We start from the raw sequence: 113957 nt of genomic DNA on the forward strand, positions 1-113957 counted from the left end.
GTGGCCGCGGACGCACCGGACCGGGCCCTCGGCCTCGGTCAGGGCCTCAGCGAGCTCGCGCACGTCACTGGCGGGAATGCCCAGGAGCTGCTCGGCCTCGGTGAGGGAGTGGCGGCGGCCGACCCACAGCTCGCCCTGGCCGGACAGCCAGAACTCGCCGTTCTCCCGGTCGGAGCGCGGCAGCAGGTAGACGGTGGCGTTGTGCCCGGCCGCCCCGGTGGGCTCCAGGACCAGGACGCCGTTCTCGGTCTGGTCACCGGTGAGGTACGCGTACTCGGTCGAGGCGCGGAAGGGGTACTCGGTGTCGTTCGAGCGGGTCTTCAGCCGGCCGGCGGGGATGACGAGGCGCTCGCCGGGGAAACGCGCGGACAGCGCGGCGCGGCGGTCGGCGGTGTGCCCGGCCTGGGCGATGGGCTCCAGTCCGTGCAGCTCGGTGTCGGCCCAGCCGGTGCGCATGCTCTCGGCGAGTTCGTCGCTGACGCCCGGGTACAGACCGTTCTTGCGCTGCTTGTGCGTCTTCTTGGGCTGCTCTTCTTCCGGGGTCTCCGGGGTGAGCTCGTCAGCCACGTCTTCTCCTCAGCTACGACGGTACGGACCTGGGTGTGGACCGCATCCATCGTATGCGTGTGCGGGGAGAGCCGGTCCGTATCGTGCCGTCCGTCACGATACGGACCGCGGTCCACGGTCCGGCCGGACGTGAGGCGTCCACCCGGAGCGGCCCACTCCCCACGGCTCACTCGAAACGGGCGGCGAGCAGCACGATGTCCTCGGGGGCGTCGGCCGGCTCCCCGTCGGGCAGTACGGTCCGCAGGATGTGCTCGCACAGGGCCGCCGGGTCCTGCCGGGCGCCGCGGGGCACGCCCGCGGCCGCCGCGTGCAGCCGCGCGTAGGCCCGGTCCATCGGGTCTCCGGTGTGGCGCAGCAGCCCGTCGGTGAAGAGCAGCACCGTTTCTCCGGGTGCGGGTTCGATCTCCACGCTCGGTGCCTCCCAGCAGGACAGCATGCCCAGCGGAGCGGAGAGCGAGGTCTCCACGTACTCGGTGCGGCGCTCGCCGATGAGGAGCGGCGGGGTGTGCCCGGCGCCGGCCAGGATGAGCTTGTGGCCCTGGCCGTCGGAGTGCGGGCCCCCGGCCGGTTCGCAGTAGGCGAAGAGCGCGGTGGCCGAGCGCGCCGGCTCCGTGAGGCGCAGCAGCAGTTCCAGGTCGGACAGGACCGCCACCGGGTCCTCGCCCTCCATGACGGCGTAGGCCCGTAGTGACGCGCGCAGCCTCCCCATGGCGGCGACGGCGCTCGGCCCTGATCCCGTGACGGAGCCGACGGCCAGGCCGAGGGCGCCCTCGGGCAGCGGCAGGGCGTCGTACCAGTCGCCCCCGCCGCGCGGACCCGTGTGGTGGCGGGCCGCGAGCTGCACCCCGGGGATCCGGGGGAGCCGGCTGGGCAGCAGTTCCTCGGCGACGGTCGCCAGGCGCGAGCGGGAGCGCTCCACCTCCAGCATCCGGGCCAGGTGCTCGGCGGCGTGCCGGACGTACAACCCGGCGAGGTCGCGCTGGCGGTCGCTCGGCTCGGCCTGCTCGTCGTAGAGCCAGACGGCGGCGCCGAGCCGGCCGGTGGCCTCGGCGGTCAGCGGGAGCGCGTAGCTGGCGGCGTAGCCGAGGCGGGCCGCGACCTCGCGGTGCCGGGGGTCGACGGGGGCGGCGAAGCCGCCCGTGCCGGGGGGCTCACCCGGTTCGGGGAGGACCTCGGAGCCGCCGTGGGCGTCGGGCAGTCCGTCGAGGATCCGGCCGTACGAGGTCGCGCTGCGCGGCACGGTCTCGATGTGGCCGAGTTCGGCGTGGCCGAGACCGAGGCCGATCGTGCTGGTGGGGCCGAGCCCGTCGGAGGGCTCCAGGACGATCAGCCCGCGGCGCGCGCCGACCAGTGCGGCTCCGGCGCGCAGGAACTCGTGGAGGGAGGTGTCGAGGTCACAGGTGCGGGCCAGCCGCTCGGTGAGCTCGTGCAGGGTGGTGAGATCCGAGACCATGCCGGCCAGCCGGTCCTGGATGACGCTGCTTGGGCCGGGCGGCGGGGCCGGTGCGGGGGTGGTGCGGGCGGGTGTGGGCGCCGCAGTGTGCGGTGACGCGGTAACGGCTGGATCGATTCCAGCCACTTTCGGCAGATGCGGGGCGCTCATGGCGTCCGCCTTTCCACCTGGTGCGATTCGCCATATAGCATCGCAAACCCCCAGATCGTGCTGCGCCGCCATCAAGGAATCCACATCTACACGCAGACGTGGATGCATGTCCAGCATTGCCCAGGTGGGAATCCTGGTGTCCGTGGGACGGCAACTCACGGTCGAGCCAAGGCTAGAACTTGGCCGGAAAAAGCTGGAAGCGGTCGGTTTTTGAGGTCGACTGGGCGGGCGCCGCAGGGGGCTCGGGTACGTATTCGGTGGCGCCCTGGGCGAGTTGGTGCCGCCGGGAACCGATGGGAACCGCCCGGCACGGGCCGTCGTCCTTAGCGGCGGCAGCTGGTCTCGGCCGCCGGCGCGGGTCGCGCTCCGCCCCCGCCGGACGTTTGATGGACCCGTAAGAAAACTGCACGAACCGTGTGCACCTGCTTCTGGCGGACAGTGACGCGAAACCTGTACGTGTGGTGAGACACCGGTTACATGGTGTGATGTGGCCCTCGGCGTTCAACGGAAAGGAACGAGCGCTCATGCGCGAGATCCTCGGAAGGCGTCTCCAGCGGCTCCGCGATCGCTTTCAATCCCTGCGCCCCGATACGGGACAGAGCGGCACCGCGTCCGCTCTCCTCGACGCGGCGCTCGTCTGCGCCACCACATGGCAGTGGCCCCTCCTGCCCGGTGTCGGCCGGTCTGCCACCGACGGCTCGCGGTGCGCCTGCCCCGATCCCGACTGCGTCGTCCCCGGCGCCCACCCCTTCGACCCCGGACTGCTCGCCGCCACCACCGATCCCCGGATGGTGGCCTGGTGGTGGACCAACCGGCCTACCGCCCCCGTTCTGATGGCCACCGGCGGGACCGCCCCGTGTGCGGTGAGCCTGCCGGCCGGCGCGGCCGCACGGGCCCTCGTACGCCTGGACGCGCAGGGCATGCGCCTCGGCCCTGTCGTGGCCACCCCCACCCGCTGGTCGCTCCTGGTGGCGCCGTATTCGCTGGAGCGGCTCGGCGAACTCCTCTACGCGAAGGACCACGTGCCCTCCTCGCTGCGCTTCCACGGCGAGGGCGGCTACCTGTTGCTGCCGCCGTCCGCCGCGTCCAGTGGTGGCCAGGTGCGCTGGGAACGGGAGCCGCAGCCTCAGCCCCAGTCCCAGTCCCAGTCCCGGCAGCGGAAGCAGCAACAACGGCAGGCGCAGCGGCAGTCACCGGTGGAAGCCGAGCCGCAGGGCGCGGTGAACCTCTGGCTGCCCGAGGTCGAGGCGGTCGTGGACGCGCTCGTCGAGGCGAGCAGTGGCGCACCCGGCGGCGGCAGCAGGCTCGCGTACTGACCCGCAGGGCGTCTGCGGATCACTCGTACGGGTGCCAGCGGGACGAGTTTCGCGGGGAATTGGGCGCGGGGATCTCCGTGCCCCATTCCCGCGTCGCTATCTTCGGCGAATGAATCTCCGCCTGATCGGTATCGGTGCCGGTGTGCTGATCATCTTGTCGCTCCCGCTCGCCGGAGCGATCGCCGGGCCGGATTTTGCCGGTCAGGACGACGGAAAGGGCGGCGGCCTGTTCTCGACGCTTGGACTTTCGGACTCTCCCCGCACCTCCCCGACGGCCGCCTCACGGCCGGCGAGAGGGACGGTGGAGCCCGGGAAGCCGGGTCCGGCCGAGCAGCCCCGTACCGATTCCAGCTGCGGTCCCGAAGTGTCCTCGCCGCACGGCGTGGAGGCGCAGACCTGTGTGCTGGTGGGCGAAGGCCGTACGTGGGGCCGGAGTTACTACAGGAACACGAGTGGTCGCGCGCTGGATGCCGTGCTGACGATGATGGGTCCGGCCGGGCGCACGGTGCAGATCCGGTGCGCGGTCGGCGCGGGCGACGAGCCGGGCCTGTGCGAGACGCCCAAGGAGGACTCTGTCGGAGCCCCGGACAGTTACTCGGCCGTAGCGGAGTTTGCAGTTCCGGATGATGAAGGGGAGCTGCTGCTGCGGTCCGGGAGCAACTCGTCCGTACCGGGTGACGGTTGAGTACCGCCGGAAAAGGAAGGGCCCGGTCGCTGGCGACGGGGGATGCACCAGCGACCGGGCTACAAGAACGGTAACAAGAGATCGCCTGTTCGCAAATTCGATCTCTGATATTCAGACACCGATTTGCAGACGATTACCGGGAGTTGTGACTCCGGTCACCGGCTCCCCGCGTGCGCGCGATCAGCTGAGGGTCACCTGGCGGTTGGTGAGTCCGCCGCGTGCCCGGCGCTCGTCCGTGGTCAGCGGGGCGTCCGTGGCCAGAGCCCCGGCCAGCCGCTCCGCGAACTCCGCCGCGGGCTTCTCGACGTCGTCGGCCGTGACTCCGGTGGGCAGGTCCCAGACGGGGACCATGAGGCCGTGCGCACGGAAGGAACCGACGAGCTTCGTGCCCTCGCCGAGCGAGGACGTGCCGGCCGCGTGCAGCCGCGCGAGGGCGTCGAGCAGCTTCTCCTCGGGGTGCGGCATGACCCAGCGCAGGTGGTTCTTGTCCGGGGTCTCGCACCAGTAGGCCGCGTCCACGCCGGTCAGCTTGACGGTGGGAATGGCGGCCGCGTTGGCGCGCTCCAGTGAGGCGGCGATCTCCGGGGAGGCGCTCAGCGCGCTCTCGGATTCCGGAATCCAGAATTCGAAGCCGCTGTGCACAACCGGCTCGAAACCGCCGTCCGTGTCCAGGAGATCCTGAAGTCGGGGACCCTCGGCGGGAACCCGGCGGGCAGCGACCGGAGTGCCGGGCTCCGCTACGAGCGCGCGTTCCAGGGTGTCGGCCATGTCGCGGCCGAGGTCCCCGCTGGACGACTCGTTCTGCAGGCCGAGGAGGACGGACCCGTCCTCGCGGCGCAGCGCCGGCCAGGCCATGGGCAGTACGGTCACCAGGGTGACGGAGGGGACGCCCTCGGGCAGACCGCCCTTGAGGGTCAGCGGAACGGTGGCGGCGGGCACCAGCTCGCGGAGCGCTACCCAGTCGCACTCGCCCGGCAGGCCCTCGAACGGGCGGCGCACGTGCTCGGTGACGGCGTGTGCGGCGGCCGCGCCGTGGCAGGCCTTGTAGCGGCGCCCGGATCCGCAGGGGCAGGGCTCGCGCGCGCCCACAACGGGGATCTCACCGTTGTTGAGCTGCGGCTTTGCAGTCTTGGCTGCGGGGCGCTTCTTGGCCATCGTGCGTGTCTCCCGGTTGCGGCGGTACGGCGTCGTGTCTGGGCGCGAGCCTAGCCGTTCGTACCGCCGGAACCGGTGGGGTGCGGCCGGGAGCACGGTCGGCGTGCGCTCCCGGACGGCCGCCTGTACGGATGACCGGTACTGCTGTTCTGTTTGCTGCGTCTTTCGCTGTGCTGTCGTTGTGCTCTTCGCGTGCTGCGGGGCTGTGTCCTGTCAGGGATCCCGCGGTCAGGGATCCAGGTCGTCGAACGCCGTGCTGAAGTCGATCGCCGGGGGCGCAACGCGCGTAGCGAAATCCTCGTGCCGGGGCCCACAGGCAACGACCACCCACACGGTTACCTCACCTGCCGCTCCGTCCCGGACACCCCAGTCCTGGGCAAGGGCGCTGATGATGTTCAGCCCCCGGCCGCCGCGCGCGGTGACCGACGGCGTGGCAGGAACAGGGCGGGTGGGACCGCCCCCGTCCGTGACCTCGACCGTCAGCCGCCCCGCTCTGTCGACGCGCCATGCGGCGCGTATCTGCCCGTCCCCGACTTCCCGTGTGCCCAAGGGCCTGCCGTGTCGGCAGGCGTTACTGAGCAGTTCGGAAAGGATCAGTACGGCGTCGTCCACGACCGATTCGGGCACACCACTGATACGCAGTTGTTCGCGCATTCGGTGTCGCGCCTCACCCACGCCCGCAGGACCATGGCGTACGTCCATGCACGACGACGTGGGCACTTCTTGTGCCACCACCAACGCCACCCCCGGAACCTCCTTAGCCCCACGCATGGTCTGGATGCCCCCCTGGCCTGGACCGGAAACCGCCAAAGCGGGCCGCTCTGACGCATTCATGCCGAACGAATGCGGAGCGGATGCGCCGGAGCACACCCTGTTACGCACGGGTCGGGGGTGACGGGTGTGCAAATCGGGACGTCAGCGCCCTAGTTGGGACAGAACTTGACGGGGTCGGTTCGTGATGATCGCTTCCACACCCAGATCAGCGCAGAGCTGAACGTCTTCCGGCTCGTTCACTGTCCATACGTGTACGGAGTGGCCCGCGTCCTGCAGCTTGCGGATGTAGACGGGATGGTTGCGCACGATGCGCATGCCGGGGCCGGCGATCGTCACCCCGGCCGGCAGTCGCCCGTCCCGCATCCGGGGCGAGATGAACTGCATCAGGTACACCGTCGGGATCGTCGGGGCGGTCGCCCGCACCCGGTGCAGGGAGCGCGCGGAGAAGCTCATGACGCGGACCGGGTGCGGCCCCTCGGCGGGCGGGGCGTCCAGTCCGAAGCGCTTGAGGAGGAAGAGGAGGCGCTCCTCCACCTGTCCGGCCCAGCGGGTCGGGTGCTTCGTCTCGATCGCGAGCTGCACCGGCCGTCCGGCGTCGGAGACGAGCTCCAGCAGGCGCTCCAGGGTGAGGACGGAGGTCCGTTCGGGGTCCGCGTCCCAGTCGGGCGACTCCTCGCGGTCCTTCCAGGAGCCGAAGTCGAGGGCGGCGAGATCGGCCAGCTCCAGGGCCGAGACGGCGCCGCGGCCGTTCGAGGTGCGGTTCACCCGGCGGTCGTGGACCAGGACCAGGTGCCCGTCGGCGGTGAGCCGGACATCGCATTCGAGGCCGTCGGCGCCGTCCTCGATCGCCTTGCGGTAGGCGGCCAGGGTGTGCTCGGGGGCATCCTCCGAAGCGCCGCGGTGGGCGACGACCTGGATGGTGCGCGGCATTGCGTGGGTCACCGGGTCATCGTGCCATCGCCAGGGCCCCCGGCGTCGAGGTCCATCCTGTGGATCCGTCCGAAATGTCGGATATAAAGAATGGGGAGAGATGCACAGGTCCGGCTTACAGTGCTCTGACGGGTCATGGGAAAGGCTTTGCCCAGGAACTTGTGCGGCACGTCGAACGTTCAGTCGGACCGATCGCCAGAGATTTTTCGAAGCCGTGTGTGACGAGGAGAGAGCGCTGTGAGCACCGAGAACGAGGGCACCGCGGCCCCCACACCCCCCGCGGCCCCGTCCGTACCCCCTGCTCCGGCCTCCGAGACGCAGGCGCCCGGACTCGCGCCCGCTCCGCAGTCGGCCGACGCCGCGCCGCAGGCTGCGGCGCAGCCCGTGGCGCCGGTCCCGGCCGCTCCGGCGCCCGGCCACGCGGCCGCCGAGCCGGCGACCCAGCAGCTGCCGCCGACGCCCGCGCCGGGCACGGAGCACACCCAGCAGATCCCGCCCGCCCCGCCCGCCCCGGCGGCCCCGGCCTACGGCCAGGCTCCCGCCCCGGCCGCGCACGGAGCCGAGGGCTGGCCGCCCCCGCCGCCCACCGTGCCGGCGTATGGCAGCGGTGGCCACGGCGGCGCCTGGGGCGCTCCCCTGACCGCCGACGGCTCCCCCGCGCCCAAGCCGAAGGGCAAGGGCGGACTGATCGCGGGCGTGCTCGTGGCGGCCCTCCTCGCGGGCGGCATCGGCGGCAGTGTCGGCTACTGGGCCGCCGAGCGCAGCAACAACGGCACCGGCTCGACCACGATCAGCGCGACCAACACCCCCAAGGACCTCAAGCGCGAGGCCGGCTCCATCGCCGGCCTGGCCGCGGGCGCACTGCCCAGCGTGGTCACCATCGAGGCCTCGGCCGGCGACGGTGAGGGCGGCACCGGTACCGGGTTCGTCTACGACCAGCAGGGCCACATCCTCACCAACAACCATGTGGTGGCCTCCGCCGCGAACGGCGGCAAGCTCTTCGCGACCTTCTCCGACGGCAAGAAGTACGACGCCGAGGTCGTGGGCCGCGCCCAGGGCTACGACGTGGCGGTCCTCAAGCTGAAGAACCCGCCGGCCGGCCTCAAGCCGCTGCCGCTCGGCGACTCCGACAAGGTCGCGGTCGGCGACTCGACCATCGCGATCGGCGCCCCCTTCGGCCTGTCCAACACGGTCACCACCGGCATCGTCAGCGCCAAGAACCGCCCGGTCGCCTCCGGAGACGGCAGCGGCAGCAAGAACTCGTACATGAGCGCGCTCCAGACGGACGCCTCGATCAACCCGGGCAACTCCGGCGGCCCGCTGCTCGACGGCCGTGGCGCGGTCATCGGCATCAACTCCGCGATCCAGTCGGCCGGCAACGGCGGCTTCGGCGGCGGCCAGGCCGGTTCCATCGGCCTCGGCTTCGCCATCCCGATCAACCAGGCGAAGAACGTGGCCGAATCGCTGATCAAGACGGGCAAGCCGGTCTACCCGGTGATCTCGGTCTCCGTGGACCTCCAGGCCAAGGCGGAGGGTGCCAAGATCTCCGAGCAGGGCGCGGCGGCCAACGAGCTCGTCGACCCCAACGGCCCGGCCGGCAAGGCCGGTCTGAAGCCGGGCGACATCATCACCGAATTCGGCGGCAAGCCGGTGGACAGCGGCCCGAGCCTGATCAGCATGATCTGGACGTACAAGCCCGGCGACACCGTGAAGCTGACCTACCTGCGCAGCGGCAAGCCGACCACGGTCGACATCACGCTCGGCTCGCGGGTCGGCGACAAGTAGCACCACAGGCCACGGTGGTGGCCCGATGAGGAGGGGGCCGTAGGCGGAATCTGCCTACGGCCCCCTCCAACGTCCGCTTATGCTTCGTTGGTGTTCGATTCTCGGCACATACGGACCTTTCACGCGGTGGTCGCCTCCGGGTCGTACTCGGCCGCCGCCCGCGTACTGGGGTACACCCAGCCCGCCATCACTCAGCAGATGAAGGCGCTCGAGCGCGCCGTCGGCACCCCGCTGTTCACCCGGGTGGGCCGCAAGATGCAGCTCACCGAGGCCGGGGAGTCGCTCTCCCGGCACGCCGAGACCATCCTCGGCAACCTCTCCGCCGCCGAGGCGCAGCTGAGGGCGTACGCCCGCCTGCGCACCGGGCGGGTCAGGCTGTGCGGCTTCCCCAGCGCCAACGTCACCCTCGTCCCGGAGGCCCTGAGCGGGCTGGCCAAGGACCATCCGGGCGTGCAGGTGGAGCTGCTGGAGGGCGAGCCGCCGGAATCGCTGCGGCGGCTGGAGCGCGGGGAGTGCGACATCACCCTGGCCTTCACCTATCCCGGCCTGCACGAGGAGATCCCGGAGGAGGTCGCCGAGGTCAGGCTGCTGGAGGACCAGCTGACGGTGCTGCTCCCGACAGGGCATCCACTGGCCCGCCGCCGCGCCGTGCACCTGGCCGACCTCGCCGAGGAACGCTGGATCGCGGGCTGTCCGCGCTGCCGGGCGAATCTGCTGCACGAGTGCGCGGAGCTGGGCTTCGTGCCCGACATCCGCTTCGCCACCGACGACAACCTGGTGGTGCAGAGCCTGGTGGCACAGGGCTTGGGGGTCGCGATGATGCCCGCGCTCGTACTGCCCTCCCTCTCGCTGAACCGGGTCTGCGGGCGCGCGCTCCAGCCCGCCGCCCGCCGGCACATCGCCGCTTACGTCTACCGGGACCACCTGCGGATACCGGCGACGGCCGTGGTGCTCGACGCGCTGAAGCAGGTGGCGGCGAACCGGGTCGGCTGCTGATCAACCCATAAGCGGTGCTTGGGATTTCAGGTCATAACTGTCGTTGGACGTGATGGAACGACGGCAGCACGCTGCCGATATGACCACCACCACACCGGCCCGCACCACCACGAGGATGGCCGCCCTCGTCAGTGAGATCCGCACGGTCGTGGAACGGGGCCTGGCTCCCGACCTCACCGCGTACCTGGTGGGTGAAAGGCTCGCGCCGCACCTGGGCGCGCCCGATCTGCTGGCGCCGGCGCAGCAGGAAGGCGACCCGGAGCGGTACCGCCAGCACATCCTGCACGCGGAGTCGGACGGCAGCTTCTCGGTGGTGGTCCTGGTGTGGCTGCCCGGGCAGGAGACCTGTATCCACGACCACGTGTCGTGGTGCGTGGCGGGGGTGCACCAGGGGGAGGAGAGCGAACGCCGCTTCCGTCTGGCGCCGGGCGTCGGCCCGGCCCGCCTGGTGGCCACGGAGGACGTGGTCAACGCCCAGGGCGAGGTCTGTGGCTTCGCCCCGCCCGGAGACATCCACAAGGTGCGCAACTCCTGTGACACCAAGGCGATATCCGTGCACGTCTACGGCGCCGACGTGTCCCGGCTGGGTACCAGCATCCGTCGCGTCTACGCACTCCCCGTCGACTGATGGCCCTCCTCCACCGCCCGCACGGTGCGGCGGTCCGGCATGTTTCACGTGAAACATCCACTCCCTGGCCCGGGTTGGCGATGGCGGCGGCCGGGGCGCTGACCGCGTGGTGCATCCACCGCATCGTGCCCGCCGTGCCCATGCTGACCGCCTCGGTGGTGCTGGGCATCGCCGTGGCGCACTTCCCCGGTCTGCGGGCCTTCGTACGGGGAACCGCGCGCCCTGGCCTCTCCATGGCCGGCCGGCGGCTGATGCGCATCGGCATCGTCCTGCTGGGCCTCGGCCTGGGGCTGGACCAGGTGCTCCGGCTGGGCTGGGCCACGGTGGCGATGGTGGTGGGGGTGGTCGCGGCCACCTTCCTCGGAACCGTCTGGCTGGGGCGGCGCCTCGGACTTCCCGGAGACCAGCCCTTGCTGATCGCCACCGGGTACTCGATCTGCGGGGCCTCGGCGATCGGCGCGGTGAGCGAGGTATCGGGCAGTGACGAGGAGGACGTGGCCGCGTCGGTGGCCCTGGTCACCCTGTGCGGAACCCTAGCCATCGCGGTACTCCCCCTCCTCCAGGGCCCGTTGGGGCTCTCCGACCCGGCCTTCGGCCGGTGGGTCGGCGCCGGCGTCCACGACGTCGGCCAGGTGGTGGCGACCGCGCAGACCGCGGGCCCGGACGCTCTGGGCGAGGCGGTGCTGGTCAAGCTCATGCGGGTGGCCCTGCTCGCCCCGCTGGTGGCGGCCGTGGCCTTCTCCGTACGGGCCCGGCGGCGCGGGGTGCGCACGGCCTCGGGCCGCCGCCCGGCCCCGGTTCCGCTGTTCGTGGCCGGTTTCTTGGCCGCGGCCGCGCTGCGCGCCACCGGCGCGGTGCCCGACGTAGCGCTGGAGTGGGCGCACACCGCGCAGGAGGCACTGCTGGCGGCGGCCCTGTTCGGCCTGGGGAGCGCCGTGCACCTGCCGACGCTGGCCCGGACCGGGGGGCGGGCGGCGGCGCTGGGACTCGGGGCGTGGGTGGTGGTGGCCGGCGTCTCGTACGCGGGCGTGCTGCTCACCGTATGACGGCACAACGGCGGGAAGTTGGCCATCTCCTGGCCGGAACCGACCGAACGTTCTGACTGGCCGCTGACATTGACGCGCGGCCGTGCCACTCTGCCCGGCAAGGCCGCACCATGCACCGCAGGCACATCGCACCAGGCACAGCCGATCCGCACCGACCGCTCTTCACCCCCACCCTGCCCGGCTTCAACCGGACCGGGCACGGCAGAAGGAGTCATGCGTGAATCGTCATCGCACGGCCTTATCCGTCCTGCTCTCGGCGGGCGCCCTGGTCGCGGGCGTCCTGACGGCGGCGACCCCCTCCGTCGCGGCGGACGCCCCCGCGTCCTTCCGGCAGCAGCACACCTCCGGCTTCTGGACCGCCGAGCGGATGCGGAGCGCCACCCCGCTCGATGTGACGGCGGCCCCGGGTACCGCCAGCACCGCCGTCGCCAGCTGGGCGGCGCCCACCAGGATCGCGCCGACGGCTGCCGCGTCCCCCACGGCCTTCCCGCAGGCGGGCGGGGCGTGGACCGGCGGCGGCGCGGTCGTGAAGACCTCGGGCCGGGTCTTCTTCACGATGGGTGACCGCACCGCCTCCTGCTCCGGGGACTCGGTGACCAGCGCCAACGGCAGCACGGTCATCACGGCCGGCCACTGCGTGAAGTACCAGGGCGCCTGGCACACGAACTGGGTCTTCGTCCCCGCCTACAACAACGGGTCCGCGCCCTACGGCCAGTGGTCGGCCACCAAGACCTTCGCCACCGACCAGTGGGCGGCGAGCGAGGACATGAACATGGACGTCGGCCTGGCCGTCGTCGCCCCCCTGAACGGGCAGACCCTCAGCCAGGCCGTGGGCGCCCAGGGCATCCTCTTCAACGGCGGCTACAACAAGAAGATGTACTCCTTCGGCTTCCCCGCGGCCGCCCCGTACGACGGCACGAAGCTCGTCTACTGCAGCGGCAACAGCGGCAAGGACTTCCTGCTGACCCGGGACCACAGCCTGGCCTGCAACATGACGGGCGGCTCCAGCGGCGGCCCCTGGTTCCAGGACTTCAACGAGGCCACGGGCCTGGGCACCCAGGTCTCGGTGAACAGCTTCGGCTACACCTTCCTGCCGAACCGGATGCACGGCCCCTACTTCGGCAACGAGGCGAAGGCGGCCTACGACAAGGCCCAGGCATCCTGACGCGGTGGGGGGAGCCCGGCAGAGCCTCGCTCACCTGGGGTGAGCAGGGCTCCCCACCCGGCAAGTGGCAACGGTGAATCAACGCAGCCGCGAGCAGCCCCGCCAGCCGGTACGCTGTACCCGCTCCGCCGCTGGTCGGCAGGGGCAAGGGTGGGTTGCCCGAGCGGCCTAAGGGAACGGTCTTGAAAACCGTCGTGGCGCGAGTCACCGTGGGTTCAAATCCCACACCCACCGCTTGCAGGTCAGAGAAGTAACAGGTCACAAGGGGCGTCCCTCACCGAGGGGCGCCCCTTCCTTGTCGAGCCCGTCTCACCCCGGATCCCCGTGCCACGCCGTTGACCAGGGGTGTGGCCAATTTGTGGCCAGGCCGCCAGCCGGAGCAGACGCGACATTCGGTACCCCCTGGCCGGGACGGCATTCTCCTGTGCTGCGGATGTCCGCTCTCGGCACCGGCTGGCTCAGAAAAGCGTGCCCAAGGCGGGTGATGGACGAGCTGAATGGTCAGGGTCGGGGTGCCACCGATCCGGTGGCACTCCTTCGCGGCTTGGGCATGGGGGTGCAGCCGGCCATCGGGCTCCGCCCCGGTCGGTCAGCCGTCGAACCAGACGACCAAGCGGACGCCCTCGGGTCTTCGGCCGGGTCTGGTTTCGCGTTCATACGCCTTTCCGGGTGGTGTTTGTCGGAACATCGGCGCGGAAGGTGGGGGCGGTGCGGTTGCGGACACATCATGACGAATGTATGCAGATCCGCCCGTCGGAACATCGCGAATCGAGGCACCCCGTCATGGCTCACCGAAGCGTCCTCACGTCAATCTGGACCTCCCTCATCACCGCCCTCGTTGCCTTCCTCTCCTCCCTCGGCCTCGGGGGGAAGGCGGCTCTGGCCGCCGCCCCGGCCGGCGACTTCCCGGCCCCGGCCGCCGAGGCCGCCCTCTCCGTCGCACGGCCGGCCGCCGCGGCCCGGCGGACCTGGCGGGCGGTGATGCGGGGCGGTTCGCTGCCGCCGACCATCAAGCAGCGGATTCGCGCCGAGGCCCACGGCAAGACCCCTTCCGTCCGTCGCTCGACCACCGCCGCCGCCATGGGTGCCGGACAGGAAACCGCCGCGCCGCTCCTGACCTCGGTCGCACCCCCTGTCGGAGCACGCGTCGGAGCCGCAGTGGGAGTCCCCGTGGCCACCGCCCGAGGAGCGCTCGCGCTGGCCGCCTGACCCCGCAGCCGCAGCCGCAGTCGCAGACGTACCCGTAGTCGCATCTCTAGTCGTAACCCGCAGTCGTAGTCGTACGGCGCTGGAGCCCGGTCGGTCGCGACCGTGGATCGCGCCGCGTGGTGCCCCCGGAGCGGGGCACGGATGGATCGCCCCGGCGTGCGCCGGGGGCGCAGGGGGCGTGAAGCTTGGCATTGCAGGGCCGCAGGCCCGGGAGACGGTGGGGTTCCCGGACGGCGCGGCCCTTTTCGGCATGTCCGGGACCGGCCGATACCGCCCGCGTCGTCGCCGCTCTCCCCCTCGCCGTCGCACTCTTCGGCGGGGTGGCATCGGCCGACAACGGCTCCTTCGCGAACGACGGATCGAATGCGAGCGTCGCCAGCATCATCGGCAGCGGCGTGGGTGGGCACAACGCCGGCAACTCGTCCACCTCGCAGCAGGTGGCCACCGGTTCCGGTGCCTCCAACCAGAACAACACCGCGCAGGTCAAGGGCTCGGCCTTCACGGCAATCCACCAGGCCGACTCGAACGTGGGGGTCAACTTCCACCCCTGGTGGTAGCTGCGGGCTGAGCCGCTCCGATTCTTGAGGGCGTCTGTGCGACCGGACCGGCTGGGGTCCGGTAGCGCAGGCGCCATCGCGCATGCCCCACCGCCGCGGCCCGAGGAGAGGAGAATCCCTCCGCCCCGCCTCCTCTCCCGACCTTGACACCACGGGTGAATCTGACGGACAGTCAGGTCTCCTCGATGATGTGATGCCGGGAGGCCAGCGCCGTGCACCTCGCCCCGACCGAAGGCCAGTTGCGGCTCCGCGCCGAACTGCGGGAGTACTTCCAGGACCTGCTGCTGGACGGAGTCCCCGAAGATCCGGCCCGCCAGCGCGAACTGCTGCGCCGCATCGGTGCCGACGGGCTGCTCGGCCTCGGCTGGCCCGTCGAGTACGGCGGCCAGGGCCGCGGCGCCGACGAGCAGTTCGTCTTCTTCGACGAGGCCTACCGGGCCGGCGCCCCCGTCTCCATGGTCACGCTCAACACCGTCGGCCCGACCCTGATGAAGTACGGGACGCAGGAGCAGAAGGACTACTTCCTGCCCCGGATCCTCGCCGGCGACCTCGTCTTCGCCATCGGCTACTCCGAACCCGAGGCCGGCACCGACCTCGCCTCCCTGCGCACCCGCGCGGTCCGCGACGGGGCGGACTGGCTGATCGACGGGCAGAAGATCTTCACGTCCAACGCCCAGAACGCGGACTGGATCTGGCTCGCCTGCCGCACCGACCCCGAGGCCCCCAAACACAAGGGCATCTCGATCATCCTGGTGCCCACCGACGACCCCGGCTTCTCGTGGACCCCGATCGAGACCGTCGGCGGCCTCACGACCACCGCGACGTACTACGACTCCGTCCGCGTGCCCGTCGGCAACCTCGTCGGCCCCGAGCACGGCGGCTGGGGCCTGATCACCAACCAGCTCAACCACGAGCGCGTGGCCCTCGCCGCCATCGGCATGCAGGCGGAGGACTTCTACGGGTACGCCCTCAGCCGTGCCCGCACCCCCGACCCGGTCACCGGCGAGCGGCCCGCCGACCTGCCCTGGGTGCAGGCCCGCCTGGCCGAGGCCCATGCGCGACTGGCCGCCGTACGCCTCCTCAACTGGCGCCTCGTCCAAGACGTGGGCGGCGGCAGCCTGGCCCCCGGCGATGCCAGCGGTGTGAAGTTCCTCGGCACCGAGTCCACCGTCGAGGTGTACCGGATGTGCCAGGAGGTGGTGGGCGAGGAGGCCCTGATCCGCGGGCCGGGGCCCGGCGTCTTCGCGGGCGGGGAGCTGGAGCGGATGAACCGGGCCGCCCAGATCAACACCTTCGGCGGCGGGGTCAGCGAGGTCCAGCGGGAGATCGTCGCCATGATGCGGCTCGGCATGAAGGGGAGGAAGCGATGACCGCGGACGCCACGGGCACGGGAGCCGGCACCGGCACGGGAACCGCCACGGGCACCGGAGCCGCCACGGGCACGGGAGCCGCCACGGGCACGGGAGCCGCCACCGCCATGGGTACCGATGCCGGAACCGGCACGGCCGAGGAGGCAGCCCGGTTCCACGCACTGCTGGCGGCCTTCGAGGGACAGCCGGCCGCCATCGCGGGCCGGGGCAAGGACGCGGTCAACGAACCCATGATCCGCCACTGGTGCGAGGCGATGGGCGACGCCAACCCCGCCTACACCGGGCCGGACGCCATCGCTCCGCCCACCATGCTCCAGGCCTGGACGATGGGCGGTCTCTCCGGTCACTCCGACCGCTCCTCCGCCTACGAAGAGCTGTTCGAGCTCCTCGACGGAGCCGGCTTCACCTCCGTGGTCGCCACCGACTGCGAGCAGGAGTACCTCCGCCCCCTGCGCCCCGGTGACGCGATCACCTTCGACGCCGTCATCGAGTCCGTGTCGCCCCGCAAGACGACCAAGCTGGGCACCGGCCACTTCGTGACCACCCGCATGGACGTCCAGGCGGACGGGGAACCGGCCGGCACCCACCGCTTCCGGATCCTCAAGTACGCCCCCGCGGCCAAGCGGGAGAAGAAGGCCGAGGCCCGGCGCCCCCGCCCGGTGGTCAACCGCGACAACCAGGGTTTCTGGGACGGGGTCCGGGACCACAAGCTGCTGATCCAGCGCTGCACCTCCTGCGCCGCCCTCCGTTTCCCGTGGCTGCCCGGCTGCAACGCCTGCGCGAGCCCCGGCTGGGACACCGTGGAGGCCTCCGGAGCCGGCACGGTGTTCAGCTACGTCGTGATGCACCACCCGCCCTTCCCGGCATTCGACCCGCCCTACGCGGTCGCCCTCGTCGAGCTCGCCGAGGGCGTCCGGATGATCAGCAACATCACCGGCGTGCCGTACGACAAGGTGCGCATCGGCCTGCCCGTCCAGCTGGAGTTCCTGCGCGTCGACGACGACCTCGAACTCCCCGTTTTCCGCGGGAGTGAGGGCTGATGGACTTCCACCCCACCGAGGAACAGGCCGCCGCGGCCGGTCTCGCCGCCCGGATCTTCGCCGATCTCGCCACCCACGAACGCCTCGCCGCCGCCGGCACCGGCAGCGACGCCGAACTGTGGAAGGCCCTCACCACCGCCGGACTGACCGCCGCCGTCGAGGAGATCGGCCTGCTGGGGCTGGTCCTGCTGCTGGAGGAACAGGGCCGCACCACCGCGCAGGTCCCGTACGCCGCCACCTGCGCGTACGGGATCCTCCCCGTGGCCGCGCACGGCAGCCCCGAACAGCGGGCCCGGCTGCTGCCCGCCCTCGGCGCGGGCGAGGCCGTCGCCACCGGAGCCTTCCCGGCACGCGGCCGGATCAGCGCCTCCGCCGATGGCCGTCTCACCGGCACCGCCCCCGCCGTGCCCTGGCTGCGCGACGCCACGCACGTACTGGTCCCGGACGCGGACCGGGCACTGTGGCTCGTACGGACCGGCGCGCCCGGAGTGAAGACTGCGTCGGTAAAGACCACCGCCCCCTGGTCGGCGGGCCGGCTGACCCTGACCGGAGCCGAGGCCGAGCGCATCGGGAGCGACAGCGCCTACGAGGACACCCTCGCCGCCGCCCGGACCGCCTTCGCCGGGCTCCAGGCGGGCGTCTGCGCGGGCTCGCTCGCCCGGGCGGTGGAACACACCTCCACCCGTGAGCAGTTCGGCCGGCCGCTCTCCACCAACCAGGGGGTGATGCTCCGCGCGGCCGACGCCTACATGGACACCGAGGCGATCCGGGTGACGGCGTACGAGGCGGCCTGGCGCATCGACCAGGGCCTGCCGGCCCGTGAGCACGCGCTGACGGCGGCCTGGTGGGCCTCGGAGGCGGGCAAGCGGGTCGTGCACGCGGGCCAGCACCTGCACGGCGGCATGGGCGCCGACCTGGACCATCCCGTCCACCGGCACTTCCTGTGGGGGCGCCAGCTGGACGCCTACCTGGGCTGCGGCAGCGAGCTGCTGGCCGAACTGGGAGCTTCGATCGCTTCGACAGCCGAGGGAGAACACGCATGAACATCGGCGACACGCTGCCGCCGCTGGAGATCCCGGTCACCCGCACGCTGATCGTCGCGGGCGCGATCGCCTCCCGCGACTACCAGGACGTGCACCACGACGCGGCGCTCGCGCAGGAGAAGGGCTCCCCGGACATCTTCATGAACATCCTGACCACGAACGGCCTGATCGGCCGGTACGTCACCGACCACCTGGGGCCGCACGCCGTCCTGCGCAAGGTGGCCATCCGCCTCGGCGCGCCCAACTACCCGGGCGACACGATGACCCTCACCGGGACGGTCACCGCCGTGTCCGGGAACACCGTCGAGATCCGGGTCGTCGGTGCCAACGGCATCGGCCACCACGTGTCGGGGACGGTCACCGCGGCGGTGCCGGCATGAGCGTCCGCACCCGGGACGAGCTCGGCGGCCGGGCCGCCATCGCCGGCATCGGCGCGACCGAGTTCTCCAAGGACTCCGGCCGCAGCGAGCTCAAGCTGGCCGTCGAGGCCGTGCACGCCGCCCTCGACGACGCCGGGCTCACCCCCGCCGACGTCGACGGCATGGTCACCTTCACGATGGACAGCAGCCCCGAGATCACCGTCGCCCAGGCGGCCGGCATCGGGGACCTGTCCTTCTTCTCCCGCATCCACTACGGCGGCGGCGCGGCCTGTGCCACCGTCCAACAGGCCGCCCTCGCCGTCGCCACCGGGGTCGCGGAGGTCGTGGTCTGCTACCGCGCCTTCAACGAGCGTTCCGGGCGCCGCTTCGGCTCCGGGGTCCAGCAGCGCGAGCCCTCGGCGGAGGGGGCGGCCCTCGGCTGGTCCCTGCCCTGGGGGCTGCTGACCCCCGCCTCCTGGGTGGCGATGGCCGCCCAGCGCTACCTGCACACCTACCACCTCACCCCCGAGGCCTTCGGGCACGTCGCGGTCACCGACCGCCGGCACGCGGCGAACAACCCGGCCGCCTACTTCCACGGCAAGCCCATCACCCTCGCCGACCACGCCGCCTCGCGCTGGATCGTGGAGCCGCTGCGGCTGCTGGACTGCTGCCAGGAGACCGACGGCGGCCAGGCCCTCGTCGTCACCACGGCCGAGCGGGCCCGGGACCTGCGGCACGCGCCCGCCGTGATCACCGCGGCCGCACAGGGAGCCGGACGCCGCCAGGAAGCCATGACCTCCTTCTACCGCGACGACCTCACCGGGCTGCCGGAGATGGACGTGGTCGCGCACCAGCTGTGGCGGACCAGCGGACTGCGGCCCTCGGACATCGACGTGGGCATCCTCTACGACCACTTCACCCCCTTCGTGCTGATGCAGCTGGAGGAGTTCGGCTTCTGCGGGCCCGGCGAAGCCGCTGATTTCGTGGCCGCGGACGCATTGCCGATCAACACCCACGGCGGCCAGCTCGGCGAGGCGTACCTGCACGGGATGAACGGCATCGCCGAGGCCGTCCGCCAGCTGCGCGGCACATCCGTCAACCAGGTCGCGGGCGCGGCGCACGCCCTCGTCACGGCCGGGACCGGGGTGCCGACCTCGGGTCTGATCCTCGGAGCCGACGGCTGAGGCCCGGTCCTCTGGGCCCCCGCCCCCTCCACCTTCAGGGGGTGGGGCCCGCCCTACTCCTACAACCTGAGATGGATCCCCCATCGGCACCTGCGGCCGATCCCAGGGCGGGCGGGCGCTCCTAGCGTGGAGACATGACCACGCCTGTGTGCACGCTCGCCTCGAATCCGACGCCGTACCCGTCGTTCTCGGCGTACGTCCGGACCCGCGGCACGGTCCTGATGCGCACCGCGCGCTCCCTCACCGCCAACCCGTGCGATGCGGAGGACCTGCTCCAGACCGCCCTGGCCAAGACGTACGTGGCCTGGGACCGCATCGAGGACCACCGCGCCCTGGACGGCTACGTCCGGCGGACCCTGGTCAACACCCGCACCTCCCAGTGGCGCAAGCGCAAGGTCGACGAGTTCGTCTGCGACGAGCTCCCGGAGACCGAGGAGGTGCCGGCCTCCGATCCCGCGGAGGCGCAGGCCCTGCGCGACGCGATGTGGCGCGCCGTGACCCGGCTGCCGGACCGGCAGCGGGCCATGGTCGTCCTGCGCTACTACGAGGACCTGAGCGAGGTGCAGACCGCAGAGCTGCTGGGCGTCTCGGTCGGCACGGTCAAGAGCGCGGTCTCCCGCGCGTTGGGCAAGCTCCGCGAGGACCCGGAACTCGCTCCGGTCCGGTGAGGCGGGAAATGTTTCACGTGAAACCAGAGGATGTTTCACGTGAAACACGGCCCGGTTTCTACCCCCGGGTAGTGACATGCCGAGCGGTATGTGCGCAGAATCGGCAGCATCCGTAGCCGCCGCAGCGCCGCAGCGCTCATCGGGAGGACGCTTTGCTCAGCACCATGCAGGACGTACCGCTCCTCGTCACCCGCATACTCCGTCACGGGATGACGATCCACGGGAAGTCCCAGGTCACGACCTGGACCGGGGAGGCTGAGCCGCACCGCCGCAGCTTCGCCGAGATCGGCACCCGCGCCACCCGCCTCGCAAGCGCCCTGCGCGACGAACTCGGCGTGCAACAGGACGACAGGGTCGCAACGCTCATGTGGAACAACGCCGAGCACGTCGAGGCGTACTTCGCGATCCCTTCCATGGGCGCCGTTCTGCACACGCTCAACCTGCGGCTCCCTCCCGAGCAGCTGGTCTTCATCGTCAACCACGCCGCAGACCGGGTGGTGCTGGTCAACGGCACCCTGCTGCCGCTGCTCGCGCCCCTGCTGCCGCACCTGCCGACCATCGAGCACGTGGTGGTCTCCGGCATCGGCGACCGCTCCGCGCTCGACGGCCTGAACGTGCGCGTGCACGAGTACGAGCAGTTGCTGGAGGGCCGCCCGGACAGCTACGACTGGCCCGAGCTGGACGAGCGCCAGGCGGCGGCCATGTGCTACACCTCCGGGACCACCGGGGACCCCAAGGGCGTCGTCTTCTCGCACCGTTCGCTCTACTTGCACTCCATGCAGGTCAACATGACCGAGTCGATGGGGCTGACCGATCGGGACACCACCCTCGTCGTGGTCCCGCAGTTCCACGTGAACGCGTGGGGGCTGCCGCACGCCACCTTCATGACCGGCGTCAACATGCTGATGCCGGACCGCTTCCTGCAGCCCGCGCCGCTCGCCGAGATGATCGAGCGGGAGAAGCCCTCGCACGCCGCGGCCGTCCCCACCATCTGGCAGGGTCTGCTGGCCGAGGTCACCGCCAACCCGCGCGACCTGACCTCGATGAAGCAGGTCACCATCGGCGGCTCGGCCTGTCCGCCCTCCCTGATGGAGGCGTACGACAAGATCGGCGTCCGCGTCTGTCACGCCTGGGGCATGACCGAGACTTCCCCGCTGGGCACGATGGCCCACCCGCCGGCCGGACTGACCGCCGAGGAGGAGTGGCCCTACCGGATCACCCAGGGCCGCTTCCCCGCGGGCGTCGAGGCCCGCCTGGTCGGTCCCGCCGGCGACCTCCTGCCCTGGGACGGAGCGTCGGCGGGCGAGCTGGAGGTGCGCGGCAACTGGATCGCGAGCTCCTACTACGGCGGGGCGTCCGGCGAACCCTTCCGGCCCGAGGACAAGTTCAGCGACGACGGCTGGCTCAAGACCGGGGACGTCGGCGTCATCAGCCCCGACGGCTTCCTCACCCTCACCGACCGCGCCAAGGACGTCATCAAGTCCGGCGGTGAGTGGATCTCCAGCGTGGAGCTGGAGAACGCGCTGATGGCGCACCCCGAGGTCGCCGAGGCCGCCGTCGTCGCCGTCCCGGACGAGAAGTGGGGCGAGCGTCCGCTGGCCACCGTCGTCCTCAGGGAGGGCGCGACCGTGAACTACACCGGACTGCGCGAGTTCCTCGCGCGGTCCATCGCCAAGTGGCAGCTGCCGGAGCGCTGGACGGTCATCGAGGCGGTGCCGAAGACCAGTGTCGGCAAGTTCGACAAGAAGGTGATCCGCCAGCAGTACGCGGACGGCGCGCTGGAAGTCACCAAGCTCGACTGACGCGCGACGCCGGCGGCTAGCCCCGGGTGAGCCAAGGCCGCAGCAGCTTGCTGACGGCGGGCATGGCCGCGTAGGTCATCAGGGTGCTGAAGACGACGGCGAAGGCCGCCGTCCGCAGCACGAAGTGCAGATCCACCAGGTACGGCCCGAGCACCGCGTTGCCGGCGAGCGAGATCGGGAAGATGGCCAGCCCCGAGCTGATCGCCATCTTCCACCGCGGCGGCGCGGGCCGGGTCGTACCCGGCTTGGCGAACCACGTCTCCATGCCGTGCAATTCCCGGCGGGCTATCTCCGTGTGGTGGTGGCCGAGGCAGTTGGAGAACCACTGGGCCCGCTCCGGGGAGTCCTGCCAGCGCTGGAACGCCGCCTGGTTGCGGAAGCGGTGGACCAGGAACCACGGTCCGCCCTCCGTCGCCGGGCGGAAGAGCCCGTACCCGAGGTGGTCCGGGAAGCCGGCGGCCGTCTCCAGGATCCCGTGGGCCCAGGCCTCGAAGGTCTCCTCGTGCCCCGCGTCCACCTGGCGCGCGATGAGCAGGTTCACCTCCCCGTTGTCGGCGGGGACGGTGTGCTCGCTCGTGTTGGTGATGGCCATCGGGCCAGGATTACTAGTTGGTGCCGATCTTGGCCAGCAGGTCCACGATGCGGCCCTGTACGTCCGCCGTGGTGGCCCGCTCGGCGAGGAAGAGCACGCTCTCGCCGGAGGCCAGCCGCGGCAGGTCCGCCGGATCGATGCCCATCGTCGTGTAGACGACCAGCGGGGTCCGGTTCAGCTGCCCGTTGGCGCGCAGCCAGTCCACGATCCCGGCCCGGCGGCGGCGCACCTGCATCAGGTCCATGACCACCAGGTTGGGCCGCATCCGGGTCGCCAGCTCCACGGCATCGGTGTCGGCGCCCGCCCGGGCGACCTGCATGCCGCGCCGTTCCAGGGCCGCGGTCAGCGCGGTCGCGATCTCGTCGTGCTCCTCGATCAGCAGGACCCGCGAGGGGTGCTGTTCGCTGTCGCGCGGTGCCAGTGCCTTGAGCAGGACGGCCGGATCGGCGCCGTACGCCGCTTCGCGCGTGGCGTGCCCCAGCCCGGCCGTGACCAGTACGGGTACCTCGGCGGCGACCGCGGCCTGGCGCAGCGACTGCAGGGCGGTCCGGGTGATCGGACCGGTCAGCGGGTCGACGAACAGCGCGGCGGGGAACGCGGCGATCTGCGCGTCCACCTCCTCGCGGGAGTGCACGATCACCGGGCGGTAGCCGCGGTCGCTGAGCGCCTGCTGCGTCTGCACATCGGGCGCGGGCCACACCAGGAGCCGGCGCGGGTTGTCCAGGGGCTCCGGCGGGAGCTCGTCGTCCATGGGCCGGGGTACGGGCCGGTTGACCACCTCGACGGCGCCGCCCGGGCCGTCGAGCGGCTCGGGACCCTCGTCGGAGCCCGCCTCGGGGGCTCCTATGGCGAACGCCCGGCCCTGCGGGGCGGGCTCGGCGAGCCGGCGACGGCGGCCGGATCCGGAGCCGGCGCCGGTCCCGGTGGCGTTGGGGTCCACGGAGATGCCCTGCCCGAGGGTGCCGAGGGCGCGCACGCTGATCGGCTGCGCGGCCTGACCCTCCGCCCGGGTGTCCTGCGGCCGACGCGCTCCGGGCACGGCGGCCGGGCCGGAGGGCTCGTCGTCCTCGGAACCGGTACGGGCCGCCGGAACCGGCCAGGCCGGGGTGCCGGGCAGCGCTCGGCGCCGCCCGGTCGGATTCTCGGCGGACTCGGCGGGCCGCGCGGCGGGGGCTTCGGGTTCGCCGCCGGGCGCGCCCAGCACGCGGCGGCCGCGGCGCCCGGCCGGGGTGTCGCCGTCGCCTTCGGCGGGAGCGGCGGCCGGGCCGGCCATGGCGGGGGTCTGCGGAGCGGAAGGAGCCGGAGTCGGGCCGGCGGGCAGCGCGAAGCCGCCCTCGGGGGCGATGGGCCGCGCGGGAGCGGGCGTCGGCCCGAGCCCGGTCGCCGGAACGGGGCCGCCGGGCTGCGCCGGACCGGCCGGACCCAGCGCCCGACGCCGCCCGGCGGGATGCTCGGTCAGCGGAACCGGCGGCACCGCGGGTACGGGCGGGAGCGCGGGCACGGCGGTGCCTTGCGGGGGCACGGCGGTGCCCTGCGGGGGCACGGGCCGCCCGGATCCGCCTTGGCCGCCCTGGCCTTCGGGACCGCCCGGGCCTCCGATGCCGCCGGGGCCGCGGACTCCGCCCGGACCACCGGTGCCGTCGGCCTCGCCGCTGCCGTCGCCGGCCCGCCCGCGCCTGCGGCCGGTACCGAGTCCGGCCGGATTCACCGGGGACTGGGCGAGCTCCGGGCCCGCGTCGGGAAGCCCCGCCTCTCCTGCCCGCCGCCGTCCGGAGGGCAGCGCCAGCGCGCCTCCGCCCTGGCCGGCCGGTGCGGCGGCCGCACTCGGGGCCTCGTCGTCCAGGAAGGCGTCCACTCCGCGCCGGCCCCGCCGGCCGCCGGAGACCTTGCCGGGGGCGGCGCCCCCGGACGTCCCGGCGCCGTCCGTGGTCGGACCGGCCGGGGGCTCCTCCGCCGGCTCCGGCAGCGTGACCGTCCCGGCACCCGCACCGAGCGGGAGCTCCAGCACGTACGCCCCGCCGGGCGCGCCCGGAACCTCGACCGTCTGCAGCACGCCTCCGTGCGCGGTCACGATCCCCCGCACGATCGGCTCGTGGACCGGGTTCCCGCCCTCGTACGGCCCGCGCACCTCGATCCGTACGACGTCTCCGCGCTGGGCGGCGGCCACCACGATCGTCGAGTCGCCGTACCCGCTGCCCTGGGCGGTCTTGCCGGTGGCGTCCACCCCGGCGACGTCCGCGACGAGGTGCGCGAGCGCGGTCGCGATCCGGGCGCCGTCCACCTCGGCCTCGATGGTCGGCGCGTGGACGGCGAACTGCACGCGGCCCGGACCGATCAGTTCGACCGCCCCGTCGACGCCCGCCGTCACGACGGTGTTGATCAGGACCTTCTTCTTCGCGAGCCGGTCGCCGCCGGAGTCCAGGCGCTGGAAGCCGAGGACGTTGTCCACCAGCGTGGTCATCCGCGAGTACCCGGCGGCCAGGTGGTGCAGCAGCTGGTTGGCCTCCGGCCACAGCTGTCCCGCGTCGTCGGCAGCCAGGGTCGCCAGCTCACCGCGCAGCTCGTCCAGCGGGCCGCGCAGCGAGTCGCCGAGGACGGCCAGCAGCTGCGCGTGCCGCGCGGCCAGGGCGTCGTAGGGCCGCCGGTCGGTGAAGGTCATGACGGCGCCGACGAGCTGTTCCCCGTCCCGCACGGGAGAGGTCGTCAGGTCGACGGCGACCGGCTGCCCGGCCTTGTTCCACAGCACCTGCCCGCGTACGCGGTGCTTGCGCCCGCTGCGCAGGGTGTCGGCGAGCGGGGACTCCTCGAAGGGGAACGGCGAGCCGTCGGCGCGGGAGTGCTGGATCAGGCCGTGCAGTTCGCGGTTGCCGAGGTCGGTGGCGCGGTAGCCGAGGATCTGGGCGGCGGCCGGATTGACCAGCACCACCCGGCCGTCGGTGTCGGTGCCCACGACGCCCTCGGCGGCGGCGCGCAGGATCATCTCGGTCTGCCGCTGGGAGCGGGCCAGCTCGGCCTCGGTGTCCACGGTCTGCGAGAGGTCCCGGACCACGAGCATCAGCAGCTCGTCACCGGTGTACGAGGGTTGCGGCTCGCGGTAGGCGTCGCGGCCGTCGAGATGGGCGCTGGTGATCTCGACGGGGAACTCGGAGCCGTCGGTGCGGCGCGCGATCATCCGCTTGGGTTTGGCGCGGCCGCCGTCGTCCTCGCCGGGCCGGCGCATGGAGCCGGGGATCAGCTTGGAGTCGAACTCGGGCAGGAGGTCGAGCACGCCGCGGCCGACGAGTCCCGTGCCGGGACTCTCCATGACCTCGAGGGCGATCGAATTGGCGTTGACGACCGTGCCGTTGGCGTTGACGAGCAACAGCGCGTCCGGAAGAGCGTCGAGTATTGCTGCGAGGCGAGCAGCGCCTCGGGATGGCCTGCTGCTCACGACGAGCTTCCTCCCTGACCACAACTACCGGCAAGTCACGGGAGGAGTCTAAGGCCACAGGCCCGCGGCGGGGCGGCCGATGTGCGGTGGATACCGCACATTCCGCGCATCCTCCCAGGTCAGGAACGCCCACTCGGAAGCAGAGGTTCCAACTCGTCCCAGCGGCTGATTTCGCATCCGTTCGTCCGCCGAAACGTCGCGTCCACTCTGTGGCCGTTCCAGGTTCCGGTGATGCGGGCGGTGGCGGGGCCGCCGTGCTGCATGGTGCAGAGCTGCCGCCTGGAGACCGGGGCGAAGGGGTCCTTCCCCTCCTTGGCGAGCTGGTCCAGTCGTGCGCAGGCGCCCGCGGCCTGTGGGTGGTCGCCGCCGACGGGGTCGCATTCGAGCCGGTACTCCCGGTCCAACTGGCGGTTCCCGGTGTCGGCCATGGCGATGGTGAGGCGGTCGGGCGGCGCCAGCAGCCCGTCCAGGGGCGCGGGCAGCGGAGGGAGCGGCCCCGCGGCCGCGGCCGCGGCGGCCAGGGCGGAGGTGACGGCGAAGGCGGCGAGACGCAGCATGGGGCACTCCAGGTCGTCCGTACGTCGTACGCCTGACCAACGACGGGGGGCCCGCCGACGTTGCGTGCCGCGGCCGCTTTAAGGCTTTGCCCTCCGCCCGTCCCTCCTAGTACCGTGGGAGCGGATTGGTGAGGGGCCCTGCGCCTGTGTCATCATCTGCACGCACCCTCGTACGCGGGGGTGTGCTGGAGGCGTCGCCTAGTCCGGTCTATGGCGCCGCACTGCTAATGCGGTTTGGGGCTTACCCCCCATCGAGGGTTCAAATCCCTCCGCCTCCGCACCTCATCGAAGCCCCGGTCCTGACGGACCGGGGCTTCGATGCGTTCCGGGGTAATCCGCTCCGCTCCGACCTCTGTGCGAACCCATCCGGACGATCTTCGTCCGGGGCGTTTCCGCAGGTCAGCATGGGTTTGGCTAATGGATTTCGCGTCCCGGCGAGGTCCATGTATTGTTGTTCTCGCAAGGCCAACGGGGCGCAAAACCCCGAGAAGCCCAAGCACTCGTAGCTTAACGGATAGAGCATCTGACTACGGATCAGAAGGTTGCAGGTTCGAATCCTGCCGAGTGCACAGCAAGACGAAGACCCCGGGAGAAATCCCGGGGTCTTCGTCGTATGTCCTGCGCATGTCCTGTCGGGGGTGTCTCCTCCTTGATGGGGAGGGGGTCCCCCGGAGGTAGTCAGGGGTGGGATGGCTCTGGCGGGTGACGCCGACTACCCGCCGGCCTCGGTACGGTTTTCGAAGATCGTCCGAAGCTGGAAAACGGGGGCACTCATGGGACTGTTCGGGAATGCGCACACCGTCGACCCCGTGTCGGCGCAGCGGGACTACGCGCGACTGCTGGGGCAGGGGGAGCAGGTGCACGCCGCCTTCCTGTTGATCCGGGACACGATCCTGTTCACCGACAGGCGGCTGGTGCTCGTCGACAAGCAGGGGCTCACGGGCAAGAAGGTGGAGTACCACTCCGTCCCCTACCGGAGCATCACCCACTTCTCCGTGGAGACCGCCGGGCACTTCGATCTCGACGCCGAGCTCAAGATCTGGATATCCGGGAGCTCGGCGCCGATCGAGAAGACCTTCACCAAGGGTGTCGACATCTACGAGGTGCAGGCGATCCTGACGCAGTTCGTCGCCCGGTAGCGGGAGCCGGCGGGAGCTAGAGGACCCGGGGGAGGCCGGTCACCGACATCACCAGGGAGTAGAGGGAGGTGGTGGCGGTGATGAAGAGGCGGTTGTTCTTGGCGCCGCCGAAGGTGATGTTCGAGACCGGCTCGGGGATGCGGACGCGGCCGATGAGGGTGCCGTCCGGGGCGTGACACTGGACGCCGTTCTCCATCGCGGCCGCCCACAGCCGGCCCTCGTCGTCGAAGCGGATGTTGTCGACCCGGGGGCAGGCGGTGAAGACCCGGTCGTCGGTGAGGGCGCCGTCGTCGGTGACCTTGAAGGCGCGGATGTGGCCTGCGCGGGTATCCGCGGCGTACAGCTCGCTCTCGTCGGGGGAGAAGACGAGGCCGTTGGGGCCGAGGAAGCCGTCGGCGACCATGCGGACCTCGCCGGTCGAGGGGTCGGCCCGGTAGAGGTTGCAGGCGCCGATCTCGCTGGGGGCGCGGTGGCCCTCGTAGTCGCTGGTGATGCCGAAGTCCGGGTCGGAGAACCAGACGGAGCCGTCCGAGCGGACCACCGCGTCGTTCGGGCTGTTGAGCCGCTTGCCGTCGAAGCGGTCGGCGATGACGGTGATGCTGCCGTCCGGCTCGGTGCGGGTGACGCGCCGGTTGCCCTGCTCACAGGTGATCAGACGGCCTTCGCGGTCCAGGGTGTTGCCGTTGGAGTGGCCGGCCCCGGAGCGGAAGACCGAGACCGCGCCGCTCTCCTCGTCCCAGCGGAGCATGCGGTCGTTGGGGATGTCGCTCCACACCAGCTGCCGCCAGGCAGGGAGGTACAGCGGGCCCTCCGCCCAGCGGCAGTCGTCGTAGAGCCGCTCCAGCCGGGCGTCGCCGTTGGCGCAGCGGCCGGTCCGAAAGCGCTCGTCCAGGATCTCGTACAAGGTGAGGTCGGCAATGGCAGACATGATTCCCCCTGAGACAGTTCTACCGAATTTCGTTCGGCCTGATGGTGAGATTGCAGGATCAGGTACCGTCTTTGCAAGGGTCGACAGGCCCAAGAGAGGAAGATTGCGTGGACGACATCGACCGTGCGCTCGTCCTGCGCCTGCAGCAGGACGCCGGCCAGTCCTACGCCGCTCTCGGCACGGCCGTCGGCCTCTCGGCCGGGGCCACCCACGAGCGCGTACGCAAACTGCGGGAGCGCGGGGTGATCCGGCGTACCACCGTCGACGTCGACCCGGCGGCCGTCGGCAGTGGGGTCCTCGCCTACGTGATGGTCGACTCCAACGCCTGGATGGGAGAGTCCGGCGCCGACTTCGCCGCGATCCCCGAGATCCAGGAGGCGCACATCATCGCGGGCAGTTCCTCCGTGCTGGTCAAGGTGCGCACGGCCTCGACCGAGCAGCTGCAGGACGTCCTGCGTCGCCTCTACGCCATCGAGGGAGTCAGCGGCACGCACGCCACGGTCGTGCTGGACACCTTCTTCGAACGGCCGCTCCCGCTGTGACCTGGTGGTGCACCGGGATCCGGTGGAAGGACGGCCGACCGGCCATCGGGTGGTACGGCGAGGGGCGCGGCGAGCGGACGAGCGTGCCGGCGTACGGGCAGCGACTGGCCTTCGCGGCGAGCGGGGAGCGGCACTGCCTCGGTGTGTGGCGGGCCGGAAGGCGGACGCCCTGTCCGACCGCGGCCCTCGTGCCCGGCCGTGCCGGGAACGCGCAGTGCCCCGAATGCGCGCGCCTGGACAGGTCGTTCTCGGTGGCGGCCGACACCAACGCCGCCGATCCGCGCACCTACCGGGTCTACCTGGCCTGGTTCGGGCCCGGCATGGTCAAGGTGGGGATCACCGCCGAGGAGCGCGGCTCCGCCCGGCTGCTGGAGCAGGGCGCGGTGGCGTGGGCCTGGCTGGGCCGCGGGCCTTTGATGGCGACCCGGCGCACCGAGGAGCTGCTGCGGGCGGCGCTCGGGGTGCCGGACCGGATCGCGTACGCCCGCAAGCGCGCCGTACGGGCCCAGCTGCCGCCGGGGCCGGACCGGGCGCGGGAGGTGGCCGAGCTGCACGCGCGGGCGGCGGCGCTGCCCGGGTGGCCGGAGTCGCTGGAGCGGGTGGGGTGCGAAGTCGTCGACCATGCCGGGGCGTTCGGGCTGGACGGGTTGCCGGCGACCGCGCGGGTGCTCACCGAGATGGTTCCCGGCGGGGCCGTCGTGGGGCGGCTGGTGGGCGCGGCCGGTCCCGATCTGCACCTTGAGGACGGGCTCGTCGTGGACACCCGGCTGCTGGCCGGCTGGGAGCTCACCGCCCCGGGGGACGGGGCGGTGACATCCGTCCCGGTGGCGGAGATCCCGTCGGCCGCCGGCGCGCCCGCCGAGCAGGACGGGCTGTTCTGAGGCGTACCGCCCTACCGGGTCCGGCCCCGGTCAGACCCGGTCAGGCGCGGTCGGCCAAGGTCAAAACTTGGATCCCTTTGGCCTTCGGGAGCCGTTTGCGGTGGACACGCCAGGGCCGTCCGCGGAGGGTGGAGGGCATGAGCAATCAGCCGGTACCGGCCTTCGAACCGCCTTATGTCATGGCCGTTTTCAGCAATGTCCGCACGGACGACGACAGCGGATATCCCGAGACCCTCGGCCGGATGGAGGAGCTGGTCGCGACGAATCCCGGATACCTCGGGTACGAGTCCGCCCGCACCCCCGGCGGGCTCGGCATCACCGTGGCCTACTTCCGTGACCACGAGTCCCTCACCGCCTGGCGGGAGGACCTGGAGCACCGCGCGGCCATCAAGCAGGGCCGCGCCGACTGGTACGAGAGCTACACCCTGCACGTCGCGACCGTCGAGCGGAGCCACGGCTTTGCCCGCAACGGCTGAGGCGGTCCGCGCCTTCCGGGAGCGCCTCGGGCTGCCCGGACTGGTCGACGTCCACACGCACTTCATGCCCGAGCGGGTCCTGGGCAAGGTCTGGGAGTACTTCGACGCGGTCGGCCCGCTGACCGGCGTGGAGTGGCCCATCACCTACCGGCACGAGGAGGAGCAGCGGGTCGCGCTGCTGCGGGAGTTCGGGGTCCGGGCCTTCACGGCCATGCTCTACCCGCACAAGCCGGAGATGGCCGCCTGGCTCAACGCCTGGTCCGCCGATTTCGCCGCCCGCACCCCCGACTGCCTGCACACCGCGACCTTCTTTCCCGAGGAGGGCGTCGCGGCGTACGTCGGCCAGGCCGTCGACTCGGGGGCCCGGATCTTCAAGGCACACCTCCAGGTCGGCGGCTACGACCCCAACGACGACAGGCTGGATCCGGTGTGGGGGCTGCTCGCCGAGACCGGCATCCCGACCGTGATCCACTGCGGCTCGGGTCCCGTGCCGGCCAAGTACACCGGACCCGAGCCGGTCGGCCGGCTGCTGGCCCGCCACCCGCGGCTGCCGCTGGTCATCGCCCACATGGGCATGCCCGAGTACGCCGACTTCCTCGACCTCGCCGACAGGTACCCGCAGGTGCGCCTGGACACCACCATGGCCTTCACCGACTTCTCCGAGCGGATCAGCGCCTTCCCGCCCGGTGACCTGGGCCGGCTCGCCGATCTCGGCGACAGGATCCTGCTCGGCACCGACTTCCCGAACATCCCCTACACCTACGAGCACCAGCTCGTGGCCCTCGAACGGCTCGGCCTCGGCGACGACTGGCTCCGGGCGGTCTGCCACGACAACGGCGCCCGGCTCTTCCGGCTGGACGGCTGAGGGCCCTTTCCGTGGCCGAGGGCCGGCCCTTTCCGTTTCTCAGGAAATTCACAGGCAGGGACAAGAACGCTCTCAGAGGTCCCGGCCAGCGTGGTCGGTATGACTGCGACGACCACCTCCCACGCGTCCACGTCCACCAGCAACCACACGGCCCTCGTGCGGCCCGACGGCGGACCCTGCCGGGTGCTCGTCGTCGACGACGAGGCCTCGCTCTCCGAGCTGCTGTCCATGGCCCTGCGGTACGAGGGCTGCGAGGTCCGCAGCGCCGGCGACGGCGCCGGGGCGGTCCGGGCGGCGCGGGAGTTCCGGCCCGACGTGGTGGTCCTCGACATCATGCTCCCCGACATGGACGGTCTCGCCGTTCTCGGGCGGCTGCGCCGGGAAATCCCCCAGGTCCCCGTGCTGTTCCTGACCGCCCGGGACTCCGTGGAGGACCGGATCGCCGGTCTCACGGCGGGCGGCGACGACTACGTCACCAAGCCCTTCAGCCTGGAGGAGGTCGTGGCCCGGCTGCGCGGCCTGGTCCGGCGCTCGGGCGCGGCGCAGGCGGCACGCGGCGGCTCGGTGCTGGCCGTCGGCGACCTGCGGCTCGACGAGGACAGCCACGAGGTGGTGCGGGGCGGCCGGGAGATCCACCTGACCGCCACCGAGTTCGAGTTGTTGCGCTACCTCATGCGCAACCCGCGTCGGGTGCTGAGCAAGGCGCAGATCCTGGACCGGGTGTGGTCGTACGACTTCGGCGGCCAGGCCAATGTCGTCGAGCTCTACATCTCCTACCTGCGCAGGAAGCTGGAGAGCGGCCCCGGCCTGGCTCCGATGATCCACACCCGGCGCGGCGCCGGATACCTGATCAAGCCGGCCGAGTAGTGCGCTTCCGCTTCCCTCCCCGCGGGGCGCGGCGACCGCGTGCCCGCCGGCCCTGGTCGCTGCGGACCCGGCTCGTCGTCTCAGCCGTGGCACTGATCGCCGTGGTGGGCGCGGCCATCGGGACCGTCACCACCCTCGCCCTGCGCTCGTACCTGGTCAACGAGCTCGACGATCAGCTGGAAACCTCCGTAAGGATGGCCGCCCGCGGGCCGGTCGGGAAGCCGTCCTGGCAGAACAGCGTCGGCTTCGTCACGGCTCCCGGCAGCCCGCTGAACGCCACCGGGGTACGTCTGGACCCCGCCGGCACGGTGCTCGGGACCGCCCGCAACGTTCGTGTCGAGGGCGTGCCCGACGAGGCGCCGGTCCTCACGGAGGCCCAGAGCAAGGTGCTCGCCGCGACCGCCCGGAAAGCCGCGCAGAGAGGGCAGGGCGGGCAGGCCGGGCAGGCCGGGCGGGCCGGGTCCGGGCCGGTGGACGCCGATCTCCCGGGCCTGGGCTCCTACCGGGTACTGGCCGCGCCCGACGGGAGCCTCGCCCTCGCCTTCCCGCTGCGCGAGGTCGACTCCATCGTGGGCACCCTGGTCGGCGTGGAGGTCTGCGTCACCCTGGCCGGGCTGATCGCGGCCTCCCTCGCCGGGCAGGCCCTGGTCGGGGTCGCGCTGCGCCCACTGCGCCGGGTGGCCGCCACCGCCACCCGGGTCTCCGAGCTTCCCCTGCACAAGGGCGAGCCCGCCCTCCACGAGCGGGTGCCCGACGCCGAGGCCGACCCACGCACCGAAGTGGGCCAGGTCGGCGCGGCCATCAACCGGATGCTGGGCCACGTCTCCTCCGCCCTCACGGCCCGCCAGCAGAGCGAGATGCGGGTCCGGCAGTTCGTCGCCGATGCCAGCCACGAGCTGCGCACCCCGCTGGCCTCCATCCGCGGCTACGCCGAACTGACCCGCCGCGGACGAGAGGAGCCCGGCCCCGACACCCGGCACGCCCTCGGCCGGATCGAGTCCGAGGCCACCCGGATGACCGGCCTCGTCGAGGACCTGCTGCTGCTGGCCCGGCTCGACGCGGGCCGCCCGCTCTCCACCGCCGACGCCGAAACCGACCTGGCCCCGCTCGTCGTCGACGCCGTCAGCGACGCCCGCGCAGCAGGGCCCGGGCACCACTGGCGCCTGAACCTGCCCGAGGAGCCCGCGCCCGTACGGGCCGACCCGGCCCGGATCCAGCAGGTCCTCGTGAACCTGCTCGCCAACGCCCGCACGCACACCCCGCCCGGCACCACCGTCACCGCCGATGTTTCACGTGAAACATCGGCCATCCGGCTGTGCGTCGAGGACGACGGGCCCGGTATTCCACCGGAGCTGCTCCCCCACGTCTTCGAGCGCTTCGCCCGCGGTGACGCCTCCCGCTCCCGCACGGCCGGCTCCACCGGACTCGGACTCGCCATCGTCCAGGCCGTGGTCGCGGCGCACGGCGGGCGGGTCGGCGTACAGAGCGAGCCCGGGCGGACCCGGTTCGAGGTCGTGCTGCCGCTCGCCCGGCCCGCCGCCACGGCGGAGCCGGACTCACAGACGGGCCACAGGCTCACCACACAGCGGTGACAGGCCGCTCCACGAGGGTCGGAGCATGCCAACCGACACCTCTCCCGGGGCCCTTCCGGCACGGGCGCCCCTCGCGCCCGTGCCGGGTGAGCCCGTCCTCGACGTGGTGATCCCGGTCTTCAACGAGGAGAAGGACCTCGGCCCGTGCGTACGCCGGCTGCACGAGCACCTCACCAGGACCTTCCCCTACCCCTTCCGGATCACGGTCGCCGACAACGCGAGCACCGACCGCACCCCCGAGGTCGCGGCCGGGCTCGCCGCCGCACTGGACGGCGTACGCAGCACCCGGCTGGAGGAGAAGGGCCGGGGCAGGGCGCTGCGCACCGTGTGGTCCGACTCCGAAGCGCCCGTCCTCGCCTACATGGACGTGGACCTCTCCACCGACCTGAACGCCCTGCTGCCGCTGGTCGCTCCGCTGATCTCCGGTCACTCCGACCTGGCCATCGGCACCCGGCTGGCCCGGTCCTCACGGGTGGTGCGGGGAGCCAAGCGGGAGTTCGTCTCCCGGGCCTACAACCTCCTGCTGCGGTCCTCGCTCGCCGCCCGGTTCAGCGATGCCCAGTGCGGGTTCAAGGCCATCCGTCGCGAGGTCGCCGAGCGGCTGCTGCCGCTGGTGGAGGACACGGGCTGGTTCTTCGACACCGAACTGCTCGTGCTCGCGGACCGGGCCGGGCTGCGGATCCACGAGGTGCCGGTGGACTGGGTCGACGACCCCGACTCCACCGTCCACATCGTCAGGACCGCCACCGAGGACCTGAAGGGGGTCTGGCGCGTGGGCCGGGCGCTGGCCGTCGGAGCCCTCCCGCTCGACCGACTCGCCCGCCCCTTCGGCGACGATCCGCGCGACCGCACCGCGCTGCCCGGGGTGGACGGCGGACTGGCCCGTCAGCTCCTCGGCTTCTGCGCCGTCGGAGCCCTGTCCACCCTGCTCTACCTGCTCCTGTACTCCGCCTTCCGCGGTGGGGCCGGCCCGCAGACGGCCAACGGCGCCGCCCTGCTGCTCTCCGCCGTCGCCAACACCGCGGCCAACCGTCGGCTCACCTTCGGTGTCCGAGGCCGGGACCGGGCCGTGCGCCACCAGGCCCAGGGGCTGGTGGTGTTCGCCATCGGGCTGGCCCTGACGAGCGGTTCCCTCGCGGCGCTCGGAGCGGCCACCGCCGATCCCGCGCACGGAACCGAACTGGCCGTTCTGATCACCGCCAACCTCGCCGCCACCGTGCTGCGGTTCCTGCTCTTCCGCGCCTGGGTCTTCCCCGACCGGCGCGACACTCCTGCGAAGGACGACATTCGATGACCACCGCGGCAACTCCGCTCTTCCCGGTCCCCGAGACCCGGGCCGGTACCGGCCGGCGCGCCGTCGCACGGCCCCGCTGGGAACGGCCCGCCCTCGCCGGACTGCTGATCGCCACCGCCGCCCTGCTGCTGTGGGACCTGGGCTCCTCCGGTTACGCCAACTCCTTCTACTCCGCCGCCGCGCAGGCGGGCAGCGAGAGCTGGAAGGCCTTCTTCTTCGGCTCCTCCGACGCCGGGAACTCCATCACCGTCGACAAGCCCCCGGCCGCCCTGTGGCCGATGATGCTCTCGGTCCGGCTGTTCGGGCTCGGCTCCTGGCAGATCCTCGTTCCGCAGGCCCTGATGGGCGTCGGTACGACGGCCGTGCTGTACGCCGCCGTACGCCGGCAGTTCGGGCCCGGTGCGGCGCTGCTGAGCGGAGCGGCCTTCGCGCTCACGCCCGTCGCCGCGCTGATGTTCCGCTTCAACAACCCCGACGCGCTGCTGACGCTGCTGCTGACCGTCACCGTGTACTGCGTGCTGCGGGCCCTCGACGGGGCCCGCACCCGGTGGCTGGTCTGGGCCGGTGTCGCCGTCGGCTTCGCCTTCCTCACCAAGACCCTGCAGGCCTTCGTCATCCTGCCGCCGCTCGCGCTGCTGTACGCGGTCTGCGCGCCGACCCGGCTGCGCAGGCGCCTGGGCCAGCTGCTGCTGGCCGGGCTCGCGATGGTGGTGGCCGGCGGCTGGTGGGTGGCGATCGTGGAGCTGTGGCCCGCGTCCTCCCGCCCGTACATCGGCGGTTCGCAGAACAACTCCTTCCTCGAGCTGACCCTGGGCTACAACGGCCTGGGCCGGATCAACGGCAACGAGACCGGTAGCGTCGGCGGCGGCGCCCGGACCGGCGGAGCCGCCGCCTACGGCCTGCCCGAGGGCGCCATGGGCGGCCCGGGCGGCAGGGCCGGGGGAGGCGGCTGGGGAGAGACCGGCTTCGACCGGCTGTTCGCGGGCAACATCGGCGGGCAGATCTCCTGGCTGCTCCCCGCGGCCTTGGTGCTGCTGGTGGCCGGGCTGGTGGTGACCTGGCGGGCCCGCCGGGCCACCGACTCGCTGGACGGCATGGCACGGGCAGCCTTCCTGGCGTGGGGCGGCTCGCTGCTGATCACCGCGATCGTCTTCAGCTACATGCAGGGCATCTTCCACGAGTACTACACCGTGGCCCTGGCGCCGTTCGTGGCCGCGCTGATCGGCATGGGCGTCGCCGTCCTGTGGGAGGAGCGGGGCAGCGCGGCCGCGGCCATCACCCTCTCCGGCACGCTGGCCCTCACGGCCGTCTGGTCGTACGTCCTGCTGGGCCGTGCCACCGGCTATCTGCCGTGGCTGCGCTGGGCGGTGCTGGTGGGCGGGCTGCTCGCCGCGGCCGCACTGCCGTTCGCCGCGCGGGCGGGCCGCCGGATGCTGCCGGCCGTGGCGGCGCTGGGAGTGACGGCGGCCCTGGCCGGGCCGCTGGCGTACTGCCTGACCACGGTGAGCACCGGCCACACCGGTTCCATCGTGACTGCCGGACCGGCGGTGGCGGGCGGCCGGGGCGGGCCCGGCGGGATGATGGGCGGCTTCCGGGGCGTCGCCGGCGAGATGCCGCAGGGCGGGCCGGGCGGCCAGGGTGCCCAGGGCGGTCAGCCGGGCACGGGCGGGCCCGGCGGCGGTCAGCCGGGTGCTGGGCAGCCGGGTGCCTCACTGCCGGGCGGCGGGCTGCCGCAGGGCGGTAGGCCGCCGGGCCAGGGCACCGCGGGCGGACGCGACGGCGGCCGCGGCGGCGCGCGCACGGGCGGCGGGCCGGGCGGCGCGGGCGGTCTGCTGAACGGGGCGCAGGTCGGCGCCGAGGCCAAGGCGGCCCTCACCACCGACGCCGACGCGTACACGTGGGCGGCAGCCGCCATCGGCTCGCAGAACGCGGCCAGTTACCAGCTGGCCTCGGGCGCGCCCGTCATGGCGATCGGCGGCTTCAACGGCAGCGACCCCTCGCCGACGCTGGAGCAGTTCAAGGCGTACGTGCGGGCCGGGAAGATCCACTGGTTCATCGGCCAGGGCGGCACTGTGGGCGGTCCCGGCGCCACGGGCGGCCCCGGCACCACCGAGGGCGGAGCGCGCATGGGCGGCGGCCCCGGCGGCGGCGCCAGCAGTGAGATCGAGAGCTGGGTGAAGGCGAGCTTCAAGGAGTCCACCGTCGGCGGAGCCACCTTCTACGACCTGACCGCACCGACGTCATGACCCGGTCGGATCCGGTCCGATCGGGTCTCATCCGGCCCGATCGACAGGACACCCCCTAGCATCAAGAGGGCGGACCGGGCATTCCGGGCTGATCCACCTGTCGTGAGGAGGGTGCCTCGATGGTGACCGCGGCCGATCCGGGCGAGACACGGACCAGTGTGTGGCTGACCGCCAGGGCCGCCGCTCCCGCCAGACGCCGCACCGAGGCACCCTCCGGGCTCGACCGGGAGCGGATCACCGCCGCGACCGTACGGCTGCTCGACGCCGAGGGGCTGGCCCGCTTCTCGATGCGGCGGCTCGCCGCCGGTCTCGGGGTCACCGCGATGTCCCTGTACTGGTACGTGGACACCAAGCACGATCTGCTCGAACTCGCCCTGGACCGTGCCCTGGGCGAGTTCAGGCTGCCGGCCGGGCCCCCGGGGGCCGGTGAGGCGGGCTGGCCGGATCGGCTGCAGACGCTGGCCCGGGGCTACCGGAGGGTGCTGGCGGACCACCCGTGGGTGGCTCCGCTCACCGCCGCCTATCCGAACATCGGCCCGCACGCGCGGGCCTTCGACGCCGCCCTCCAGCGGCTGCTGGACGCCACCGGCCTGGCGGACGCCGCCCGGACCGGCGCCCACCTGGCCGTGTCGCAGTTCCTGCAGGGCTGCGGGGGCGCGGTCCGGCGGGCGCCCGAGGCGGACTTCTGCCTCGCGCTCGACGTCCTGATCGCGGGCATCGAGGCCAAGGCAGGGCCCGAGGCCACGGCGCGGCCCGAGGCCTCGGCCACGGCTTGAGCCTGTGGCCGAGGCCGCGACCCGGGCGGCGGCTCAGGGCCCTGACACCGCCAGAAGCCTGACACCAGCAGGGCCCTGACACCGCCAGAAGCCTGACACCAGCAGGGCCCTGACACCGCTCAGGGCTTGACCGTGGTCTCGGCGGCGGCAGCCGCCGGCTCGGGCGAAGAAGCCGCCGGGGAGTGGGCCGCCGCCTTCGACTTCAGCGCGACCTCCTTGATGAACACCACCAGCACCAGGCCGAGGAGCGCGAACGGGGCCGCGTAGAGGAAGACGTCGCCGACGCCGTGCCCGTACGCGGACTCGATGACCTCACGGATGGGCGCGGGCAACTTGTCGAGGTCGGGGATCCCGCCCCCGGCGGTGCCGCCCCGGCCCGCGGCCGCGGCCTTCGGCCCGAGTGCGGCCAGCCCGTCCTGGACGTAGTGCGTGACCCGGTTGGCCATGACCGCGCCGAGCGCGGAGACGCCCATGGCACCGCCGAGCGAGCGGAAGAAGGTGACGACCGAGCTGGCCGCGCCCAGGTCCTCGGGGGCCACCTGGTTCTGGGTGGCGAGGACCAGGTTCTGCATCATCATGCCGAGACCGAGGCCGGTCAGCGCCATGTAGATCGCGATGTGCCAGTACGGGGTGTCGTACCGCAGGGTGCCCAGCAGGCCCAGACCGACGGTCAGCAGCACGCCACCGGAGACGAGCCAGGCCTTCCACTTGCCGGTCTTGGTGATCACCTGACCGGAAAGGGTGGAGGAGACGAAGAGGCCGGCGATCATCGGAATCGTGAGGATTCCGGACATCGTGGGGGACTCACCGCGGGCCAACTGGAAGAACTGGCTGAAAAACACGGTGCCCGAGAACATCGCGATGCCCACGAACAGCGAAGCCGCCGAGGCCAGGCTGATGGTCTTGTTGCGGAAGAGCCGCAGCGGGATGATCGGGTCGCTCGCGCGGGACTCGACGAGGACGAAGAGCAGGCCGAGCACCACCGCTCCGCCCGTCATGGCCCAGGTCTGCCAGGAGATCCACTCGTAGGAGTCGCCGGCCTGCGTGACCCAGATCAGCAGCAGCGAGACGGCCCCGCTGATCAGGAAGGCGCCCAGCCAGTCGACCTTGACGTCACGGCGGACGACCGGGAGGTGCAGGGTCCGCTGGAGCACGATCAGGGCGATGATCGCGAAGGGCACGCCGACGTAGAAGCACCAGCGCCAGCCCAGCCACTCGGTGTCGGTGATGACGCCGCCCAGCAGCGGGCCGCCGACGGTGGCGACGGCGAAGACCGCGCCGAGGTAGCCGCTGTACCGGCCGCGCTCGCGCGGGGAGATCATCGCGGCCATGACGATCTGGGCGAGGGCCGACAGACCGCCGACGCCTATGCCCTGGACCACGCGGCAGGCGATGAGCGTGCCGGTGTTCTGGGAGAGGCCCGCGACCACGGAGCCGAGGACGTAGATCACGAGGGAGATCTGGACTAGCAGCTTCTTGCTGAAGAGGTCGGACAGCTTGCCCCACAGCGGGGTGGCCGCCGTCATCGACAGCAGGGCCGCCGTGACCACCCAGGTGTACGAGGACTGGGTGCCGCCGAGGTCGCTGATGATCTGGGGCAGGGCGTTCGAGACGATCGTGGAGGACAGGATCGCGACGAACATGCCGAGCATCAGCCCGGACAGCGCCTTCATGATCTGCGGGTGGGTCATGGTCACGGCCGCGGAAGCGGATGCTCCCGCGGCCGTGGCCTTGGGTGTGTTGTCGGTCGTCGTCTCCGACTGGGCCATGTCATTCCTTCGTCTAGAAGCTCGATCGGAGTCGGGCCAGCAGGGTGTTGAGTGCGTCGATGTCCTGGACGGACCAGCCGTGCAGGGCTCTTTCCAGCGCGGCCGTGTGGCGGGCGCCGAGCTCGGTGAGCAGGGCCCGGCCGCTCGGCGTGAGCCGCAGGATCCGGCAGCGTCCGTCGCCGGGGTCGGTCTCGCGTTCGATCCAGCCGCGGTCGGCGACGTGCGTGACGTGCCGGCTGGTCACCGAGATGTCCACCGCCATGAACTCGGCCATGCGGCTCAGCCGCATCTCCCCGTGCCGGTCGAGCACGGTGAGGACGGCGGCCGCGCCGGGCGGACAGTCCGGGGGCAGGCTGCGGGCGAGCTCGCGCTTGACCGCGCCGATCCCAGTGAGCTGGCGGGCCAGCTCCTCGTGCGGAGTGGGCGGAGTCGGCGCAGTGGTCGGGGCGGTCGCAGTCGTCCGCGCGGTCATCGTCACCGGGTCCCCCCATCTTGTTGCTTTAGGCAACCATAGAAGCGAATGGTTGCTACAGGCAAATGAATCCGGGGGCGGGGCGGTAAAAGAATCGGAAAACCGGCTAGGGTCCTGCTCCATGGCTGAGAACCACAACTCACAGGTCCCCGAGGGCAACTACGACCCCGCGGGCAGCACGCAGATGTTCCGGGCGTTCGTCGAGGAGGCCGCACCGGCCCGCCAGGCGGCACCGGGCTCCCGCCAGCAGCGCCGCGCCGCGGAGCAGGAGCGGTCCGGGTCCTCGGGCTCGACCGCGAAGGTGGCCCTGATCATCGGGCTCGTCCTCATGATCGGCGCGGCCGCCTGGGTGGTCCTGCACTGACGGCTCGGGCGGGGGCCGGGTCCGCCGGCCTCAGCTCCAGGTGGCGGTGACGTTCCGGGTGTCCACGTGCATGCCCAGAGGCACCCGCCAGGCCTCCACGCACACCGTGTAGGTCTGCGTGTTCGAGGCTCCGCCCGCGAGGGGCGCCGGCAGCGGCTGGGTCGTGGTGATCGTGGCCCAGTCGATGCCGAGCGCGCCGATGATGTGCGTCGCGAAGCTGACCGTGCCCGCGCGGGCCGCCGTCGTGCCGGTGTTCGTGAAGGTCACCGTGACCCGCTCGCACCAGCGGTCGGCCGCGGCCGCCCTGGTCGGCGCGGACAGCGTCAGCTTCGCCGGGGTCGTGGGCGGGGCCGGGGGCGTGGTGCCGGGCTTGGTGGACGGGCCGCCCGGGCTCGTGGGCAGGGTCGACGGGGTCGACGGGGTCCCCGGAGCGTCCGGCGCGTTCGGCGTGCCCACCGCCGGCGGGGTCCGCCCTGGGCCGGCCGGGGCGCCCGCGGGGCCGCCGGGGGCGGTGGTCGCGGCTCCGCCCGGGGTGGAGCCGCCCGGGACCCCGGATCCCGGAGCCGGGGCCGACGCACTGGACGACGTACCGGACGACGCGGCGGATCCGCCCGCCGCGGACGGGCCGCCGAGCTGCTGGAACTCCACCTGTCCCCGCGGCGCGACGTTCTCCCCCGCGCCCCGTTCGGGGCCCGGGGCCGCTGCGCCCACGGCGACGTAGCCGTCCCGTGCCGGGCCGCCGCAGCCGGTGAGGCCGGCGACGGCCGTGCAGCACAGGGCGAGGAGGGCGGTGGCCGCTCGCGATCCCTTTCGCATCGCGCCAGTTTTCCTGACGCATCGTCAATTAGGAAGCGGGCGGCGAGCCCGGTCACTCTCCGATGAGGCCCACGCGCAGCTGCGCGAGGGTGCGGGTCAGCAGCCGGGAGACGTGCATCTGGGAGATGCCGACCTCCTCGCCGATCTGCGACTGAGTCATGTTCGCGAAGAAGCGCAGCATGATGATCTGCCGTTCCCGGGGCGGGAGTTTGGCGAGCAGCGGCTTCAGGGACTCGCGGTACTCGACGCCTTCGAGCGCGGTGTCCTCGTAGCCGAGGCGGTCCGCGAGCGAGCCCTCGCCGCCCTCGTCCTCCGGGGAGGGCGAGTCGAGCGAGGAGGCGGTGTAGGCGTTGCCGACGGCGAGACCGTCGACCACGTCCTCCTCCGAGACCCCGAGCACGGCGGCGAGCTCCGGCACGGTCGGCGAGCGGTCCAGCTTCTGGGCGAGCTCGTCACTGGCCTTGGTCAGCGCCAGGCGCAGCTCCTGGAGCCGCCGCGGGACGCGGACGGACCAGGAGGTGTCCCTAAAGAATCGTTTGATCTCGCCCACGACGGTCGGCATCGCGAACGTCGGGAACTCCACGCCGCGTTCGCAGTCGAACCGGTCGATCGCCTTGATCAGGCCGATGGTGCCGACCTGGACGATGTCCTCCATCGGCTCGTTGCGGCTGCGGAAGCGGGCCGCGGCGTACCGCACGAGGGGCAGGTTCAGCTCGATCAGGGTGTCGCGTACGTACGCCCGTTCGGGGCTGTCCGCGTCCAGGGCGGCGAGTCGCTGGAAGAGGGAGCGGGAGAGGGTGCGGGTGTCGATGGCTTCCGAGCGGTCGGACACGGCCGGCGGCGTCACGCTCTTGACGAGTGTGAGCACCTTGGAGCTGCCCTGGTCTACGGACATGCCACCCCCTTGAGGTCGCGGACGGTCGCGTACGGCGCGCCCGTCGGAGGAACGCAGCCTCCACCTGAATACCGGAGGCGGGGCTGCGGCAAACGCGGTTCAAGCAGAATGTCACATGTCGGCAACACGCTGTAGCGCCAAGTCGACATATATCTCCAGCGACAGGAGCGCTCGGAAGGCGATCGGCCCGATCTGTCGGGAAACGTGCGGATGATCTCCACTCGTTACGGTTACGCCTCGATCCTGTTTGCGGATCTCAGTCGGGCGAAGCTCCGCGCGAGGAGCCGCGAGACGTGCATCTGGGAGACCCCGAGCTCGGCGCTGATCTGTGACTGCGTCAGGTTGTTGTAGTACCGCAGGAGCAGGATCCGCTGTTCGCGCTCGGGCAGTTGTACGAGGAGGTGGCGGACGAGGTCGCGGTGCTCGACCCCGGCCAGCTCCGGGTCCTCGTAGCCGAGGCGGTCCAGCAGCCCGGGCATGCCGTCGCCCTCCTGGGCGGCCTCCAGCGAGGTCGCGTGGTAGCTGCGCCCGGCCTCGATGCAGGACAGCACCTCGTCCTCGGTGATGCGCAGGCGTTCGGCGATCTCCGGGGTGGTCGGGGTGCGCCCGTGGAGCGTGGTGAGGTCCTCGGTGGCGGCGTTGACCTGGACCCACAGCTCGTGGAGGCGGCGCGGCACGTGGACGGTGCGGACGTTGTCGCGGAAATACCGCTTGATCTCGCCCACGACGGTCGGCATCGCGAAGGTCGGGAACTGCACGCCGCGGTCCGGGTCGAAGCGGTCGATGGCGTTGATCAGGCCGATGGTGCCGACCTGGACCACGTCCTCCATCGGCTCGTTGCGGCTGCGGAAGCGGGCGGCCGCGTACCGGACGAGCGGGAGGTTGGCCTCGATGAGGGCCCCGCGCACTCGGGTGTGCTCGCTGGTGCCCGGCTCCAGGCCCTTCAGCTGGCCGAAGAGGACCTGGGTGAGGGCGCGGGTGTCCGCGCCCCGGCTCGGGGGTCTCGGTGTGGCCGGGGGCTCCTCGGGCGGCGACTCCTGGCGGGGCTCCAGGAGCGACTCCTGACGGGGCTCCAGTAGGGGCTCCGGGCGGGGTTCCAGAAGGGGTTGCGGGCGGGGTTCCCGCCCCGACTCATGCCCTGGCTCCTGGCCCGACTCATGCCCCGGCTCCTGCGCGGACTCCTGGCCCGGCTCTTGCCCGGACTCCTGGCGGGGCTCTTGCTGGGTCGGCACCTGGGGGTCCTGCTGGGGTGGCACTTGAGGCGCAGTACTGGCCGGCACGGTCACGCCACCCCTTCAGTCAACTCATCCGTCAAAAGCGGTCATAGCATCACAAGAGATGTGCACTGTGTGCAAGCACCGTATAACGCCGTGTTGAGGGCAAGTTGGGCATATCAGGGCAATGTGCCCAGTAATGGGTATGCAAAAAGCCCCCCACCCGTCGGAGTGGGGGGCCGGAATTCCGGGAACCGCTTCAGCGTACGGGGTCAGCGCACCAGTTCGGTCATGAACTCGCCGATGCCGGATGCGGCATCCGATATCCCCTGGAAGCCTATTTCGACCATCTCGGCCGCCCTCTTCGGCTGGGTGATGATCACGAAGAGCACGAACACGGTGAGGGCACCCGTGATGAGTTTCCTGGTGTCCACGAGCGGGCGGCCTCCCCAACCGGTCCTTGCAAGTCGGGTGAGTCTAACCGGTCAAGATTGGACACTGACGTGTCCTTTAAGGACCAATGACCCGGCACTCCGGGTCCTTTGCCGCTGGGTCCGGGGTCGCGGCGGGCGCAGGATTGGGGTGAGCCCACCGGTTCTGGCAGGAAATCGGTGGGCGACGGACAGGGCCTCACTGCGGGTCCGAGCCGCGAGCTCCCCCCTGCCCGCGGCCCGGACCGGCAGGTCCGTCCTCGTCGGGGGGAGTGGCTTTGTCCCCCGATGCCACTTCCCCCGTTCCACACGTCGAAGGCCCCGACCCCGGTCGGGGCCTTCTTCGCGTCGTACGGGACTACTCGATGCCGCCGGCCAGGCCCAGCACGGGCTCCACGGGAGCGATCACGGGGTACAGCTGGTTCGGCACCTCCATGAGCGCGTTGAGCTGATTCGCACCCTCGCTGAGCTTCGACCCGATCTCCGAGACGGAACCGGGCTGGGCCCCCGCCGGCATCCCGGGCGCGGCCGTCGGCAGGTCCGGGAGGGCGAGCGGGGCGACCGGGGCGGCCGAGGCGGCGGGTGCGGCGAGGCCCGCGGCGGCCCCCGCGAGGGCGATGGCGGCGAGGATGCGCTGGGTCTTGGTCATGCCGTGACAACGGCCGAAGGGGCGGGCGGTCACGCGGCTGTCCGCCGGACGGGAGCGCAACGAACGCCGAGAGCCCCGACCCTTGCGGGGCGGGGCTCTCGTTCAGAGCGGTAGCGGTGGGATTTGAACCCACGGATAGCTTGCACCATCACACGCTTTCGAGGCGTGCTCCTTCGGCCGCTCGGACACGCTACCGAGAGAGAGCTTAGCCCAAGGTGGCCCGTGCGCCGAAATCCGTATCCGCGGGCCCGTCGTCACAGCTCACGGAAGAAGTCCGTCAGCTGCCGGGCGCACTCCTCGGCGAGGACGCCGCGGACCACCTCGGGGCGGTGGTTGAGCCGGCGGTCCCGTACGAGGTCCCACAGGGACCCGGCCGCGCCCGCCTTCTCGTCGTCCGCGCCGTAGACGACCCGGGCGACGCGCGACTGCACGAGCGCGCCCGCGCACATCACGCACGGCTCCAGGGTCACCACGAGGGTGCACCCCGGAAGCCGCCATTCGCCGCGTGCGGCGGCCGCCCGGCGCAGTGCCACGACCTCGGCGTGCGCCGTGGGGTCGCCGGTCGCCTCGCGTTCGTTGTACCCGGTGGCGAGGAGTTCCCCGTCCGGGCCGAGCACGACGGCGCCGACCGGCACATCGCCGGCCGGCACCGCCCGGGCGGCCTCCTGGAGCGCCAGGCGCATGGAGTCGCGCCACGGGTCCCGTACGGGATCGGGATCGGTGTGCGTGTCGTGCGTGCGGATCACTAGCGGACGGCCTCCAGGACCTCGGTGGCACCGAGGGACTCGGCGATCTCCGAGAGGGCGTCCCCGTCGAGGGTCATCAGTTGTTTGTTGGTCACCCCGAGGTCGTCCAGCAGCAGCGGGTCGCCGAGCGGACCGGCCGGTACCGGCTCCGCGCCCGTCCCGCCCACCCCGGCCTCGGCGGCGTCCTCGTCCGTGTAGGCGGCGACGGCATCCTCCTCGCCGTCCTCGGTGCCGTCCAGGTCCAGCTCGTCGAGTTCGTCGTCCTCCTCCTCGCTGCCCAGCAGCTCTTTGGTCAACATCGAGCCGTAGGAGCTGCGGGCGGCCACGGAGGCGTTCGATACGAAGTACCGAGGGTCCTCCTCGCCGTCCACGCGGACGACGCCGAACCAGGCGTCCTCCTGCTCGATGAGGGCGACCACCGTGTCGTCGTCGACAGCGGCGGAACGGGCGAGATCGATCAGATCACTGAGGGACTCGACGTTGTCGAGTTCCATGTCGCTCGCTTCCCACCCGTCTTCGGTGCGCGCGAGCAGTGCGGCGAAGTACACCGTGACTCTCCCACTGGTCTTAGGCGTGCCGGTTGGAGGTCCCCCCGGCCGGAGGTTGGGGCCGCGACGGCCGCGTGCTCGCCGTTCGTGCCCCGCCCAATCGGCATCGTGGCAGAAACAGCGGCTTTGCGAGAGGTCTTCGGCGCTTGCGTCGTGCCGTGCCGTGTCCCTGCGGGGGGCTTGCGGGGTTGTGGGGGCGGGGTGGCGGGGCCGTGCCGGGGGGTGCGCGGCGGGCGGTACGGCTCGGTCGTGTCGCGGCGTTCCGGGCCCGCGGCCGGCTCCCCGGGGCTCCGCCCCGGACCCCGCGCCTCAAACGCCGGCGGGGCTGGAGCGGGCCGGCGGGGCCGGACGAGTGGCCGGATGAGGGGCTGGACGGGGCGGGCCGCCCGGATCGGTGGTCACCAGCGGAAGGTACGCATCCGCATCTGCTGGCGCATACGGGCCGCGCGGGCGCGGCGGGGCTGGACGCGGTCGCGCAGGGCGCGGGCCTCCATGAGGTCGCGCAGGAACTGCGCGCGGCGCGCTCGGCGCTGGGCCGCGGTCTCCGGCGCATCGTCGCTCGGCTGCGTGTCGGGCATCGGCCACCACCCTGGGCTGGTCGGTCGTTTCCCCCTGCACCCACCTTCCCCCGGACGGGGCGTTTGATGCCACCCCTGCGCAGGTCAGACGTCCTCCTTGAGGGTCGGGACGATCGCCACCGGACCGTGCGCGTGGTGCAGTACCGCATGGGCCACCGAGCCGATCTGCAGGGACATGGCGGTGCGCCGCGGGTGGTGGCGGCCGACCACCACCAGGGCCGCCGACCGGGAGGCATCGACCAGCCGCCCCGCCGGATCGCCGGGGACCGCGGCCTGCTCGACGGCGACGTCCGGGTAGCGCGTGCGCAGGGGCGCCAGCCGCGCCGTCTGGGAGCGGAGCATCTCCCGCTCGGCCGGTACGCCGTCCCCCTCGTCGGCGAGGCCCTCCGGCGGGATCACCTCGAAGGGCCGGTCGATCACCAGGGCCGGTGCGGGCGGGACGGCGTACGCGGAGACCACCTGGACGGTGGTCCCCCGCACGGCCGCCTCCGCGAAGGCGAAGGACAGGACGTCGTCGGGGGTCTCGGCGGCGTGCAGCCCGAGCACCACGCGCCCGGCGGACTCCTCGGAGGCGGCCGCCCCGGCGTCGCGCGCGGCGTGCGGGACCACCACCACCGGGCACGGGGCCGTCGACGCCACCGCCCGGCTGCTCGAACCGAGCAGCAGGCTGGCGAAGCCGCCGCGGCCGCGGGAGCCCATCACCAGCATCAGGGCTCCCGCACCGATCACCCGCAGCGCCTCGGGTACAGAGCCCTCCAAGGCCTCGTACCGGACCCCCTCGGGCAGCTCCGGGCCGCCGCCCAGCAGGGCCCGTACCCAGTCCTTCACGGGGTCGGCGAACTCCGCCGGCTGCGAGGCGTCGTGCAGGGCCGCCCGGCGGCCCGCATACAACTGGGCGTGGTCGGGCAGAACATGGGCGATCATCAGCTCCGCACCGTGCCGGACGGCTGCGGCCCTCGCCCACTCCAGGGCCTTGAGGCTGTGTTCGGACCCGTCGACGGCTGCGATCACCGGTGCGTTGCTCATCCGTCCAGCGTGCTGGGCGTCCGCGCGGGTCGCATCCGCAGGTCGCTGCGGGCGTGGCCGCCGCTTCGGACGCGAAGGGGCCGCGTCACCGCGTAGCCTTTTGGGTGCAGGTCGCGTCGTGCGGCCGTTTTTGCTGGTCGCAGGCTCAGTTTTGGAGGATGTTGTGCGTTTGCAGGTCGTCGATCACCCCTTGGTGGCGCACAAACTCACCACCCTGCGCGACAAGCGCACCGACTCCGCCACCTTCCGGCGGCTCGCCGACGAGCTGGTCACCCTGCTCGCGTACGAGGCCACCCGCGACGTGCGCACCGAGCAGGCCGACATCGAGACGCCGGTCGCCCCGACCACCGGCGTGAAGCTCTCCCACCCGCGCCCGCTGGTCGTACCGATCCTGCGGGCCGGCCTCGGCATGCTCGACGGCATGGTGCGGCTGCTGCCGACCGCCGAGGTGGGCTTCCTGGGCATGGTCCGCAACGAGGAGACCCTGGAGGCCTCCACGTACGCGACGCGCATGCCGGAGGACCTCTCCGGACGCCAGGTCTACGTCGTCGACCCGATGCTCGCCACCGGCGGCACGCTCGTCGCGGCGATCCAGGAGCTGATCAAGCGCGGCGCCGACGACGTCACCGCCGTGGTGCTGCTGGCGGCGCCGGAGGGCGTCGAGATCATGGAGCGCGAGCTGGCGGGCACGCCGGTGACCGTGGTGACGGCCGCGGTGGACGAGCGGCTCAACGAGCACGGCTACATCGTGCCGGGGCTGGGCGACGCGGGCGACCGGATGTACGGCTCGGCCGAATAGCCGTCCGGCGGCCGGCCGGCACCGCGCACCGGCGGTGGAGCGGCCGGCCGGTACTCCGGTACTCCGGTACGCCGGTACGCGGTTCAGACGTTCAGCATTCGGCGTTCAGCATTTGGCGGGCGCGGGCACGGGGTTGGCCAGGACGGCCAGCGCCTTGTCCGCGTCCTCCTTCGTACTGAGCTCCTTGAAGGCGTCGCCCAGGATCAGGTCGATGTCCGCGCCCTCGCGGGTGTCGGTCTGCTGGGTGGTGCCGGCGAGCTGAGTGCCCAGTACGGAGAAGGCGGCCTTGTCCGTCGTGGGGGAGCCCAGCAGTATCCCGGTGCCGGGGACCTTCTTGTCGAAGTCGGCCGGGGCGTTGCCGACGTGGCCGATGACGAAGCCGCGTTTGGCCAGTTCGTCGCCGACGGCCTTGGCCAGGCCCGCGCGCGGGGTCGCGTTGTAGACGTTGACCGTGATCTCGCCGGGCGGCGGGAGCACGACCGCGGGTTTCGCGGCGGCCGAGGCGGTGGTGGCGGCGGCGGGGCCGCCCTTGGCAGCGCCCTTGGGTGGCGTCGTCGGGCAGTCCTTGGCACCCGCAGCCGTGTTCCGCTTGGGGCTGTCGCCGCGGAACACGTCGATGAGCTGCAGTGCCCCGTAGCCGACCAGGGCAAGCGCGAGGACCGAGCCGAGGATGGCGAGGGCGATCCGAGGACGGCTCCGCTTACGGCTCATACGGGGGTAGGCGGCTCCCGTGACGCGGTACTTTCCGCCCATGCCGGGGGGAGTGAGCATGCTCATGGGCGCAGCGTAGTGCGGCCCGGTGGCGATGCCTACTAAATGATCTGCTGATAGGTCAATGGTGACCCGAAAGGCGCAATCTACGCGAACACGTCAGTCCATCTCGAGGACGCGGGCGTGCAGGACCTGGCGCTGCTGCAGGGCGGCGCGCACGGCGCGGTGCAGCCCGTCCTCCAGGTAGAGGTCGCCGCGCCACTTCACGACATGGGCGAACAGGTCGCCGTAGAAGGTGGAGTCCTCGGCGAGCAGCGTTTCGAGGTCCAGCTGTCCCTTGGTCGTCACGAGCTGGTCGAGCCGGACCGGGCGCGGCGCGACATCCGCCCACTGCCGGGTGGTTTCCCTGCCGTGGTCGGGGTACGGCCGCCCGCTTCCGATGCGCTTGAAGATCACACGGAAAGCCTACCGGGCCCGTGCCTACGGGCGCAGCCTCGAAGCGGTGGTGCAAAAGTGGCGAACAGTGCTATTTGGGGAGTGATCGATGAGTGAGAGCACCGACCCCGCCGTCCCGGCGGACCAGACGGGCCCGGCCGACAAGATCGCCGCCGGGTACGCCTTCACCGGACCCGCGCTCGATCTCGGGGCCCTGCTCTGGGACGGCGGTTGCCTGCCCGACCGTCAGATCCGCATCCCGCTGTCGATGCTCAACCGCCACGGACTGGTCGCCGGCGCCACCGGCACCGGCAAGACCAAGACGCTCCAGCTCATCGCCGAGCAGCTGTCGGCCAACGGCGTGCCCGTCTTCCTCGCGGACGTCAAAGGGGACGTCTCGGGGATCTCGGCCCCCGGCACGGCCGACCCGAGGATCGACGAACGGGCCCGGGAGGTGGCCCAGAAGTGGGAGCCGACCGCGTACCCGAGCGAGTTCTACTCCCTCGGCGGGATCGGCCCCGGGATCCCGGTCCGCTCCACCGTCACCAGCTTCGGACCGGTCCTGATGTCCAAGGTGCTCCAGCTCAACCAGACGCAGGAGCAGTCCCTCGGCCTGATCTTCCACTACGCCGACACCAAGGGCCTGGAGCTGATCGACCTCAAGGACCTGCGCGCGGTCGTCGCCTTCCTCGTCTCCGACCAGGGGAGACCCGAACTCAAGGGCATCGGCGGACTGTCCACGGTGACGGCCGGGGTGATCCTGCGGGCGCTCACCGCCTTCGAGCAGCAGGGCGCCGCCGAGTTCTTCGGAGAGCCGGAGTTCGACACGAGCGAATTCCTGCGCACCGCCCCGGACGGCCGCGGACTGGTCTCCGTACTGGAACTCCCGGCGGTCCAGGACAAGCCCCAGCTCTTCTCCACCTTCCTGATGTGGCTGCTGGCCGACCTCTACAACGACCTGCCGGAGGTCGGCGACCTGGAGCAGCCCAAGCTCGTCTTCTTCTTCGACGAGGCGCACCTGCTGTTCAGCGGGGCCTCGAAGGCCTTCCTCACCTCCATCACCCAGACCGTGCGCCTCATCCGCTCCAAGGGCGTCGGCGTCTTCTTCGTGACGCAGACACCCAAGGACGTACCGGCGGACGTGCTCGCCCAGCTCGGCAACCGGGTGCAGCACGCACTGCGGGCCTTCACCCCCGACGACGCCAAGGCGCTGAAGGCGACCGCGAAGACCTTCCCGAACTCCCCGTACGACCTGGAGGAGCTGCTCACCGGGCTGGGGACCGGCGAGGCGGTCATCACCGTGCTCAGCGAGAAGGGCGCCCCGACCCCGGTCGCGGCGACCCGGCTGCGCGCCCCGCAGTCGCTGATGGGGCCGATCGAACCGGCCGCCCTGGACCGGGCGGTGAAGTCCTCGGCGCTCTGGTCGCGCTACGCGGAGCCGGTCGACCGCGAGTCGGCGTACGAGAAGATCAGCGCCGAGCAGGCCGCGGCCGAGGCGCAGGCGGAGGCCGCCGCGGCCGCCGCCGAGGCGGAGAAGCAGGCCGAGAAGCAGGCCAAGGAGGCGGAGAAGGAGGCGGCGAGAGCCGCGCGCAGTGCTCCGAAGCCGGATCCCTCACTGGCCGAACAGGTGGTGGGGAGCGGGCTGTTCCGCTCGCTGGCGCGCTCGATCGGGACCCAGCTGGGCCGGGAGATCTCGCGCTCCGTCTTCGGGACGGCCCGCAAGCGGCGGTGACCCCGTGGGCGGCGCCGTTTCGAGGCGGAGTCGAGCGAACCGATTGCCGCTACCCGGGTGCGCGCTGACAGACTCGTCGCATGCGGACCGAACTCACCGACACCACGTCCAGCAAGGTCAACCGGGCCCTGCTCGAAGCCCGCCGGGCCATAGGCAGCCCCGCCATGGGGCTGGTGCTGACCCTCGTCGTCGTCACCGACGAGGAGAACGCCTACGACGCCGTGCGCGCGGCCTCCGAGGCCTCGCGCGAGCACCCGTGCCGCATCATCGCGGTGATCAGGCGGGTCTCACGCGGCCCGCTCACGCTCCGCGCCACCCGGATGGACGCCGAAGTGCGGGTCGGCACCGACGCCGGGACCGGGGAGATCGTGCTGCTGCGCCTGCACGGAGCGCTGACCGAGCACACCGCCTCGGTCGTACTGCCCCTGCTCGTGCCGGACGCGCCCGTGGTGGCGTGGTGGCCGGCCGACGCCCCGGCCGACCTGGCGGGGGACCCGCTGGGCGCGCTCGCGCAGCGCCGCATCACCGACGCGTCCGCCGCCGCGGACCCGGTGGCCGTGCTCGACGAGCGGGCCGCGGGCTACCAGCCCGGCGACACCGACCTGGCGTGGACCCGGCTGACCCAGTGGCGGGCGCTGCTGGCCGCCGCCCTCGACCAGAAGCCGCTGCCGGTGACGGGAGCGACGGTCGAGAGCGAGGCCGGCAACGTCAGCGCCGAGCTGCTGGCGCGCTGGCTGGAAGACCGGCTCGGGGTGCCGGTCGACCGGGCGGAGAGCCCCGGACCGGTGATCACCCGGGTCAGCCTGCGGACCACGGGCGGCGAGATCCGGGTGGACCGGCCCGCGGGCGCGCTGGCCACCCTGGTCCTGCCGGGGAGCGTCGACCGCAAGGTGGCCCTGAAGATCCGCAGCAACGCCGAACTGATCGCGGAGGAACTGCGCCGGCTCGACGCGGACGTGGTCTACGGCTCCGCGCTGCGGCGGCGGCCGCTCCAGACGGGGCTCTCCGCGTAGTGGTTGTCGTAGGTCGCCGAGCTGTCCTTGATGTCCTGCACGGTGGCCTCGCCCGCGTTGACCCGGCCGAGGAGCCGGTAGTAGTCGAAGCGCGCCATGCCGGGGGTGAAGCCGACGAAGACGCTGGCCGTGTGCCCGGCGGCGGGGGCGAAGGCGTGCTTGACGCCCGGCGGGACCGCTACGAAGTCGCCGGCGCCCAGGGTGTGGATCTCGTCGTCGACGAGGACGTCGAGCTGCCCGGCGGTGACGTGGAAGAACTCGGTGGCCTTGGTGTGGAAGTGCACCGGGGCTCCCGCCGCGCCCTCCTCGAAGGTGGCGGTGTTGCAGGTGAGCTCGTCGGTGTCCGTGAGCAGGGTGATGAGGCTGCCGGGGGCGTCGTAGATGGCTTCGGCAGTGGCGGCGCGGGTCAGATTCTCTGTCATGGGCCCCAACCTACGGTCCGGCAGCGGGAATTGGATCTTCCTTTTTCCGGCTGCGTCAGGACCCGTCGGCGGCCTTCGCGGCCTTGGCGGCGGCCTTCATCTCCTGCTTGTGCGCCCGCACCTTGGCCAGCGACTCCGGGCCCGTGATGTCGGCCGCCGAACGGTAGACGTTCGCCTGCCCGTACCCGCCCGCGGCCTCCCGCCAGCCCGTCGGCCGCACACCGAGCCGCTTGCCCAACAGGGCCAGGAAGATCTGCGCCTTCTGCTCCCCGAAGCCCGGCAGCGCCTTGAGCCGCTTCAGCAGCTCCTGGCCCGTCGCGGCGTCGGCCCAGACCGCCTCCGCGTTCCCGCCGTAGTGCTCCACCAGGTACGCGCACAGCTGCTGGATCCGCGTCGCCATCGACCCCGGATACCGGTGCACGGCCGGCTTCTCGGAGAGCAGGGCGGCGAAGGCCTCCGGGTCGTACGCGGCGATGGCGGGCGCGTCCAGATCGTCGGCGCCCATCCGCCGGGCGATCGTCCAGGGCCCCGAGAACGCCCACTCCATGGGTACCTGCTGGTCCAGCAGCATCCCGACGAGGGCGGCGAGCGGGCTCCGGCCGAGCAGTGCGTCGGCCTCCGGCTGCTGCGCCAGCCGGATGGTGATGTCCTTGTCCATGGCACCAGCGTCCCGCGTGGGCGTGCTCCCCGCGCGGGCGGCACACCGCGCGCCTAGCGTGAGTACGACGACAGGTACGAGACGACAGCTACGAGTCGAGGAGTCGATCGATCATGCCTGAGTTCTCCGAGGGCGCGCCGTGCTGGGTGGACGCGATGTTCACCGATGTGGAAGGTGCCAAGACCTTCTACGGCGACGTGCTGGGCTGGACCTTCGGCGAGGCCAGCAGCGAGTACGGCAATTACACGCAGGCCTATTCCGACGGCAAGGCCGTGGCGGCCGTCGTGCCGCCGATGCCGGGGGTCGACGCCCCCTCGCAGTGGTGTCTGTACTTCGCCTCGCCCGACGCGGCGGCCACGGCCGAGAAGATCGGCTCATCCGGCGGCGAGGTGCTCATGGGCCCGATGCAGGTGGGCGCCTTCGGCACGATGGTGATCGCCAAGGAGCCGAGCGGCGCCGTCTTCGGCGTCTGGCAGCCGGGCGAGCACAAGGGCTTCGAGAAGATGGGCGAGGCCGGCTCGTACGCCTGGGCGGAGGTCTTCACCCGGGAACCGGCCAAGGCGGACGAGTTCCTTCCGAAGGTCTTCCCGTACGGCGCCCAGCAGATGGACCCGGGCGACGACCCCGAGACGGCGGACATGGACTTCAAGATCTTCAGCGTCGGCGACGGCGGGAACCCGGTGCTCGGCCGGATGAAGATGACCGACGACTTCCCGCCGGAGGTCCCGCCGTACGTCCAGATCTACTTCGGGGTCCCGGACTGCGACGAGGCGGTCGCGAAGACGAAGAAGCACGGCGGGAAGCTGCACTTCGGGCCGATGGACAGCCCGTTCGGCCGGTTCGCGGCGGTCACCGACCCGCAGGGCGCCGCCTTCGCGGTGATCGACATGTCCACGACGGTCGGGGAGATGCCCTCCTTCGGCTGAGCCGCGCACGCGTGTGGGGGCGGGCGGCGGATCGCGCGGCCCGCCCGACCGTGGGGCCTTACCACCAGGCAGACTTCGCTCCCTAAACGTACGTTCGAGCGGGGCGGGGGCGGATCTGATGAGACGTGCAACAGTCTTGGCGACGGCGGGATGCGGGCTGGTGATGCTGGCGGCGGCCTCGTGCGCGCCGCCCCCGGCGCCGCCGTTGGCGCCGAAGTCCTCGGCCTCGTCCGCGCCTTCGCCGATGCTCCCGCCCCCGCCGATGTCTTCGTCATCGCCGTCGGTGCCGCGCGTGACGCCGTCGCCCGAGGCGCCCTCGACGTCCGGGCCGGCCGCGCCGGTCGGGGAGGCGCAGGTCACCCCCGCCGACGCCCCGCTGCTGGAAGCGGTCCGCGGGCGCTGGCCGGTGGCCAGGGTGCAGAGCGACGACTCGATCATCGTGATCCACCGTGAGCCCGCGGCCGGCGCGGGCGAGTTCGCCTGGATGCCGGACGACCGCCACTACTGCCTCGCCGTGGTCCGTGGCGAGCGGACAGACCTCAATTGCAGGCCACTGCCCACGTCCTGGGCGCGGATCGGGATCCGGCTGGTGACCAAGGGCGGGCTGTACCCCGGCGAGCCCGGCGCGAGCGGTGCCCGTACGGTCTTCTTCGCCGTCGTGGACGGCGGCCACGCCCCGTACCAGTACGCGGGATCCGCGACGCCGGGCCCCGGCGCCGGGCCGGTCCGCGACGCCACGGCCGTCTTCGCCTCGGGCCGGACGCTGAGCCTGCTGACGTACGAGCGCCCCTCCGCGGATGTCACGCCGCGCGGCGGCCCCGACATCTGCAGCACGGACAACGCCATCTGCTTCCCGGCGCTCGACGCCTACGTCGGCTAGGCGCCGCCGACGAGCGAGCCACGGCGGAGATCACCCTGATGCGTCTGCCCGATCGGGTCGGGACGGGCAAGAAGCGGCCGACCGAGAAGCCCGCCGCGAAGACAGCGGAACGCGGCATCACGGATGCAAGGAGGCCGATCCGTGCGGCCGGAAGGCCGGGTACTGCCCGCTGCGCGAGCAGCTGCGGCGTGAGACGAAGAACACGAAGTCGCGGGCGGGCCGGCGGGCGGTGCCCCTGCCGGGGTGTGGGACGCGCGCCTGCACGACGCACGACACACCGCCGCGACCGTGCTCATGCTGCTCGGCGTCCCGGACCGGGTCATCGACCAGATCATGGGTTGGGAGCCGGCAACGTCCGCCCCGATGCGCGCGCGGTACCTGCACGTGCCCGACGCCATGCGGAAGGACGCGGCGCGGAAGATCGCGGAGGCCACCGGGGGACCGGGAGGGCTCTGTGGACAAAGACCAGGACAACGCGACCCGAGGACACGCGAAAGGCCCCGCTGCGAGCAGCGGGGCCTTTCGACATCGTGCCCGGTGAGGCACTGGCGGAGGATACGAGATTCGAACTCGTGAGGGGTTGCCCCCAACACGCTTTCCAAGCGTGCGCCCTAGGCCACTAGGCGAATCCTCCGCCGCAAACAATACAAGACGTTGAGGGGTGCTCGCGAACGTGATCGTCGGCGGGAGGACGGGCCGGGGTCCGGCTCGATTCCGGGGGCATTCATCCGCTAGGGTGGGGCCAGCCCCTCACGTGGCGCTATCTCACCCAACTCCCCCAGGGCCGGAAGGCAGCAAGGGTAAGTGGGCTCTGGCGGGTGCGTGGGGGGCGCTTTGCGTTCCCGGGGGCCTCGTGGCGTCGGCGGGCCGCTGTTGTCGGTGGGCCCGGATAACCTCGTAGACGTGTCGTCCCTTGCGCTGTACCGCCGCTATCGCCCCGAGTCGTTCGCCGAGGTCATCGGGCAGGAGCATGTCACTGCACCGCTGATGCAGGCCCTGCGGAACAACCGGGTCAATCACGCGTACCTGTTCAGCGGGCCGCGCGGGTGTGGAAAGACCACCAGCGCGCGCATCCTCGCCCGGTGTCTGAACTGTGAGCAGGGTCCCACTCCGACGCCCTGCGGGGAGTGCCAGTCCTGCCGGGACCTCGCCAGGAACGGGCCGGGGTCCCTCGACGTCATCGAGATCGACGCCGCCTCGCACGGTGGTGTGGACGACGCCCGTGACCTGCGCGAGAAGGCGTTCTTCGGGCCGGCGTCCAGCCGCTACAAGATCTACATCATCGACGAGGCCCACATGGTCACCTCGGCGGGCTTCAACGCCCTGCTGAAGGTGGTCGAGGAGCCGCCGGAGCACCTCAAGTTCATCTTCGCCACCACCGAGCCGGAGAAGGTGATCGGGACCATCCGGTCCCGGACGCACCACTACCCCTTCCGGCTGGTGCCGCCCGGCACCCTGCGGGACTACCTGGGCGAGGTCTGCGGGCGGGAGGGCGCCACGGTCGAGGACGGCGTGCTGCCGCTCGTCGTGCGCGCCGGCGCCGGGTCCGTGCGCGACTCGATGTCCGTCATGGACCAGCTGCTCGCCGGCGCGGGTGAAGACGGTGTGACGTACGCCATGGCGACCTCCCTGCTCGGGTACACCGAGGGGTCCCTGCTCGACTCCGTCATCGACGCCTTCGCCGCCCGGGACGGGGCGGCGGCCTTCGAGGTCGTCGACCGGGTGGTGGAAGGCGGGAACGACCCGCGCCGGTTCGTCGCCGACCTCCTGGAGCGGCTGCGCGACCTCGTCATCCTGGCCGCCGTGCCCGAGGCCGGGGAGAAGGGGCTGATCGACGCCCCGGCCGACGTGATGGAGCGGATGCAGGCCCAGGCCTCCGTGTTCGGGGCCGCCGAGCTGTCGCGCGCCGCCGATCTGGTCAACACCGGCCTCACGGAGATGCGCGGCGCGGCCGCGCCGCGGCTGCAGCTGGAGCTGATCTGCGCCCGCGTGCTGCTGCCCGCCGCCTTCGACGACGAACGGTCCTTCCAGGCCCGGCTCGACCGGCTGGAGCGCGGCGGGGCCGCCGCCTTCGCCGCCGCGCCCGCCATGGGTTACGTGCCCGGGCCCGAGGCGCACGCCATGGCGCCCGCCGGTCCCGGCGGGGGTGTCGCCGCCGCGCGCGCCGCCGCCGCTGCCGTCCAGCCGCCCGCCCAGGTGCCGGCTCCCGCGCCGGTACGGGCTCCCGCGCAGCCGGAGGCTCCGGTTCAGCCGGCGCCCGCGGCTCAGGCGCCCGCGGCTCAGGCCCCCGCTGCGCCCGCAGCCCCCGCGCCCGGGGCCTGGCCCGGAGCCGCCCAGCCCGGCAGCGGCGCCCCCGGCGCCTGGCCCGGAGCCGCAGCCCCCGCGGCCCCGGCCGCCCCCGCAGCCCCGGCCGCCGGTGCCTGGCCCAGCGCGTCCGCCCCCGGCCAGGGCGCGCCCGCGCCCGTCGCCCCGCCCGCGGCAGCCGCCCCCGCCGCGACCCCGGTCCCGGCCGCCGCCCCCTCCCCCGGCATGGCCGCCGGCGCGGGGCAGGTCCAGGCGATGTGGCCCGGCGTCCTGGAGGCCGTGAAGAACCGCCGCCGCTTCACCTGGATCCTGCTCAGCCAGAACGCCCAGGTCACCGGCTTCGACGGCACCACCCTCCAGCTCGGCTTCCCCAATGCCGGAGCCCGCGACAACTTCGCGAGCAGCGGCAGCGAGGACGTGCTCAAGGCGGTCCTGGCCGAGCAGTTCCAAGTCAACTGGAAGATCGAGGCCGTGGTGGGCGGCGGAGGCCCGGCCCCCATGACCCAGGCCCCCTCCTCCTACGCCGCCCCGCCGGCCTCCGCCTACAACCCGCCGCCGGCGCAGCCCGCCCCGCAGGCGGCCCCCGCGCCCCAGTACCCGCAGCAGCAGCCGCCCCAGCAGTCGACTCCCGCCCCGCAGCCCCCCGTACAGCAGGCGCCCCCGCCGGTGGCCCCCGAGGACGACTTCGCGGAGGAGGACGATCCCGACCTCGTGGAGAGCGCCCTGACCGGACACGACCTGATCGTGCGCGAGCTGGGAGCCACCGTTGTGGAGGAATACACGAATGAGTAGCGCCTCCCGATTGGGTGGCCGCACGAAACGCGCCACCGCGGCCGGGCTACCCTGGGCGGCGTGAAGGTCCTCGTCATCGGCGGCGGCGCCCGCGAACACGCCCTGTGCCGCTCTCTGTCCCTCGACCCCGACGTCTCCGCGCTGTACTGCGCTCCCGGCAACGCCGGCATCGCCGAGGTGGCCGAGCTCCGCCCGGTCGACGCCCTCGACGGCGATGCCGTCGCCGCCCTCGCCACCGAACTCGGCGCCGGCCTGGTCGTCGTCGGCCCGGAGGCCCCGCTGGTCGCCGGGGTCGGCGACGCCGTGCGCGCCGCGGGCATCCCCGTCTTCGGCCCCTCCGCCGAGGCGGCGCAGCTCGAAGGCTCCAAGGCCTTCGCCAAGGACGTGATGGCCGCGGCCGGGGTCCCGACCGCGCGCAGCTACGTCTGCACCACCCCGGAAGAGGTGGACGCGGCCCTCGACGCCTTCGGCGCCCCGTACGTCGTCAAGGACGACGGACTCGCGGCCGGCAAGGGCGTCGTGGTCACCGAGGACCTGGCCGCCGCCCGCGCCCACGCGCTCGGCTGCGACCGCGTGGTCATCGAGGAGTACCTCGACGGCCCCGAGGTCTCCCTCTTCGCCATCACCGACGGCGTCACCGTGGTCCCGCTCCAGCCCGCGCAGGACTTCAAGCGCGCCCTGGACGGCGACCAGGGCCCGAACACCGGCGGCATGGGCGCGTACTCCCCGCTGCCCTGGGCCGACCCGAAGCTGGTCGACGAGGTCATGGAGCTGGTCCTCCAGCCCACCGTCGACGAGCTCCGCCGCCGCGGCACCCCCTTCTCCGGGCTGCTCTACGCCGGCCTCGCGATCACCAGCCGCGGTACGCGGGTCATCGAGTTCAACGCCCGCTTCGGCGACCCCGAGACCCAGGTGGTCCTGGCCCGGCTGCGCACCCCGCTCGCGAGCGTGCTGCTGAACGCCGCCAACGGCACCCTGGACACCGAGGAGCCGCTCGTCTGGCGCGAGGACGCGGCCGTCACGGTGGTCATCGCCTCCCACAACTACCCCGACACCCCCCGCACCGGGGACCCGATCGAGGGGCTGGCCGAGGTGGCCGCCGAGGACGCGCCCGACGCGTACGTGCTGCACGCCGGGACCCGGCGCGAGGGCGACGCGATCGTCAGCGCGGGTGGCCGCGTGCTGTCCGTGACGGCGACCGGTTCCGATCTGGCACAGGCCCGCGAGAAGGCGTATAAGGCGGTGGCGCGCATCCGGCTGGACGGCTCGCAGCACCGTACGGACATCGCGGCGAAGGCGGCCGGGCTCGGCTGACCAGCGGCTCCGCGGACCTGCGGGCCCGGTGCGCAGATCCTGCGCCCGGGCCCGCGGGCGTGTTCGCGTGCGAGTGCATCCGGCCGCGTTCGAACGCACCCACCTTTACCCAAAGCCATTCCATCGGGTGATCGTCACCCCGTCTGCCTGACGCCCGGGCGTGCCCCAACTAGGGTGCGATGCCAAGCATTCCGGCACATGGCCCACCGGCATTGCGATGTCAGTGGCGGGTGTCACAGTGGGGGAGTGAGCAACGTCGCCGCAGGGCAGAGGGGGTGAGGTCCGGCCGTGTCCGGAACCGGTTCGATCACGGAAGCGGGCGTGCCGTCCGCACGTTCCCGCGCTCTCGCCGTGCTGCGCGTACGCAGCAGGGCCTTGGCCGTCGGGCTGCTGCCCGCCGCCCTCGCGGTGGTGCTGGTGGCCGCCCGGACGACGGGCCGGCTGGCCGGTGACCCCTGGCCGGTGGTGACCCTCGTCGTGTGCCTGGTCGCGGCCGTGGTGCTGCTCGTCGGCGGCGTCTTCGGGGCCGTGGTGCTGCGGGCGAGCCCCGCCGTCACGCCGACGGTGCCGCTGTCGGAGGCCGCCGCGCCCGATCTCTACCGGCTGGTGCGGGACCTCGCCGACCGCATGGACGTGCCGCCGCCCTCCGCGATAGCCCTGACGCCGGACTGCGACAGCTGGCTGGAGGACCGCGCCCACGCGGCCCACCGCCGGAGCGCCATATCCGCCGGCCCGGAGTCCGAGCAGGGCGCCGCCCCCGTGCTGGTGATCGGTTCGCCGTTCCTGTGGTGGATGCGCGTCGCGGAGCTACGGGCCGTCCTCGCGCCGGTCGTCGCCGGTACGGGTCCTTCCGCGCACCCGGACATAGCCGACGCGCGCGGCTTCGTACGGGGCCTGGACGCGGCCGTGGACGTGGGCAACCGGCGCGGGCTCGGCTGGATCGGCGCCCCGGCCAGGCTGCTGCTGCGGCTGTGCCGGACGGACGCCACCGAAATGGAGCGCGGGGTGGCCGCGGCCGCCTCGGAGCGTGCACAGGATGTGGACTACGGGCTGCGCATCGTCGCCCAGGAGCAGGTCGGCCTCGCCTACGCGGGCTGGGACCGGCTGCTGACCCGGGTCGCGCTGCCCGCCTGGCGGATGGGCCGCTGGCCCGCGCACCTCGACGCCGGAGTGGTCTCCGCGCTGACCGAGCTGTCGCGGCGGGACCGGCTGGCCGAGGGGTTCACCTCGCGGCTCGGCGAGCGCCCCGCCTGTGACCTGCTGGAGCAGCCCGGGGTGGTCGACGAGGCGACGTCGCTGCTGGCCGCGCGCCTCTTCCACGGCGGGCCGGCCGAGCCCGGGCCGGACTGGTCCCCGGTGGACTGGACGGCGTATCCGGAGGAGGTCGTGGACCGCAAGTGGCGGGCGGAGGCGGCCCGGCTGCACGCGGCGCTGGACGCCCTGGCCGTCCCGGCGGGACGGCCCGTCGGCCCCGCCGGACCGGCCGCCGCTTCCACCGGGCCCGCCGGGTCCGCCGGCCCCGGAGTCCTGCCCGGCACGTCGGCCTCACAGGCCGCATCGGCCGCATCGGGCTCATCGGCCGCACCGTCTCCGTCCGCGGCGGCGGGACGGGCCACGATCGAGGTCACCGGCTCCGCCCGGCCCGCCGTGGACGGCTTCGCCGGACCCACGCTGGAGCGGGTGCTGGGCTACCTCACCGACCCCGCCGGCAGGGGAGCGGCCTCGGAGGCCCTGGCCGGCCGGCTCAGCGGGGACCTGGCCCGCGAGGAGCGGGCCGCCGGTCCGGCCGCCGGCGCCGGGAAGGCGCGCGGCGCGGACGCCGTGCCGCTGTTCCCGCTCCAGCCGCCGCGCAGCGGCCGGGACCTGCTGGCGGACCACGTGACGGCACTGGTGTGCTGCGCGGCGGTCGACTCGGCCGGGGCGGCCCCCGGGCTGGACTGGCTCGACGGGCCGGTCCTGCTGGTCGGCGGCGACCGCCGCTCCGACCTGGCCCCGCGCGTGCTGTGCCTGGTCGAGGACGGGAACCCGGAACCGCTGCGGGACTGGCTCGCCGACCTCGGCGTCCGCCCGGAGAAGCCGGTCCGGCTGGTCTGAGCCGGGCCCGGACCGGTCCGCGGCGGCCCCGATCGTGTCCGCCGACCGCACCTCGGAGGGGTTACGGCTCGCACGAACAAGCGGATGTGAATGTTCCGATCCCGTCAATTCGCGACGAACGGTGACGGACTGAGCGCGTTATGTGATGTGCTGGGACCGGTCGCGGCTGGATGTCCTGAACCGGGTGTCCGAGAACTGCCGTCTCGGCAGCGAATCTGCCGCGCACCGAGACGATGTACGCCCGTTCGGGGGAGCGAGGGAGGGGAGCGGTCATGGGTGCTGACCAGATCCGGCGTTGGGAGTCAGGTGCGCTCGCGCACGCGGTGACCGACCCCTTCGGACAGGGCCCCCTGCCCTGGTTCCGGGGGAGCGAGCTCTACTTCGACGACACCGGCCACGTCGTCCCCTGGTACGTGGACCCGGCCGCCGCGGCCGCCGGCACCGGCCAGATCCCCCGCGCCCGCGGCAACGGCGGTCCCCGCACCGCCGACGACGTGCACCGCCAGATCAAGGGCTTCGCCTCCACCGGCGCCGTCACCCCCGGCGAGGCCATCGACTTCCACATCACCGTCGACCCGCCCCAGCAGTTCTCCGTCGACGTCTACCGGATCGGCCACTACGGCGGCGACGGGGCCTCCAAGATCACCACGAGCCCGCGGCTGTCCGGCATCGTCCAGCCGGCCCCCCTGGCGGCCGACCGCACCGTCTCCTGCCACCACTGGTGGCTGTCCTGGCGCCTGCAGGTCCCCTCCTACTGGAGCGTCGGCGCGTACGTCGCCGTCCTGACCACCGCCGACGGCTACCGCTCCCACATCCCCTTCACGGTCCGCGACGACCACCCCGCCGACCTCCTGCTCCTGCTCCCGGACATCACCTGGCAGGCGTACAACCTCTACCCGGAGGACGGCCACACCGGTGCCAGCCTCTACCACGCCTGGGACGAGGACGGCCGGCTGCTGGGCGAGCAGGACGCGGCCCACACCGTCTCCTTCGACCGCCCCTACGCGGGCGCCGGCCTGCCCCTGCACGTCGGCCACGCCTACGACTTCATCCGCTGGGCCGAGCGCTACGGCTACGACATCGCCTACGCCGACACCCGCGACCTGCACGCGGGCCGCGTCGACCCCACCCGCTACCGCGGCCTGGTCTTCCCCGGCCACGACGAGTACTGGTCGGCCCCCATGCGCCGCACCGTCGAGCGCGCCCGCCTGCACGGCACCTCGCTCGTCTTCCTCTCCGCCAACACCATGTACTGGCAGGTCGAGCTCTCCCCCTCCCCCTCCGGGGTCGCGGACCGGCTCCTCACCTGCCGAAAACGGCGCGGTCCGGGCCGCCCCAGCCTGTGGCGCGAGGTCGACCGCCCGGAGCAGCAGCTGCTCGGCATCCAGTACGCCGGCCGGGTCCCCGAGCCCGCGCCGCTGATCGTCCGCAACGCCACGCACTGGCTCTGGGACTCCACCGGAGCCGGCGAGAACGACGAGCTGCCCGGCCTGGTCGCGGGCGAGGCCGACCGCTACTTCCCGCGCACCCAGCTCCCCGAGCACCAGGACCGGATCCTGCTGGCGCACTCCCCGTACCTCGACAGCGAGGGCCACCGGCGCCACCAGGAGACCTCCCTCTACCGGGCGCCCAGCGGGGCCCTGGTCTTCGCCTCCGGAACCTTCGCCTGGTCCCCGGCCCTCGACCGCCCGGGCCACGTCGACGAGCGGGTGCAGCGGGCCACCGCCAACCTCCTCGACCGGATCTGCAAGCGCGACTGACCGCGGAACCGACCCGCAGGGCGGACCCCTGTCCGCAGCAGGGGGCGCGGGTGCGCGAGAATCGGGGTGCGCTTCATACAGAACCACAGGGAGACCCCGTGTCCGGATTCGTCGAAAAGCCCGAGCCGGTTCAGGTTCCGGGCCTCGTCCACCTCCACACCGGCAAGGTGCGCGACCTCTACCGCGACGAGGACGACCGCCTCGTCATGGTCGCCAGCGACCGCATGTCCGCCTTCGACTGGGTCCTGCCCACCGAGATCCCGGACAAGGGCCGCGTCCTGACCCAGCTCTCCCTGTGGTGGTTCGACCAGCTCGCCGACCTCGTCCCGAACCACGTCATCTCCACCGACCTGCCCGCGGGCGCCCCCGCCGACTGGGCCGGCCGCACGCTGATCTGCCGCAACCTCGACATGGTCCCGGTCGAGTGCGTGGCCCGCGGCTACCTCACCGGCTCCGGCCTCGCCGAGTACAAGCAGACCCGTACGGTGTGCGGGCTCGGCCTTCCGGAGGGGCTCGTGGACGGCTCCGAGCTGCCCGGCCCGATCTTCACCCCGGCCGCCAAGGCCGAGGTCGGCGAGCACGACGAGAACGTCTCCTACGAGGAGGTGGCGCGCACCACCGGCGCCGAGACGGCGGCGCTGCTGCGCCAGACCACCCTGGCCGTGTACGGCCGCGCCCGGGACATCGCGCGCGACCGCGGCATCATCCTGGCCGACACCAAGTTCGAGTTCGGTTTCGACCCGAAGGACGGCACCCTCGTCGCCGCCGACGAGGTGCTGACCCCGGACTCCTCCCGCTTCTGGCCGGCCGACCAGTGGGAGCCGGGCCGCTCGCAGCCCTCCTTCGACAAGCAGTACGTCCGCGACTGGCTGGCCTCCCCGGCCTCCGGCTGGGACCCGAAGAGCGAGTTCCCGCCGCCGGCCCTCCCCACGCAGGTCGTCGCGCAGACCCGCGCCAAGTACATCGAGGCGTATGAGCGGCTCACCGGCCTGACCTGGTCCTGAGACACGAAGAAGCCCCCCGGTCCGAGGACCGGGGGGCTTCTTCACTACAGAGCGGACAACGCGACTCGAACGCGCGACATCCACCTTGGCAAGGTGGTGCTCTACCAGCTGAGCTATGTCCGCAGGTGCGCCGTAGCGCGAGAACCACTATACCCAACCTCGCTCGCGTGCGAGACGCACTGCCGTGTGACGGTTCTCGGCACCCAGCTTCGTCGCCGCCGAGGACAGGTAGTTCCGTACGGTCCCCTGCGACAGCGCGGCCCGCTCGGCGATCTCCGCGACCGGTGCCCCGTCCGCCGCCAGTTCGAGTACCTCGGCCTCCCGCGCGGTCAGCGGCGAGTCCCCCGCGCTGATGGCGTCGGCCGCCAACTCCGGGTCCACGTAACGGCCGCCCGCGTGCACGGTCCGGATCAGTTCGGCCAGCCGCTGCGCCGAGACGGTCTTCGGCGCGAAGGCCCGCACCCCCGCGGCCAGTGCCCGCTTCAGGTGCCCCGGGCGGCCGTGACTGGTCACGATCATGGTCTTGCAGTCGGGGAGTTCGGCCCGCAGTGATGTGGCGACACTCACACCGTCGGCGCCCGGCATCTGGAGGTCCAGCACCGCGACATCCGGCCGGTGCGCCCGCGCCATCGCGAGCGCCTCGGGACCCGAGGCGGCCTCCGCGACGACGAGCAGGTCGTCCTCCAGGGCGAGCAGGGCCGCCAGCGCCCCGCGGATCAGGTGCTCGTCGTCGGCGAGCAGTACGCGTACGGGGCTCACGCCCGCACCTCCAGTCGTTCCGTTTCCCGGTCCGGGATCTCCGCGAGCAGCCGGAACCGGCCGTCGCCCACCAGGCCCGCCTGCAAGGTCCCGTCCAGTGCCGCGAGCCGCTCCCGCAGCCCGGCCAGGCCCGAGCCCGGCGGCCCGGCCGGGGTGTCGGGCGCCCCGTCGTTCTCCACCACCAGCGTCACGGGGCCGGTCTCCGGGGCGGACAGCCGGATCAGGCAGCGGTGCGCGTCCCCGTGGCGCAGTACGTTCGTCGTCGCCTCGCGGACCACCCAGCCGAGCGCCGACTGGACCTCGGAGGGCAGCTCCCGGCCGGCCCGGAAGTCGACCCGGCAGTCCATGCCGGCCGCGCTCAGCACCCCGCGCGCACCCTCCAGCTCCACCGCGAGATCCGCCTCCCGGTAGCCCCGCACCACGTCCCGTACCTCCCGCTGGGACTCCTGGGCTATCCGCTGCACCTCGATCATCTGCTCCACCGCCTCCGGCCGTTCGCGCCGCGCCAGCTGTACGGCCAGCTCGCTCTTGAGCGCGATCACCGCCAGGTTGCGGCCCATCACGTCGTGCAGATCGCGGCCGAAGCGCAGCCGTTCCTCCGCCACCGCGAGGCGCGCCTGCACCTCGCGCGAGCGGTCCAGCTCGTAGACGGTGTTCAGCAGCCACGCGGAGAACCCGCTGGTGAAGCAGAAGAACAGGCTGCCCAGCAGGATCCCGACGAGATATCCCAAGGCCTCTCCGGCGGGCAGTCCCAGGGCGAGTGCGGCCAGGCTCGTCCCGGCCGCCGCGACCGGGGGCACGTACCGCATCCTGCGCACCGACCTCAGGCACAGCACCAGCGAGCCGGAGCCGAACGAGGTCAGCCCGGACACCAGCGCCGGGGCCGCCGAGGGATCCGCGAGCCTTCCGGCGGCCTCCAGGGCGAGGACGGCGAGGGTGGCGGCGCCCGTCGCGACGGCCAGGAACACCGCCAGCCGGACCGGGCGTTCGCGCCGCCCCACCACCCAGTCGAGCGCCCTGGAATTGAGCACCCCGCACAGCACGGCGTGGGCGCACAGCATCACGAAGAGCGTGCCGGGGACCAGGACCGAGGACTTGCCCGCCGCGGCGACCAGCGGAAGCAGCCCGAAGGACACGATCTCGAGGAGCACGAAGAGGTGGAACGACCACCGGGTGTAGAGCTCCAGCTTTCCCGCACTGCTGCGGTTCTTCCACCACCCCGTCAGCTTCGGCATCTCCGCGTCTCCCCGTCCCCCGACTCGCCCTACCTGCGCGGTTCCCAGCGGAACCACCGCTGGACAGCAAACACGGTGATCACCATCCAGGCCAGCGCGGTCAGCCCGGCCCCCAGCAGGTCGCCGCTCTCCACGCCGCCGGTCCAGCCGGCCCGCACGAGGGTCATCACCCCGCTCAACGGAAGCAGTTCGCACAGGGAGGCCGCCGGGTCCGGCAGCGAGTCCGCCGGCATGAACAGCCCCGAGCCGAGCACGGTCAGCAGGAACAGCGGCAGCGTGGTGAAGCCGGCGGTCTCCACGGTGCGGGTGAAGGCGCTGGTCAGCGCGGACAGCCCGGCCAGCAGCAGGACGCCGGCGAGCACGGCTGCCACGAGCAGCAGCGGGTTGCGGGGCGTGCGCACGTCCAGCACGGCCGCGCCGGCCACGGCGAGCACCGTGATCTGGCCGAGCGCCAAGGCGGCGGAGGGCAGGGCGGTCCCGGCGAGGATCTCCAAGTCGTTCGCCTCGCCGGTGCGCAGCCGCTTGAGGACGAGTTCCTCGCGCCGGGCGACGTAGGCCGAGACCAGGTTCATGTACACGACGAGGATCAGCACCATGCCGATCCCGCCGGTCACGGTGGCCTCGCCGACGGCCTGCGCGCCCTCGACCCCGCTGAGGGAGGAGCGCAGGACGAACACCATCAGCAGGGGCATCAGGAAGGCCACGCCGAGCGCGGCCCGGTTGCGCACCAGCAGGGTGATCTCGGAGCGGCCGAGCGCGACGAGCCGGCCGGGGTTCGGGGTCAGTGTGTTCATCGGGTCCCCGCCATCGTGTCCTCGGTGCGGCCGCCGGCGCTGCGGCGGCTCTCCGCGATCTCCAGGAAGGCCTCCTCCAGGGAGGCGGACCGGGCGTCGAGCCCGTCCAGTACGACTCCGCTCTCGCGGGCCCAGCCCAGCAGTTCGGTCAGGTCCGCCTGGAGCCGTTCGGTACGGATCTCCACGCGCTGTCCGAAGGCCGCCGCGCGCAACGCCAGCGGCAGCCGGGCCGCGGGCACCCCGTCCGGCAGGGTGAAGCGGATCCGGGCCGGCCGGGTGGCGGTGACCTCGGCCGGGGTTCCCGACAGGACGAGCTCGCCCTCGTGGAGGATCGCGAGGCGGTCCGCGAGCTCCTCGGCCTCCTCCAGGTAGTGGGTGGTCAGCAGCACCGTGGTGCCCTGCGCGCGCAGCTCCCGTACCAGCGCCCAGGTGTCCCGGCGGCCTTCGGGATCCATGCCGGTGGTCGGCTCGTCGAGGAAGAGCACCTCGGGCCGGCCGAGCAGGGCCAGTGCCAGGTCGAGGCGCCGCCGTTCACCGCCGGACAGCTGTTTGACCCGTACGGAGGACCGCGCGCCCAGGCCGACCAGGTCCAGCACCTCCCCCGCCGGGCGGGCGCCCGTGGTGAGCCCGGCCCACATCCGGACGGTCTCGGCGACCGACAGGTCGGAGGGGAAACCGCCCTCCTGGAGCATGACCCCGGTCCGCGGGCGGACCCGGTCCCGGCTCGTGTACGGGTCGAGGCCGAAGACGCGCACGCGGCCCTCGCTCGGCGCGGCCAGCCCCTCCAGCAGCTCGACGGTGGAGGTCTTGCCCGCGCCGTTGGTCCCGAGGAGGGCGAAGACCTCGCCCCGCGCCACGGAGAAGGAGACGCCCCGGACGGCCTCGAAGCCGCCGTCGTAGCCGCGGCGCAGGCCCTGGGCTTCGATCACGGTGTCAGTCATGTCCCCAGCCTCGGGGCGGCCGGACCGGGTCGGCAGTGCGCGCTGTCATCACCCGCGATGACATTTGTCAGGGGGTGTCATCCCACGCTTACGCCCGCGCCCGTGCGGGACGGAGAGGAGAAAGGGAGGGAATGCGAAGAAGGTACGAAGAAGGCCCCGATCGCAATGATCGGGGCCTTCGTCATACAGAGCGGACGACGCGACTCGAACGCGCGACATCCACCTTGGCAAGGTGGTGCTCTACCAACTGAGCTACGTCCGCAAGCAGTGCTCCGCCGGGGCGGTGCGTGCATCACTCTACCCGATCCACCGTGGTGGTCGGAAAGTCATGCAGAGCGGGTGACAGGAATCGCACACTGCGCCTTCCCTCTGGAAGAGGGATGTTCTGCTACTGAACTACACCCGCACGACCTCGGAGGCTCTGACCTGCGGCCTGGCCCCTTGGCGTGATCCACACACTAGCCGACGGATGGGGGTGGATGGCAAATCGACCCTCAGTGCGCCGCGTTGTAGGCCTCGTAGATCTTCTTCGGGATGCGGCCGCGCGGGGGCACCTCGTACTGGTTGGACCGGGCCCAGGCCCGGACGACCGCCGGGTCGGGGGCGACGGAGGTGTGCTTGAAGGCCTTCCCCGAGCGCGACCGGCGCCGGCCGGCGGCGACGAAGGGGGCCAGGCCCTTCCGCAGTTTCTTTGCGTTGGCCACATTGAGGTCGATCTCGTACGACTTACCGTCCAGAGCGAACACGACCGTTTCCGCCGCTTCTCCGCCATCGATGTCGTCGGAGAGCGTGACTACTACGCGCTGCGCCACGGATATCGGTCCCTTCGTGCGACGCCGCCACCTGCTGACGTGGGCGATGTCGCCTGTGTGGATGTTTCGGGGCAATGCATCATTCATCCCCCGTTGCGAAGCGGCAAAAGTCACTCGCCCGGAGTGATTCCTTTGTACCTTGATTCCCATTGCATTGCGAAGCCCAGTTAATTCTCTCCGCGTGTCCCGCCGCAATGCCGGGTACGCGGTTTTCCGGCGGATTTTGCGAAGCGTTGGTGAAGCCCAAACGGCCCGGTGATCGCGCCCTTCGGATATCTACCCGCGTAGAAATTTTGGCCGGGTACGCTGATGGAACCGCCTTCGCACCAACCACCACACGGGAGTGCCCGATGGCACGCGTCGTAGTCGACGTCATGCTCAAGCCGGAGATCCTCGACCCCCAGGGCCAGGCGGTGCAGCGTGCACTGCCGCGCCTGGGCTTCGAAGGGATCGCCGACGTCCGCCAGGGGAAGCGCTTCGAACTGGAAGTGGAGGGACCGGTCGACCAGGCCGCCCTCGACCGCATCCACAAGATGGCCGAAACGTTCCTCGCCAACACCGTCATCGAAGACTTCACCGTGAAGGTCGAGGCCTGACGGTGACCACTCGCATCGGAGTCGTCACGTTCCCCGGAACGCTAGACGACCGTGACTCGCTGCGCGCCGTCCGCCTCGCCGGGGCCGAGCCCGTCTCGCTGTGGCACCGCGACAAGGACCTGCACCAGGTCGACGCGGTCGTCCTCGCGGGCGGTTTCTCCTACGGGGACTACCTGCGCGCCGGGGCCATCTCCCGCTTCTCGCCGGTGATGGAGACCATCATCGAGCAGGCCAAGGGCGGCATGCCGGTCCTCGGCATCTGCAACGGCTTCCAGGTCCTCACCGAGGCCCACCTGCTGCCGGGGGCGATGCTCCGGAACAACCACCTGCACTTCATCTGCCGCGACCAGAAGCTGCGGGTGGAGAACGCGGAGAGCGCGTGGACCGGCGACTACACCGCCGGCCAGGAGATCTCCGTACCGCTCAAGAACATGGACGGCCGCTACGTCGCCGACGAGCGCGTGCTCGACGAGCTGGAGGCCGAAGGCCGAGTGGCCTTCCGGTACGTCGACGTCAACCCGAACGGTTCGCTGCGCGACATCGCCGGCATCACCAACGCCGCGGGCAACGTCGTCGGCCTCATGCCGCACCCCGAGCACGCGGTCGAGCCGCTGATCGGGACCGGTCTCACCGACGGCCTCCCGTTCTTCACCTCGGTCCTGAAGAAGCTGGTCAGCGCATGAGCCTCGACACCGTCAAGAACGCCACCGAAACCCCGGACGCCTCCCAGCCGTGGAAGGAACTCGGCCTCAAGGAGGACGAGTACGCCCGCATCCGGGAGATCCTCGGCCGCCGCCCCACCGGCGCCGAGCTCGCCATGTACTCCGTCATGTGGTCCGAGCACTGCTCGTACAAGAGCAGCAAGGTCCACCTGAAGCAGTTCGGCGAGAAGGTCCCGCCGAACGACGCCATGCTCGTCGGCATCGGCGAGAACGCCGGCGTCGTCGACGTGGGCCAGGGCTACGCGGTCACCTTCAAGGTCGAGTCGCACAACCACCCCTCGTACATCGAGCCCTACCAGGGCGCGGCCACCGGCGTCGGCGGCATCGTCCGCGACATCCTCGCCATGGGCGCCCGCCCGGTCGCCGTCGTGGACCCGCTGCGCTTCGGCGCGGCCGACCACCCCGACACCAAGCGCGTCCTGCCGGGCGTGGTCGCGGGCATCGGCGGCTACGGCAACTGCCTGGGCCTGCCCAACATCGGAGGCGAGGTCGTCTTCGACGCCTGCTACCAGGGCAACCCGCTCGTCAACGCCGGCTGCATCGGCGTGATGAAGCACGAGGACATCCACCTCGCCAAGGCCTCCGGCCCCGGCAACAAGGTCATCCTCTACGGCGCCCGGACCGGCGGCGACGGCATCGGCGGCGTCTCGGTCCTCGCGTCCGAGACCTTCGACGACACGAAGCCGACCAAGCGCCCCGCCGTCCAGGTCGGCGACCCCTTCCAAGAGAAGCTCCTCATCGAGTGCACCCTGGAGATCTTCAAGGAGAAGCTGGTCGCGGGCATCCAGGACCTCGGCGGCGCCGGGCTCTCCTGCGCGACCTCCGAGCTCGCCTCCGCCGGCTCCGGCGGCATGCGCGTCGAGCTGGACACCGTCCCGCTGCGCGACGCGACGCTCTCGCCCGAGGAAATCCTCATGAGCGAGTCGCAGGAGCGCATGTGCGCGATCGTCGAGCCGCAGTACGTCGAACGCTTCATGGAGATCTGCGAGAAGTGGGACGTCATCGCCACCGTCATCGGTGAGGTGACCGACGGCGAGCGCCTGGAGATCTTCTGGCACGGCGAGCAGATCGTGGACGTGCCCCCGGGCACGGTCGCCCACGAGGGCCCGGTCTACCACCGTCCGTACGCCCGCCCCGAGTGGCAGGACGCCCTCCAGGCCGACGACGCGGGCAAGCTGCCCCGTCCGCAGACCTCGGAGGAGCTCCGGGCGCAGGTCCTGGCGCTGGTCTCCTCCCCGAACCAGGCCTCGAAGTCCTGGGTCACCGACCAGTACGACCGCTTCGTGCAGGGCAACACGGTGCTCTCGCAGCCCGAGGACGCGGGCATGGTCCGCATCGACGAGGAGTCGAACCTCGGCGTGGCCATGGCCACCGACGGCAACGGCCGCTTCGCGAAGCTCGACCCGTACACGGGCGCGCAGCTCGCGCTGGCGGAGGCGTACCGCAACGTCGCCGCGACCGGCGCCAAGCCGCTCGCCATCTCCGACTGCCTGAACTTCGGCTCCCCCGAGGACCCGGGCGTCATGTGGCAGTTCGCCGAGGCCACCCGCGGTCTCGCGGACGGCTGCTTCGAGCTGGGCACCCCGGTGACCGGCGGCAACGTCTCGCTGTACAACCAGACCGGTGACATCGCGATCCACCCGACCCCGGTCGTGGCGGTCCTCGGTGTGATCGACGACGTCAACCGCCGTACGCCGATGGCGTTCGCGGAGGCCGGCCAGCTGCTGTACCTGCTGGGCGACACGGCCGAGGAGTTCGGCGGCTCGGCCTGGTCCCAGGTCGTCCACGACCACCTCGGCGGCATGCCGCCGAAGGTGGACCTGGCGCGCGAGAAGCTGCTCGCCGAGATCCTGATCTCGGCCTCCCGCGACGGCATGATCGACGCCGCGCACGACCTGTCCGACGGCGGCGTGATCCAGGCGCTCACCGAGTCCTGCCTGCGCGGCGGCAACGGTGCCCGGATCGTGGTGCCCGAGGGCCTGGACGCCTTCACCTTCCTGTTCTCCGAGTCCGCGGGCCGGGCCATCGTGGCCGTACCGCGCAGCGAGGAGCTCCGCTTCACCGACATGTGCGGTGCGCGGGGCCTGCCGGTCGCCCGCATCGGCGTGGTGGACGGCGAGGAGATCGAGGTCCAGGGCGAGTTCACCCTCCCGCTGGCCGAGCTCCGCGAGGCCCACGAGGCGACGATCCCGGCCCTGCTGGCCTGATCCCGCCGCAGCTCGTACGAGGCCCCGCCCACCCCCGTGGGCGGGGCCTCGGCGTTGTCCCCGCCGCGCGGTGCGGCCGCACGGAGCCGGGGCCGCCCGGATAGGGTCACCGCATGCCGCCCGCCAGGAAGAAGCAGCGCACCTTCGACCCCGCCAGGATCCGCACGGCCGTCACCGCGCAGTTCGCGCATGTCGGCAAGGCCGTGGGGGAGTTGGGACCCGAGCAGCTGGCACGGCCCAGCGGGCTCGGGGACTGGACCGTCGCCGACCTCGCCGCGCACATCGCCTGGATCGCGGACTCCCTGGCCGCCGGCCTCGCCCGGCCGCCCGCCGCCCTCGCCGAACTGTCCGCCGTCGAATGGCCCTTCGCCACCGCGTCCCTCGCCGGGAAGATCTCCGAAGCGGCCCGGGAGACCCTCGCCGGCGCCCCGCTGCCCGAGCTGTACGAGCGGGCGGGCGCCCGCATGGCCGAGGCGCTCGCGGCGAACCCGGACGCCCGCGTGCTGGACCTGTGGATCGGGGACATGACCCTGGCCGACTTCCTGGTCACCCGGACCGTCGAGCTGGTGGTCCACACCGACGACCTGAACCGGGCCGCCGGACTGGACATCCCGATCGAGCGGCAGGCGCTGGCCGCCTGCACCCGGCTGCTCGCCGACGCCCTCGCGCTCAAGGCCCCAGGCGGCGCGGTCGAGGTACGGATCCCGCCCTTCGCGGTGGTGCAGTGCGTCGAGGGGCCGCGCCATACCCGCGGCACCCCGCCGAACGTGGTGGAGACCGACCCGCTCACCTGGATCCGGCTCGCGACCGGCCGTACGGGATGGGCCGAGGCACTCGACGGGGCGCGGGTCAGCGCCGGCGGCGAGCGGGCCGATCTGTCCGCGCTGCTCCCGCTGATGAGCTGAGCGCGGCCAGACGGAACCGACCCGGCGCCCCGTCCGTCCCAGGGGCATGCGTACCTTCCGGCACGTCCACGGCCCCGCGGGCCCGGCCCTCGTACTCGCACTCGCCCTCGGTCTGGCCGGCTGCGACCAGACCGCGGAGAGCGGGAGCGCCCCGCTGCCCGCCGTCGTGGGCTCCTGGGCCGTCGAGTCCCTGACCACCGGCGGCCGCACCCTGCACGCCCCCGAGTCCGCCCGCGTCGACATCGCGCAGGACACGGCCAAGGGCAGCTACGGCTGCAACGGTTTCCGGGCGGCGGTCGTCCTCGACGGCACCTCCGCCCTGACCGTCACCCCCGGCATGTCGACCACCCTGGCCTGCCCGGACATGGAATTCGAGACGGCCTTCGCCAAGCTGTTCTCGGGCCGGCTGACGATCGACCGGGGGCCCGATCGGCTCACCCTGAAGACCGCCGACGGGAGCACCATCGCCATGACCTCGCAGCCCCGTGACCCGGACGCCCCGCTCATCGTCACCGACTGGACCGTCGACTCGCTGATCAGCGGGGAGACCGTGTCCTCCGTACCCGCCGAGGCCGCCGGCAAGGCCCGGTTCGCCATCGCCGCGGACGGCACCGCGGGCGGCACCCTCGGCTGCAACCGGTTCAGCGCCAAGGCGACCGTGGACGGCCCCACGGTCACCTTCGGCCCGCTCACCACGACCCGGATGGCCTGCGAGGGCCCGGCGGGCGAGGTCGAGCGGACGCTGACCGCGCTGTTCGGCAGCGGCCCGCTCACCACGAAGATCGACGGCCGGACCCTCACCCTCACCGCCCCGGACGGCACGGGCCTGACCGCCAAGGCCTCCTCCGCCGCCGAGTGACTCAGACGTGCGCCGTGCCGCCGTCCTTCGCCATCGCGGCGGCGATGGTGCGCGCGGATGCTGCCCACACCTCGTCCGGGAGCTTCGGCAGCACGTCGTCCCACAGGGGCAGGCACGTCCCGCGCATCTGCACCATCCCCTCGGGTCGGGCGATCAGGAACACGTGCAGATGGGCTCCGCCGTCCCCCCACTTGTTCACGTGCACACGGGCGATCCCGCCCAGGGTGCGGATCGCACGTTCCACCCGCTGGAGCATCCCGCCGAGCTCGGCCGCTCGCTCGGCCGGCAGGTCCAGCAGGTCGTGGTGGCCGCGCGGCAACAGCAGCACCATGGCCGGCAGCGCCCCGTGCTCGCCGTGCAGCCGCCAGTGCTCGTCCGTCCAGAGGAACTCCGAGTCGGGGCGGGTGCAGGAGGCGCAGGAGTCCGGCCCGGCCTCGCCTCTGCGGGGCGGTTCGGGCAGTACCGGCTCCTCCAGCACCTTGATACGGAGGTCCCCCTCGTAAGGGAAGATCTCCCAGAGCGGGATGCCGTCGGCGGGGAAGGGTATCCGCTCGCCGATCGGCAACCGGCGTACGTACTCACTGGGTTCGGTCATGAAGCGATCATGGCAAGGCTCAGCCCGGGTAGGGGAGCAGCCCGGCGTCCACGCGTTCCCAGGCCGACCGCAGCTGTGCCAGGCGGGCCCGTTCCACGGCGGCCCTGTCGGCCTGCTCGCGGACGTCACCGGCCAGGTTGAACAGCTGGTCCTTGCCCGCCTTGCCGCGGTAGTACTTCCAGTCGCCGCGGCGCAGCGCCCGCTCCCCCCGCACCCGCCAGAACAGGTCCCGCTCGGCGACCTTCTCGCCGCGCAGCAGGTAGCCGGCCAGGCTCACCCCGTCCAGCGGGTAGGCCGGGTGCGGGCGGGCCCCGGCGAGCTCCAGCAGGGTCGCGGTCCAGTCGGGGCTGAACACGGGAACGTGGCTGACCTGGCCGCCGTCCAGGCGGGCGGGCCAGCGCGCGATGTTCGGCACCCGGATCCCGCCCTCCTGCAGGGAGGCTTTGTTGCCGGACAGCGGCCAGTTGTACGAGAAGCGCTCGCCGCCGTTGTCGCTGGAGAAGACGACCAGGGTGTCCTCCTCCTGGCCGGAGCGCTTCAGCGCCTTCAGCACCTCGCCGACCGAGCGGTCGAGGTCCTCGACCATCTCCTTGTACTTCTCGACGGAGCCCCCGTCCTGGTGCCACAGGGCGCGGCCGTCGCCCGCCTTGATCCGCCGGACGATCTCGGCGCTCTCCTCGGTGTCCCCGTCGGCGATCCACGGCCAGTGCGGGGTGGTGAAGTTGAGGTTCAGCAGCCACGGCTTGCCGTGGTGGTCGCGGGAGACGTACTCGCTCGCCCGCTCCGTGATGATCCGCGTGTAGTACCGCAGGTCCTTGTACTCGGCGTCGCCCTCGTAGAGGTCGTACTCGCCGGCCAGACCCAGCTTGGAGTAGTACTCCAGGGCCCCGCCGAAGTTGCCGAAGAACTCGTCCCAGCCGGACCGGGTCGGGCTGTAGTCGGGCAGGTAGCCCGCGTGCCACTTGCCGATCAGCGCGGTGGCGTAGCCGGCCCCCTTCAGCAGCGAGGCCAGCGTCGGGTGCGTGGGGTCGAGGCCCACCGACTTGTCCGCGATCGGCTCGGCCAGCCCGCCCTTGGTACGGCCCGGGTAGCGCCCGGTGTACAGGCTGAACCGGGTCGGCGAGCAGGTCGCGGAGCCCGAGTAGGCGTCGGTGAAGCGGACGCCCTGGCGGGCCAGCCGGTCGAGGTTCGGGGTCTTGATGTGCGGGGAGCCGTACGCGGAGAGGTCGGCCCAGCCCAGGTCGTCCCCCAGGACGAACAGGATGTTGGGCCTGCGGGCACGCCGGCCGAGGTCGGCCCGGAACTCCCGTTCCCGGGGGCCCGCGGCCGGGGCGTCGGCGGCCTCCGCGGCCTCGGCGGGGGCGGCGCCCAGCCCCACGGCGGCGCCCGCCGCGCTCACGCCCACGGCGCCTCCGAAGGCACGACGGGACAGCTTGTTCTCGTACGAAGACACAGGTACTCCAAGGCACGGTCCGCCGGCCGGCTCCGGGCGGGGCGCGGGACGGCGCGCGGCACGGCGGAGCAGGGCGGGGCGGAGCGGAAATGAGAAGAGGAGGAGACGAGTTGCGGCTACGCGGAACAGCGACAGATGGCGCTCGCGACACGGACCAGGTCCACGTGCCGGCGCTCGACGAGGGTGACGGTGCGGTCACCGAGAGGCTGCATGGACCGAGAGCCTGTACGAATGCCTTCGTGCATGTCAACAAGGTGATCCGAATACCGAGACGGAGGCGTCCGGTCACCCTCTGTGCTGTGACATTTCCCGGCCGTCCCCAATTCGGACCAGTGGTCGATCTCGCCTACACTCGGAAGCGTGCCTCGTGGTGATGGACGACTCAACCACGACCTGCTCCCCGGCGAAAAGGGCCCCCAGGACGCTTGCGGCGTCTTCGGTGTCTGGGCTCCGGGTGAAGAGGTCGCCAAGCTCACCTACTTCGGACTGTATGCACTGCAGCACCGCGGACAAGAGTCCGCGGGAATCGCTGTGAGCAACGGTTCCCAGATCCTCGTCTTCAAGGACATGGGCCTCGTTTCCCAAGTCTTCGACGAAACCTCTCTCGGCTCGCTCCAAGGTCATATCGCGGTCGGTCACGCCCGCTATTCGACCACCGGGGCCTCCGTCTGGGAGAACGCGCAGCCCACTTTCCGCGCGACCGCCCACGGCTCGATCGCCCTGGGTCACAACGGCAACCTGGTGAACACCGCCGAGCTCGCCGAGATGGTCGCCGACCTCCCCCGTCAGGACGGGCGTGCCACCCAGGTGGCCGCCACCAATGACACCGACCTGGTCACCGCCCTGCTCGCGGGGCAGACCGACGAGGACGGCAAGCCCCTGACGATCGAGGAGTCGGCCACCAAGGTTCTCCCGAAGGTCAAGGGCGCCTTCTCCCTCGTCTTCATGGACGAGGGGACGCTCTACACCGCCCGTGACCCGCAGGGCATCCGCCCGCTGGTCCTCGGCCGCCTGGAGCGCGGCTGGGTGGTCGCGAGCGAGACCGCCGCCCTCGACATCTGCGGCGCCAGCTTCGTCCGCGAGGTCGAGCCGGGCGAGCTCATCGCGATCGACGAGAACGGCCTGCGCACCTCCCGATTCGCGGAAGCGAAGCCCAAGGGCTGTGTCTTCGAGTACGTCTACCTGGCGCGCCCGGACACCGACATCGCCGGCCGGAACGTCTACCTCTCGCGTGTCGAGATGGGCCGGCGCCTGGCCAAGGAAGCCCCGGTCGACGCCGACCTGGTGATAGCGACGCCGGAGTCCGGTACGCCGGCCGCCGTCGGATACGCCGAGGCCAGCGGGATCCCGTACGGCGTCGGCCTGGTCAAGAACGCCTACGTGGGCCGGACCTTCATCCAGCCCTCGCAGACGATCCGCCAGCTCGGCATCCGCCTGAAGCTCAACCCGCTCAAGGAAGTCATCCGCGGCAAGCGCCTCGTGGTCGTCGACGACTCGATCGTCCGCGGCAACACCCAGCGCGCTCTCGTCAAGATGCTCCGCGAGGCCGGCGCGGCGGAGGTCCACATCCGGATCTCCTCGCCGCCGGTGAAGTGGCCGTGCTTCTTCGGCATCGACTTCGCCACGCGGGCCGAGCTGATCGCCAACGGCATGACGGTCGACGAGATCGCCACGTCGCTGGGCGCGGACTCCCTCTCCTACATCTCGCTCGACGCGATGATCGAGGCGACCACCATCCAGAAGCCCAACCTCTGCCGTGCCTGCTTCGACGGCGAGTACCCGATGGACCTGCCCGACCCGCAGCTCCTGGGCAAGCAGCTCCTGGAGACCGAGCTCGCGGGCGGCACCGACGCCGCCGACGCGCTCCGCCGTCCGTAGGCGATTCTCGGTTCGCCCTGCTCAACCTGCGCTGGGCCCTCTCTTTGAGGCTTCTCCGGGGGCCCAGCACCACACGCAGTAACGACACGAAAGCTCTCTCCTGTCATGACAGAGAAGACCACCGGTGCCAGCTACGCAGCCGCAGGCGTGGACATCGAAGCGGGCGACCGCGCCGTCGAACTGATGAAGGAGTGGGTGAAGAAGACGCAGCGCCCCGAGGTCCTCGGCGGCCTCGGCGGCTTCGCCGGCCTCTTCGACGCCTCCGCCCTCAAGCGCTACGAGCGCCCGCTGCTCGCCTCGGCCACCGACGGCGTCGGCACCAAGGTGGACATCGCCCGTCAGCTCGGCGTGTACGACACCATCGGCCACGACCTGGTCGCGATGGTCATGGACGACATCGTCGTCTGCGGCGCCGAGCCGCTCTTCATGACCGACTACATCTGCGTGGGCAAGGTCCACCCCGAGCGGGTCGCGGCCATCGTCAAGGGCATCGCCGAGGGCTGCGTCCTCGCCGGCTGCGCCCTGGTGGGCGGCGAGACCGCCGAGCACCCCGGCCTGCTGGGCCCGGACGACTTCGACGTGGCGGGCGCCGGCACCGGTGTCGTCGAGTACGACCGCCTGCTCGGCGCGGATCGCATCCGTACGGGTGACGCCGTCATCGCCATGGCATCGTCCGGCCTTCACTCGAACGGGTACTCACTCGTCCGGCACGTCCTCTTCGACCGGGCCGGGATGTCCCTGGACCAGCACGTCGAGGAGCTCGGCCGCACCCTGGGCGAGGAGCTCCTGGAGCCCACCAAGATCTACTCGCTGGACTGCATGGCGCTCACCCGCACGGCCGAGGTGCACGCCTACTCGCACATCACCGGCGGCGGCCTCGCGGCCAACCTGGCCCGGGTCATCCCGGACCACCTGCACGCCACGGTCGACCGTTCGACCTGGGCCCCCGGCGCGATCTTCGACCTGGTCGGCAAGGCCGGGCAGGTGGAGCAGCTGGAGCTGGAGAAGACGCTGAACATGGGCGTCGGCATGATGGCCGTGGTCCCGCAGGAGTCGGTGGACGTGGCCCTGACCGCGCTGGCCGACCGGGGCGTCGACGCCTGGGTCGCCGGCGAGATCCTGGACCGCGGCGACCACGCCGAGGGCGCGACCCTGACCGGGTCCTACGCGGGCTGAGCAGCACGGAAACCCGGTCCGGGGCGCAGGCCCTGGACCGGGTTTCGATGTTTTGTCAGACGCAGATGCTGCCGTGCAGAAGGATCCGCGCGTCAAGCCCCACGGCGGTGAGCCGACGGACCGGACTCTTCGTCCTCGTCGTCGTCATCGCGGTTGTAGAGCTCCGCGTACCGAGCGTACGGGTCGTCCTCGTCCAGCTCGTCGTCGTTTACCTCGACCGGCTCGCTGACAGGCAGCGGTTCCGCGGTCGATGCGCCCAGCTCGTTGGCCAGACGCGACAAGTCAGTCCCGCCGCTGCTGTACTTCAGCTGGCGGGCGACCTTCGTCTGCTTGGCCTTTGCCCGGCCGCGCCCCATGGCTCGACCCCCTCGGTGACGGGGCTCGACGGCCCCAGAGTCTGACACGCGTTCATGGTTCGGAGCGGGCTCTCCGTGGAGAGACCGTCCGTAGGGGTTTAACGGTACCTGCTTCCGCGGCCATACGGTACGCCGCCCGCATGACGCGCCCCGGTGCAGAACCAACGAGGCGCCCCGTCCTCGCTGGTCAGCTGCGATTTTAACCTTTTCCTGGCGGGCGACCCGCCGAAGTGCAGTGAGTTCCGTCTCGCCGCACCCCGGCGGGCGCACCCGGGGGCCCGATAGGGGCCTAGAGGGCGCGGGCGGCGCGGGCGTCCGCCATTCGCTGCTCGGCGATCCGGTCGGCCGCAGCGGCCGGCGGGATGCCATCCGCCTTCGCGCGAGCAAAGATCTCCAGCGTGGTGTCGAAGATCTTCGTGGCCTTGGCCTTGCAGCGGTCGAAGTCGAAGCCGTGCAGCTCGTCGGCGACCTGGATGACCCCGCCGGCGTTGACCACGTAGTCGGGCGCGTAGAGGATGCCGCGGTCCGCGAGGTCCTTCTCGATGCCCGGGTGCGCGAGCTGGTTGTTCGCCGCACCACAGACGATCTTGGCGGTGAGGGCGGGGACCGTCTCGTCGTTCAGGGCGCCGCCGAGCGCGCAGGGGGCGTAGATGTCCAGGCCCTCGACGCGGATCAGCGCGTTCGTGTCGGCGACCGCGGTGACCTTGCCCGGGTGCTTGTCGAGGATCCGGCGCACCGACTCCTCGCGCACGTCCGTGATCACGACCTGGGCGCCGTCCGCCAGCAGGTGCTCGACCAGGTAGTGACCGACCTTGCCGACACCGGCCACGGCGACCTTGCGGTCGCGCAGCGTCGGGTCGCCCCACTGGTGCTGGGCGCTGGCGCGCATGCCCTGGAAGACGCCGAAGGCGGTGAGGACCGAGGAGTCGCCCGCGCCGCCGTTCTCGGGGGAGCGGCCGGTCGCCCAGCGGGTCTCGCGGGCCACGACGTCCATGTCGGCCACGTAGGTGCCGACGTCGCAGGCGGTCACGTAGCGGCCGCCGAGGGACTCCACGAACCGGCCGTAGGCCTGGAGCAGTTCCTCGCTCTTGATGACGTCCGGGTCGCCGATGATGACGGCCTTGCCGCCGCCGAGGTCGAGACCGGCGAGGGCGTTCTTGTACGACATGCCGCGCGAGAGGTTCAGCGCGTCGAGGACGGCCTCCTCGTCCGAGGCGTACGCGTGGAAGCGCGTACCGCCGAGGGCCGGGCCCAGGGCGGTGGAGTGGATCGCGATGACGGCCTTCAGGCCGGAGGCTCGGTCCTGGCACAGCACGACTTGCTCGTGGCCGCCCTGTTCCGTACGGAACAGGGTGTGCAGGACGCCGTCGGTCATTTCGGTCACGGTGGTGACTCCCATGGAAGAGATGCGGCGGAAAGACGCCCGCCCTGCGGGTGGGGGAGGGCGTGCTGGGAGCAGAGTAAGACCTGCGGGCCCCGCGTAGGCGACCTGTCCGGGGATCGGAACACACTCGCAGTACGAGCGCCCCCGGGGCCGGGCCGGGAGCACCCCGGAGGTGAACCGGACCCTCAAAGAGGGGAGTACGAGAGCGTGAGCGAATCCTCCGAACCCCTGCTGCCGTCCGCGCGCTCGACGCCGACCGTCCCGTACGCCTCCTACCTGCGCGTCTACGAGCCCCTGGCCGCCTTCGCGGAGCCGGAGCGCACGCACTGGGCCGCCTACGCCCGGCGCGGGGTGACCCCGACGGCCCAGGACGAACTGCGCAAGTCGCTCGCGGACTTGGTGCGGGTCCCCGTGGTGGGGGTGCCGGCGCACGAGAGCGAGGACGCCTTCACGGCGGAAGTCGACGGGGTGCTGCTGGTCTGCCCGTGGCGCACCCGGCTGCGCGGCTGGCTGGCGCTGGAGGAACTGGTCGCGTCGTTCCCGCTTCCGGTGCTGGACGCCGCGCTGCCGCCGGGGACGCGTCGGCGGGCGGCCGAGGAGTACGAGCGCTGGCGCGAGCGGAACCCGGACGCGCGCCCCTGGATCCGGACGGGCGTGTGGCAGATCCCGCTGCGCTGGTTCGTCCTGGTGGCGGACGAGGAGCGGGAGTACGTGCCGGGGGAGCGGCTGCGCTACCGGACGCCGATGGTGCAGGCCCGCCGGCGGCTCGCCCGGGCCCTGCGGACCCTGCGCGACGCGGAGGGGTACGGGATGCTCGCCGAGGGGCTGGTGGAGGTCGGGAGCTGGCTGGAGGAGTTCCACCCGAGGTCGATGGTCGAGCTGGACTACGGCGGGCTGCTGCACGCGCTGCCGGCGGACCGGCTCGCGGCCGACCGCTCGGCCGGGGACCTGGCGGCGGGGATCGCGGCCCTGCGGGACGGGGACAGGGAGGGGGCGTCCGAGGCGTACGGGGAGCTGGCGGAGCGCTGGCGGGCGGTCCGGGAGCGACTTTTCGCGAATTAGGCCGAAAGTGGGCTGTGTGGCTTTTTTCTCCCCGATGGCCCGCGTACGTACTGTGGCGTAACGGTCGATCGGCCCATAATGGCTGATCAGGGCCCTGATCGTAAGATTTGGGACGTAGTACCAGGACCTACGTCCCGATACGGGCCATTGGCCCAAGCGTGACGGACCGCACTAACCACACCCTTGCGCCCTTCCCCTACCCTCGTGCCAAAATAGGACAAGGAGTCCGGGGAGGGTTCCTTCCGTCCAACTAAGGGCGGAATGCTCGGCATTGCGCTCTACGGGGGGTCTGGCGACTCCTGATCGCTCTGTGACTGATCGTCACAGTGGGGTGACTGTCCGTTATGGGACGGTCCATCGGCTTCCGCCGCTGATGAACACCTCGGAGGGCAATTCCGTCGGTTTGGCCATCGAGGCTGGACGGATGGTGTAGTTGTAGTGCCGAGGACAAGCCGTTCGTCCTATAACCGACTCGGCCCGCGTATGTCCATTTCGGGCAACGCGGGCCAAGGTGCAGAATTTAGAGGAAAGAACCGAGATGGTTCGGTTCTCCCGAGGAGGCCGCTCATGACCGCTCGCACCCCTGATGCCGAGCCGCTGCTGACCCCGGCTGAGGTTGCCACGATGTTCCGCGTGGACCCGAAGACGGTCACCCGCTGGGCCAAGGCTGGCAAGCTCACGTCCATCCGCACCCTGGGTGGACACCGCCGATACCGCGAGGCCGAGGTTCGCGCACTGCTCGCGGGAATTCCGCAGCAGCGCAGCGAGGCCTGAGGTCGCGTTAACACCCCGCTTTAACGGGTCTATATCGGGTCCCCCAATCCGATGAAACCCACATAGCTTCATACGACGGAGCCTGCCCCAACAGGTCCCTGTCGTTCGATCGCGCTGGACTCCGCCGGGTCCAGCGCGATCTTTTTTATGCCCAGGTCAGGGCGGTGCGGACCGCTGCGTGGAGCTCGACGGGGGCGGGTGCCATTGCACATATTAAATCGAGCGGGCGTAGGGATGCGATAAAAGTCGGAGTCTCAAAAACTCGTGCGGTGACACCCGTCACAGATGATCACTCTTGTATATCCGGTAATGCACCCCGTAAAGGGGACGTGCCTCGCAGGGCGCATCACGCGAACGGGGGATTCTCCCCCGGAGCCGCCACAGGGGTGCGCCACGGCTCCCGCGGCCCTCACGGCTCCCACGGGCGGCGCCGGCGCCGTCATACGGCCTCGTGCTCGTACGGACCGCGTACCGACCGCGTACGGGCCGCGTACCGGCTCCGTGCGAGCCTGTCGCGGCCCCGGAGCCGCAGGGCGTCCGGGTGTTGGCCCGCCAACGCGTCAGGGCCCGCATCCCCTGGGGATGCGGGCCCTGACGTTTCTGCGAACCTGACGGGACTTGAACCCGCGACCTCCACCTTGACAGGGTGGCGAGCTAACCAACTGCTCCACAGGTCCTTGATTTGCGGCCGCTCGGCGGCTGCGAATCAGACTGTACCGCAGCTCAGGGGGTGCAGTCGAACCGGCTCACCTGACCGACGGCGGGGCCGCCGCGTCCACCGCCTTCACGATCCTCTTGTCGGAGATCGGATAGGCCGTCCCGAGGGCGTGCGCGAAGTAACTGACCCGCAGCTCCTCGATCATCCAGCGGATGTCGGTGACCGTCGCCGGCACCGGCCGCCCCTTCGGCAGCTGCTCCAGCAGCCAGGCGTACTCGTCCTGCATCTCGTGGACCTTCTCCATGCGCGTGGTGTCGCGCTGGACGCCCGTGGGCATCTGCTGGAGCCGCCGGTCCACCGCCACCAGATAGCGCATCAGGTCCGGCAGCCGGCGCAGCCCGGTGAGCGTGACGAACCCGGCCGGCATGAGCGCCGCCAGCTGCGTCCTGACGTCCTGGATGTTGGCGACCAGGGCGAGGCTGTTGGTGGCCTTCAGACGGCGCTCACAGGCCTGCCAGGCGGCCAGCACCTGCTGGACCTGGCCCACCGTCCGCACGGTCGTGTCCACGAGGTCGGCGCGGACCGCCTCGTAGAGCCGCCGGAAGCCCGTCTCGTCCCACGCGGGGCCGCCGTGGTCCGCGATCAGCTTGTCGGTCGCCGCGGTCGCGCAGTCGTCGAACAGCGCCTGGATGGAGCCGTGCGGGTTCCTGGACAGGGCCAGCTTCTGCTGGTTGGTCAGGTGGTCCGAGGCGAACTTCGCCGGGTTCACCGGGATGTTCAGCAGGATGAGGCGCCGGGTGCCCAGCCACATCGCCTGCTGCTGCTCGGCCTCGGTGTCGAAGAGCCGTACGGACACGCTCGCGCCCTCGTCCACCAGCGCCGGGTACGCCTTCACCGGCTGACCGGCCCGGCGGGTCTCGAACACCTTGGTCAGCGTGCCGATCGTCCAGTCCGTCAGCCCGGTCCGCTCCACCGACTCTCCGCCCGCCCGCTCGGCGGTGGCCGCGGCGGCCTTGGAGAGGGCTTGGCGGGCCTTGGGCTTCAGAGCGAGCCTCAGGGCCTCCAGGTCCTTGTCCTCGGCGAGGTTCTTGCGGCGCTCGTCGACGATCCGGAAGGTGATCTTGAGGTGGTCCGGGATCCGGCCGAGGTCGAAGTCCTCGGCCGAGACCGGGACCCCCACCATCCGCTGGAGCTCGCGCGCCAGCGTGACGGGCAGCGGCTCCTGCAGCGGCACCGCCGTGTCGAGGAAGCGCGTCGCGAAGTTCGGCGCGGGCACGTAGTGCCGGCGGATCGGCTTCGGCAGCGAGCGGATCAGCTCGGTGACGACCTCCTCGCGCAGGCCCGGGATCTGCCAGTCGAAGCCTTCGTCCGTGACCTGGTTCAGCACCTGGAGCGGGATGTGGACGGTCACGCCGTCCGCGTCCGCGCCCGGCTCGAACTGGTAGGTCACCCGGAACTTCAGCTGCCCCTGCCGCCAGGTGTCCGGGTAGTCGGCCTTGGTGACCCCGGCCGCCTTCTCGGTGAGCAGCATCTCCCGCTCGAAGTCGAGGAGTTCGGGCTCCTCGCGCTTCTTGTGCTTCCACCACGAGTCGAAGTGCGCCCCGGAGACCACGTGGGCGGGGATCTTCTGGTCGTAGAAGTCGAAGAGGGTCTCGTCGTCCACGACGATGTCGCGGCGTCGGGCCCGGTTCTCCAGCTCCTCCACTTCGGTGAGGAGCTTGCGGTTGTCCGCGTAGAACTTGTGGTGCGTGCGCCAGTCGCCCTCGACCAGCGCGTTGCGGATGAAGAGCTCGCGCGAGACCTCGGGGTCGATCCGGCCGTAGTTGATCTTCCGCTGGGCGACGATCGGCACGCCGTACAGCGTGACCTTCTCGTACGCCATCACGGCCGCCTGGTCCTTCTCCCAGTGCGGCTCGCTGTACGTGCGCTTGATCAGGTGCTGGGCCAGCGGCTCCACCCACTCGGGCTCCACCTTGGCGTTCACCCGGGCCCACAGCCGCGAGGTCTCCACCAGCTCGGCCGACATCACGAACTTCGGCTGCTTCTTGAAGAGCGAGGAGCCGGGGAAGATCGCGAACTTCGCCGAGCGGGCTCCCAGGTACTCGTTCTTGTCGGTGTCCTTCAGCCCGATGTGGGACAGCAGACCGGCCAGCAGCGAGACGTGGATGACCTGCTCGGGGGCGTCGGCCTCGTTGACGTGGATGCCCATCGTCTTGGCGACCGTGCGCAGCTGCGAGTAGATGTCCTGCCATTCGCGGATCCGAAGGAAGTTCAGGTACTCCTGCTTGCACATCCGGCGGAAGGAGGAGGAGCCGCGCTCCTTCTGCTGTTCGCGGACGTAGCGCCACATGTTCAGGTACGAGAGGAAGTCGCTGGTCTCGTCCTTGAAGCGGGCGTGGTTCTGGTCGGCCTGGGTCTGCTTGTCCGAGGGCCGCTCGCGCGGGTCCTGGATGGACAGGGCCGCCGCGATGACCATGACCTCGCGGACGCAGTTGTTCTTGTCGGCCTCGATGACCATGCGGGCGAGCCGCGGGTCCACCGGGAGCTGGGAGAGCTGGCGGCCCATCTGGGTGAGCCGCTTCTCGGGGTCCTTCTCGGCCGGGTCGAGCGCCCCGAGCTCCTGGAGGAGCTGCACGCCGTCGCGGATGTTGCGGTGGTCCGGCGGGTCGATGAAGGGGAACTTCTCGATCTCGCCGAGGCCGGCCGCGGTCATCTGGAGGATGACGGAGGCCAGGTTCGTGCGCAGGATCTCGGCGTCGGTGAACTCCGGGCGGGCGTTGAAGTCGCCCTCGGAGTACAGCCGGATGCAGATGCCGTCGGAGGTGCGGCCGCAGCGGCCCTTGCGCTGGTTGGCGCTGGCCTGCGAGATCCGCTCGATCGGCAGCCGCTGGACCTTGGTGCGGTGGCTGTAGCGGGAGATCCGGGCGGTGCCCGGGTCGATCACGTACTTGATGCCCGGGACGGTCAGGGAGGTCTCGGCGACGTTCGTGGCGAGGACGATCCGGCGGCCGGTGTGCTGCTGGAAGACGCGGTGCTGCTCGGCGTGCGAGAGGCGCGCGTAGAGGGGGAGGACTTCCGTGAAGCGGAGGTTCCGTTTGTTCAGGGCGTCCGCGGTGTCGCGGATCTCGCGCTCGCCGGAGAGGAAGACCAGGATGTCGCCCGCCCCCTCGGACTGCAGCTCGTCCACGGCCTCGCAGATCGCGGTGATCTGGTCGCGGTCGCTGTCCTCGGAATCTTCTTCGAGGAGGGGCCGGTAGCGGACCTCCACCGGGTACGTCCGCCCGCTGACCTCGACGATCGGCGCGTCGCCGAAGTGCCGGGAGAACCGCTCGGGGTCGATCGTCGCCGAGGTGATGATCACCTTGAGGTCGGGGCGCTTGGGCAGCAGCGTGGCCAGGTAGCCGAGCAGGAAGTCGATGTTCAGCGACCGCTCGTGGGCCTCGTCGATGATGATCGTGTCGTACGCGCGCAGCTCGCGGTCCGTCTGGATCTCGGCGAGCAGGATGCCGTCCGTCATCAGCTTCACGAAGGTCGCGTCCTGGTCCACCTGGTCGGTGAACCGGACCTTCCAGCCGACGGTCTGGCCGATCTCGGACTTCAGCTCCTCCGCGATGCGCTCCGCGACGGTGCGCGCCGCGATCCGGCGGGGCTGGGTGTGCCCGATCATGCCCCGGACGCCACGGCCCAGCTCCATGCAGATCTTGGGGATCTGCGTGGTCTTGCCGGAACCGGTCTCACCGGCGACGATCACGACCTGGTGGTCGCGTATCGCCTCGGCGATCTCGTCCTTCTTCTGGCTGACGGGCAGGTTCTCGGGATACGTGACCTCCGGCATCCGCGAGGCACGGCCGGCCAGTCGCTCGGCGGCCTTCGCGGCCTCCGCGGCGATCTCGTCGAGCACGGCCTGCTTGGCCTCGGGCTTGCGGATACGGCGGGCGCCTTCGAGGCGGCGGCCGAGGCGGTGCGCGTCACGGAGGGAGATCTCACCGAGAAGCGTCTGCAGGGCGGCGAAGGAAGTAGACATACCTGATCGAGGATCTCACCTGGGCCCTCCGGGTGGCGAACGCATTTGTCGGGCTGACCCGTACCATTTCGGGACGACTCAGTCAGCCGTACGTATGAGAGGCAGCCCACCTTGTCCCGCCCCCGCCGATCGGCCCGCGCCGCCGCTCTGACGGTGTGGGTCGGCCTGGCGGTGGCGGTGGCGGTGCTCGCGGTGCTGCTCCCGGCCGCGTCCGCTCCCGCGCCCGCCCCGGCGGGCCCGGCGGCGGCCCTGAAGGCGGCCTCGGGCCCGGCGGTGGCCGTCGCCTCCGGATTCCTCGCGGCCCCCGACGACGGCGGTCCGGCCTGCGCCCCCGGATCCCACGATCACGGCGGGCTCCCCGCCGCCCCGGCCCGGGCCGGGGGCGAGCACGCGCACCTCCCGCCGGCGCGGCCGGTGCCCGAGGGGGCGCGGCCGTACGTGCCGATGCCCGTACGGGTCCTCGTACGCGGTCCGGACCGGCCGGCGCCCGGCCCGGTGGAGCTGTCCGTGATGCGGGTCTAGGAGGGCCGCTCCCCCGACCGGTCCGCCTCACCACCCGCAGCACTGGAGCACCCGCGTGTCCTCTTCCTCCCGTTCCTCCTCCCGCAAGCCCCTCCTGTACGCCGCCGGGGTCGCCGTCGCCGCGATCACCCTCGGCCTCGTCTCCTGGCAGGCCACCGCCCCCGCCGAGAAGCGCTCCGCCGGCTCCTCCGCCGCCGCCGCGCCCCGGACCGACCCCGCCGCCGAGCTCAGGGCACTGGCCCGCCGCGAGTCCGGCGACAAGCTCGCCGTGGGCCGCGCCGACGCGCCCGTCGTGCTCATCGAGTACTCCGACTTCAAGTGCGGCTACTGCGGCAAGTTCGCCCGGGACACCGAACCCGAACTGGTGAAGAAGTACGTCGAGGAAGGCACCCTGCGCATCGAGTGGCGCAACTTCACGATCTTCGGCGCCGACTCCGAGGCCGCCGCCAAGGCCGCCTGGGCGGCCGGGCAGCAGGACCGGTTCACCGCCTTCCACGCGGCCGCGTACGCCGACGGCTCCAAGGAGAAGGGCTTCGCCGAGGCGCGGCTCCTGGAGCTGGCCCGGGAGGCCGGGGTCCCCGACCTGGAGCGCTTCAAGACGGACATGGCCGGCGAGCAGGCCGCGGCGGCCCTGCGCAAGGACCAGGAAGAGGGCTACCGCATCGGCGTCACCTCCACCCCGTCCTTCCTGCTGGGCGGCAAGCCGATCGCCGGCGCCCAGCCGCTCGGCACCTTCACGGCCGCCATCGCCGAGGCCAAGGCCGCGGCGGCGAAGCAGTGACCGACATCGGATACCTGGCCGCCCTGCTGGGCGGCCTGCTCGCGCTGCTCAGCCCGTGCAGCGCGCTGCTCCTGCCGGCCTTCTTCGCGTACTCGATCGACTCGGCCTCCCGGCTGCTGGCGCGCACCGGGATCTTCTACGCGGGCCTCGCGAGCACCCTCGTACCGCTGGGGGCGGCCGGCTCGTACGCCGGGCGGTTCTTCCACGGCAACCGTGACCTGCTCGTCCTCGCCGGCGGCTGGCTGATCATCGCGCTCGGGCTCGCGCAGATCCTGGGCCTGGGCTTCGCCTCGAAGCGGATCTCGGACCTGTCGGGCCGGATCCGGCCGACCACCGCCCTGTCGGTGTACGCGCTCGGCGCGGTCTACGGGCTGGCCGGCTTCTGCGCCGGGCCGATCGTCGGCAGCGTCCTGACGATCGCGGCGGTCAGCGGCAGCCCCGTCTACGGCGGCCTGCTGCTGGCGGTCTACGCGCTGGGCATGGCGGTGCCCCTCTTCCTGATGGCCCTGCTGTGGGAGCGGTTCGAGCTGGGCCGGCGACGCTGGCTGCGCGGGCGGGCCTTCACGGTGGGCCGCTTCGAGCTGCACACCACCTCGCTGCTGTCCGGGCTGTTCTTCATCACCCTGGGCGCGCTGTTCCTCGTCTACGACGGGGCGAGCGCGCTGCCGGGGCTGCTGGACGTGGACGACTCGTTCGCGGTGGAGCAGTGGGTCGGCTCGGTGGCGGACGCGGTCCCGGACTGGGCGCTGCTCGGGCTGGTCGCGGCGGGCGCGCTCACCGTCGGCCTGGTGCAGTGGCGCCGCCGCTCCGGCCCCACGGGTGAGGCCGAGTAACGAAGGAAGGCCCCGTCCAATGGACGGGGCCTTCCTGATGGTGGCTGGGGCCGGGGTCGAACCGGCGACCTATCGCTTTTCAGGCGATCGCTCGTACCAACTGAGCTACCCAGCCACGAAACCGTTTCCGGCTTCAGCGATCCTGACGGGACTTGAACCCGCGACCTCCACCTTGACAGGGTGGCGAGCTAACCAACTGCTCCACAGGACCTTGCAGTGTGCGAGAACAAGTCTTGCACACGGTAATGCGTACCCCCAACGGGATTCGAACCCGTGCTACCGCCTTGAAAGGGCGGCGTCCTGGGCCACTAGACGATGAGGGCTAAAGGCCCGCCGGGCACTTCTTCAGCGCGTCGGGGACGTGAGAAGCATATGGGATCCGGGGAGCTATCGCCAAAACGGTTTCTCCCCCGCAAGCGGGAGGCGCCCCCACCGGAGGGACAATGACCGGGTGCTGGAGATGACGCGCGAGGAGTTCGAAGAGCTCGTCGCAGAGGCGCTGGACCGGATCCCGCCGGAGCTGACGCGGCTGATGGACAACGTGGCGGTGTTCGTCGAGGACGAGCCGCCCGCCGATGACCCGGAGCTGCTCGGGCTGTACGAGGGGACTCCGCTGACGGACCGCGGCGAGTGGTACGCCGGGGTGCTGCCGGACCGGATCACCATCTACCGCAACCCCACGTTGCGGATGTGCGAGGACCGGGAGAGCGTGGTCGCGGAGACGGAGGTCACCGTGGTGCACGAGATCGCCCACCACTTCGGGATCGACGACGAGCGGCTGCACGCGCTGGGGTACGGGTGACCCGGCCGGTCCCCGGCGCCGAGGCGATCGACCCGGACGTCGACCTGCACGTCCCCGCACAGCGCGCCGAGCCGCAGGGCCGGGTGCTCGCGGCGGTGGCGGCGGGCGGGGCGGTCGGGGCCGCGGCGCGCTACGGGGTCGCCCTGTTGTGGCCGGCCGGGCCCGGGGCCTTCCCGTGGGCGACCCTCTGGATCAACACGTCCGGGTGCGCGCTGATCGGCGTACTGATGGTCCTGATCAGCGAGGGCGGCCGGACCGCGCCGCATCCGCTGCTGCGGCCCTTCGCCGGGGTCGGGGTGCTGGGCGGCTTCACCACCTTCTCCACCTACGCGGTGGACTTCTCGCGGCTCCTCGACGAGGGGGACGCGGGAACCGCGCTGGCCTACGCCGGACTCACGGTGGTGGCGGCGCTGGGCGCGGTGTGGGCGGCGGCCGCGGTGACCCGGCTCGCGGTCGGGGACGGCGGCGGCCGGCGGCCGGGCCGGGCGGCCCGGTGAACTGGCTGCTCGTGGTGGTGGGCGCGGTCGTCGGGGCGCCGCTGCGCTATCTGACGGACCGTGCGGTGCAGGCGCGGCACGACTCCGTCTTCCCGTGGGGCACCTTCGTGGTCAACGCGGCCGCCTGTCTGCTGCTCGGGGTGCTGACCGGCGCGCTGCTGGCGGGGGCCGCCTCCTCGCGGCTCCAACTGCTGCTGGGGACCGGGCTGTGCGGGGCGCTGAGCACGTACTCGACCTTCTCGTACGAGACGCTGCGGCTGGCCGAGCGCGGCTGGCGGTTCCTGGCGGCGGCGAACGTGGTGATGTCGGTGCTGGTGGGGCTCGGCGCGGTGCACCTCGGGTCGCAGGTGGCGGAGCAGCTGTTCGGCTGAGGGCGCCGAGGGCGTGTCCCTTGCGGGTCAAAGGGAGTTGGGCACATTGACCCGCTCATGCGGACTCTCACCCTCAGGCTCCGGAGGTGCCCCCGTGCGCCAGTTGTCCGCTTCCCTCCGACTGGCCGTCACCGCGCTCGCGGTCGCGGCGACGGCCGGCTGCATGAGCGTCGGCGAGGACGCGGCGAAGCCCGGTCCCTCCTCGTCGGCGGACCGCCGGGGCGGCGCCGAGGCGGGCGCGACCGTCACCGGGCGGGGCTCCGGGGTCCACGGCAACGGGCACGGCACGAAGGACGGTACGGGGAACGGCAAGCCCAAGGAGGACGGCAAGGCCTCCGGCGCGACCGGGGCCTCGCCCAGCCCGGGGGCGCCGAGCGGCCAGCCCGGCGTGCCCGCGCCCTCGGCGGGCGCGGGGGGCGGCGCGGGCGGGCAGGGCCCGCAGGAGCCCCCGGCGGGCGGATCGGGCGGATCGGGCGGTTCCGGTGGGTCGGGCGGCTCCGGGGGCTCCGGCGGATCGGGCGGTTCCGGCGGTGGGCAGCAGCCGGCCAGCCCGACCCCGCAGCCCCCGGCGACGACGCCCCCTGTGACGGAACCCACGCCGGAGCCGCCGAGTCCGCAGCCCGAGCCGACGACCCAGCCGGCGCCCCAGCCCTAGGGCCGCCGGGAGCCCTCCGGGGTCGGGCGGGGTAGCCGGCGCGGGGTGTTTTCGCAGGTCAGGGGTGTTTCGGTCGGACCGACTTGCCAGACCCGGGGGAGGGTGCGTATGGTTATAGATCGTTTGATCCCATTGCCCGGCGCCGAATCCGAAGAGCGCCGTGTGGCGCGTACTCTCCCTAGCCGTGGCTGACCGCATTGAGGCGGTCGATTTGCGATTCACGGAGTTTGGGCGCGTGCCGAGACTCCGGAAGGTTTCGCATTTCGCATGTCCATTTCCAGTTCTGACCGTTCCGTCATGCCCGAGAACGACTCCAACGAGATCGTCGACGCCGAGGCCCTTGTGGTCACCGAGGCCATCGAGGCCGCAGAGGCCGACGAGATCATCGAGGCCCTTGAGGCCGACGTGACGAACGGTGAGTCCGTCGAGGACTCCATCGACGCCGACACCGACTTCGACGACGACGCCGCTGACGCCGAGCCCTCGATCACCTTCGGAGACCTCGGTCTGCCCGAGGGCATCGTGCGCAAGCTCGCCCAGAACGGCGTCACCGCCCCCTTCCCGATCCAGGCCGCGACCATCCCGGACGCCCTGGCCGGCAAGGACATCCTCGGCCGTGGCCGCACCGGCTCCGGCAAGACCCTCTCCTTCGGTCTGCCGACCCTGGCCTCCCTGGCCGGCGGTCACACCGAGAAGAAGAAGCCCCGCGCGATCATCCTCACGCCGACCCGTGAGCTCGCGATGCAGGTCGCGGACGCCCTCCAGCCCTACGGCGACGTGCTCGGCCTGAAGATGAAGGTCGTCTGCGGCGGTACCTCCATGAGCAACCAGATCTACGCCCTGGAGCGCGGTGTCGACGTCCTCGTCGCCACCCCGGGCCGTCTGCGCGACATCATCAACCGTGGCGCCTGCTCCCTGGAGAACGTCAAGATCGCCGTCCTCGACGAGGCCGACCAGATGGCCGACCTCGGCTTCCTGCCCGAGGTCACCGAGCTGCTCGACCAGATCCCCGGCGGCGGCCAGCGCATGCTCTTCTCCGCCACCATGGAGAACGAGATCGGCACCCTGGTCAAGCGCTACCTGACCAACCCCGTCACGCACGAGGTCGACAGCGCGCAGGGCAACGTCACGACCATGACGCACCACGTCCTCGTCGTGAAGCCGAAGGACAAGGCGCCGGTCACGGCCGCCATCGCCGCCCGCAAGGGCCGCACCATCATCTTCGTCCGCACCCAGCTGGGCGCCGACCGCATCGCCGAGCAGCTCGTCGAGTCCGGCGTGAAGGCCGACGCGCTGCACGGCGGCATGACCCAGGGCGCCCGTACCCGCGTCCTCGCCGACTTCAAGGACGGCTACGTCAACGCGCTCGTCGCCACCGACGTCGCCGCCCGCGGCATCCACGTCGACGGCATCGACCTGGTCCTGAACGTGGACCCGGCCGGCGACCACAAGGACTACCTGCACCGCTCGGGCCGTACCGCCCGCGCCGGCAAGTCGGGTGTCGTGGTCTCCCTCGCCCTGCCGCACCAGCGCCGCCAGATCTTCCGCCTGATGGAGGACGCGGGCGTCGACGCCACGCGTCACATCGTCCAGGGCGTCGGCGCCTTCGACCCGGAGGTCGCCGAGATCACCGGTGCCCGTTCGCTGACCGAGGTCCAGGCCGACTCCGCGAACAACGCCGCCAAGCAGGCCGAGCGCGAGGTCGCCGAGCTCACCAAGCAGCTGGAGCGCCTGTCGCGCCGTGCCGTCGAGCTCCGCGAGGAGGCCGACCGCCTGGTCGCCCGCTCCGCCCGTGAGCGCGGCGAGGACCCCGAGGCCGCTGTCGCCGAGGTGGCCGAGGCCGCCGAGGCCGAGGTCGCGGCTGCTGCCGCCGCCGCTGCCGCCGAGATCGCCGCCCAGGAGCGCCGCGAGGAGCAGCGCGCCCAGCGCGACGACCGCGGCAACTTCGAGCGTCGTGACAACCGCGGTGACCGTGGTGACCGCGGCGGCGACCGTGGCGGCTTCCGCCGTGACGACCGAGGCGACCGCGGCGACCGCGGCGGCCGTCCGTCCGGTGGCTTCAACCGCGATGACCGTGGTGGCGAGCGTGGCGGCTTCCGCCGCGACGACCGTCCGTCCGGTGGCTTCCGTTCCGGTGGCGACCGTCCGTCCGGTGGTGGCTTCCGTCGTGACGACCGTCCGTCCGGTGGCTTCAACCGCGACGACCGTGGTGGCGAGCGTGGCGGCTTCCGCCGCGACGACCGTCCGTCCGGTGGCTTCCGCTCCGGTGGCGACCGTCCGTCCGGTGGTGGCTTCCGTCGTGACGACCGTCCGTCCGGTGGCTTCAACCGCGACGACCGTGGTGGCGAGCGTCACCGTCCGTCCGGCTCCGGCTCCGGTTCCGCCGGCGGCTTCGGCGGCCGCCGCGACGACAAGCCGCGCTGGAAGCGCAACGGCTGACCCCAGCTGAGCTGAACTCCTGACAGGGCCCCCACGACTCCGGTCGTGGGGGCCCTGCCGCGTGTTGCTACGATCCCCACACTTTTTGCGGTGGGGGCACGGCGACGCGGAACCCGCGACCGCCCCTGCGCACTTCCTGGGGGTGGGACTTCTTTGAGACGGTCACGTGCGCTGGGCACCGCCGCGCTCGCCTTGGCCATCGGACTCGGCGGCCTGACGGCCGTACCGGCCGCGGCCGGGCCGACGGCCACCGGAGACCTGACGATCGCACCGCCGCCGCACCAGGACCCGGCCCACGAGTACGTCTCCGGCGCCGGCACCGGTCTGGCGATGTGGCGGGACAAGAGCTATCTCTGGCGCAGCCTGCAGGACGGCCGCGAAGCCTCGTACACGGGCTGCCAGGTCGTGTACGGCACGGACGTCTGGTCCGCGGCTTCCGGTGACACCGTCGCCTGCGAGAAGGCCGGCAGCGGCGGGGCGGCGGGGCCGATGGCCCTGCACGACTTCGCCACCGGCAAGAGCGAAACGCTGACCGCCCCCGCGGGCCGGGCCTGGACGAAGGCCTTCTCGCCGTCCCAGGTGCTCGCCACCGAGGTGGACCAGGTCGGCTGGGTCACGCTGCACCTGATCGGCCGGGAGAACGAGCCGCGCAAGGACGTGGCCGTCACCTCGCCGGACCGGTTCGGGATGTACGCCTTCCGCGTGCAGGCCTTCGACCAGAAGGGCGCACTGGTCTCGTACTTGAGCGGCAAGGGGGGCGAAACCGTCGCACTGGTCGACTTCGCCACGGCGACCCTGCGCCCCGTGCCGCTGCCGGACGGTGTCACGGAGACGACCCACACCAAGTTCGGGCTCGGCTCGCAGTGGATCGCGATGGAGAACTCGGGCAAGGTGACGCTGCGTTCGCGCGCCGACGGCAAGGTGACCCGCACCGTCGACCTGTTCCCGGCGTCGATCGAGTCCGTCCAGCCCGTGGGGGACTGGCTGCTCGCCCGGGTCCCGCAGGGCCTGGTCGCCGCGCCGGTCGCGGGCGGAGCGACGCGCACCCTGCTGCCGCGCACCGGGACCGACCCGATCACGCCCGGAGCCGACGGGTCCGCCTACATCGCCGGCGGCACCGACTCCAGCCACTGGGGAATCCACCGCATCGCGGCGGGCCCCGACGGCGCCCCCGTGGTGAAGAAGGTCATGGACGTTGCGCCGAACCCGGCGAACCGCGTGGGGCTCACCTTCGCCCAGGGCCAGCTCGCCGTGAGCCAGGAAGACCCGCAGAAGAGCGTCCAGGGATACACGGCCTCGGCGTCCGGCACCCCGTCGGTGTCCCAGACCCCCACCTGGAAGTGCGACGCGACCGTCAACCTGCAGCTGTGCGGGTTGCAGGACGCCCCCGCCGCCCGGAGCGTCGCGACGGGCGACGGCCGGTTCGTCTCGGTGTCGGCCGTGGACACGGGTGACCCCATGTGCCTCGGCTGCGGGATCGCGCTGAACGTGATCGACGCGGGCGCCGGCGGCTCGATCCGCCAGGTGCCGCTGCCCCACAAGACGCGGCTGCAGCCCGTCCAGGTGGAGCAGGCCTCGGGCCGCTACGTGCTCTTCGCGGCGACCGAGAACTCCGCCCTGCGCTACTTCGTGGCCGACATCGACGCCGGACGGATCCTGGACACCAAGGCCGTGGCCCAGTCCGTGCTGTGGGGCTCCACCCTGTGGGCTCCCGAGGGTGACAAGGGGGTCGTGGCCGGGACCGATCTGCGGACAGGCCAGGTCACGCAGCGGGTCGACCTCGGTTCCGGCTGCCGTCCCTTCGAGCTCAAGGTCAACGGCGACTGGTTCTACTCCACCTGCTCCTACTACGGGGACGACCCGGCCGCCTACCACGCGCCCACCAAGAAGCGGATCCCGCTGCCCTTCACCCCACAGCCCTTCATGGTGCGGCTCGGTGACGGCTACCTCGTGCACCAGGCGGGCGTCGGCCTGGAGATCACCAACCTGCGCTCCGGCGCGCCGGTCCGCGAGCCCGACATCGCCGTGTACGCAGGCTCGTTCGGCACCGGCTGGACCATCGACCGGTTCGGCGGCCGCCTGGCCTACACGGACGCGAGCGAGACCGTGCACCTGGTCGGGGTCGCCGGCAAGGCCTCCCCGCTCGCGGTGATCGACCAGGATCTCGCCGCCACCGTGGACTTCAGGCAGGCGAAGACCTGGCAGGCCCGCTGGTGGGTGTCCAAGCCGGTCGCGTCCTGGAAGCTGATGGTGCGCAACAAGACGTCCGGCATCACCACGGTCGTGCGCACCGGAGGCGAGGCGCGCGGCGTGATCGCCCCCTCGTGGGACGGCAAGTCCCCGACGGGCACGTACCTCTTCACCGGCGAGTACGAGTGGACGCTCGTGGCCCGGCCGACCGACGGCCAGGGCGCCGAGGTCAGGACTTCCGGGACGGTCAAGGTGACCGGTGTCCCGTCCGCCGCCCGACCCCCGGTGCGCCGGTGAACTGACGGCGACAGGCCGGTCAGTCGATACCCGATCGGCTGACGGGCGCTGTCCGGCTATGCTCTGGGGTGAGCACCTGGAGGGCCATTAGCTCAATTGGCAGAGCAGCGGACTTTTAATCCGTTGGTTGTCGGTTCGAGTCCGACATGGCCTACCGCTCAAGGGCGGGGGCGAAGCCCCCTGCCCGGCGCCCAGCGCCCCTTCCGGTTCCGGCCGGAGGGGGCGCTTGGTCGTTCTCGGCCGGCCCGCGCGAGCGGACGTCCCGTCATTCCCCGGGGGCGGGCCGGAAAACCCGGTGAACCTCCCGGCCGGCGCGGGTAGCGTCGCGCCCGTGACTCCGGTTCTGCGCACCGAACGCCTGCTCCTCGACCCGTACGTCCCCGAGGACGAGGAACGCTTCGTGGCCCTCTTCCAGGACACCCGGGTGTCCCGGTGGATGGGGGACGGCCCCGCCACGGAGGCCGAGGACCGGGCCCTCTTCGGGCGGGTCTTCACGAAGGTCTACGCCGAGGACCTCTTCGACGTCTGGGCCGTGCGGCGGGGCGGCGAGCTGATCGGGCACGCCGAGATCAAACGGACCGACGAGGTCGACGGGTACGAGATCATCTACGCCCTGGCCCCCGCCGCCTGGGGATCGGGCCTCGGCACCGAGATCGCGGAGGCGATCGTCGCGTACGCCTTCGCCGGCCTCGGCCTGACCGAGGTGCACGCCACCGTGGCCGCCGCCAACACGGCCTCCCTGAGCCTGCTGAAGCGCATCGGTTTCACGCACGTCCGGGACCTGCGGGAGGACGACGGCTCCACCACCCACGTCCTGACCCGCCGGCGCACACCCGCGGACGGCTGATCCACGCCCGTACGCGGAAGCGCCCCACCCGGACGGACCGGGCGGGGCGCTTTTGCGTACAAGTGTGGATCAGGCGGAGAGGCCGCGGCGGCGGCCGAGCCAGGCGGCGGCCGAGCCGAGCGCGACCAGGGCGGCGGCGAGGCCGGCGTACAGACCGGTGGAGGAGCCGGCGCCGGTGGTGGCGAGGGAGCCGGTGGCAGGGGTCGCCGTGGTCGCCGTGGTGGCCGTCGTGGTCGAGCCCGTGGTCGTCACGTTGCCGTTGCCGGTGGAGGTGGCGACGGCCGGCTGCACCGAGGGGGCGGTGGAGGGAGCGGTGGACGGGGTGGTGGAGGGGGTGTCGGTGGGCACCGTCTCCGCGAACGGGACGAGCGGGAACTGCACGGAGCCGGTCTTCAGCGGGTAGGAGTTGCCCTCCGCGTGACGGACCTCGGCCTCCATCGTGATCGTGGTCTTCTTCGTCAGCTTGGTGTGGTTGCCGAGGCTGACCCGCAGCGGCAGGGTGTGGACGCCGTCGGCGGCGCCGAAGCCCTTGGGGATCCGCGGCAGCTCGTAGCGGCTGTCCTCGGCCTTCAGGTCCTGCCAGCGGCCGTCGAACAGGGCCTGCACGCGGAAGTCCGCCTCCTGCTCGCCCGGGTGGGACAGGCTCAGGCTGGTCGCGAGGGCGGTGCCGAAGGTGCCCTCGCCGGTGGCCTGGTAGTTCAGGTCCAGGTACGCGCGCTGCTCCTGGCCGTCCTTGCCGGAGCTGACCTGCTTGAACCAGGTCTTCAGCTCGCCCGTCTTGATCTGCGGGTCGACCTTGAAGGTGTGCGAGTCCGCGCCACCGGGGGCCACGGAGTTGTTGTAGCTGGTGGCGTTGAGGCTGAAGTCCCCGTCGTTGGTGGGGTAGTTCGCGCCGAGGCCGATGGTGACCTTCCAGGTCATCTTGCCGTTGGCGGGGATGTCGAAGCCGCCCTTGTCACCGCCCGGCTCGCCGGCGGGGAAGAAGGTGCCCTGCCACCCGCCGTCCTGCTGGCCGATCGAGGAGTTGGTCGCCGGGGCGTCCACCGCCTCGACCTTGAAGACGACGTCGTCCTTCTTCAGGCGGCTCGGGCCGGTCGGGTCCACGAGCATCCACGGGTTGTACGTGACGACCTTGCCGGTCGGGTTCTTCACCGTCAGGTCGAAGGACTCGGTGGCGCCCCCGCGGGTCAGCGGGCCGCTCGGGACGGGAGCGCCCATCTCCGTACGCAGCACGGCGTGGTCGTCGGTGGCGGGTGCGGCGGACGCGGCGGTGGCCGAGAACGGCAGCAGAGTGGTGACAACGCCGGCGACGACTGCGATGGCGGCTGCGGTGCGAACGGACATGGTGGACTCCCCCCGGGAATCACAGGGGCATCGGCGGAGTGCCGAGCCGGTTGGGTGTGGTGGGTGTCGCCCGCCGGTTCGTGTTCCCCCTGGCCTTGGCGACAGGTGAATCATCGCCCGCGCCCGATCCCGGAACGATCCCCGAAGTGTCACCGGCGTGCAACAGAGATGATCTTGGGGCGCGAGGTGCCTGCCCGGGGTCGGTTTTAAGGCCTTGACCTGCGGTGATGTCGATCAGGGGGCGGGCCGGGCGTTAATTGGCGAAGGGCTCCCCCCGGATGGCGTAGAGTTGTGTTTACCGACGCGGGGTGGAGCAGCTCGGTAGCTCGCTGGGCTCATAACCCAGAGGTCGTAGGTTCAAATCCTGCCCCCGCTACTCAGTACGAAGGCCCGGTTCCCCTTGGGGAGCCGGGCCTTCGTCGTTTCCCGGTCCCGGTCCCGGTTCCGCTCCTCACGGCTCGTCACCCGTCCGGCCGCCGCCGGGTCGCCACCGGCCGCGCCTGCCGCCAGCCTTGAGGTGCGAGGCGGCGGCGGGCCCGCATCCGTACGAGGGACCCGGGCGGCAGGAGAGCAGCGTGGCGGGGCTGGGCCGGCAGGGCAACGGTGGGCGCGCGGGCGGTCGCGGGAGCGGTGGCGGGAGCGGTCCGGCCCGGCAGGTGGTCCGGGTGCTGCCGGGTGCGCTGATCGCTCTAGGAACGGTCTTCAATCTGCTGACCCCGCCCAGCTTCACCGGATCCCCCTTCTTCTCGGCGGCCCCGCTCGTCGCCGCCCCGCTGTACACGTTCCGGGCCACGGTGCTGACCGGCCTGCTGGCCTCGCTCGCGGTGTTCCTGCTGCACCTCGACAACGGCACCGGCCGGAAGGTCGAGGCGCTGACCGAGCTGGTCACCGTGGTGACCGTGTCCGGGCTGGCGCTCCTGATCAACCGGGTGGTGCGGCGCAGCGGCGAGCGGCTCGCCTCCGCGCGCGGGATCGCCGAGGCCGCGCAACGGGCGGTGCTGCCGAAGCCCGCCGAACGCATCGGGGGGTTGCACGTCTGCGCCTGGTACGAGGCCGCGCAGGCCGACGCCTTCATCGGCGGGGACCTGTACGCCGTCCAGGACACCCCGTACGGAGTGCGGCTCGCGGTGGGTGACGTACGGGGCAAGGGGCTGGGGGCGGTGGAGGCCGTGGCGGTGGTCCTCGGGGCGTTCCGGGAGGCGGCGGAGACCGAGCCCACGCTGGAGGCGCTGGCGCAGCGGCTGGAGCGGGCCCTGGCCCGGGAGGGCACCCGGCGCGACGGCCTGGACGCGGTCGAGGGGTTCACCACGTGCGTGCTCGGGGAGATCCCGCCGGGCGCGGGGGTGCTGCGGCTGCTCAACCGGGGGCATCCGGAGCCCCTGCTGCTGCACGGGAACGGGGAGCTGGCGGTCCTCGCCCCGGCGGAGCCCGCCCTGCCGCTCGGCATGGGGGAGCTGGGCGGCCGGCCGGACCGGACGGAGGAGTGGGCCTTCCCCGCGGGCACCACCCTGCTGCTCTACACGGACGGGCTGAGCGAGGCCCGGGACCGGGCGGGCGACTTCTACGATCCGGCGGCCCGGCTGCGCGGACGGATCTTCCCCGGGCCGCACGCCCTGCTCAGCGCGCTCAGCAGCGATGTGCGCCGGCACACGGGCGGCGGGGCCACGGACGACATGGCGCTGCTCGCGGTGGGCCGGCCGGAGCCGCGGCATCCGGAGCGGCGTAGGACCGTGCCGGTGGTGCGTCGAGGCGACGCTGTGTAACGCACTGTGTTCGAACTGACGCTCTCTGCAAGTTTATTGACAAGACGTCATGTTCCGGGTGTGGCCGAAGAGATGAGGGAGTTGCTTGATTTTTGCCCGGGTTGAGGGCTGTCTGTGGCGAAAAGGCCTGGCCGGAGCCAGCCATTGCGTGGCCGATTGGTGCGAACGATCAAGCGCAACAGCTTGGAATCACTCCCCTGCGTCTATTACCTTTCGATAACGCAGCGCGGTCGTCCCAGCCGTCGCAAGAGACGGCGCCGTGCGCGTGCGCGTCAATGAGGAGTGTGCCCCGGTGGCCTCCAACTTGCCTGCCCCTGAAGGCACCGAGATCCAGGAGCCGCCCACCGCGGGTGCCTGGGGCGAGTGGAACCCCACCGAGGACTCGGTCCGTCCGGTCCGCGGCAAGCACCGGATCGCCAAGCAGCGCGGGGGACTTGCGCGCAGTTCCACCGTGCTCGGCGTCGGCGTCATCGCGGCGGTCGGCGCCGGCGGTATCGCTCACGCGCAGGACCGGCCGCAGGTCGCGATATCCCTGCCGTCGATGCCCGACCTGCCTGATCTGCCCCATCTGATGTCCGGCGACGACTCGCGGCAGTCGGACGGTGGTTCCGGCTCGGCGGCCCAGGCGGCCGCGCGCACGGGGATCATCGCGCAGCAGAACGACACCGGCGCCGCCGACGCCGGCGAGGTGCTGCTCAACCGCATCCTCCAGCAGGCCGAGTCCCAGCAGAGCGCCGCCGAGGCCAAGGCCCGGGCGGACGCCGAGCGGGCCGCGCAGGAGACCGCCGCCCAGGAGGCCAAGGACAAGCTGGAGGCGGCCCGCCAGGCGGCCGAGGAGGCCAAGGCCCAGGCCGAGGCGAAGGCCGCGGAAGAGGCCGAGGCCGCGAGGAAGGCCGCCGAGGCCAAGGCCGAGCAGGAGCGCGCCAGATCGGCCGGCGGCTACTCCCTGCCGACCTCCGCCTACACCCTCACCTCGCACTACGGGGACTCCGGCTCCATGTGGTCCTCCGGCCACCACACCGGCCTGGACTTCGCCGCCCCGACCGGCACCCCGGCCAAGGCGGTGGCCGCCGGAAAGATCACCTCGGCCGGCTGGTCCGGCGCGTACGGCTACCGGATCGTGCTGGAGCTCGAGGACGGCACGGAGGTCTGGTACTGCCACCTGTCCTCGATGTCCGTGACCTCGGGCGCGGTCGGCGCCGGCGAGACCATCGGCCGCGTCGGCGCCACCGGCAACGTCACCGGACCCCATCTCCACCTGGAAGTACGCAAGGGCGGCTCGACGATCGACCCGCTGGCCTGGCTGGAGTCCAAGGGCCTGAACGTCTGAGCTCCGGCTCCGCCCGCCGCGGCACGGGTACGGCGGGCGGCGCGGCCGCGGGCGCGGAGACGGCCAGGGGGGCCCGCAAGGGGTCGAACGACGGCGGCAGCAGCTCCTCCATGACCGCGGCCCGGGCCAGCGCCGGGCCCGCCGTCGCACGGTGCTGCCAGAGCCGGTGCAGCAACTCCCTTTCCCGGCCGGCGAAGTCCGGCTCCCCCAGCGGGCCGCCGCGGCGCGCCCGGTTCCGCAGCAGGGCCAGGGCGGCCGCGTCCGCCTCGTACCGGGCGACCGCGCGTCCGGCGGCCCGGCCACCGGTGCGCCGGGCCAGGGCACGCGCCAGTGACCGGGCCGGCACCGAAGCCAGCGCCGGCACCTCGGCGGGGCCGATCCAGCCGGCGGCCGCGTACACCGCCAGCTCCCCGGACACGACCCGCAGCCGGCCGCGCCGTATCCACACGGCCAGCCACACCAGCAGTCCGAAGGCCGGGACCATCACGAAGGCGTAGACCGTGTAGAAGCCGTGGTCCCCGAACCGTGAGGAGCCGTTCCACAGCGCGTGCATGCCCATGGCCGGCGCCAGGCCGAGCAGCGGCAGGCAGATCCGGCGGGAACGGCGCGCGCTGAGCGCGGCCGCGCCGAAACCGAGCCCGGTGAGCACCGTGAACAGCGGGTGCGCGAACGGCGACAGCACTATCCGGACGAAGAAGGTCGCCGCCGTCACCGACTCCAGCACGCCGGAGCCCTCGGCGAGGTCCTCACCGTAGGCGTTGCCGAGGTAGAGGATGTTCTCGGTGAAGGCGAAGCCGGTGGCGGTGAATCCGGCCACGACGAAACCGTCGGCGGGGCCGGTGAAATGGCGCCTTCGGAACACGAACACCAGCAGCAGGGCCGCCGCCTTGGCGCTCTCCTCCACCACCGGGGCGACGGCCACCGAGCCCAGGTGATCGGCGTCGGAGGGGTCGGCGGTGGCCGCGGCTATCCACTCGGTGGCGAAGTTGTTGGCCAGTATCGCGATCAGCGCCGCGGCGCAGGCGCCCCAGCCGAAACAGAACAGCAGCTGCGGCCAGGGCGCGGGCGCGGCCCGGCCGAGCCACCGGAAGGCCGCCATGAGCGGCGCCACCGGCAGCACGGCCAGACCGAGACCGACGAGGAAGCCCGGGGTGCCGGTCTGCTCCCGCACGAGTTCGAGGATCGAGATGCCGGTGACGGCGAGCAGGGCGAGGAGCACGCACGTGCGGACCGTGCCCGACGGACGTGCGAGCACAGCGAGGAGCGCTCGGAACACACCATGACCCTAGCGATCCGGTCTGACACGCGCCGTGACGTTGTCAGTTCTCCGTGCGACGGAAGAGCAAGTCGTGTACGACGTGGCCCTTGTCGAGGCCCTGGCCCTCGAAGCGGGTGAGCGGCCGGAACGCGGGGCGCGGCGCGTAGCCGCCGTCGGCCTGCGTGTTCTCGAAGTCCGGGTGCGCGGTGAGGACTTCGAGCATCTGCTCGGCGTACGGCTCCCAGTCGGTCGCGCAGTGCAGCACGGCCCCGGGGGCCAGGCGGGTGGCGGCCAACGTGAGGAACTCGGGCTGGATCAGCCGGCGCTTGTGGTGGCGGGCCTTGGGCCAGGGGTCCGGGAAGTACACGCGGATCCCGGCGAGGCAGTCGGCCGGCAGCATCTCGCGGAGAAGGATGATCGCGTCGCCGTTGGCCACGCGGACGTTGGTCATCCCGCCGCGCTCGGCGAGCGCGAGCAGGTTGCCCTGCCCGGGGGTGTGCACGTCGGCGGCGAGGATCCCGGTGCCGGGGTCTTCGGCGGCCATCTGCGCGGTGGCCTCGCCCATGCCGAAGCCGATCTCCAGGACGACGGGGAGGCCGTCGAACATCGCCTTCAGGTCGATGACCTCGCGGCCGTCGATGTCCAGGCCCCAGGTGCCCCACAAGCGCTTCAGGGCCTCGCCCTGACCGGTGGTGACCCGGCTGCGCCGGGGCTGGAAGCTCCGGATCCGCCGCTCGTGGTGCGAGCCGGCCGGATCCGGCGAGGGCCCGTCGGGGAAGCGGGGCTCGGTCCGCCACTTGGGCGGCACGTACGAACTCGCCTCCGGCGCGGCGTCCGGGAGGCTGGGCGGCTGGGGGTTCAGGGACTCAGACACAATGCCGTGATTCTACGACGGGGGGTCGGTACGCCGCCGCGCGTGCGGCGGCGCTGCCGGGGCTCCGCCCCGGACCCTCCCCCGGACTCCGTCCGGGCCCCGCCTCAAACGCCGGCGGGGCTGGATCTTCAGCCCGTCCGGCGTTTGAGGACCGGGCCCGGGCAGAGCCCGGTAGGGGTCCCTCCCGGACGGAGTCTGGGGGAGGTGAAAGGGCGGGGCGTGGAGATGGCTCCGCGCAGTGGGACGGTCGCGGCCGTCGGCCCGGGCTTCGAGGCCGCTCAGGTCGAGCCGAGGGTTCGAAGGGCTCGGGAGGCGATCTCGCGGCCGATCGGGAGCGAAGCGGTGGCCGCGGGCGAGGGGGCGTTCAGGACGTGGACCGTGCGCGGGGCGTCCCGGATCAGGAAGTCGTCCACCAGCGTCCCGTCCCGCAGGACGGCCTGCGCGCGGACCCCGGCCGCCGCGGGCCGCAGGTCCGCCGGGGTGACGGCCGGCAGCAGCCGCCGTACCGCCCGGGTGAAGGCCTGCTTCGACAGCGAGCGGTGGATCTCGCCCGTCCCGTACCGCCAGTGCCGTGCGGCCATCCGCCAGGACCCCGGCCAGGCGAGCTCGTCCGCGAGGTCCCGGGGCCGCACCGTCGACCAGGCGTAGCCCTCGCGGGCCAGCGCCGGGACCGCGTTGGGTCCGACGTGGACCCCGCCGCCGATGCCCCGGGTGAGGTGGACCCCGAGGAAGGGGAACGCCGGGTCGGGTACCGGGTAGACCAGCCCGCGGACCAGTTCCGGGCGGGCCAGGTCGTAGTACTCGCCCCGGAAGGGGATGATCCGCATCCCCGGGTCGTCGCCGGCCAGGCGGGCGATCCGGTCGCACTGGAGCCCCGCGCAGTTCACCAGCACCCGCGCCCGGACCACCAGCCCGGAGGTGGTGCGGACCGCCACCGCCGACGCGCGGCGGGAGATCAGGTCCACCGCGCCGCCGTAGACGATCTCCGCGCCCGAGGACTCCGCCAGCTGGGCGCTCACCCGGCCGTAGTCCACGATCCCGGTGCTGCCGACGTGGATCGCGGCCAGGCCCCGGACCTCCGGCTCGTACTCGCTGATCTGCGCCGGGCCCAGCTCGCGCACCGGGATGCCGTTCTCCCGGCCGCGCTGGACCAGGGCGTGCAGCCGCGGCAGCTCCTCCCGCTCCGTGGCGACGATCAGCTTGCCCGTCACCTCGTGCGGAATCCCGTGCTCCGCGCAGAACTTGACCATCTCGGCGGCGCCGCTCACCGCGAAGCGCGCCTTCAGGGACCCCGGGCGGTAGTAGATCCCGCTGTGGATCACACCGCTGTTGCGGCCGGTCTGGTGCCGGGCCGGGCCCGGTTCCTTCTCCAGGACGACCACCTTGGTCCCCGGAGCCAGGCTCGACAAGGCATGCGCCGTCGACAGGCCGACGATCCCGCCGCCGATCACCAGCACATCGCAGTCCACGCCCACGCCGCCGCCCACGCTGACACCTCCCACCCCTGCATACTGCACCCCGGCACCGACAACGAGGCCACGCGGGTACCGGGCCCGCCTTCCGGTCAGGTCCTACGCCGGCGTGACCAGCAGCGGCCGGGCCCGCTCGCGCAGCTCCGCCACGCGCGGCTCGTCCCCGTACGGTTCCAGCCGGTGCAGCAGGTCCCGTACGTATTCGGTCGTCCGCGCCGAGGAGATCCTGCCCGCCACCTCCACCGCCCGGGTGCCCGCCGCGCACGCCGCGTCGAGATTGCCCGACTCCAGCTCGGCGACCGCGCTCACCACCAGCCGCAGCCCGTGCGAGCGCACGTACTCCTCGGTCGGCCGGGACAGTGCCTGCTCGGTGAAGCGCCGTACCTGCCGGGGCAGTTTCAGATCCCGGTAGCATTCTGCCGCATCCGCCGCGAAACGGTCGTACGAGTAGAAACCCAGCCAGGTCGGATCCGGATCGCCCTCCCGGGACCGCTCCAGCCAGCCCTCCGCCGCCCGCAGCGCCGCACCGGCGGCCGTCGAATCGCCCGCCTTCGCGTGCGCCCGCGCCTCGACCAGCCGGAAGAAGCTCATCGTGCGGGCGGTGGCGAGGCCGCGGTTGCGCTCGACGGCCGCCTGCGCGAGGTCCACGCCCTCGTCCGGGAAGTCCCGGTAGGTCGCCTGCAGGGACATCGAGGCCAGTACGTACCCGCCGAGCGGTACGTCCGCGGCCGCGCGGGCGAGCCGCAGCGCCTGGATGTAGTAGCGCTGGGCGGCCTCCTGCTGGCCGGTGTCGAAGGCCATCCACCCGGCCAGCCGGGTCAGTTCGGCAGTCGCGCCGAACAGGGCGCGGCCCACCTCGTCGGTGTAGGAGCCGAGCAGCAGCGGCGCCGCGTCCACCCGCAGGCACTCCGGGACCATCGACGAACGCCAGTCCCCGCCGCCGTACTTGGAGTCCCAGCGGCGCGCGTCCTCGGCCGCCTCGCGCAGCTTCGTCACATCGCTGTGGCCCACGCGCTGTCCGTGGTCGCGCGGCGTTTCGGCGGCGGGCTGCGCGGGCACAACGGTGGACGGCGGGCCCGACGCCTGGCCTGCCATCGGGCCGGTCACGGGTCCGGTCGTGCGGCCTTCCGGGGAGGGCCGCGGACCTGGTGCCGTCGCCTCGTGTGCCGGAGCCGAAGCGGGCGTCTCGGTCGTCGCCGCGTCGTGAGCCGAGGGGGTGGCAGCAGGTACGGGGCTCTGCGCCGCGGTGCCGTGGACCGCCGGGCCGTGGACTGCCGAACCGTGTGCGCCGGGGCCATGGGCTCGCCGCGCCACCGAGCCGTCGGCAGGAGATATCAGCCAACGCGAGGCCGGCGTCGCGTACGCCGCCACCGAGAAGGAGCCCGCGAGCGACTGCCAGATCCCGCCACCGCCGCGCCGCCCGGCGAGGTCGAGCCGGTAGAGGTCGGTGGCCGAGCGCACCGCCGCGCCGACGTCGCGCGGGAAGGCCAGGCCGACCTCGGGCGCGGGGTCCGCGTCCGCCAGTCCGATCTCGTGCAGCGGCACCGGCCGCCCCAGCTTCGCGCCGATGGCGGCGGCGATCAGGTGCGGGGCAGCGCCCTGCGGCACCATCCCCTTCGACACCCACCGGGCCACCGACGTCTTGTCGTACCGAAGCGTCAGGCCGCGCTGTGCGCCGAGGTCGTTGACCCGCCGGGCCAGCCCGGCGTTGCTGATGCCCGCGAGGGCGAGGACGGCGCCGAGCTTCTCATTGGGCTCGCGGAGCTCCCTGGACATGCGCCACCCCTCGTCACACGCGGAACGCATACGCCGCCGGGGCATAGGCGCCCGGCATTTCGTAAACCCAGCGTAGTTCCCCGCCTCCCAAGCGTTAAGGCCCTTACTTCCGTATGGCGGGATTGTTGTCCGTTTGCACAGTCCGCCCCGGACCCGGTGCCGGGGCGCACGTGTCATCGCGTGCTCCGTCCGTGTGGCCGTGCGCCCGCCCGTGCGCTCTGGCCGGTCCGGGGGTCCGGCGATTCGATGTGCGGTGCGTGGGTCGGCCCGCTGCGCGGATCGGGCGGGCCGGGGGATGCCGCTACCTCAATCCCCGCGGGTGGCGGAACGGTCCGGGGGGCGGATTCCGCCTCCCGGACCGCGCCCGCGCACCGGGCTCCGCCGGCCCGGGAGGGCTCTTCCGACGGCCGAAGAATGGCTGAAAGCGACCTATGGGGCGGTGGGAACGGAACGCCAAATACCGCGTGGCCGGGGCGTGTTCGTTTGCATGTGCGCCCCCTATAACCACTCTCGCACGCCTGTCCCGTGGCAGCATGGACCCGAGCCACCCGGGGTCCCGCCGGCCGCGCCCTCAGCGCTGACCGTACTGCCCGTGCCCCGGTCATGTGCCCACAGGCTGGGGAGGCGGCGGTGCGCTGGTTGGTGGGTTGGAGCAGTATCGCCGCGAGCTTCGGCACGGCCGGCCGGGTCAACGGCCACGGCTCGGGGCACACCCCCGGGTACGCCGCCGACCATGGCTCCGGCCAGGGCGGATACGGCCAGGGCGGATACGGCGACTCAGGCCGGGGCGGATACGCCGAGGCCGGCGCCCCGCTCCGCGGCGGCCTCGCGGACGCGGCCCACGCGGACGACCCGGGCGCGGACGCCGAACGCACCGTGCACCCCGTGGGCGCCCAGCTCCTCTGGGGCGACCCCGACCCCCTCTGGGCCGTCGGCGACTGGCGCCCCGACGAGATCCGCACCGTCACCGCCGACCCCGCCGACCCCTTCACCCGGCTCGCCGTCCTCGGCTGCTGCGGCGCGACCGACGCCGAGTTGAGGCGGGCCCTGTACGCCGCCCGCGGCGGAGCCCTGCGCCACCTCACCCAGTGGTCGGGCAGCTACACCGCCGTCGTGCAGGCCGGCCGCCGGATCACCGTCGTCGGCGACCTCGCGGGCGCGCGCCCCGTCTTCTACACCCCGTGGGCGAGCGGCACGGCGTACGCCACCGCCGCCCTCCCCCTCGCCGACCTCATCGAGGCGCAGCTCGACATCGGCCATCTCGCCGCCCTGCTGGCCTGCCCCGACAGCCCGGAGGCACTGGGCGACGGCACACCGTACGCCGGGGTGCGCCGCATCCCGCCCGGGCACGCGCTCATCCTGCGCGAGGGCTCCCGCGAGATCACCGGCTACGAGCAGGTCGCCTCGCTCGCGGTGGCCGCCCCCGAGGCCGATCCCGAGCGCGCGGTGGAGGGCGTACGGGAAGCGTTGGTGGACGCGGTGCGCGCCCGGCTCACGGCGCCGCGGCATGCTCCCGACACGCTGCCGCCGTACGATCCCGGCCCCGTGCCCGGCATGGGCCCCGCCGACCGGCGCGCGGCCCGCGGCGCCCCGGCCCCCGGGGTGGGCGCAGACCTCTCCGGCGGCAGCGCCTCCGCGACCCTCGCCCTGCTCGCGGCCGGTCTGCCGGGAGCCCCGGGCACCCTGCTGAGCCCCGCCGGGGCGCGGCTGCTCGCGGTCACCTTCAACGACCTGGCCACCCCGCAGGGACGCGAGGCCGAACTGGAACGGGCCCGGGCCATCGCCGCCGACCCGCGCCTGCACCACGTCGTGGTGGCCGCCGCCGAGGAGGCCCTCCCGTACGCCGAACTCGACGGCCCGCTCACCGACGAACCCGGCCCCTCGCTCGTCTTCGCCGCCCGCGAGCGGCGCAGACTCGCCGCCGGCTCGGCCGACCACTTCACCGGCCACGGCGCCCGTCAGGTCCTCGACGCCCATCCGGCGCGCATGGCCGATCTCCTGATGGACCGCCGCCGCCGCCACCTGCTGCGCCCGGTGGCGGCGCTGGCCCGTTCGGCCTCCGCCTCCGGAGCTTCCGGGGAGTCCCTGCTGGTGCCGCTCACCGTGTATTCGGCGGCCCGCAGACTCGCCCGTACGACGTACCGCGCGGGCATGGAAGCCGCCGCGGCCCGGCTCCGCGAGGGCGGGGTCACCGAGCGCGCCTCCGGTCCGGTGGACGCTTCCCTCGCCGCCCTGACCTGGTCACGGCCGGGACCTGCGGCCGGCTGGCTCACGGGCGAGGCCCTGGCGGAAGTATCGATCCGGCTCACGGTCGCGGCCGGCCGGCCGCCGCTGTCGCTGCGGCCGGGGGAGGCCCGGGCCCGTGCGCTGCTGGCCCGGCACGCCGCCGACCACCGGGTGTTCGAACAGGCCGTGGAGGTCCGCAGCCAGCGCCTGCACGCCCCCTTCCTGGACAACCAGGTCGTACGCGCCGCCCGCGCCCTCCCCGAGTCCCTGCGCGTCCAGCCCGGGGCCCGGGCGGAGATCCTGCGCAGCGTCCTGGCCTCGGCCGGGGTGCGCGAGCTCCCGCCGGGCTGGGGTGCCACGGCCCACACCCCGAACGAGACGGCGACCCGGCTGGGGCTGCGCGCCGCCCTCAGCGAGCTGCTGTCGCTCTTCGCCTCGCCGCTGCTCGCGGACGCGGGCCTGATCGAGGCCCGGGTGGTGCGCCAGGCCCTGCTCGACGCGGCGGACGGCCGACCGGTCCCGCTGGACGGGCTGGCGGAACTCGTCTCGATGGAGCTGTGGCTGCGCCGGCTCCTGGCCCGCCGCGGCACCTGCTGGACGGGGACCTCGACGGCGCGCCGGCGGGCGGTGCCGGAGGGGGTCCCGGTGCACCGCCCGGCGCTGTCGTGACGCTGCTCGTCCGCAGTCGCCCGCCGTCGGTTCAGGAGCCGAGGACGAGGGCCGTCGCGATCGCCGGGCCGAAGGCGCCGCCGAGCTGGTAGCAGAGGGTGAAGAGGCCGATGGCCGTGGGGCGCTGGGCGTCGGGGACGCTCGACGCGGCGTGCGTGGACAGTACGGCGTTGGCTCCGGTCGCGCCGAACACGCCGCCCATGGTGGCCAGGAGCAGCAGGGGTCCGTGGCTCGCGAAGACCGCGGCCAGGGCCGCCAGGGTGCCGATCCCGATCAGCACGGTGCGTACGGCCACCCGCCCCATGCGCGCCGAACCCGCCGCCAGCAGCCAGGAGAGCGCGGATCCGACGAGCAGCGCCACGAGCTGACCGGTGCCGGCCGCGCCGGTGTCCCAGCCCGCGCGGTCCGAGATCAGCCGGGGCACGGCGAACAGCAGCGTGAAGTACGAGGTCGACAGCGCGAGCGCCAGCAGCGCGGAGCCGAGGAAGAGGGGCCTGCGGATCAGCGCGGCCGGGACGAAGCCCTCGGGGCGCCGGCGTATGTGGAGCGCGAGCAGCACGGCGGCGAGGGCCGCGCAGCCGAGGGCGACGGCCGGTGCGTGGGGCAGCAGGACCAAGGCCGTGGCCAGCAGCGTCAGCAGTGCGGCGCCGCGTGCGTCGAACCTGCTCTGCGGGGCGGCGGCCGGGGCCTTCGCGTACTTGCTCACCGCGGGCACCGCCAGCAGCGAGATCAGGGACACCGAGAGCGAGAGCCGCCACGAGACGGCGTGCGAGAGCTGGGCGCCGAGGAGCGGGCCGGTCGCGCCGAGCATGCCGAAGCCCGCGCTGATGACGCCCATGCGGCGCGCCGAACCGGCCAGGCTCATCGCGGCCGCCACCAGACCGGCGCCGCCGGCGGCCTGCGCGGCCCGCCCGAGGAGGGTCAGCGGAAGCCAGGGGGACGCGGCGACGAGGAGCGTACCGCCGAGCAGGAGGGCGCTGGACAGCCGGAGCACCGGCGCCAGGCCGCGGCGGCGCAGCAGTCCGGCGAGCAGCGGGATGGCGACGGCCATGGCCCAGGCGAAGGCGGCGACGAGCCAGGCGGCGGTGGAGGTGGCCACCCCGAGGGAGCCGGCCATGTCCGGAAGGATCAGCACGGGGGCGTTGGCAGCGGCGGCGACGGGGGTGGCCAGCAGCGCCAGCCAGAGGACGGGGACGAGGCGGGGCCGGGCGGCGGCGCTGCCGGCGGTGATCGTGCGCGTGGCGGTCGTGCCCTCGGCGGTCGTGCTCGTAGCGCTCGTACTGGTGGTCATGGTGGCGCCAGCTCCGATCCATCTGAAGGTTCAGAATCTCAACGTTGAGATAAAATCAGAGGAGTCCTCTCAACGTCAAGTGTCTCAACGTTGAGATAGTCTGGGGTGTAAGACGACGCAAGAGGATGAGGACGCGACATGAGTGACGCAGTGGACGCGATCGTCGGCCAGTGGGCGGCCGAGCGCCCCGAGCTCGCGCCGGGCCTGTGGGCCGTCGAGGTGGTGGCCCGCATCCAGCGGATGAACCGCATCGTCGACCGCCACCTCAAAGCCTTCGCGGCCGAACGGGACCTGGAGGTGGGCGAGCTCGACATCCTCTTCACCCTCCGCCGCTCCGGCCCCCCGTACGCGCTGACCGCCGGCGCCCTCATCCCCGCCGCCATGGTGACCTCGGGCGCGATCACCAACCGCATCGACCGCATGGAGGCCAAGGGCCTGGTCGAGCGGGTCCGGGACGGGCAGGACCGCCGCTCGGTCCGCATCCGCCTCACGGAGCAGAGCCTCGCGCTCACCGAGTCGCTGATCACCGACCACCTCAGCCGCTACGCCGAACTGCTCGCCCCCCTCGACGCCGCCACCTGCGCCACGGTCGCGGGGGCCCTGCGCACGCTGCTGGAGGACAACGGAGACGTCTCGATCACCTGAGCCCTGCCGCGGGGGCAGAATTGGCGGGTGCGGTATCTCATCCTGGGCGTCACCGAGGCGCGCGACGAGACCGGCGCCCCCTTCCCGATAGGCGGCGCCCGCCTGCGCGCGCTCCTCGCCGCCCTCGCCCCGCGCGCGGGCCGCCGGGCCTCCGTCGCCGACCTCGTCGACGACGTCTGAGGCGACGATCCGCCCCAGGACGCACCCGCGGCCCTCCAGGCCCTCGTCGCCCGGCTGCGCCGAGCGCTCGGCAGCCGGGACTCCATCACCGCCGAGCCCGCCGGTGGCTACCGCCTGGCCGCCGCCCCCGACGACATAGACCTGCACCGGTTCACCCGGCTGGCGGCCCAGGGCGGCCGGGAGCTGGCCGCCGACCCGGCCGCCGCCGCCCGCACCCTCGCCGCCGCCCTCTCCCTCTGGCGCGGGCCAGCCCTCGCCGACCTGCCCGAGCCCGCCCGCGCGGCCCACGCCGCGGGCGCCGAGGCCCGCCGCTCCACCGCCGTGCGCGACCGCATCGAGGCGGACCTGCGCAGCGGCGCCGCCGCCCCGGCCGCGCTCCTGTCGGAGATCGAGGCGCTGATCGAGGAGGCCCCGTACGACGAGCCGCTGCGCGCCCAGCAACTGCGCGCCCTACGCGCCGCCGGCCACCCCGCCGACGCCCTGGCCGCCTACGAACGCACGCGCCGCACCCTGTCCGACGCGCTCGGCACCACCCCCGGCCCCGAACTCACCGCCCTCCACGCCCAACTCCTGCACCCCACGGACCCGCCGACGCCGTCCCCGCAGCCGGGGCCGTCCCCCAAGCCCGAGCCGCCGGCCCCGCAGCCGACGGCCCAGCCCGACCCCGGGGCCGCGCAGCCCGGGGCCGCGCAGCCCGGGGCCGCGCAGCCCGGGGCCGCGCTGTCCGCGGCCCGGCAGCCCGCGGCCCCGCAGGCTACGGCCGACAGCGCGGCCCGGGGCAACCTCCGGCCCCGCCTGACCTCCTTCGTCGGCCGCGAGCCCGAACTGGCCTCCCTGCGCGCGGACCTGGCCCGGCTGCGCCTCGTCACCCTCACCGGCCCCGGCGGTTCCGGGAAGACCCGCCTCGCCGAACACGCGGCCGCCGCCCACCCCGAAGCCGGCTGGATCGTCGAACTCGCCCGCCTCGACCACCCCGCGGCCGTCCCCGGAGCCGTCCTCAGCGCCCTCAGGCTGCGCGAGAACTCCCTGGTCGCCCGCGAGAACACCGCCGCCACCGACCCCACCACCCAGCTCGTCGAGCACTGCGCGCACCGCAGCCTGCTCCTCGTCCTCGACAACTGCGAGCACGTCATCGGCGCCGCCGCCGAGCTGGCCGAGGAGCTCCTCGCGCGCTGCCCCGGTGTACGGATCCTGGCCACGAGCCGTGAACCGCTCGGTGTGCCGGGGGAGTCGCTGCGGCCGGTGGAGCCGCTGCCCGATCCCGTCGCGCTGCGCCTGCTCGGCGA

General features: G+C 72.3%; 100 protein-coding genes, 14 tRNA genes, 1 other RNA gene and 3 pseudogenes (1 of these 118 only partly in view). 68 read left to right on the plus strand and 50 right to left on the minus strand.

The genetic code is table 11. The features are described 5' to 3' along the window. Positions 1-567: the beginning of an aminopeptidase P family protein gene (locus IF88_RS0105495; protein ID WP_030707844.1), read on the minus strand. Its footprint begins 900 nt before the window's first position; the window shows 567 of its 1467 coding nt (coding positions 1-567); it begins with the start codon at positions 565-567; its stop codon lies beyond the left edge, outside the window. 166 nt (positions 568-733) lie between these two features. After that, on the minus strand, positions 734-2287 hold the full coding sequence (locus IF88_RS0105500; protein ID WP_078892732.1) for a PP2C family protein-serine/threonine phosphatase: 1554 nt from the start codon (positions 2285-2287) through the stop codon (positions 734-736). Between the two features lie 407 nt (positions 2288-2694). Here IF88_RS0105500 and IF88_RS0105505 point away from each other — a divergent pair, with 407 nt between their 5' ends. Both IF88_RS0105505 and IF88_RS0105510 read left to right on the plus strand, forming a co-directional pair. Next, the gene (locus tag IF88_RS0105505; protein ID WP_030707848.1) at positions 2695-3486 is read left to right on the plus strand and encodes a bifunctional DNA primase/polymerase; all 792 of its coding nucleotides are present in this window, start codon (positions 2695-2697) and stop codon (positions 3484-3486) included. A 109-nt stretch (positions 3487-3595) separates the two neighbouring features. Continuing rightward, on the plus strand, positions 3596-4171 hold the full coding sequence (locus IF88_RS0105510; RefSeq protein WP_030707850.1) for a hypothetical protein: 576 nt from the start codon (positions 3596-3598) through the stop codon (positions 4169-4171). 180 nt (positions 4172-4351) lie between these two features. On the opposite strand, the gene IF88_RS0105515 is transcribed toward IF88_RS0105510, so the two are convergent. The 3 genes and pseudogenes from IF88_RS0105515 to IF88_RS0105525 all read right to left on the minus strand — a co-directional run bounded on the left by IF88_RS0105515 (position 4352) and on the right by IF88_RS0105525 (position 7030). Further along, positions 4352-5326: a DUF5926 family protein gene (locus tag IF88_RS0105515; protein ID WP_030707852.1), complete on the minus strand. Its 975-nt coding sequence runs from the start codon at positions 5324-5326 to the stop codon at positions 4352-4354. 228 nt (positions 5327-5554) lie between these two features. After that, positions 5555-6156 (minus strand): annotated as a pseudogene (locus IF88_RS0105520) (ATP-binding protein). An 85-nt stretch (positions 6157-6241) separates the two neighbouring features. Next, complete coding sequence (locus IF88_RS0105525; protein ID WP_199808037.1) at positions 6242-7030, minus strand: glycerophosphodiester phosphodiesterase; 789 nt, start codon at positions 7028-7030, stop codon at positions 6242-6244. A gap of 237 nt (positions 7031-7267) precedes the next feature. Between IF88_RS0105525 and IF88_RS0105530 the strand changes: the two genes are divergently transcribed. From IF88_RS0105530 to IF88_RS0105600, 15 genes are all read left to right on the plus strand, one after another. After that, the gene (locus IF88_RS0105530; RefSeq protein WP_030707862.1) at positions 7268-8815 is read left to right on the plus strand and encodes a S1C family serine protease; all 1548 of its coding nucleotides are present in this window, start codon (positions 7268-7270) and stop codon (positions 8813-8815) included. A 90-nt stretch (positions 8816-8905) separates the two neighbouring features. Then, complete coding sequence (locus tag IF88_RS0105535; RefSeq protein WP_030707864.1) at positions 8906-9811, plus strand: LysR family transcriptional regulator; 906 nt, start codon at positions 8906-8908, stop codon at positions 9809-9811. A 79-nt stretch (positions 9812-9890) separates the two neighbouring features. Further along, positions 9891-10439, plus strand: coding sequence for a cysteine dioxygenase family protein (locus tag IF88_RS0105540; protein ID WP_030707866.1), 549 nt, complete (start codon positions 9891-9893; stop codon positions 10437-10439). Then, positions 10439-11485: a putative sulfate exporter family transporter gene (locus tag IF88_RS0105545; RefSeq protein ID WP_030707868.1), complete on the plus strand. Its 1047-nt coding sequence runs from the start codon at positions 10439-10441 to the stop codon at positions 11483-11485. Before IF88_RS0105540 ends, IF88_RS0105545 begins: the two co-directional genes overlap by 1 nt. A gap of 217 nt (positions 11486-11702) precedes the next feature. Beyond that, complete coding sequence (locus tag IF88_RS0105550) at positions 11703-12650, plus strand: trypsin-like serine peptidase (RefSeq protein WP_030707870.1); 948 nt, start codon at positions 11703-11705, stop codon at positions 12648-12650. A 149-nt stretch (positions 12651-12799) separates the two neighbouring features. Further along, positions 12800-12884: transfer RNA gene (locus IF88_RS0105555), tRNA-Ser, on the plus strand. Between the two features lie 549 nt (positions 12885-13433). Beyond that, positions 13434-13859, plus strand: coding sequence for a DUF6344 domain-containing protein (locus IF88_RS0105560; protein ID WP_030707872.1), 426 nt, complete (start codon positions 13434-13436; stop codon positions 13857-13859). Positions 13860-14044: 185 nt separating this feature from the next. Beyond that, on the plus strand, positions 14045-14416 hold the full coding sequence (locus tag IF88_RS0105565) for a hypothetical protein (RefSeq protein WP_420710912.1): 372 nt from the start codon (positions 14045-14047) through the stop codon (positions 14414-14416). 212 nt (positions 14417-14628) lie between these two features. Continuing rightward, positions 14629-15786: an acyl-CoA dehydrogenase family protein gene (locus tag IF88_RS0105570; RefSeq protein ID WP_030707876.1), complete on the plus strand. Its 1158-nt coding sequence runs from the start codon at positions 14629-14631 to the stop codon at positions 15784-15786. A gap of 107 nt (positions 15787-15893) precedes the next feature. Beyond that, positions 15894-16826, plus strand: a complete 933-nt coding sequence (locus IF88_RS0105575; protein ID WP_030707878.1) for a bifunctional MaoC family dehydratase N-terminal/OB-fold nucleic acid binding domain-containing protein — start codon at positions 15894-15896, stop codon at positions 16824-16826. Continuing rightward, positions 16826-17869: an acyl-CoA dehydrogenase family protein gene (locus IF88_RS0105580; RefSeq protein ID WP_030707880.1), complete on the plus strand. Its 1044-nt coding sequence runs from the start codon at positions 16826-16828 to the stop codon at positions 17867-17869. Before IF88_RS0105575 ends, IF88_RS0105580 begins: the two co-directional genes overlap by 1 nt. Beyond that, positions 17866-18249: a MaoC family dehydratase gene (locus tag IF88_RS0105585; RefSeq protein ID WP_030707882.1), complete on the plus strand. Its 384-nt coding sequence runs from the start codon at positions 17866-17868 to the stop codon at positions 18247-18249. The genes IF88_RS0105580 and IF88_RS0105585 overlap by 4 nt, the downstream gene beginning before the upstream one ends. Further along, positions 18246-19412 carry a lipid-transfer protein gene (locus tag IF88_RS0105590; RefSeq protein ID WP_030707884.1) on the plus strand — a complete coding sequence of 389 codons (1167 nt, stop codon included), beginning with the start codon at positions 18246-18248 and terminating at the stop codon, positions 19410-19412. The genes IF88_RS0105585 and IF88_RS0105590 overlap by 4 nt, the downstream gene beginning before the upstream one ends. A 134-nt stretch (positions 19413-19546) precedes the next feature. Continuing rightward, positions 19547-20080, plus strand: coding sequence for a SigE family RNA polymerase sigma factor (locus IF88_RS0105595; protein WP_030707885.1), 534 nt, complete (start codon positions 19547-19549; stop codon positions 20078-20080). A gap of 152 nt (positions 20081-20232) precedes the next feature. Next, on the plus strand, positions 20233-21882 hold the full coding sequence (locus tag IF88_RS0105600) for a long-chain fatty acid--CoA ligase (protein ID WP_030707887.1): 1650 nt from the start codon (positions 20233-20235) through the stop codon (positions 21880-21882). A 16-nt stretch (positions 21883-21898) separates the two neighbouring features. Here IF88_RS0105600 and IF88_RS0105605 read toward each other — a convergent pair whose 3' ends face one another. From IF88_RS0105605 to IF88_RS0105615, 3 genes are all read right to left on the minus strand, one after another. Then, positions 21899-22474, minus strand: coding sequence for an antibiotic biosynthesis monooxygenase (locus IF88_RS0105605; protein ID WP_030707889.1), 576 nt, complete (start codon positions 22472-22474; stop codon positions 21899-21901). Positions 22475-22487: 13 nt separating this feature from the next. Beyond that, a complete protein-coding gene (locus tag IF88_RS0105610) occupies positions 22488-25904 on the minus strand; it encodes a PAS domain-containing protein (protein ID WP_030707891.1) in 3417 nt (1138 codons plus the stop codon). A gap of 119 nt (positions 25905-26023) precedes the next feature. Then, entirely contained in the window at positions 26024-26461 is a 438-nt protein-coding gene (locus IF88_RS0105615; protein WP_030707893.1) for an SSI family serine proteinase inhibitor, read from the minus strand. A 187-nt stretch (positions 26462-26648) separates the two neighbouring features. On the opposite strand from IF88_RS0105615, the gene IF88_RS0105620 reads away from it, so the two are divergent. The 3 genes from IF88_RS0105620 (at position 26649) to IF88_RS0105630 (ending at position 27600) form a co-directional block, all read left to right on the plus strand. Beyond that, positions 26649-26739: transfer RNA gene (locus IF88_RS0105620), tRNA-Ser, on the plus strand. Between the two features lie 218 nt (positions 26740-26957). Next, a tRNA-Arg gene (locus IF88_RS0105625) sits at positions 26958-27030 on the plus strand. 204 nt (positions 27031-27234) lie between these two features. Continuing rightward, positions 27235-27600, plus strand: coding sequence for a PH domain-containing protein (locus tag IF88_RS0105630; protein ID WP_030707895.1), 366 nt, complete (start codon positions 27235-27237; stop codon positions 27598-27600). Between the two features lie 16 nt (positions 27601-27616). On the opposite strand, the gene IF88_RS0105635 is transcribed toward IF88_RS0105630, so the two are convergent. Continuing rightward, a complete protein-coding gene (locus tag IF88_RS0105635; protein ID WP_030707897.1) occupies positions 27617-28528 on the minus strand; it encodes an SMP-30/gluconolactonase/LRE family protein in 912 nt (303 codons plus the stop codon). Positions 28529-28635: 107 nt separating this feature from the next. On the opposite strand from IF88_RS0105635, the gene IF88_RS0105640 reads away from it, so the two are divergent. From IF88_RS0105640 to IF88_RS0105680, 9 genes are all read left to right on the plus strand, one after another. Next, positions 28636-29070: an Lrp/AsnC family transcriptional regulator gene (locus IF88_RS0105640; protein ID WP_030707900.1), complete on the plus strand. Its 435-nt coding sequence runs from the start codon at positions 28636-28638 to the stop codon at positions 29068-29070. Continuing rightward, positions 29067-29951: a DUF2797 domain-containing protein gene (locus IF88_RS0105645; RefSeq protein ID WP_030707902.1), complete on the plus strand. Its 885-nt coding sequence runs from the start codon at positions 29067-29069 to the stop codon at positions 29949-29951. The genes IF88_RS0105640 and IF88_RS0105645 overlap by 4 nt, the downstream gene beginning before the upstream one ends. Before the next feature lie 137 nt (positions 29952-30088). Continuing rightward, positions 30089-30427 (plus strand): antibiotic biosynthesis monooxygenase family protein, encoded by a 339-nt coding sequence (locus tag IF88_RS47655; protein WP_030707904.1) that lies wholly within the window; start codon positions 30089-30091, stop codon positions 30425-30427. Beyond that, complete coding sequence (locus IF88_RS0105655; protein WP_030707907.1) at positions 30411-31292, plus strand: amidohydrolase family protein; 882 nt, start codon at positions 30411-30413, stop codon at positions 31290-31292. The genes IF88_RS47655 and IF88_RS0105655 overlap by 17 nt, the downstream gene beginning before the upstream one ends. 99 nt (positions 31293-31391) lie before the next feature. Next, on the plus strand, positions 31392-32159 hold the full coding sequence (locus IF88_RS0105660; RefSeq protein ID WP_030707909.1) for a response regulator transcription factor: 768 nt from the start codon (positions 31392-31394) through the stop codon (positions 32157-32159). An 86-nt stretch (positions 32160-32245) separates the two neighbouring features. Further along, the gene (locus IF88_RS0105665) at positions 32246-33751 is read left to right on the plus strand and encodes a HAMP domain-containing sensor histidine kinase (RefSeq protein WP_324617182.1); all 1506 of its coding nucleotides are present in this window, start codon (positions 32246-32248) and stop codon (positions 33749-33751) included. A gap of 25 nt (positions 33752-33776) precedes the next feature. Further along, entirely contained in the window at positions 33777-35045 is a 1269-nt protein-coding gene (locus IF88_RS0105670; RefSeq protein WP_030707912.1) for a bifunctional glycosyltransferase family 2/GtrA family protein, read from the plus strand. Further along, positions 35042-37291 (plus strand): ArnT family glycosyltransferase, encoded by a 2250-nt coding sequence (locus IF88_RS0105675; RefSeq protein ID WP_030707914.1) that lies wholly within the window; start codon positions 35042-35044, stop codon positions 37289-37291. Before IF88_RS0105670 ends, IF88_RS0105675 begins: the two co-directional genes overlap by 4 nt. A gap of 119 nt (positions 37292-37410) precedes the next feature. Then, a complete protein-coding gene (locus IF88_RS0105680) occupies positions 37411-38067 on the plus strand; it encodes a TetR/AcrR family transcriptional regulator (protein ID WP_030707916.1) in 657 nt (218 codons plus the stop codon). A gap of 119 nt (positions 38068-38186) precedes the next feature. Here the strand turns inward: IF88_RS0105680 and IF88_RS0105685 are convergent, their stop codons facing one another. Continuing rightward, a complete protein-coding gene (locus IF88_RS0105685; protein WP_051836522.1) occupies positions 38187-39758 on the minus strand; it encodes a DHA2 family efflux MFS transporter permease subunit in 1572 nt (523 codons plus the stop codon). Positions 39759-39849: 91 nt separating this feature from the next. Then, positions 39850-40308 (minus strand): MarR family winged helix-turn-helix transcriptional regulator, encoded by a 459-nt coding sequence (locus tag IF88_RS0105690; RefSeq protein WP_051836503.1) that lies wholly within the window; start codon positions 40306-40308, stop codon positions 39850-39852. Between the two features lie 121 nt (positions 40309-40429). Here IF88_RS0105690 and IF88_RS0105695 point away from each other — a divergent pair, with 121 nt between their 5' ends. Beyond that, positions 40430-40672 carry a hypothetical protein gene (locus tag IF88_RS0105695; RefSeq protein WP_030707923.1) on the plus strand — a complete coding sequence of 81 codons (243 nt, stop codon included), beginning with the start codon at positions 40430-40432 and terminating at the stop codon, positions 40670-40672. Between the two features lie 30 nt (positions 40673-40702). Here IF88_RS0105695 and IF88_RS0105700 read toward each other — a convergent pair whose 3' ends face one another. The 10 genes from IF88_RS0105700 to IF88_RS0105745 form a co-directional block, all read right to left on the minus strand. Next, positions 40703-41488 (minus strand): hypothetical protein, encoded by a 786-nt coding sequence (locus IF88_RS0105700; RefSeq protein ID WP_030707924.1) that lies wholly within the window; start codon positions 41486-41488, stop codon positions 40703-40705. A 52-nt stretch (positions 41489-41540) separates the two neighbouring features. Beyond that, positions 41541-42383 carry an RNA polymerase sigma factor SigF gene (locus tag IF88_RS0105705; protein ID WP_030707925.1) on the minus strand — a complete coding sequence of 281 codons (843 nt, stop codon included), beginning with the start codon at positions 42381-42383 and terminating at the stop codon, positions 41541-41543. A 230-nt stretch (positions 42384-42613) separates the two neighbouring features. Next, positions 42614-43435, minus strand: coding sequence for an RNA polymerase sigma factor SigF (locus IF88_RS0105710; RefSeq protein WP_030707926.1), 822 nt, complete (start codon positions 43433-43435; stop codon positions 42614-42616). A 434-nt stretch (positions 43436-43869) separates the two neighbouring features. Next, entirely contained in the window at positions 43870-44031 is a 162-nt protein-coding gene (locus IF88_RS47185; protein ID WP_199808029.1) for a hypothetical protein, read from the minus strand. 355 nt (positions 44032-44386) lie between these two features. Next, a complete protein-coding gene (locus IF88_RS0105720) occupies positions 44387-44677 on the minus strand; it encodes a hypothetical protein (protein WP_158754293.1) in 291 nt (96 codons plus the stop codon). 108 nt (positions 44678-44785) lie between these two features. Next, a tRNA-Ser gene (locus IF88_RS0105725) sits at positions 44786-44872 on the minus strand. 59 nt (positions 44873-44931) lie between these two features. Next, the gene (gene tadA / locus IF88_RS0105730; protein ID WP_051836524.1) at positions 44932-45360 is read right to left on the minus strand and encodes a tRNA adenosine(34) deaminase TadA; all 429 of its coding nucleotides are present in this window, start codon (positions 45358-45360) and stop codon (positions 44932-44934) included. A gap of 62 nt (positions 45361-45422) precedes the next feature. After that, the gene (locus IF88_RS0105735; RefSeq protein ID WP_030707934.1) at positions 45423-45971 is read right to left on the minus strand and encodes a hypothetical protein; all 549 of its coding nucleotides are present in this window, start codon (positions 45969-45971) and stop codon (positions 45423-45425) included. 398 nt (positions 45972-46369) lie between these two features. Further along, positions 46370-46549: a hypothetical protein gene (locus IF88_RS0105740; RefSeq protein ID WP_030027564.1), complete on the minus strand. Its 180-nt coding sequence runs from the start codon at positions 46547-46549 to the stop codon at positions 46370-46372. Positions 46550-46633: 84 nt separating this feature from the next. Next, positions 46634-47575: a universal stress protein gene (locus tag IF88_RS0105745; protein ID WP_030707939.1), complete on the minus strand. Its 942-nt coding sequence runs from the start codon at positions 47573-47575 to the stop codon at positions 46634-46636. A 163-nt stretch (positions 47576-47738) separates the two neighbouring features. On the opposite strand from IF88_RS0105745, the gene upp reads away from it, so the two are divergent. Further along, positions 47739-48374 carry a uracil phosphoribosyltransferase gene (upp, locus tag IF88_RS0105750; protein ID WP_030010426.1) on the plus strand — a complete coding sequence of 212 codons (636 nt, stop codon included), beginning with the start codon at positions 47739-47741 and terminating at the stop codon, positions 48372-48374. 105 nt (positions 48375-48479) lie between these two features. Here upp and IF88_RS0105755 read toward each other — a convergent pair whose 3' ends face one another. Together IF88_RS0105755 and IF88_RS0105760 are read right to left on the minus strand one after the other, a co-directional pair. After that, the gene (locus IF88_RS0105755; protein WP_037805521.1) at positions 48480-49151 is read right to left on the minus strand and encodes a LytR C-terminal domain-containing protein; all 672 of its coding nucleotides are present in this window, start codon (positions 49149-49151) and stop codon (positions 48480-48482) included. Between the two features lie 93 nt (positions 49152-49244). Further along, the gene (locus IF88_RS0105760) at positions 49245-49541 is read right to left on the minus strand and encodes a type II toxin-antitoxin system VapB family antitoxin (RefSeq protein ID WP_030010424.1); all 297 of its coding nucleotides are present in this window, start codon (positions 49539-49541) and stop codon (positions 49245-49247) included. An 88-nt stretch (positions 49542-49629) separates the two neighbouring features. Between IF88_RS0105760 and IF88_RS0105765 the strand changes: the two genes are divergently transcribed. Then, positions 49630-51252: a helicase HerA-like domain-containing protein gene (locus tag IF88_RS0105765; protein WP_030707941.1), complete on the plus strand. Its 1623-nt coding sequence runs from the start codon at positions 49630-49632 to the stop codon at positions 51250-51252. An 80-nt stretch (positions 51253-51332) separates the two neighbouring features. Continuing rightward, on the plus strand, positions 51333-52265 hold the full coding sequence (opcA, locus tag IF88_RS0105770; protein WP_030707943.1) for a glucose-6-phosphate dehydrogenase assembly protein OpcA: 933 nt from the start codon (positions 51333-51335) through the stop codon (positions 52263-52265). Here opcA and IF88_RS0105775 read toward each other — a convergent pair. Together IF88_RS0105775 and IF88_RS0105780 are read right to left on the minus strand one after the other, a co-directional pair. Next, positions 52214-52687 (minus strand): cupin domain-containing protein, encoded by a 474-nt coding sequence (locus IF88_RS0105775; RefSeq protein ID WP_030707945.1) that lies wholly within the window; start codon positions 52685-52687, stop codon positions 52214-52216. The genes opcA and IF88_RS0105775 overlap by 52 nt on opposite strands. A 55-nt stretch (positions 52688-52742) precedes the next feature. Next, positions 52743-53345: an HhH-GPD-type base excision DNA repair protein gene (locus IF88_RS0105780; RefSeq protein WP_030707947.1), complete on the minus strand. Its 603-nt coding sequence runs from the start codon at positions 53343-53345 to the stop codon at positions 52743-52745. Between the two features lie 113 nt (positions 53346-53458). Here IF88_RS0105780 and IF88_RS0105785 point away from each other — a divergent pair, with 113 nt between their 5' ends. The 3 genes and pseudogenes from IF88_RS0105785 to IF88_RS47660 form a co-directional block, all read left to right on the plus strand. Continuing rightward, the gene (locus IF88_RS0105785; protein WP_030707949.1) at positions 53459-54271 is read left to right on the plus strand and encodes a VOC family protein; all 813 of its coding nucleotides are present in this window, start codon (positions 53459-53461) and stop codon (positions 54269-54271) included. 292 nt (positions 54272-54563) lie between these two features. Continuing rightward, positions 54564-55151, plus strand: a complete 588-nt coding sequence (locus tag IF88_RS0105790; protein ID WP_030707951.1) for a hypothetical protein — start codon at positions 54564-54566, stop codon at positions 55149-55151. 118 nt (positions 55152-55269) lie between these two features. After that, positions 55270-55692 (plus strand): annotated as a pseudogene (locus IF88_RS47660) (tyrosine-type recombinase/integrase); the annotation flags it as partial. 5 nt (positions 55693-55697) lie between these two features. Here the strand turns inward: IF88_RS47660 and IF88_RS0105795 are convergent. Beyond that, a tRNA-Ser gene (locus IF88_RS0105795) sits at positions 55698-55785 on the minus strand. A 107-nt stretch (positions 55786-55892) separates the two neighbouring features. Here IF88_RS0105795 and ffs point away from each other — a divergent pair. From ffs to IF88_RS0105820, 6 genes are all read left to right on the plus strand, one after another. Then, positions 55893-55991: signal recognition particle sRNA small type (gene ffs / locus IF88_RS42780), an RNA gene on the plus strand. A gap of 63 nt (positions 55992-56054) precedes the next feature. After that, a complete protein-coding gene (locus IF88_RS0105800) occupies positions 56055-58247 on the plus strand; it encodes a DNA polymerase III subunit gamma and tau (RefSeq protein ID WP_030707952.1) in 2193 nt (730 codons plus the stop codon). A gap of 60 nt (positions 58248-58307) precedes the next feature. Further along, positions 58308-59561: a phosphoribosylamine--glycine ligase gene (gene purD / locus IF88_RS0105805; RefSeq protein WP_030707954.1), complete on the plus strand. Its 1254-nt coding sequence runs from the start codon at positions 58308-58310 to the stop codon at positions 59559-59561. 288 nt (positions 59562-59849) lie between these two features. After that, complete coding sequence (locus tag IF88_RS0105810) at positions 59850-61655, plus strand: hypothetical protein (RefSeq protein ID WP_030707955.1); 1806 nt, start codon at positions 59850-59852, stop codon at positions 61653-61655. 272 nt (positions 61656-61927) lie between these two features. Then, on the plus strand, positions 61928-63415 hold the full coding sequence (locus IF88_RS0105815) for a N,N-dimethylformamidase beta subunit family domain-containing protein (RefSeq protein ID WP_030707957.1): 1488 nt from the start codon (positions 61928-61930) through the stop codon (positions 63413-63415). Between the two features lie 98 nt (positions 63416-63513). After that, complete coding sequence (locus IF88_RS0105820; RefSeq protein WP_030707958.1) at positions 63514-64419, plus strand: phosphoribosylaminoimidazolesuccinocarboxamide synthase; 906 nt, start codon at positions 63514-63516, stop codon at positions 64417-64419. Between the two features lie 50 nt (positions 64420-64469). Here IF88_RS0105820 and IF88_RS0105825 read toward each other — a convergent pair. The 8 genes from IF88_RS0105825 to IF88_RS0105860 form a co-directional block, all read right to left on the minus strand. Then, a tRNA-Gly gene (locus tag IF88_RS0105825) sits at positions 64470-64542 on the minus strand. A 24-nt stretch (positions 64543-64566) separates the two neighbouring features. Beyond that, positions 64567-65178: a response regulator transcription factor gene (locus IF88_RS0105830; protein ID WP_030707959.1), complete on the minus strand. Its 612-nt coding sequence runs from the start codon at positions 65176-65178 to the stop codon at positions 64567-64569. Further along, a complete protein-coding gene (locus IF88_RS0105835) occupies positions 65175-66413 on the minus strand; it encodes a sensor histidine kinase (RefSeq protein WP_030707960.1) in 1239 nt (412 codons plus the stop codon). The genes IF88_RS0105830 and IF88_RS0105835 overlap by 4 nt, the downstream gene beginning before the upstream one ends. A 29-nt stretch (positions 66414-66442) precedes the next feature. Further along, positions 66443-67207, minus strand: coding sequence for an ABC transporter permease (locus tag IF88_RS0105840; protein WP_030707961.1), 765 nt, complete (start codon positions 67205-67207; stop codon positions 66443-66445). After that, positions 67204-68148, minus strand: coding sequence for an ABC transporter ATP-binding protein (locus IF88_RS0105845; RefSeq protein ID WP_030707963.1), 945 nt, complete (start codon positions 68146-68148; stop codon positions 67204-67206). Before IF88_RS0105845 ends, IF88_RS0105840 begins: the two co-directional genes overlap by 4 nt. Before the next feature lie 189 nt (positions 68149-68337). After that, positions 68338-68410: transfer RNA gene (locus tag IF88_RS0105850), tRNA-Gly, on the minus strand. Between the two features lie 72 nt (positions 68411-68482). After that, positions 68483-68554, minus strand: a tRNA-Gly gene (locus IF88_RS0105855). A gap of 88 nt (positions 68555-68642) precedes the next feature. After that, positions 68643-68960, minus strand: a complete 318-nt coding sequence (locus tag IF88_RS0105860; protein WP_030707965.1) for a histone-like nucleoid-structuring protein Lsr2 — start codon at positions 68958-68960, stop codon at positions 68643-68645. 350 nt (positions 68961-69310) lie between these two features. Here IF88_RS0105860 and purS point away from each other — a divergent pair, with 350 nt between their 5' ends. From purS to IF88_RS0105885, 5 genes are all read left to right on the plus strand, one after another. Next, positions 69311-69556, plus strand: coding sequence for a phosphoribosylformylglycinamidine synthase subunit PurS (gene purS, locus IF88_RS0105865; protein WP_030009438.1), 246 nt, complete (start codon positions 69311-69313; stop codon positions 69554-69556). 2 nt (positions 69557-69558) lie between these two features. Continuing rightward, a complete protein-coding gene (purQ, locus tag IF88_RS0105870) occupies positions 69559-70239 on the plus strand; it encodes a phosphoribosylformylglycinamidine synthase subunit PurQ (RefSeq protein ID WP_030707971.1) in 681 nt (226 codons plus the stop codon). After that, positions 70236-72485: a phosphoribosylformylglycinamidine synthase subunit PurL gene (gene purL / locus IF88_RS0105875; protein WP_030707972.1), complete on the plus strand. Its 2250-nt coding sequence runs from the start codon at positions 70236-70238 to the stop codon at positions 72483-72485. Before purQ ends, purL begins: the two co-directional genes overlap by 4 nt. A 113-nt stretch (positions 72486-72598) precedes the next feature. After that, positions 72599-73390: a maleylpyruvate isomerase family mycothiol-dependent enzyme gene (locus IF88_RS0105880; RefSeq protein WP_030707974.1), complete on the plus strand. Its 792-nt coding sequence runs from the start codon at positions 72599-72601 to the stop codon at positions 73388-73390. Between the two features lie 46 nt (positions 73391-73436). Next, positions 73437-74249, plus strand: a complete 813-nt coding sequence (locus tag IF88_RS0105885) for an META domain-containing protein (protein ID WP_051836504.1) — start codon at positions 73437-73439, stop codon at positions 74247-74249. A gap of 1 nt (position 74250) precedes the next feature. On the opposite strand, the gene IF88_RS0105890 is transcribed toward IF88_RS0105885, so the two are convergent. The 3 genes from IF88_RS0105890 to IF88_RS49295 all read right to left on the minus strand — a co-directional run bounded on the left by IF88_RS0105890 (position 74251) and on the right by IF88_RS49295 (position 76509). Beyond that, complete coding sequence (locus IF88_RS0105890) at positions 74251-74844, minus strand: HIT family protein (RefSeq protein WP_051836506.1); 594 nt, start codon at positions 74842-74844, stop codon at positions 74251-74253. A 19-nt stretch (positions 74845-74863) separates the two neighbouring features. Continuing rightward, on the minus strand, positions 74864-76297 hold the full coding sequence (locus IF88_RS0105895; RefSeq protein WP_030707979.1) for a sulfatase-like hydrolase/transferase: 1434 nt from the start codon (positions 76295-76297) through the stop codon (positions 74864-74866). 116 nt (positions 76298-76413) lie between these two features. After that, entirely contained in the window at positions 76414-76509 is a 96-nt protein-coding gene (locus IF88_RS49295; protein ID WP_324617183.1) for a putative leader peptide, read from the minus strand. Between the two features lie 148 nt (positions 76510-76657). Between IF88_RS49295 and purF the strand changes: the two genes are divergently transcribed. Continuing rightward, a complete protein-coding gene (gene purF, locus IF88_RS0105900) occupies positions 76658-78175 on the plus strand; it encodes an amidophosphoribosyltransferase (RefSeq protein ID WP_030707981.1) in 1518 nt (505 codons plus the stop codon). A 105-nt stretch (positions 78176-78280) separates the two neighbouring features. After that, positions 78281-79351, plus strand: a complete 1071-nt coding sequence (gene purM, locus IF88_RS0105905) for a phosphoribosylformylglycinamidine cyclo-ligase (protein ID WP_030707983.1) — start codon at positions 78281-78283, stop codon at positions 79349-79351. 92 nt (positions 79352-79443) lie between these two features. Here purM and IF88_RS0105910 read toward each other — a convergent pair whose 3' ends face one another. Both IF88_RS0105910 and IF88_RS0105915 read right to left on the minus strand, forming a co-directional pair. Next, positions 79444-79707 carry a DUF3073 domain-containing protein gene (locus IF88_RS0105910; RefSeq protein WP_030707985.1) on the minus strand — a complete coding sequence of 88 codons (264 nt, stop codon included), beginning with the start codon at positions 79705-79707 and terminating at the stop codon, positions 79444-79446. Positions 79708-79996: 289 nt separating this feature from the next. Beyond that, positions 79997-81091 (minus strand): Leu/Phe/Val dehydrogenase, encoded by a 1095-nt coding sequence (locus tag IF88_RS0105915; RefSeq protein ID WP_030707987.1) that lies wholly within the window; start codon positions 81089-81091, stop codon positions 79997-79999. A 207-nt stretch (positions 81092-81298) separates the two neighbouring features. Between IF88_RS0105915 and IF88_RS0105920 the strand changes: the two genes are divergently transcribed. Both IF88_RS0105920 and bldC read left to right on the plus strand, forming a co-directional pair. Further along, complete coding sequence (locus tag IF88_RS0105920) at positions 81299-82153, plus strand: hypothetical protein (RefSeq protein ID WP_199808031.1); 855 nt, start codon at positions 81299-81301, stop codon at positions 82151-82153. Between the two features lie 567 nt (positions 82154-82720). After that, positions 82721-82927: a developmental transcriptional regulator BldC gene (bldC, locus tag IF88_RS0105925; protein WP_003949541.1), complete on the plus strand. Its 207-nt coding sequence runs from the start codon at positions 82721-82723 to the stop codon at positions 82925-82927. Between the two features lie 603 nt (positions 82928-83530). Here the strand turns inward: bldC and IF88_RS0105930 are convergent. Together IF88_RS0105930 and hrpA are read right to left on the minus strand one after the other, a co-directional pair. After that, positions 83531-83604, minus strand: a tRNA-Asp gene (locus IF88_RS0105930). A 69-nt stretch (positions 83605-83673) separates the two neighbouring features. Continuing rightward, positions 83674-87609 (minus strand): ATP-dependent RNA helicase HrpA, encoded by a 3936-nt coding sequence (hrpA, locus tag IF88_RS0105935; RefSeq protein WP_030707992.1) that lies wholly within the window; start codon positions 87607-87609, stop codon positions 83674-83676. Between the two features lie 111 nt (positions 87610-87720). Here hrpA and IF88_RS0105940 point away from each other — a divergent pair, with 111 nt between their 5' ends. The 3 genes from IF88_RS0105940 to IF88_RS0105950 are packed head-to-tail and all read left to right on the plus strand — an operon-like array spanning position 87721 to position 89745. Then, positions 87721-88131 (plus strand): hypothetical protein, encoded by a 411-nt coding sequence (locus IF88_RS0105940; protein WP_030707994.1) that lies wholly within the window; start codon positions 87721-87723, stop codon positions 88129-88131. A 55-nt stretch (positions 88132-88186) separates the two neighbouring features. After that, entirely contained in the window at positions 88187-88912 is a 726-nt protein-coding gene (locus tag IF88_RS0105945; RefSeq protein ID WP_030707995.1) for a DsbA family protein, read from the plus strand. Continuing rightward, positions 88909-89745, plus strand: a complete 837-nt coding sequence (locus IF88_RS0105950) for a cytochrome c biogenesis CcdA family protein (protein ID WP_030707996.1) — start codon at positions 88909-88911, stop codon at positions 89743-89745. Before IF88_RS0105945 ends, IF88_RS0105950 begins: the two co-directional genes overlap by 4 nt. A gap of 38 nt (positions 89746-89783) precedes the next feature. Here IF88_RS0105950 and IF88_RS0105955 read toward each other — a convergent pair. From IF88_RS0105955 to IF88_RS0105965, 3 genes are all read right to left on the minus strand, one after another. Then, positions 89784-89860: transfer RNA gene (locus tag IF88_RS0105955), tRNA-Phe, on the minus strand. 22 nt (positions 89861-89882) lie between these two features. Next, positions 89883-89956, minus strand: a tRNA-Asp gene (locus tag IF88_RS0105960). 39 nt (positions 89957-89995) lie between these two features. Further along, positions 89996-90068 (minus strand) — tRNA-Glu (locus IF88_RS0105965). 128 nt (positions 90069-90196) lie between these two features. Here IF88_RS0105965 and IF88_RS0105970 point away from each other — a divergent pair. The 8 genes from IF88_RS0105970 (at position 90197) to IF88_RS0106005 (ending at position 97843) form a co-directional block, all read left to right on the plus strand. Continuing rightward, a complete protein-coding gene (locus tag IF88_RS0105970; protein WP_030012899.1) occupies positions 90197-90547 on the plus strand; it encodes a metallopeptidase family protein in 351 nt (116 codons plus the stop codon). After that, complete coding sequence (locus IF88_RS0105975) at positions 90544-91044, plus strand: FluC/FEX family fluoride channel (RefSeq protein WP_030707998.1); 501 nt, start codon at positions 90544-90546, stop codon at positions 91042-91044. Before IF88_RS0105970 ends, IF88_RS0105975 begins: the two co-directional genes overlap by 4 nt. Next, positions 91041-91415 (plus strand): fluoride efflux transporter CrcB, encoded by a 375-nt coding sequence (gene crcB / locus IF88_RS0105980; RefSeq protein ID WP_030707999.1) that lies wholly within the window; start codon positions 91041-91043, stop codon positions 91413-91415. Before IF88_RS0105975 ends, crcB begins: the two co-directional genes overlap by 4 nt. A 94-nt stretch (positions 91416-91509) precedes the next feature. Then, the gene (locus tag IF88_RS0105985; protein WP_030708000.1) at positions 91510-92070 is read left to right on the plus strand and encodes a hypothetical protein; all 561 of its coding nucleotides are present in this window, start codon (positions 91510-91512) and stop codon (positions 92068-92070) included. Positions 92071-92367: 297 nt separating this feature from the next. Next, positions 92368-94509, plus strand: a complete 2142-nt coding sequence (locus tag IF88_RS0105990; RefSeq protein WP_030708001.1) for a DEAD/DEAH box helicase — start codon at positions 92368-92370, stop codon at positions 94507-94509. 153 nt (positions 94510-94662) lie between these two features. Next, positions 94663-96996: a hypothetical protein gene (locus IF88_RS0105995; protein ID WP_158754295.1), complete on the plus strand. Its 2334-nt coding sequence runs from the start codon at positions 94663-94665 to the stop codon at positions 96994-96996. 81 nt (positions 96997-97077) lie between these two features. Continuing rightward, a tRNA-Lys gene (locus IF88_RS0106000) sits at positions 97078-97150 on the plus strand. A gap of 177 nt (positions 97151-97327) precedes the next feature. Continuing rightward, positions 97328-97843, plus strand: coding sequence for a GNAT family N-acetyltransferase (locus IF88_RS0106005; RefSeq protein ID WP_030708005.1), 516 nt, complete (start codon positions 97328-97330; stop codon positions 97841-97843). Between the two features lie 69 nt (positions 97844-97912). Here the strand turns inward: IF88_RS0106005 and IF88_RS46435 are convergent, their stop codons facing one another. Then, positions 97913-99187, minus strand: coding sequence for a hypothetical protein (locus IF88_RS46435; protein ID WP_030708007.1), 1275 nt, complete (start codon positions 99185-99187; stop codon positions 97913-97915). Between the two features lie 302 nt (positions 99188-99489). Between IF88_RS46435 and IF88_RS0106015 the strand changes: the two genes are divergently transcribed. From IF88_RS0106015 to IF88_RS0106025, 3 genes are all read left to right on the plus strand, one after another. Beyond that, positions 99490-99563 (plus strand) — tRNA-Met (locus IF88_RS0106015). Positions 99564-99762: 199 nt separating this feature from the next. Further along, positions 99763-100950 (plus strand): PP2C family protein-serine/threonine phosphatase, encoded by a 1188-nt coding sequence (locus IF88_RS0106020; protein ID WP_030708009.1) that lies wholly within the window; start codon positions 99763-99765, stop codon positions 100948-100950. A gap of 292 nt (positions 100951-101242) precedes the next feature. Next, a complete protein-coding gene (locus IF88_RS0106025; protein WP_030708011.1) occupies positions 101243-102280 on the plus strand; it encodes a M23 family metallopeptidase in 1038 nt (345 codons plus the stop codon). Here IF88_RS0106025 and IF88_RS0106030 read toward each other — a convergent pair. From IF88_RS0106030 to IF88_RS0106045, 4 genes are all read right to left on the minus strand, one after another. Then, entirely contained in the window at positions 102189-103556 is a 1368-nt protein-coding gene (locus IF88_RS0106030; RefSeq protein ID WP_030708013.1) for a PrsW family intramembrane metalloprotease, read from the minus strand. The two genes, IF88_RS0106025 and IF88_RS0106030, sit on opposite strands and share 92 nt — an antisense overlap. Positions 103557-103599: 43 nt before the next feature. Further along, complete coding sequence (trmB, locus tag IF88_RS0106035; RefSeq protein ID WP_234323448.1) at positions 103600-104346, minus strand: tRNA (guanosine(46)-N7)-methyltransferase TrmB; 747 nt, start codon at positions 104344-104346, stop codon at positions 103600-103602. A gap of 344 nt (positions 104347-104690) precedes the next feature. Then, positions 104691-105929, minus strand: coding sequence for an L-2-hydroxyglutarate oxidase (lhgO, locus tag IF88_RS0106040; RefSeq protein WP_199808033.1), 1239 nt, complete (start codon positions 105927-105929; stop codon positions 104691-104693). A 54-nt stretch (positions 105930-105983) separates the two neighbouring features. Next, on the minus strand, positions 105984-107660 hold the full coding sequence (locus IF88_RS0106045; protein ID WP_030708019.1) for a sporulation protein: 1677 nt from the start codon (positions 107658-107660) through the stop codon (positions 105984-105986). A 630-nt stretch (positions 107661-108290) separates the two neighbouring features. On the opposite strand from IF88_RS0106045, the gene IF88_RS0106050 reads away from it, so the two are divergent. Next, complete coding sequence (locus IF88_RS0106050) at positions 108291-110555, plus strand: asparagine synthase-related protein (RefSeq protein WP_051836511.1); 2265 nt, start codon at positions 108291-108293, stop codon at positions 110553-110555. Between the two features lie 31 nt (positions 110556-110586). Here the strand turns inward: IF88_RS0106050 and IF88_RS0106055 are convergent, their stop codons facing one another. Continuing rightward, entirely contained in the window at positions 110587-111846 is a 1260-nt protein-coding gene (locus tag IF88_RS0106055; RefSeq protein WP_051836513.1) for an MFS transporter, read from the minus strand. Positions 111847-111984: 138 nt separating this feature from the next. Here IF88_RS0106055 and IF88_RS0106060 point away from each other — a divergent pair, with 138 nt between their 5' ends. Together IF88_RS0106060 and IF88_RS40060 are read left to right on the plus strand one after the other, a co-directional pair. Further along, on the plus strand, positions 111985-112491 hold the full coding sequence (locus tag IF88_RS0106060; RefSeq protein ID WP_030708025.1) for a MarR family winged helix-turn-helix transcriptional regulator: 507 nt from the start codon (positions 111985-111987) through the stop codon (positions 112489-112491). A 27-nt stretch (positions 112492-112518) separates the two neighbouring features. Beyond that, positions 112519-113957: pseudogene (locus tag IF88_RS40060) on the plus strand (BTAD domain-containing putative transcriptional regulator); the annotation flags it as partial.

The organism is Streptomyces sp. NRRL F-2580, assembly GCF_000720115.1.
In the GTDB taxonomy this organism is placed as follows: Bacteria; Actinomycetota; Actinomycetes; order Streptomycetales; family Streptomycetaceae; genus Streptomyces.

Coding starts and splice junctions, on each gene's coding strand:
- IF88_RS0105500 (WP_078892732.1), bottom strand. CDS start 2,287: ATGCTGGACATGCATCCACGTCTGCGTGTAGATGTGGATTCCTTGATG.
- IF88_RS0105505 (WP_030707848.1), top strand. CDS start 2,695: ATGCGCGAGATCCTCGGAAGGCGTCTCCAGCGGCTCCGCGATCGCTTT.
- IF88_RS0105510 (WP_030707850.1), top strand. CDS start 3,596: ATGAATCTCCGCCTGATCGGTATCGGTGCCGGTGTGCTGATCATCTTG.
- IF88_RS0105515 (WP_030707852.1), bottom strand. CDS start 5,326: ATGGCCAAGAAGCGCCCCGCAGCCAAGACTGCAAAGCCGCAGCTCAAC.
- IF88_RS0105525 (WP_199808037.1), bottom strand. CDS start 7,030: ATGCCGCGCACCATCCAGGTCGTCGCCCACCGCGGCGCTTCGGAGGAT.
- IF88_RS0105540 (WP_030707866.1), top strand. CDS start 9,891: ATGACCACCACCACACCGGCCCGCACCACCACGAGGATGGCCGCCCTC.
- IF88_RS0105545 (WP_030707868.1), top strand. CDS start 10,439: ATGGCCCTCCTCCACCGCCCGCACGGTGCGGCGGTCCGGCATGTTTCA.
- IF88_RS0105560 (WP_030707872.1), top strand. CDS start 13,434: ATGGCTCACCGAAGCGTCCTCACGTCAATCTGGACCTCCCTCATCACC.
- IF88_RS0105575 (WP_030707878.1), top strand. CDS start 15,894: ATGGGTACCGATGCCGGAACCGGCACGGCCGAGGAGGCAGCCCGGTTC.
- IF88_RS0105580 (WP_030707880.1), top strand. CDS start 16,826: ATGGACTTCCACCCCACCGAGGAACAGGCCGCCGCGGCCGGTCTCGCC.
- IF88_RS0105585 (WP_030707882.1), top strand. CDS start 17,866: ATGAACATCGGCGACACGCTGCCGCCGCTGGAGATCCCGGTCACCCGC.
- IF88_RS0105590 (WP_030707884.1), top strand. CDS start 18,246: ATGAGCGTCCGCACCCGGGACGAGCTCGGCGGCCGGGCCGCCATCGCC.
- IF88_RS0105595 (WP_030707885.1), top strand. CDS start 19,547: ATGACCACGCCTGTGTGCACGCTCGCCTCGAATCCGACGCCGTACCCG.
- IF88_RS0105605 (WP_030707889.1), bottom strand. CDS start 22,474: ATGGCCATCACCAACACGAGCGAGCACACCGTCCCCGCCGACAACGGG.
- IF88_RS0105615 (WP_030707893.1), bottom strand. CDS start 26,461: ATGCTGCGTCTCGCCGCCTTCGCCGTCACCTCCGCCCTGGCCGCCGCG.
- IF88_RS0105630 (WP_030707895.1), top strand. CDS start 27,235: ATGGGACTGTTCGGGAATGCGCACACCGTCGACCCCGTGTCGGCGCAG.
- IF88_RS0105635 (WP_030707897.1), bottom strand. CDS start 28,528: ATGTCTGCCATTGCCGACCTCACCTTGTACGAGATCCTGGACGAGCGC.
- IF88_RS47655 (WP_030707904.1), top strand. CDS start 30,089: ATGAGCAATCAGCCGGTACCGGCCTTCGAACCGCCTTATGTCATGGCC.
- IF88_RS0105660 (WP_030707909.1), top strand. CDS start 31,392: ATGACTGCGACGACCACCTCCCACGCGTCCACGTCCACCAGCAACCAC.
- IF88_RS0105670 (WP_030707912.1), top strand. CDS start 33,777: ATGCCAACCGACACCTCTCCCGGGGCCCTTCCGGCACGGGCGCCCCTC.
- IF88_RS0105675 (WP_030707914.1), top strand. CDS start 35,042: ATGACCACCGCGGCAACTCCGCTCTTCCCGGTCCCCGAGACCCGGGCC.
- IF88_RS0105680 (WP_030707916.1), top strand. CDS start 37,411: ATGGTGACCGCGGCCGATCCGGGCGAGACACGGACCAGTGTGTGGCTG.
- IF88_RS0105685 (WP_051836522.1), bottom strand. CDS start 39,758: ATGACCCACCCGCAGATCATGAAGGCGCTGTCCGGGCTGATGCTCGGC.
- IF88_RS0105690 (WP_051836503.1), bottom strand. CDS start 40,308: ATGACCGCGCGGACGACTGCGACCGCCCCGACCACTGCGCCGACTCCG.
- IF88_RS0105695 (WP_030707923.1), top strand. CDS start 40,430: ATGGCTGAGAACCACAACTCACAGGTCCCCGAGGGCAACTACGACCCC.
- IF88_RS0105700 (WP_030707924.1), bottom strand. CDS start 41,488: ATGCGAAAGGGATCGCGAGCGGCCACCGCCCTCCTCGCCCTGTGCTGC.
- IF88_RS0105705 (WP_030707925.1), bottom strand. CDS start 42,383: ATGTCCGTAGACCAGGGCAGCTCCAAGGTGCTCACACTCGTCAAGAGC.
- IF88_RS0105720 (WP_158754293.1), bottom strand. CDS start 44,677: ATGACCAAGACCCAGCGCATCCTCGCCGCCATCGCCCTCGCGGGGGCC.
- tadA (WP_051836524.1), bottom strand. CDS start 45,360: ATGCGCCTGGCGCTCCAGGAGGCCGCCCGGGCGGTGCCGGCCGGCGAT.
- IF88_RS0105740 (WP_030027564.1), bottom strand. CDS start 46,549: ATGCCCGACACGCAGCCGAGCGACGATGCGCCGGAGACCGCGGCCCAG.
- IF88_RS0105745 (WP_030707939.1), bottom strand. CDS start 47,575: ATGAGCAACGCACCGGTGATCGCAGCCGTCGACGGGTCCGAACACAGC.
- IF88_RS0105755 (WP_037805521.1), bottom strand. CDS start 49,151: ATGAGCATGCTCACTCCCCCCGGCATGGGCGGAAAGTACCGCGTCACG.
- IF88_RS0105765 (WP_030707941.1), top strand. CDS start 49,630: ATGAGTGAGAGCACCGACCCCGCCGTCCCGGCGGACCAGACGGGCCCG.
- opcA (WP_030707943.1), top strand. CDS start 51,333: ATGCGGACCGAACTCACCGACACCACGTCCAGCAAGGTCAACCGGGCC.
- IF88_RS0105775 (WP_030707945.1), bottom strand. CDS start 52,687: ATGACAGAGAATCTGACCCGCGCCGCCACTGCCGAAGCCATCTACGAC.
- IF88_RS0105780 (WP_030707947.1), bottom strand. CDS start 53,345: ATGGACAAGGACATCACCATCCGGCTGGCGCAGCAGCCGGAGGCCGAC.
- IF88_RS0105785 (WP_030707949.1), top strand. CDS start 53,459: ATGCCTGAGTTCTCCGAGGGCGCGCCGTGCTGGGTGGACGCGATGTTC.
- IF88_RS0105815 (WP_030707957.1), top strand. CDS start 61,928: ATGGGTGCTGACCAGATCCGGCGTTGGGAGTCAGGTGCGCTCGCGCAC.
- IF88_RS0105835 (WP_030707960.1), bottom strand. CDS start 66,413: ATGCCGAAGCTGACGGGGTGGTGGAAGAACCGCAGCAGTGCGGGAAAG.
- IF88_RS0105840 (WP_030707961.1), bottom strand. CDS start 67,207: ATGAACACACTGACCCCGAACCCCGGCCGGCTCGTCGCGCTCGGCCGC.
- IF88_RS0105845 (WP_030707963.1), bottom strand. CDS start 68,148: ATGACTGACACCGTGATCGAAGCCCAGGGCCTGCGCCGCGGCTACGAC.
- purS (WP_030009438.1), top strand. CDS start 69,311: ATGGCACGCGTCGTAGTCGACGTCATGCTCAAGCCGGAGATCCTCGAC.
- purL (WP_030707972.1), top strand. CDS start 70,236: ATGAGCCTCGACACCGTCAAGAACGCCACCGAAACCCCGGACGCCTCC.
- IF88_RS0105880 (WP_030707974.1), top strand. CDS start 72,599: ATGCCGCCCGCCAGGAAGAAGCAGCGCACCTTCGACCCCGCCAGGATC.
- IF88_RS0105885 (WP_051836504.1), top strand. CDS start 73,437: ATGCGTACCTTCCGGCACGTCCACGGCCCCGCGGGCCCGGCCCTCGTA.
- IF88_RS0105890 (WP_051836506.1), bottom strand. CDS start 74,844: ATGACCGAACCCAGTGAGTACGTACGCCGGTTGCCGATCGGCGAGCGG.
- IF88_RS49295 (WP_324617183.1), bottom strand. CDS start 76,509: ATGCAGCCTCTCGGTGACCGCACCGTCACCCTCGTCGAGCGCCGGCAC.
- purM (WP_030707983.1), top strand. CDS start 78,281: ATGACAGAGAAGACCACCGGTGCCAGCTACGCAGCCGCAGGCGTGGAC.
- IF88_RS0105910 (WP_030707985.1), bottom strand. CDS start 79,707: ATGGGGCGCGGCCGGGCAAAGGCCAAGCAGACGAAGGTCGCCCGCCAG.
- bldC (WP_003949541.1), top strand. CDS start 82,721: ATGACCGCTCGCACCCCTGATGCCGAGCCGCTGCTGACCCCGGCTGAG.
- hrpA (WP_030707992.1), bottom strand. CDS start 87,609: ATGTCTACTTCCTTCGCCGCCCTGCAGACGCTTCTCGGTGAGATCTCC.
- IF88_RS0105990 (WP_030708001.1), top strand. CDS start 92,368: ATGCCCGAGAACGACTCCAACGAGATCGTCGACGCCGAGGCCCTTGTG.
- IF88_RS46435 (WP_030708007.1), bottom strand. CDS start 99,187: ATGTCCGTTCGCACCGCAGCCGCCATCGCAGTCGTCGCCGGCGTTGTC.
- IF88_RS0106045 (WP_030708019.1), bottom strand. CDS start 107,660: ATGTCCAGGGAGCTCCGCGAGCCCAATGAGAAGCTCGGCGCCGTCCTC.
- IF88_RS0106055 (WP_051836513.1), bottom strand. CDS start 111,846: ATGACCACCAGTACGAGCGCTACGAGCACGACCGCCGAGGGCACGACC.
- IF88_RS0106060 (WP_030708025.1), top strand. CDS start 111,985: ATGAGTGACGCAGTGGACGCGATCGTCGGCCAGTGGGCGGCCGAGCGC.